99 protein-coding genes and 1 riboswitch (1 of these 100 running past the window's edge) are annotated in these 115343 nt (G+C 54.9%); of the genes, 78 read left to right on the forward strand and 21 right to left on the reverse strand.

Features of this window, described 5'->3' with window-relative positions; translation table 11 throughout:
• Nucleotides 1–956 precede the first annotated feature (956 nt).
• Nucleotides 957–1970 carry an isocitrate dehydrogenase gene (locus GPM19_RS04330; protein ID WP_160417667.1) on the forward strand — a complete coding sequence of 338 codons (1014 nt, stop codon included), beginning with the start codon at nt 957–959 and terminating at the stop codon, nt 1968–1970.
• Nucleotides 1971–2077: 107 nt separating this feature from the next.
• Nucleotides 2078–2317, forward strand: a complete 240-nt coding sequence (locus GPM19_RS15650) for an NAD-dependent epimerase/dehydratase family protein (protein ID WP_160417668.1) — start codon at nt 2078–2080, stop codon at nt 2315–2317.
• A 677-nt stretch (nt 2318–2994) separates the two neighbouring features.
• Here the strand turns inward: GPM19_RS15650 and GPM19_RS04340 are convergent.
• The gene (locus GPM19_RS04340; RefSeq protein ID WP_160417669.1) at nt 2995–3174 is read right to left on the reverse strand and encodes an inovirus Gp2 family protein; all 180 of its coding nucleotides are present in this window, start codon (nt 3172–3174) and stop codon (nt 2995–2997) included.
• Nucleotides 3175–3503: 329 nt separating this feature from the next.
• Nucleotides 3504–4265 carry a YagK/YfjJ domain-containing protein gene (locus GPM19_RS04345; RefSeq protein ID WP_160417670.1) on the reverse strand — a complete coding sequence of 254 codons (762 nt, stop codon included), beginning with the start codon at nt 4263–4265 and terminating at the stop codon, nt 3504–3506.
• Nucleotides 4266–5498: 1233 nt separating this feature from the next.
• On the opposite strand from GPM19_RS04345, the gene GPM19_RS04350 reads away from it, so the two are divergent.
• The 8 genes from GPM19_RS04350 to GPM19_RS04385 all read left to right on the forward strand — a co-directional run bounded on the left by GPM19_RS04350 (nt 5499) and on the right by GPM19_RS04385 (nt 12012).
• On the forward strand, nt 5499–5834 hold the full coding sequence (locus tag GPM19_RS04350; RefSeq protein ID WP_160417671.1) for a hypothetical protein: 336 nt from the start codon (nt 5499–5501) through the stop codon (nt 5832–5834).
• A 94-nt stretch (nt 5835–5928) separates the two neighbouring features.
• Nucleotides 5929–6897: a DUF932 domain-containing protein gene (locus GPM19_RS04355; protein ID WP_160417672.1), complete on the forward strand. Its 969-nt coding sequence runs from the start codon at nt 5929–5931 to the stop codon at nt 6895–6897.
• A gap of 150 nt (nt 6898–7047) precedes the next feature.
• Nucleotides 7048–7224, forward strand: a complete 177-nt coding sequence (locus GPM19_RS04360) for a hypothetical protein (protein WP_160417673.1) — start codon at nt 7048–7050, stop codon at nt 7222–7224.
• 53 nt (nt 7225–7277) lie between these two features.
• Complete coding sequence (locus GPM19_RS04365; protein WP_160417674.1) at nt 7278–8060, forward strand: ERF family protein; 783 nt, start codon at nt 7278–7280, stop codon at nt 8058–8060.
• A gap of 32 nt (nt 8061–8092) precedes the next feature.
• Nucleotides 8093–8704, forward strand: coding sequence for a lambda exonuclease family protein (locus tag GPM19_RS04370; RefSeq protein WP_160417675.1), 612 nt, complete (start codon nt 8093–8095; stop codon nt 8702–8704).
• Between the two features lie 173 nt (nt 8705–8877).
• On the forward strand, nt 8878–9291 hold the full coding sequence (radC, locus tag GPM19_RS04375; RefSeq protein ID WP_443089487.1) for a RadC family protein: 414 nt from the start codon (nt 8878–8880) through the stop codon (nt 9289–9291).
• A gap of 197 nt (nt 9292–9488) precedes the next feature.
• The gene (locus GPM19_RS04380) at nt 9489–10616 is read left to right on the forward strand and encodes a nucleoid-associated protein (RefSeq protein ID WP_160417677.1); all 1128 of its coding nucleotides are present in this window, start codon (nt 9489–9491) and stop codon (nt 10614–10616) included.
• The gene (locus tag GPM19_RS04385) at nt 10579–12012 is read left to right on the forward strand and encodes a hypothetical protein (protein ID WP_160417678.1); all 1434 of its coding nucleotides are present in this window, start codon (nt 10579–10581) and stop codon (nt 12010–12012) included. The genes GPM19_RS04380 and GPM19_RS04385 overlap by 38 nt, the downstream gene beginning before the upstream one ends.
• Nucleotides 12013–12070: 58 nt before the next feature.
• On the opposite strand, the gene GPM19_RS04390 is transcribed toward GPM19_RS04385, so the two are convergent.
• The 3 genes from GPM19_RS04390 to nadS form a co-directional block, all read right to left on the reverse strand.
• The gene (locus GPM19_RS04390; RefSeq protein WP_160417679.1) at nt 12071–14710 is read right to left on the reverse strand and encodes a DEAD/DEAH box helicase; all 2640 of its coding nucleotides are present in this window, start codon (nt 14708–14710) and stop codon (nt 12071–12073) included.
• A complete protein-coding gene (locus tag GPM19_RS04395) occupies nt 14707–16239 on the reverse strand; it encodes a site-specific DNA-methyltransferase (RefSeq protein ID WP_160417680.1) in 1533 nt (510 codons plus the stop codon). The genes GPM19_RS04390 and GPM19_RS04395 overlap by 4 nt, the downstream gene beginning before the upstream one ends.
• Nucleotides 16240–16445: 206 nt before the next feature.
• Nucleotides 16446–16730 carry a NadS family protein gene (nadS, locus tag GPM19_RS04400; protein ID WP_160417681.1) on the reverse strand — a complete coding sequence of 95 codons (285 nt, stop codon included), beginning with the start codon at nt 16728–16730 and terminating at the stop codon, nt 16446–16448.
• 790 nt (nt 16731–17520) lie between these two features.
• Here nadS and GPM19_RS04405 point away from each other — a divergent pair.
• Nucleotides 17521–17724, forward strand: coding sequence for a cold-shock protein (locus tag GPM19_RS04405; RefSeq protein WP_160417682.1), 204 nt, complete (start codon nt 17521–17523; stop codon nt 17722–17724).
• Between the two features lie 466 nt (nt 17725–18190).
• Nucleotides 18191–18418, forward strand: a complete 228-nt coding sequence (locus GPM19_RS04410) for a hypothetical protein (RefSeq protein ID WP_160417683.1) — start codon at nt 18191–18193, stop codon at nt 18416–18418.
• A gap of 221 nt (nt 18419–18639) precedes the next feature.
• Here GPM19_RS04410 and GPM19_RS04415 read toward each other — a convergent pair whose 3' ends face one another.
• The gene (locus tag GPM19_RS04415) at nt 18640–19542 is read right to left on the reverse strand and encodes a sensor domain-containing diguanylate cyclase (protein ID WP_202114698.1); all 903 of its coding nucleotides are present in this window, start codon (nt 19540–19542) and stop codon (nt 18640–18642) included.
• Between the two features lie 637 nt (nt 19543–20179).
• Here GPM19_RS04415 and hsdR point away from each other — a divergent pair.
• From hsdR to GPM19_RS04440, 5 genes are all read left to right on the forward strand, one after another.
• Nucleotides 20180–23707: a type I restriction-modification system endonuclease gene (gene hsdR / locus GPM19_RS04420; protein WP_160417685.1), complete on the forward strand. Its 3528-nt coding sequence runs from the start codon at nt 20180–20182 to the stop codon at nt 23705–23707.
• 125 nt (nt 23708–23832) lie between these two features.
• The gene (locus tag GPM19_RS04425) at nt 23833–24903 is read left to right on the forward strand and encodes a Fic family protein (protein ID WP_319928092.1); all 1071 of its coding nucleotides are present in this window, start codon (nt 23833–23835) and stop codon (nt 24901–24903) included.
• A gap of 18 nt (nt 24904–24921) precedes the next feature.
• Nucleotides 24922–26553 (forward strand): class I SAM-dependent DNA methyltransferase, encoded by a 1632-nt coding sequence (locus GPM19_RS04430; protein ID WP_160417687.1) that lies wholly within the window; start codon nt 24922–24924, stop codon nt 26551–26553.
• Entirely contained in the window at nt 26550–27917 is a 1368-nt protein-coding gene (locus tag GPM19_RS04435) for a restriction endonuclease subunit S (RefSeq protein ID WP_160417688.1), read from the forward strand. Before GPM19_RS04430 ends, GPM19_RS04435 begins: the two co-directional genes overlap by 4 nt.
• On the forward strand, nt 27914–28843 hold the full coding sequence (locus GPM19_RS04440) for a DUF5655 domain-containing protein (RefSeq protein ID WP_160417689.1): 930 nt from the start codon (nt 27914–27916) through the stop codon (nt 28841–28843). Before GPM19_RS04435 ends, GPM19_RS04440 begins: the two co-directional genes overlap by 4 nt.
• Nucleotides 28844–28972: 129 nt before the next feature.
• Here the strand turns inward: GPM19_RS04440 and GPM19_RS04445 are convergent, their stop codons facing one another.
• Nucleotides 28973–29287: a monooxygenase gene (locus GPM19_RS04445; RefSeq protein ID WP_160417690.1), complete on the reverse strand. Its 315-nt coding sequence runs from the start codon at nt 29285–29287 to the stop codon at nt 28973–28975.
• Between the two features lie 324 nt (nt 29288–29611).
• On the opposite strand from GPM19_RS04445, the gene GPM19_RS04450 reads away from it, so the two are divergent.
• From GPM19_RS04450 to GPM19_RS04465, 4 genes are all read left to right on the forward strand, one after another.
• On the forward strand, nt 29612–29815 hold the full coding sequence (locus GPM19_RS04450; protein WP_160417691.1) for a cold-shock protein: 204 nt from the start codon (nt 29612–29614) through the stop codon (nt 29813–29815).
• 197 nt (nt 29816–30012) lie between these two features.
• Nucleotides 30013–30873 carry a putative RNA methyltransferase gene (locus tag GPM19_RS04455; RefSeq protein ID WP_160417692.1) on the forward strand — a complete coding sequence of 287 codons (861 nt, stop codon included), beginning with the start codon at nt 30013–30015 and terminating at the stop codon, nt 30871–30873.
• Nucleotides 30874–31356 (forward strand): YchJ family protein, encoded by a 483-nt coding sequence (locus GPM19_RS04460; protein WP_160417693.1) that lies wholly within the window; start codon nt 30874–30876, stop codon nt 31354–31356.
• 234 nt (nt 31357–31590) lie between these two features.
• Complete coding sequence (locus GPM19_RS04465) at nt 31591–32040, forward strand: DUF2267 domain-containing protein (protein ID WP_160417694.1); 450 nt, start codon at nt 31591–31593, stop codon at nt 32038–32040.
• Nucleotides 32041–32164: 124 nt separating this feature from the next.
• On the opposite strand, the gene GPM19_RS04470 is transcribed toward GPM19_RS04465, so the two are convergent.
• From GPM19_RS04470 to GPM19_RS04480, 3 genes are all read right to left on the reverse strand, one after another.
• Nucleotides 32165–32338: a YqaE/Pmp3 family membrane protein gene (locus tag GPM19_RS04470; RefSeq protein WP_160417695.1), complete on the reverse strand. Its 174-nt coding sequence runs from the start codon at nt 32336–32338 to the stop codon at nt 32165–32167.
• Between the two features lie 84 nt (nt 32339–32422).
• Nucleotides 32423–35044, reverse strand: a complete 2622-nt coding sequence (gene ligD, locus GPM19_RS04475) for a DNA ligase D (protein WP_160417696.1) — start codon at nt 35042–35044, stop codon at nt 32423–32425.
• Nucleotides 35045–35236: 192 nt separating this feature from the next.
• The gene (locus tag GPM19_RS04480; RefSeq protein ID WP_227842191.1) at nt 35237–35575 is read right to left on the reverse strand and encodes a septal ring lytic transglycosylase RlpA family protein; all 339 of its coding nucleotides are present in this window, start codon (nt 35573–35575) and stop codon (nt 35237–35239) included.
• A 247-nt stretch (nt 35576–35822) separates the two neighbouring features.
• On the opposite strand from GPM19_RS04480, the gene GPM19_RS04485 reads away from it, so the two are divergent.
• The 3 genes from GPM19_RS04485 (at nt 35823) to GPM19_RS04495 (ending at nt 39194) form a co-directional block, all read left to right on the forward strand.
• Nucleotides 35823–36578 carry a DUF72 domain-containing protein gene (locus GPM19_RS04485; protein ID WP_202114699.1) on the forward strand — a complete coding sequence of 252 codons (756 nt, stop codon included), beginning with the start codon at nt 35823–35825 and terminating at the stop codon, nt 36576–36578.
• A gap of 109 nt (nt 36579–36687) precedes the next feature.
• Nucleotides 36688–37827 (forward strand): aldo/keto reductase, encoded by a 1140-nt coding sequence (locus GPM19_RS04490; RefSeq protein WP_160417698.1) that lies wholly within the window; start codon nt 36688–36690, stop codon nt 37825–37827.
• Between the two features lie 2 nt (nt 37828–37829).
• Nucleotides 37830–39194 carry a glutamate--cysteine ligase gene (locus GPM19_RS04495; protein ID WP_160417699.1) on the forward strand — a complete coding sequence of 455 codons (1365 nt, stop codon included), beginning with the start codon at nt 37830–37832 and terminating at the stop codon, nt 39192–39194.
• 99 nt (nt 39195–39293) lie between these two features.
• On the opposite strand, the gene GPM19_RS04500 is transcribed toward GPM19_RS04495, so the two are convergent.
• Nucleotides 39294–40292: an NADP-dependent oxidoreductase gene (locus GPM19_RS04500; RefSeq protein ID WP_160417700.1), complete on the reverse strand. Its 999-nt coding sequence runs from the start codon at nt 40290–40292 to the stop codon at nt 39294–39296.
• Nucleotides 40293–40491: 199 nt separating this feature from the next.
• Between GPM19_RS04500 and GPM19_RS04505 the strand changes: the two genes are divergently transcribed.
• Both GPM19_RS04505 and GPM19_RS04510 read left to right on the forward strand, forming a co-directional pair.
• Complete coding sequence (locus tag GPM19_RS04505) at nt 40492–41046, forward strand: cytochrome b (protein WP_160417701.1); 555 nt, start codon at nt 40492–40494, stop codon at nt 41044–41046.
• A 68-nt stretch (nt 41047–41114) separates the two neighbouring features.
• A complete protein-coding gene (locus GPM19_RS04510) occupies nt 41115–42161 on the forward strand; it encodes a sodium:calcium antiporter (RefSeq protein ID WP_160417702.1) in 1047 nt (348 codons plus the stop codon).
• Between the two features lie 30 nt (nt 42162–42191).
• Here the strand turns inward: GPM19_RS04510 and GPM19_RS04515 are convergent, their stop codons facing one another.
• On the reverse strand, nt 42192–42638 hold the full coding sequence (locus GPM19_RS04515) for an SRPBCC family protein (protein WP_160417703.1): 447 nt from the start codon (nt 42636–42638) through the stop codon (nt 42192–42194).
• 121 nt (nt 42639–42759) lie between these two features.
• Between GPM19_RS04515 and GPM19_RS04520 the strand changes: the two genes are divergently transcribed.
• The 8 genes from GPM19_RS04520 to GPM19_RS04555 all read left to right on the forward strand — a co-directional run bounded on the left by GPM19_RS04520 (nt 42760) and on the right by GPM19_RS04555 (nt 53918).
• Nucleotides 42760–44301 carry an NAD(P)H-dependent oxidoreductase gene (locus GPM19_RS04520; protein WP_160417704.1) on the forward strand — a complete coding sequence of 514 codons (1542 nt, stop codon included), beginning with the start codon at nt 42760–42762 and terminating at the stop codon, nt 44299–44301.
• 118 nt (nt 44302–44419) lie between these two features.
• Nucleotides 44420–45607 (forward strand): M24 family metallopeptidase, encoded by a 1188-nt coding sequence (locus tag GPM19_RS04525; protein WP_160417990.1) that lies wholly within the window; start codon nt 44420–44422, stop codon nt 45605–45607.
• 129 nt (nt 45608–45736) lie between these two features.
• Nucleotides 45737–47887: a catalase HPII gene (gene katE, locus GPM19_RS04530; RefSeq protein ID WP_160417705.1), complete on the forward strand. Its 2151-nt coding sequence runs from the start codon at nt 45737–45739 to the stop codon at nt 47885–47887.
• A 34-nt stretch (nt 47888–47921) separates the two neighbouring features.
• Nucleotides 47922–48386, forward strand: coding sequence for a Cys-tRNA(Pro) deacylase (gene ybaK, locus GPM19_RS04535; protein WP_160417706.1), 465 nt, complete (start codon nt 47922–47924; stop codon nt 48384–48386).
• A gap of 168 nt (nt 48387–48554) precedes the next feature.
• Complete coding sequence (gene dbpA / locus GPM19_RS04540; RefSeq protein WP_160417707.1) at nt 48555–49961, forward strand: ATP-dependent RNA helicase DbpA; 1407 nt, start codon at nt 48555–48557, stop codon at nt 49959–49961.
• 82 nt (nt 49962–50043) lie between these two features.
• Nucleotides 50044–50901 (forward strand): PA4780 family RIO1-like protein kinase, encoded by an 858-nt coding sequence (locus GPM19_RS04545; protein ID WP_160417708.1) that lies wholly within the window; start codon nt 50044–50046, stop codon nt 50899–50901.
• A 45-nt stretch (nt 50902–50946) separates the two neighbouring features.
• Nucleotides 50947–52821, forward strand: coding sequence for an ABC transporter ATP-binding protein (locus tag GPM19_RS04550; protein WP_160417709.1), 1875 nt, complete (start codon nt 50947–50949; stop codon nt 52819–52821).
• 89 nt (nt 52822–52910) lie between these two features.
• Nucleotides 52911–53918, forward strand: coding sequence for a zinc-dependent alcohol dehydrogenase family protein (locus tag GPM19_RS04555; RefSeq protein ID WP_160417710.1), 1008 nt, complete (start codon nt 52911–52913; stop codon nt 53916–53918).
• Nucleotides 53919–53948: 30 nt separating this feature from the next.
• On the opposite strand, the gene GPM19_RS04560 is transcribed toward GPM19_RS04555, so the two are convergent.
• Entirely contained in the window at nt 53949–54215 is a 267-nt protein-coding gene (locus GPM19_RS04560) for a hypothetical protein (RefSeq protein WP_160417711.1), read from the reverse strand.
• A 143-nt stretch (nt 54216–54358) separates the two neighbouring features.
• Nucleotides 54359–55090, reverse strand: coding sequence for a YebC/PmpR family DNA-binding transcriptional regulator (locus tag GPM19_RS04565; RefSeq protein WP_160417712.1), 732 nt, complete (start codon nt 55088–55090; stop codon nt 54359–54361).
• Between the two features lie 222 nt (nt 55091–55312).
• Here GPM19_RS04565 and GPM19_RS04570 point away from each other — a divergent pair, with 222 nt between their 5' ends.
• Nucleotides 55313–55930: a LysE family translocator gene (locus tag GPM19_RS04570; RefSeq protein WP_160417713.1), complete on the forward strand. Its 618-nt coding sequence runs from the start codon at nt 55313–55315 to the stop codon at nt 55928–55930.
• Between the two features lie 111 nt (nt 55931–56041).
• Nucleotides 56042–56527, forward strand: a complete 486-nt coding sequence (locus tag GPM19_RS04575) for a glutathione peroxidase (RefSeq protein ID WP_160417714.1) — start codon at nt 56042–56044, stop codon at nt 56525–56527.
• Between the two features lie 25 nt (nt 56528–56552).
• On the opposite strand, the gene GPM19_RS04580 is transcribed toward GPM19_RS04575, so the two are convergent.
• On the reverse strand, nt 56553–56942 hold the full coding sequence (locus tag GPM19_RS04580; RefSeq protein ID WP_160417715.1) for a DUF7079 family protein: 390 nt from the start codon (nt 56940–56942) through the stop codon (nt 56553–56555).
• A 149-nt stretch (nt 56943–57091) separates the two neighbouring features.
• Here GPM19_RS04580 and fabV point away from each other — a divergent pair, with 149 nt between their 5' ends.
• The 7 genes from fabV to astB all read left to right on the forward strand — a co-directional run bounded on the left by fabV (nt 57092) and on the right by astB (nt 64898).
• Entirely contained in the window at nt 57092–58288 is a 1197-nt protein-coding gene (gene fabV / locus GPM19_RS04585) for an enoyl-ACP reductase FabV (RefSeq protein WP_160417716.1), read from the forward strand.
• 70 nt (nt 58289–58358) lie between these two features.
• On the forward strand, nt 58359–58568 hold the full coding sequence (locus tag GPM19_RS04590) for a hypothetical protein (protein WP_160417717.1): 210 nt from the start codon (nt 58359–58361) through the stop codon (nt 58566–58568).
• Nucleotides 58569–58740: 172 nt separating this feature from the next.
• Nucleotides 58741–59955 carry an aspartate aminotransferase family protein gene (locus GPM19_RS04595; RefSeq protein ID WP_160417718.1) on the forward strand — a complete coding sequence of 405 codons (1215 nt, stop codon included), beginning with the start codon at nt 58741–58743 and terminating at the stop codon, nt 59953–59955.
• 4 nt (nt 59956–59959) lie between these two features.
• Nucleotides 59960–61024, forward strand: a complete 1065-nt coding sequence (locus GPM19_RS04600) for an arginine N-succinyltransferase (RefSeq protein WP_160417719.1) — start codon at nt 59960–59962, stop codon at nt 61022–61024.
• On the forward strand, nt 61024–62055 hold the full coding sequence (gene astA / locus GPM19_RS04605) for an arginine N-succinyltransferase (RefSeq protein ID WP_160417720.1): 1032 nt from the start codon (nt 61024–61026) through the stop codon (nt 62053–62055). Before GPM19_RS04600 ends, astA begins: the two co-directional genes overlap by 1 nt.
• Nucleotides 62056–62064: 9 nt before the next feature.
• Nucleotides 62065–63549 carry a succinylglutamate-semialdehyde dehydrogenase gene (gene astD / locus GPM19_RS04610; RefSeq protein ID WP_160417721.1) on the forward strand — a complete coding sequence of 495 codons (1485 nt, stop codon included), beginning with the start codon at nt 62065–62067 and terminating at the stop codon, nt 63547–63549.
• A gap of 5 nt (nt 63550–63554) precedes the next feature.
• A complete protein-coding gene (gene astB, locus GPM19_RS04615) occupies nt 63555–64898 on the forward strand; it encodes an N-succinylarginine dihydrolase (protein WP_160417991.1) in 1344 nt (447 codons plus the stop codon).
• 92 nt (nt 64899–64990) lie between these two features.
• Here the strand turns inward: astB and GPM19_RS04620 are convergent, their stop codons facing one another.
• Together GPM19_RS04620 and GPM19_RS04625 are read right to left on the reverse strand one after the other, a co-directional pair.
• Entirely contained in the window at nt 64991–66043 is a 1053-nt protein-coding gene (locus GPM19_RS04620; RefSeq protein WP_160417722.1) for an SPFH domain-containing protein, read from the reverse strand.
• 2 nt (nt 66044–66045) lie between these two features.
• Nucleotides 66046–66504 carry an NfeD family protein gene (locus tag GPM19_RS04625; RefSeq protein WP_160417723.1) on the reverse strand — a complete coding sequence of 153 codons (459 nt, stop codon included), beginning with the start codon at nt 66502–66504 and terminating at the stop codon, nt 66046–66048.
• Between the two features lie 163 nt (nt 66505–66667).
• Between GPM19_RS04625 and GPM19_RS04630 the strand changes: the two genes are divergently transcribed.
• On the forward strand, nt 66668–67393 hold the full coding sequence (locus GPM19_RS04630; protein WP_160417724.1) for a trimeric intracellular cation channel family protein: 726 nt from the start codon (nt 66668–66670) through the stop codon (nt 67391–67393).
• A 35-nt stretch (nt 67394–67428) separates the two neighbouring features.
• Here GPM19_RS04630 and GPM19_RS04635 read toward each other — a convergent pair whose 3' ends face one another.
• On the reverse strand, nt 67429–70389 hold the full coding sequence (locus tag GPM19_RS04635) for a hypothetical protein (RefSeq protein ID WP_160417725.1): 2961 nt from the start codon (nt 70387–70389) through the stop codon (nt 67429–67431).
• A 197-nt stretch (nt 70390–70586) separates the two neighbouring features.
• Between GPM19_RS04635 and GPM19_RS04640 the strand changes: the two genes are divergently transcribed.
• From GPM19_RS04640 to GPM19_RS04655, 4 genes are all read left to right on the forward strand, one after another.
• Nucleotides 70587–71294 carry a DUF3581 family protein gene (locus tag GPM19_RS04640; RefSeq protein ID WP_160417726.1) on the forward strand — a complete coding sequence of 236 codons (708 nt, stop codon included), beginning with the start codon at nt 70587–70589 and terminating at the stop codon, nt 71292–71294.
• 139 nt (nt 71295–71433) lie between these two features.
• Nucleotides 71434–72429: a TRAP transporter substrate-binding protein gene (locus GPM19_RS04645; protein ID WP_160417727.1), complete on the forward strand. Its 996-nt coding sequence runs from the start codon at nt 71434–71436 to the stop codon at nt 72427–72429.
• 40 nt (nt 72430–72469) lie between these two features.
• Nucleotides 72470–73033 carry a TRAP transporter small permease gene (locus GPM19_RS04650; RefSeq protein ID WP_160417728.1) on the forward strand — a complete coding sequence of 188 codons (564 nt, stop codon included), beginning with the start codon at nt 72470–72472 and terminating at the stop codon, nt 73031–73033.
• The gene (locus GPM19_RS04655; protein WP_160417729.1) at nt 73030–74295 is read left to right on the forward strand and encodes a TRAP transporter large permease; all 1266 of its coding nucleotides are present in this window, start codon (nt 73030–73032) and stop codon (nt 74293–74295) included. Before GPM19_RS04650 ends, GPM19_RS04655 begins: the two co-directional genes overlap by 4 nt.
• On the opposite strand, the gene GPM19_RS04660 is transcribed toward GPM19_RS04655, so the two are convergent.
• The gene (locus GPM19_RS04660) at nt 74248–75249 is read right to left on the reverse strand and encodes a LysR family transcriptional regulator (protein WP_160417730.1); all 1002 of its coding nucleotides are present in this window, start codon (nt 75247–75249) and stop codon (nt 74248–74250) included. The two genes, GPM19_RS04655 and GPM19_RS04660, sit on opposite strands and share 48 nt — an antisense overlap.
• Before the next feature lie 199 nt (nt 75250–75448).
• Here GPM19_RS04660 and GPM19_RS04665 point away from each other — a divergent pair, with 199 nt between their 5' ends.
• From GPM19_RS04665 to GPM19_RS04795, 27 genes are all read left to right on the forward strand, one after another.
• Nucleotides 75449–76948 (forward strand): CoA-acylating methylmalonate-semialdehyde dehydrogenase, encoded by a 1500-nt coding sequence (locus GPM19_RS04665; protein WP_160417731.1) that lies wholly within the window; start codon nt 75449–75451, stop codon nt 76946–76948.
• Between the two features lie 150 nt (nt 76949–77098).
• Nucleotides 77099–77695: a peroxidase-related enzyme gene (locus GPM19_RS04670; RefSeq protein WP_160417732.1), complete on the forward strand. Its 597-nt coding sequence runs from the start codon at nt 77099–77101 to the stop codon at nt 77693–77695.
• A 101-nt stretch (nt 77696–77796) separates the two neighbouring features.
• Nucleotides 77797–77914, forward strand: a riboswitch (TPP riboswitch).
• Complete coding sequence (locus GPM19_RS04675; protein ID WP_160417733.1) at nt 77904–79280, forward strand: SLC5/6 family protein; 1377 nt, start codon at nt 77904–77906, stop codon at nt 79278–79280. It overlaps the preceding riboswitch by 11 nt.
• Before the next feature lie 57 nt (nt 79281–79337).
• Nucleotides 79338–80306, forward strand: coding sequence for a magnesium transporter CorA family protein (locus tag GPM19_RS04680; RefSeq protein ID WP_160417734.1), 969 nt, complete (start codon nt 79338–79340; stop codon nt 80304–80306).
• 265 nt (nt 80307–80571) lie between these two features.
• Complete coding sequence (locus GPM19_RS04685; RefSeq protein ID WP_160417735.1) at nt 80572–81123, forward strand: sugar transferase; 552 nt, start codon at nt 80572–80574, stop codon at nt 81121–81123.
• A gap of 34 nt (nt 81124–81157) precedes the next feature.
• Nucleotides 81158–82492, forward strand: coding sequence for an O-antigen ligase family protein (locus tag GPM19_RS04690; protein ID WP_160417736.1), 1335 nt, complete (start codon nt 81158–81160; stop codon nt 82490–82492).
• Between the two features lie 106 nt (nt 82493–82598).
• Nucleotides 82599–83036, forward strand: coding sequence for a low molecular weight protein-tyrosine-phosphatase (locus GPM19_RS04695; RefSeq protein ID WP_160417737.1), 438 nt, complete (start codon nt 82599–82601; stop codon nt 83034–83036).
• Between the two features lie 625 nt (nt 83037–83661).
• Entirely contained in the window at nt 83662–84813 is a 1152-nt protein-coding gene (locus GPM19_RS04700) for a polysaccharide export protein (RefSeq protein ID WP_202114700.1), read from the forward strand.
• Between the two features lie 36 nt (nt 84814–84849).
• Nucleotides 84850–87114 (forward strand): polysaccharide biosynthesis tyrosine autokinase, encoded by a 2265-nt coding sequence (locus GPM19_RS04705; protein ID WP_227842158.1) that lies wholly within the window; start codon nt 84850–84852, stop codon nt 87112–87114.
• A gap of 6 nt (nt 87115–87120) precedes the next feature.
• Nucleotides 87121–88935, forward strand: a complete 1815-nt coding sequence (locus tag GPM19_RS04710) for an ABC transporter ATP-binding protein (protein ID WP_160417738.1) — start codon at nt 87121–87123, stop codon at nt 88933–88935.
• 25 nt (nt 88936–88960) lie between these two features.
• Nucleotides 88961–90100 (forward strand): O-antigen ligase family protein, encoded by a 1140-nt coding sequence (locus tag GPM19_RS04715; RefSeq protein ID WP_160417739.1) that lies wholly within the window; start codon nt 88961–88963, stop codon nt 90098–90100.
• A 71-nt stretch (nt 90101–90171) separates the two neighbouring features.
• Entirely contained in the window at nt 90172–92169 is a 1998-nt protein-coding gene (locus GPM19_RS04720) for a polysaccharide biosynthesis protein (protein ID WP_160417740.1), read from the forward strand.
• Nucleotides 92170–92253: 84 nt separating this feature from the next.
• A complete protein-coding gene (locus GPM19_RS04725; RefSeq protein ID WP_160417741.1) occupies nt 92254–93450 on the forward strand; it encodes a hypothetical protein in 1197 nt (398 codons plus the stop codon).
• A gap of 63 nt (nt 93451–93513) precedes the next feature.
• On the forward strand, nt 93514–94641 hold the full coding sequence (locus GPM19_RS04730) for an NAD-dependent epimerase (protein WP_160417742.1): 1128 nt from the start codon (nt 93514–93516) through the stop codon (nt 94639–94641).
• 50 nt (nt 94642–94691) lie between these two features.
• Nucleotides 94692–96071, forward strand: a complete 1380-nt coding sequence (locus GPM19_RS04735; RefSeq protein WP_160417743.1) for a UDP-glucose dehydrogenase family protein — start codon at nt 94692–94694, stop codon at nt 96069–96071.
• A gap of 118 nt (nt 96072–96189) precedes the next feature.
• Nucleotides 96190–96798: a sugar transferase gene (locus tag GPM19_RS04740; protein WP_160417744.1), complete on the forward strand. Its 609-nt coding sequence runs from the start codon at nt 96190–96192 to the stop codon at nt 96796–96798.
• Nucleotides 96799–96865: 67 nt separating this feature from the next.
• Complete coding sequence (locus tag GPM19_RS04745; RefSeq protein WP_160417745.1) at nt 96866–98377, forward strand: hypothetical protein; 1512 nt, start codon at nt 96866–96868, stop codon at nt 98375–98377.
• A 144-nt stretch (nt 98378–98521) separates the two neighbouring features.
• Nucleotides 98522–99436, forward strand: a complete 915-nt coding sequence (locus tag GPM19_RS04750; protein WP_160417746.1) for a 1-aminocyclopropane-1-carboxylate deaminase/D-cysteine desulfhydrase — start codon at nt 98522–98524, stop codon at nt 99434–99436.
• 2 nt (nt 99437–99438) lie between these two features.
• Nucleotides 99439–101025: a GNAT family N-acetyltransferase gene (locus GPM19_RS04755; RefSeq protein ID WP_160417747.1), complete on the forward strand. Its 1587-nt coding sequence runs from the start codon at nt 99439–99441 to the stop codon at nt 101023–101025.
• Nucleotides 101026–101104: 79 nt separating this feature from the next.
• Entirely contained in the window at nt 101105–102319 is a 1215-nt protein-coding gene (locus GPM19_RS04760; protein WP_160417748.1) for a DegT/DnrJ/EryC1/StrS family aminotransferase, read from the forward strand.
• A gap of 150 nt (nt 102320–102469) precedes the next feature.
• The gene (locus GPM19_RS04765; RefSeq protein ID WP_160417749.1) at nt 102470–103696 is read left to right on the forward strand and encodes a glycosyltransferase family 4 protein; all 1227 of its coding nucleotides are present in this window, start codon (nt 102470–102472) and stop codon (nt 103694–103696) included.
• 118 nt (nt 103697–103814) lie between these two features.
• Complete coding sequence (locus tag GPM19_RS04770; RefSeq protein WP_160417750.1) at nt 103815–104735, forward strand: glycosyltransferase family 2 protein; 921 nt, start codon at nt 103815–103817, stop codon at nt 104733–104735.
• Between the two features lie 65 nt (nt 104736–104800).
• On the forward strand, nt 104801–105700 hold the full coding sequence (locus GPM19_RS04775) for a phosphoribosyltransferase (RefSeq protein WP_160417751.1): 900 nt from the start codon (nt 104801–104803) through the stop codon (nt 105698–105700).
• A 167-nt stretch (nt 105701–105867) separates the two neighbouring features.
• Nucleotides 105868–106668 carry a glycosyltransferase family 2 protein gene (locus GPM19_RS04780; RefSeq protein ID WP_160417752.1) on the forward strand — a complete coding sequence of 267 codons (801 nt, stop codon included), beginning with the start codon at nt 105868–105870 and terminating at the stop codon, nt 106666–106668.
• Nucleotides 106669–107005: 337 nt separating this feature from the next.
• A complete protein-coding gene (locus GPM19_RS04785) occupies nt 107006–109057 on the forward strand; it encodes an acyltransferase family protein (protein ID WP_160417753.1) in 2052 nt (683 codons plus the stop codon).
• Between the two features lie 289 nt (nt 109058–109346).
• Complete coding sequence (locus GPM19_RS04790) at nt 109347–110306, forward strand: glycosyltransferase family 2 protein (RefSeq protein WP_160417754.1); 960 nt, start codon at nt 109347–109349, stop codon at nt 110304–110306.
• Nucleotides 110307–110359: 53 nt separating this feature from the next.
• A complete protein-coding gene (locus GPM19_RS04795; RefSeq protein WP_160417755.1) occupies nt 110360–111286 on the forward strand; it encodes a glycosyltransferase family A protein in 927 nt (308 codons plus the stop codon).
• 32 nt (nt 111287–111318) lie between these two features.
• On the opposite strand, the gene GPM19_RS04800 is transcribed toward GPM19_RS04795, so the two are convergent.
• Nucleotides 111319–111777 carry a methylated-DNA--[protein]-cysteine S-methyltransferase gene (locus tag GPM19_RS04800; RefSeq protein WP_160417756.1) on the reverse strand — a complete coding sequence of 153 codons (459 nt, stop codon included), beginning with the start codon at nt 111775–111777 and terminating at the stop codon, nt 111319–111321.
• A 164-nt stretch (nt 111778–111941) separates the two neighbouring features.
• Between GPM19_RS04800 and GPM19_RS04805 the strand changes: the two genes are divergently transcribed.
• Genes GPM19_RS04805 through GPM19_RS04815 form a run of 3 tightly spaced genes read left to right on the forward strand, consistent with a single transcriptional unit; the run spans nt 111942 to nt 114857 of the window.
• On the forward strand, nt 111942–112538 hold the full coding sequence (locus GPM19_RS04805; protein ID WP_160417757.1) for an exopolysaccharide biosynthesis protein: 597 nt from the start codon (nt 111942–111944) through the stop codon (nt 112536–112538).
• 58 nt (nt 112539–112596) lie between these two features.
• The gene (locus GPM19_RS04810; protein WP_160417758.1) at nt 112597–113784 is read left to right on the forward strand and encodes a zinc-binding dehydrogenase; all 1188 of its coding nucleotides are present in this window, start codon (nt 112597–112599) and stop codon (nt 113782–113784) included.
• Between the two features lie 17 nt (nt 113785–113801).
• Nucleotides 113802–114857, forward strand: coding sequence for a proline racemase family protein (locus GPM19_RS04815; protein WP_160417994.1), 1056 nt, complete (start codon nt 113802–113804; stop codon nt 114855–114857).
• A gap of 90 nt (nt 114858–114947) precedes the next feature.
• Here GPM19_RS04815 and arfB read toward each other — a convergent pair whose 3' ends face one another.
• A protein-coding gene (gene arfB, locus GPM19_RS04820; RefSeq protein ID WP_160417759.1) for an alternative ribosome rescue aminoacyl-tRNA hydrolase ArfB crosses the window boundary here: on the reverse strand, nt 114948–115343 show its 3' portion. 18 nt of this gene lie beyond the right edge of the window; 396 of the gene's 414 nt are visible here — the last part of the coding sequence; the start codon falls outside the window, past its right edge; the stop codon is at nt 114948–114950.

The following is a 115343-nucleotide window of genomic DNA, read 5'->3' on the forward strand; positions in this document are numbered from 1 at the left end:
CGACAACCAAGAAGCTGTGCTGTATGCCCACTGGCTTGTTGAAGTGCAAAGCGGCCATGTTCCTTCGCCTGAATAGGCATTCAAGGTTTTGTTATCGTAAGCGCTTATTTACCTGACCATCCAGTTACCTTTCCCGAGGTCGCTGGTAACTGCAAAAGGAGCAATCCATTGACTCAATTGCTCACCGATACCTTCCCCAGCCCGCCCTAGCGCACCTGCCTCCCTTTGCAACCTGTTCGCCGGCATTTTATGCGATGTCGTTCTCAAGCATTTTCTCAACCTCGATTTTTTGAACCTCACTGGAAAGATCAAGGGGGCCGGAGGAACAAATGGAATCTATCAACCAGATAATCCGAATATCTATACAATAATATCCAGGCTCTTTGGCAAGATCCTTCTGATTAGGTCGCAACCAGCAAAATAACATCCCACTGGGGCTGGCCAAGTCACCTGGGAGGCGGCGATGGTTTGACCAGCATCGTCCTTTCCCAGGTGGGTGAAGTTGATAAACCTGTCGGTGCAAGGGACCAGCAGAACCAACAGCACGCCGGCCTGCACGGCCAGGAAGGTCATCAGGACGCCGGGAATCACCACGAAGTCCGAGCAGCAAGGCTGCCAGAAAGCGCCAATCCCTAAGCCCCTGGCCGAGCCGCGTCAATGGAACCTGGGTGAAGGTGGTATAGAACAGGCCGCCGAGCAGCGTCCAGAAAGGCTTCAAGGCGTGAGGTCACGTTCGGCAGACCCAGCCCAATGGCCAGGCCCGCCAGAATACCGATCAGATAGATCAGGTATGCAGAATAAATGTATTAGCTATTCTGCTGCAATGCAGCAGGCATCTCAGGCGCCATGCTTGCTCCGTGCTTCTGCACTACTCTAGGCAGAGTAACCCGCTGCGACATTTTGGCGTACCATTGCTTCACTAAAAGAGACATTAACGAGCATGAGGAGAGCGATAGATGAGCCAGACAGTAGCAGTGATTAAAGGCGACGGCATCGGCCCTGAGATCATGGACGCCACCCTGCAAGTGCTAGACGCCCTTGAGTGCGGGCTGAACTACAAGTTTGTCGACGCGGGCCTGGTGGCACTTGAAAAGCACGGCACGCTGATTCCTCAAGCCTCGTTGGATGCCATTGAAAAGTACGGCATTGCCCTGAAAGGTCCGCTCACTACGCCGATTGGTAAGGGCTTCTCGTCGATCAACGTGCAGCTACGCCGACATTTTGACCTCTATGCCAACGTTCGCCCCGCCGTTAGCTTTCCGGGCACCCGCTCTCACTACGACGACATTGATATGATCACCGTGCGGGAAAACACCGAAGGGGCTTACCTCTCGGACGGGCAAGAGATGATTGACGACGGCAATACCGGCATCTCGGTGATCAAAGTGACCCGTAAAGGCTCCGAGCGCATCGTGCGTTACGCCTTTGAGCTGGCAAAGCAGAATGGCCGTAAGAAAGTCACCGCCATTCACAAAGCCAACATCATCAAAACCAGCTCAGGCCTGTTTTTAGACGTTGCCCGAGAAGTCGCCAGCGAATACCCCGAAATCGAATTCCAAGAGATGATCGTGGATAATGCCTGCATGCAGCTGGTAATGAACCCTCATCAGTTCGATGTCGTCGTTACCACCAACCTGTTCGGCGATATTCTCTCTGACCTATGCGCGGGCCTAGTGGGCGGTTTGGGCCTAGCCCCAGGGGCGAACATCGGCGAAAAAGCCGCGATTTTTGAAGCGGTGCACGGCTCGGCACCGGATATTGCAGGCAAGAAAATTGCCAATCCCTGCGCGCTGCTGCTGGCCGCCGCCCAGATGCTCGACCACTTCGGCATGACTGTAAAGGGTGACGCAATTCGCCAAGGGATTCGCGCCGTGCTGGAGAACCGCCGTGATATGGTGACTCCAGACATGGGCGGCACCGGCACCACCGATACCTTCGCCCAAGCGCTGGTGGAACACCTAAAAGGCTGATAGCAGTTTATCGCTCTTGAACACGTATAGGCCTATCTTGATGTGTCAAGATAGGCCTCCAACTCGCCTCCCAACGCGAATATTCGGAGATATTCATTGCCCACTTAGTGAGCGGCACGGCTGGTTTCATAGGGGCCGCAGTAGCTTATCGTCTGCTAGAACGAGGCGATCATTTTATTGGTATAGATAATCACAACACCTACTACGACCCTAACTTAAAAGAAGTCCGAGTCCTCCGGTTGTCCACTTTCTCTAGTTATACACATACGCGTATAAATGTTGCTGACCAAACAGCCATGGCAACGCTATTTAAGCAGCACTCGTTTCAACATGTGATTCATTATTGACCGCATGCGACCTGTCTTTGGCTCATGCCTACCCCAATACAAGCGTGAATCTGGTATCGTTGGATCTGGATCAGCTGTCGGTATCTCATGCTCTGCTTCACTTTGGTCGTAAAGCAGGGAGAGTACCGGCGCTGGCCCTCCTGCTTCTACCGGGTGGCCCAAAGTGCTGCAGTTATTCTATGAATCCAGGTTTTTGACAAGATATAGAGCATTAATCACGAATCAGCAAAAGGGTGGGCTACGACAAAGCACACCATCGAGACAGCGCCTTCAGCGTCGAGGGGCACCATTGATCTGCCGCGGCGTCCAGCCACATCCTGATCTGGCGAGCGTGCACCGTGATTGTCGCTACCATCTTGAGCACCTGCTCCCGCAGTCGTATCAGGCTCCAGCCCTGACGCGCCTGTGTCTCGATCAGGCAATGCAGCCGGTGCAGCACCTGGTAGGCGCAGAGACTCAGCAACAGGTTGACAAGTTCCGATGCTGACGGAATAAGAAATGGGCTTCCGCCTTTTTTATGGGCGTAGCTTTCATTCGTGGTTCTGTCTGTCTTGCTGTTTCTACCACGGAAAAAAGCCTAGTCATGGTTCTAGGGAGAAAGACCACAATAAGAGGAACAGCAGATAAGCAGATTACCGTCTCATGTGTATGCAATTCGGTGCTAGCCTCTCCAAGCGTTACAACCGGCTACTACCGAACGGATGGCCGACCTGACCGATAGGCTTGGAGTACGCCTTGCACAAGTAGCTCGCCGCGTAGAATACCTCGGCGAAGGTAGTGGGATCGTAGTGGCATTCCCAATGCGGGTTAACGGGATCGCGTTTGGGGCGGTGCTCGAAAAGGCTGGGCTGAATCATGGCGGTTTCCTGGGCTATGTCTGGATATGCAGACGCACGCACGGGCGAGTACCGGCCGCAGAGGGCCGTTCTCATGGGGGCGTTAGGCGTCATCAGGGAAAGCGCACCGGGCGTGTCATGCCGGTGTCGCTTGTCGGGTAGGTATCGCTAAGGCACATGAAGGATAGGCTGGCTCATGGCTGGCCAACCCATTAAGGGATGCATAAATAACCCTGTAAGAGCGAGTCATCCATCATCCCGAGCGCCCACTCCTTGTTAAGGCGCTTCTTTTTTCTACGCTGATAATCCCTCACAAGGACGCGCTGAACGCCGATCCGAGGAGGGGTGGCCTATTTACAAGGAAGCAGCGATAGCGCCTCACAGGCGCTCTCATCCAGGCTGCGTCGCCGGCTACCGTCGAAGCAATGCACGCCCTGGCCAATGGGTTTGGAGTAGGCCTTGCACAGGTAGCTGGCCGCGTAGAAGACCTCATGGAATGCCGCTCGGTCACCGCGATGAAAGTAACGCACCGCAGATTTCTCGGTTAAGCGGTCTTGAGTCACGTTAACCAGGCCGCCCATCTTTTCCAACGGCCAATTGATTGCCCAGGCCCACGCCCGCACCAGGCGGTGATACAGGCAATCACCGTCATAAGCTTCGTCACTCCCGTCCATGTAAGCGCTCAACGTCCCGAGGCGTCGGAGCGCGTTGCCATTGAAAAACAGCCAGGCGTGGTAGTGAGGCTTGTCGCTGGTGTCCTGTTCCCGGCACCAGATATAGCGCATGTCCGGGTCATGCGTGGTCTTGATCAGCGTCAACTCACAGCTCAAAAAATGTAGGAAACGGCTTATCACGGTATTATGGGACGTTAGGCTGCTGGCAGGCAGGGCCTCGGGGTAACGCAGATCGAGCGGTACTGCCAGAATCCGACTGTGGGCATCGCGAGCTTCCTTCATCACCCGATAGGTCTTTTCCAAATAATTGGTGATCAGGGGCCCACAAGTCATTTGTACCGACATGTTGTGAAACTTCGGGAGATGCCGGAGACGAAGCTGAGTGTTGTCCCGATGGCGTTTACGACCGTGCAGAAAGGATTGGAAAGGTGAACTCATCGTGGTGATCTCCTGACACGCGCCCACGGGCAGGCCCACGGCGCTAGGCCGTGTCCCAGACGTGGCGGGTGTGGTGGTTAAAAGTGAAAAGGGTCATGCACGCCAGCACGAGACCGCGCTTACAGGCGGTCGTCGTTTTAAGGCGTTAGGCGGGGATGCCCCAAGGGGCGATACCCAACGTGGGGGGCGGTGCTATCAAGTTATACGTCGGCTTATGGGTAGCCACGGTAGGTGAGGGGTGACACAAGGGGACACGGTCGCTTCCAAGGCGACCGCTAATGGGCTTTCCTCATGGACCTACCGTTCTCGGTGTTGGCGAACTTTCTTACGGGTATTGTTGGATACCTAGCAATCAACGCTGACTGCGGGTGGTGGTGATTGGTTACAGCGCTAGAGGGGATAGGTCGGAGGCTAGGGGCCTCCTTCCATGATGATTACCCCTACGTTAGCTGATGCATATTACTATTAACCGAGCAGATATCAGGCGTGAGGCAGATAAGCCATGAAGGCGAAAGCCACGTATGGCAAGGGCTGTCAGCGTGTGTCATCCACTTTTTTGTCCTATTTGTCGTTAAAAAACAATTCCATTTTTATCAGTGAGATAACCGCAGGCTGAAAAGCCTGCCTCACGTTCACAGGATGAGACCCGCCAGTAAAAGTTATTTCAGATCTATATCACCTAAGGGATAGCACTCGGCTATCGATGTACGTTCCGTATCTCCCAGGAGAGACCGATGACACGATGCCCTTACTGCGGTGTCACGCCGCTATCCTCGCTTGCGTCCTTCGGGAAAGTGAACCACACCGGCTTTTGTGGAAGCCGTTTCATTTAAGTCAGGCCGCCATGGCCTGATCAGTTTCTATCAATAAAGGTTGCGATCCAGGTTGGGTCGCAATGGCTCAGAACATGGAACACGCCAGTAAAAGTTCTCACCGGATGGAGGAATACAGCGACTTCCATCGCTGTGTGCATGCTGCGTCCTGGGCGTAGTGGTCCAATGAAACCGGACGCTAACGACCTTCAGCGGAGTAGGTGTTGTTAGATTTTGTCATGCTCAAGCATTGAGGCCATCACGAAACCCGGTGTGATTCAGACCACTGAATAACGGTAAAAACCCACCTGGTGTAAGACGCAGTCTGCGTATGCGTGACTGTGCTCAACATTATTTGAGACCTATATCACTCCTGTGACCCCAGCCCCCTGGGACCTTCTCATTCACAGGAGCGCACTCTATGCCCCCACCTTGTTTACGCTGCACAGCCACACGCACGCTTAATCTTGAGACAGCCCGTCACCTTGGTATTGCTAGTGGCGCACTGATCGGTGGCGCCGTCGGGGCCTATCGCGCGTTCAGTTCCGATGGCAACACTGACCCTGCTTCGCGCTTTCCACTTGCCAAATTACCTATGGCGGTCATGGGCGCAAGTACCGGTGGGTTAGCGGGCTCTCTCGCAGTACAACGCTGCTTCTCTCAATGGATGCCGCCTGGTGAAGGCACGCCCTGGCTGTGCTTGTCGTGCGGCTACGCCTTTCGTCAGCCGACGCCCTCCGTGGCCTCTCCCTCCTGACCCTCTCGCCGCTTGGCGGCTAACCCTCTTTCTTGCCCAACCTAATGCGCTGGCTGTCCGCCGGCGTTTTCGTGTTTTTAAAGGAGTCATTTTCATGGCACACCTCGTTGAACAAATGGCCTACGTCGGCGATACCCCCTGGCATGGCCTGGGGCAGCAGCTTTCCCGCAACCAACCGCTGGACGTCTGGCAGCAGCAAGCCGGGATGGATTGGCACATCGAAGAGGCGCCGGTGCGCTTTATTGCCGAAGGGGCGAGCCACCTGGGCAGCATTCACTCCTTCCCGGAACAGAAGGTGCTTTACCGTTCCGATTCCAAGGCGCCACTGTCGGTGGTCTCGCAGCGCTACAAGGTGGTGCAGCCCGAGGAGATTCTGGAGTTTTACCGCGACCTCACCGAGTACGCCGGGTATGAGCTGGAGACCGCTGGCGTTCTCAAGGGGGGCCGCAAGTTCTGGGCCCTAGCCCGGAGTGGCCTGAGCACCTCGCTCAAGGGCCAGGATGAGGTGAACGACTACCTGCTGCTGGCAACCTCGTGCGATGGCACGCTGGCGACCATGGCCACACCGACCACGGTGCGGGTGGTGTGCAACAATACCCTGCAGATTGCCGTGAATGGCACCACGCAAGCGGTGAAAGTGCCCCATCGCTCGGAGTTTGACCCCAACGCTGTGAAGCGTCAGCTGGGGATTTCGGTTTCCCAGTGGAACGACTTCATGTACCGCATGAAGGCCTTGGCCGAACGCAAGATCAGCCACCGCGAAGCCCAGCATTACTTCCAGTCGGTAATCTGCGGCACCCAGACACCCCTGGACGATCCGTCCAAGCTGCCCAACTACCGAGCGCTCAACAAGGTCCAGACGCTCTACCACGGCGAAGGACGCGGCTCGCACCTGTCTACCGCCAAGGACACCGCCTGGGGCCTGCTCAACGCCGTGACCGAATACGTGGATCACGATAAACGCGCCCGCAGTACCGACACCCGGCTGGATTCCGCCTGGTTCGGTCAGGGTGCGCAACTCAAGCAGCAAGCATTGGATACCGCCCTTGAACTGCTCGCTTGAGGGGTTGCTGCGTGGCCTTGATGGTCCCCGGTGCCTGTGACGCCCCGCTTCTGACTTCTTTCTTCATTGTCACCCTGCTCACGGCATAAACGCCCAGCTTCTAAAAGTCTGGGCGTCTTGCTGTGGGGCTTATTGCCGCGAGATTCCACGATGACCTTTATTTCTCACGCGATCGAAATCGCATTAACCCGACTCACTCAGCAGCTGCTAGAGCAGCAGACGCATCAGGCTGTGTCGCTGATATGCGCCAAAGGGCAGTTTTACCGGGCGGAGGTACGCCTGGTACCGATTGATCCCCAGGCGCTGGCTGATCACTTGCCGGAATAACGCCATTTTCCCTGCTGGGCTCGCAAGGCCCATTGACCCCTTGGAGGTCTCCCATGGCACAACAACCTCATGTAGTAAATTCGTCTGCCCGCGCAGCCACGTCACCGAAAAACGCCGCACCCACAGCGGGAACGTCAGCGACGCCGGCTCCGGTTGACGCTCAAGCCACCGTCGACAGCACCGCGATCATTCAGGTGATCGAACGCGCGGCCATGAACCCTGACGTCGACATCGACAAGATGGAACGTCTCCTGCAAATGCAGGAACGCGTGCTGGACCGCCAGGCCATGATGGCCTACAGCGCCGCCATGGCAGCCATGCAGACTGAGCTGCCCAGCATTGAGGAACATGGCCAGGGCAATAACGGCAAGTACGCCACCCTGGAGGATATCGTCGATACCGTGCGGCCGATCATGCAAAAGCACGGCTTTGCGGTGAGCTTTCGCATTCAGACCCAGGAACGTGGCATCGAGATCACCGGGGTCTTGATGCATAAAGATGGTCATCGTGAAGAGACCGGCATGCTGCTGCCCGCCGACATGAGTGGTAACAAGAATGCCGTGCAGGCGTTTGGCTCCTCCACCAGCTATGGCAGGCGCTATGTGCTGTGTGCCCTGCTCAATATCACCACCCGGGGCCAGGACGACAATGGCAACCAAGCTGGGAGCATCAAAAGCGTCACCCCCTTCCAGGCGGGTCAACTCCAGCGACTGATCAGCCAATGCCCGGCCACGACCCAGGAGTGGTTCAGCGGCAAGTACGGCGCGGTGGTCCAGGTGCCGCAAGTCGACTTCGACAAGCTGCGGGCATCGCTTTCCAAGCGTGCCATTCAATAGCCTGCCTATACCCCCCTTTAAAAGGAGACCCCATGCAACTGCTGACAATGGCGCAAGGCTCCCCCGACTGGTTAGCCGCCCGCTTAGGGCGCGTCACCATGTCGGAACTCAAGACCTTGCTGGTCAACGGCAAAGGCCCCGGGGGATTTGGCACCGGGGCTTTTTCGTACATGCACCAATTGATTGGCGAACGGATTACCGGCGAATTGGCCGAGCCATTTCAGGGCAACATCCATACCCGCCGAGGGCATGAACTGGAAGGCGTGGCCCGAGAGCTCTACCACGACGCCACCAACGAGCCTGAGCCCCGGGAAGTCGGCCTCATTCTCAACCAGGGCGTGGGTTACTCGCCCGACAGTTTGGTGGGCGAGAACGGCCTGTTGGAAATCAAGACCAAATTGCCAAAGTACCAGATCGAGGTGCTGCTCAATGGCGAGATCCCTGCCGAGCACATCGCCCAATGCCAAGGCGGGCTCTGGGTCAGCGAGCGGGACTGGATCGACTTTGTGAGCTACTGGCCGGGCATGCCGCTGTTTATCAAGCGGGCATATCGAGACGACATCCTGATCCGGACCATTGCCGAACGGATCGACGCCTTTCACGAGGAAATGGACCGCCGCCTGGCACAGGTGATGGCCGCGTGACGCGACCCCTACACCACGATTCAACAGGCTATCTCACGCCATAGACGCCGGGGCCACCACCCCGGCGTTTTTATTTCTTGGAGGGAACCATGACGCACAGCAAACTCAAAGCCGGGGAAGTGGCCGGGACTTATCATGTCACGGCCCCGGTCACCGAGGCCGATATCATCAGCATGGCCAAGCGCTTTGCCCGCCGCCGACTGGCCAAAGGCCGCAAGATTACCCAGCCCTCGCAGGCCTTTGAGCACCTGCAGCTTCTATTACAGGATTACGAGCACGAGGTATTCAGCGTGCTATTTCTGGATAGCCAGCACCGCGTGATCCGTTTCGAAGAAATGTTTCGGGGTACCATCGATGCTGCCAGCGTTTACCCACGTGAAGTGCTGAAGGCTGCGCTCGCCTATAACGCTGCAGCGGTGATCCTGGTTCACAACCACCCCAGTGGTGACCCCAAGCCCAGCGACGCTGATCGCCGCATCACGCAACGTCTCAAGGAAGCGCTCGGGCTGATGGAAATCCGCGTGATTGATCATGTAGTAGTGGGGAGTGAGGGGCATGTCTCGTTTGCGGAGCTGGGTATCCTCTGAATTAAATAGTTTTTCAACACGAGCGTTAGCTAATCGTATTGTTAATCATCTGCAATAATTTTGGTTGCTGAACCTGCACAGGGAATGACACTATATAATTAAGATTTTCATGTGCAGATCAGGAGGCTGTTAGCTTTAGGGTATATCATGATCGAATTGACGTTCAGAGATCGGAAAGCTATTAGGGAATCAGCATTGTGAGTATATTGACCGAAAGCGAAATTTTAGAGCTAACGATAGAAAGAATGATCTTCCATGTGGTAGATCCTGAATCAGATGATCCCGTATTTTTAGCAGAAGTTAGTCCTCCTAAATGTGCAGAGTTTTTTATAGAAAGAATAAAAGAGACCTTAAGAGGAGCACAATATCTGTTCTTACCAGGAGCTGGTGTTCCTAGTTTACTTCGTCGAGCACTACCTGGTAGAAGCAATGTTGATGAGTTTGTGAAAGTATCCCATGAGCTTTCAGAAAGATTTAAGGAAAAGGTGAAGCAAGATAAAAGACTTGCTTCAGGTGTGTTAATGTTTTTTTTGGTTAAAACTACTAGTGATGAAAATTTAGTAGCGATAGTTAAGTATGAGCACCAGCAGGTGGTTTCCTATTCTTATGCTTTGGATAAAAACGGCGATGTTGCTTTAGATGGTGAAGGTAATCCCGTTCCAGATTTAGAGACGTTAATAGAGACTTTTACGCAAGATCGTAAAGCAATGCAAAAATCTGCAGTTGTTCGATTTTCAAACATAAATGATGTGGGGCAAGAAGTTGAAAGAGATCGCGTTGTTGTAGTTGATCACTCATCTAGAAAATATAGAGATGCTACACAACATTTTTCTAACTTTCTTGATATAAGACGTCTGCTAGAGCCCAAGGAGCTAACAAAGCGGCTAGAAGAAGCTACTGTTGAAACTATTAAAGCTCACGTTGATGAAGTTCCTCCTGAAGTGGCAAAAGCCCCAAAAAGATTTGTTCGAGAAACTTTTTCTAGGCTAGATGGATTCGATTTTGAAAAACCAGAAGAATTTATTGGTGCAATTATTCATGGTGTGAGTTCTGACTCACCAATCCTCAAAACTTTTGAAAAAAATACGAAAAAGCATGGGATTAGTACAGAGGCATTTGAGTTTTCAGGAGCGGTGCCTCCCCCGGCAGAGTATAGAAGGATAGTGACAAATGAGGGTGTTTCAATTCTGTTCTCTTCAAGTCATGAGGCTGATGGTAAAGTGAAAAAGCATCCTGAGGATAATGGGGGATTTACAATTACCGTAAAATCAACTGGATTATATCGCGATGATGAACTCGAAAAAATGCCTCGCATTCCTGATTGATAACATAGACTCAGGCAGCAATGTCAAAGAGACCCTAGAAGAGCTAAGTATTTTTATTGGCTCAAATTCTGTCTCTGTTGAAAGCATTAGAAATGCTTTGTCCGAGTTTGATAATAGTGAAAATTCAGAGTGGTCGATATACATTCGCGATGGGGAATATTCGGAAATTTCTCTAGAGGATATCGATGGGGAAGACTTAAATATATTAATAAAAAAGCCTGTAGGGGGAAGGTTGTTTTTTGCGACTGTAAATGGCTTTCTTTATGAGTTGGATAAAGAGGAGTTGTTATATGTAAAAGAGATCTTAGTGCTTCAAAATTTTTCTGCATTTTGTACACGTAGATACTGTATTAAACCTTGGGATGGTGAGTTGATACATAGCTTGCCTCGACAAGAGAATGGTTCTGACGAAGTAGATCCAAGAATAGGGCTAGTTCGTGATTTGACAGCTAAAAAAGTTCCCGCTGATCCATACCGTTGGCTTTTAACCGGCCCGAGTAGTGAGGGGAAATTGTGGTCTAAGTGGCAGAATATAGCCGTGCTGAAATTGTCTACAATTTTGGTTTCAGAGGTTTGGGCTGAAGACGTTAAAACAAAAGTGTCAATTCATGGCTCACGTAAAATTATATTTAATCTTGAAGATTTTTTAGATGATCCTAGCTTTTACGGACAACTGAAAGAAGCTATTGAGTGGCTGCTAGTACGGCAAGATGCAGATGCAAGGCATGAGGTTTTGATACGACGTTTAGCTACACTTCTTTGGCAGGATGAAGATAATAACTCTAGTTGGATTGTAGCTGCTAAAAAAGTATTAAAGGAAGCTCTTGATGGGGCGCGTCTCGATCATAAAGCTTATATAAGGTATAAATCAACCGAGGCTGTTAAAGCTGTTGCTGATTTAAGAAAAGCTGTGGGTGAAGATATTTCTAAAATAACCTCTCGAGTCCATAGGTTAGCAAACGGTTTTATTGTAGGTTTAGCTGCTCTTGCCGCAGGGTTAGGTGTTCGCCTTACTTTGATAACATCAAATGGTAGCTGGGAGTGGTCTGGTTTAGTATTTTGTATAGTAGTTTTGAGTGTAACTTGGACTGGAATATTGCTTCAACGATATATAAGCTCAAGTTCACTTGTAAGTGACCTTTGTCACATGCGGAGCTGGCATAGGAGTGTGCATGTTGCTTTAAGCAGGGCTGAATATAAGGATCTTGCTTTACGACCAATTCTTGATGCAATCCAGCTTTACAAACGTACCATAAAGTTGATGCATATTGGGCTGGTGGTTTCTTCAATAATATTCTTTTTGGGGTTTATTGGTTTACCTGCCATTCATAGCGGAGACCAAGAAGATGCGAGCAGTCAACAACAGCGTTCTGAGTCTATAAAAAAAGAAGAGTAAGAAGTTTATATTGAACTTACCCCCCTACAGAAAAACTTATTCGGGAGAGGGAGCGTTTTTACAAAGCGTTATCAATCGCCACGCGCACTTCCTTCGGATCACCCTTCTCAATAGTGGCCATTACAAAGACAGCCTTACCATCGGAAGCTTTTGCCCACTGCTGGCCAATGAGGTTTTTCTCACGTGAATCGCGGTTTTCCTCGGGCGTTCGGTCTTTGCCTTTGTATTCCACGACAAGCAGTTGGTCATCGTCGAGCAGGGCGACAAAGTCTGGATAGAATTTGTCGGTGGAGGTTGGCAGCGAGAACGAATTTGGGTGCCTACTGACATTACGCGTCCAGTATTTTACCCTCGGGTGCGAATCGATCATGAAGGCACATTGTTCTTCCTCGCCATTGACCTTTTTGGAGTCAAAGACGGGCACATCGTCAGGCCCCATAAAGTGCTTTTTGAAGTGATAGCTTCCGCGATATTTCGGAATCCCCGCATACATCTCATCGAAGAAGGTAAAGCCTTGGTCGAAGGAGACCTCAACATGGGCATCAGGCCCGAACAGGTTGGCTTGGTAGACTTTCTCGCGCTCCGCTTGGCGGAAGCCATGTATTTTTTCAGACAGCTTGCGAGCGAGAATAAATTTGCAGCGCATCAGCTGCGACAAGCTTAGCTCGCGGTCACGTGTTAGGTAGGTCACGACGTCACTTAGCCAAGCCAGTAATTCAGCTTGGCTCAGCCACGGAGTACGTATTTTGCGATCTAGCCATTGCACCAAGCTGGTTGGCGTCCAGTCGTCTACTTCGACGTTCATGATGAGCTGTTCAGCGGTATCGCCAGAGCCAATGGTGACGCGGTTGCCGTCCAAATCAATTTCAAATGTGTTTGTGGTATCCACGATACTGAATTCGGACGCTTCCAAGCGAGCAGGGTGGTCAGCAAGCGACCACTCATGTTGCTCCATGAGAATATCAGGGTCACCAAATACCATCTCCCCCTGCACGTAGGCCATCAAGCGGGGCAGCGTGAAGGTTTCTCCCTTCTGTGATGGCGGTATGTCGTGCTGGTATTTAGTGTGGTGTTCGTTGATGCTTTGCTGAAGCTGCGGTTTAAGCGATTCAGGGGCATAGCTGATCAACGTGTCGGCTTCTTCGGGCTTGAGGAAGCCCTTTACTTCCACGTGGCTCTTGCCGCTCTCATCAAAAGTCACTTGCACCTTCGATGGCACCGCCGTGTTCATTTTGCTGGCTTCTTCCTGGCTAGCCTGAATGGCTACTTTCATCGTCGGGGTGGGCCGAGGCTGTCGTCCAAACAACCCATCATCAAGGCCGAGCTGTTCGGCTTCGATATTATCCTCTGCCTCGCTCTCTTCAAAGCCCATATCAATGAGCTTATCGCGTAGGCTGTGGGCGGCATCCATAAAGTGCTTTGAAACCAGCTTGGCGTAGGATTTATTCAGCGCTTTTTCTTTACGTTTTTGGGCGTAAGGCATGCGCAGTACGCGACCAAGAAGCTGCTCAGCATCGGTTGAGCTACGAATATTGGCCACCGAACAGAAAACATAGGCAAACGAGCAGTCCCAGCCTTCCTTGAGCGCTTCGATAGTAATGACGTACTCGATAAGACAATCAGGTTTGAATAGATTAATACCGTCTAATTCGCGTTGCGTCCCCGTTGCCACTGCGATTTTATTAGGATCAATATTTTCGTTTTCAATCAGGTGCTGTTTCAGTACCCCTACGGTGACCTCTTCCCCTTTTTTTTGTGCCTGGAAGAGCACGATAGGACGAATATAAGCTTCGCGATCGCGTTCAGCGTGCTCTTGTAGCTCGGCTCGCTTCAAAATGGCCGAGTTAACCGCCCCTTGCCATGTCTCAGCTTCATCCAGAACCACGGGCATTTTGATCATCTCTTCATCTTTCAGCTCCTGGGCGGTCACTGAATGAAGCAGATTGTTAAACCCCTTAGGTGTGGCGGTGAATTCGATGAGCGCGGTCGGGTTAATCCGTTCGTAAACTTCTTGGCTGAGGTTGGAACCGGCCTTATGGGCTTCATCCATGATGACCAGCGGCTGGTGAAGGTGCATCAGGTTAGCGAAGCTAAATTTAATATTGCCCTTCTCAGTGCGCTCCAAATCTGGCGTTTGAGGAGAAACCGCTGAGAAATGTGGTTCCATATCCTCGTTATGCGCATAGACTTTGCGCCCATCGGTATTGCTAACGCGCAGTGTTTGAATGGTACCTACAACCACGCAGAGATTGGAGCGAAGGTCATGCGGCTTGATGTGGGTAAAATCGCCAATATCAAAAATTCGCACGCGTCCATCGAACGCTTCATCCAAAGCTTTTCGGTAGGGATGGCGAGGGTTTTTAAGGGCCTCGGCTGTTTGCATACGAATGGTGTTGGTGGGTACTAGCCATAGAACCAAGGGGAAGTCTTTTTCTACCCAAGAGTCTTTGGCCACTGCAATTGAGTGAGCGGCGAGAATCGTCTTACCGCCGCCGGTGGGTAGGCGTAGGCAAACATAAGGCGTATCTGGTAGCGTTTTGATCGGCGTGTATTTAGCAGGATAACCCCGAAGCCGAGTGGCTATTTCAGGCTTTTCGGTAATTTTTTTGTATGCCTCTTGCGGGCCAATCACCCGCGCCTCTTCCAAGTAGGTTTTTAGCGTATCGAGCGAGGCGTGTTGGTAATCCTTTAACTTCATGTGCGTGCCTTAACATCGTAAGGAGTTTGCTTAAACTCGATCTGCTCAGCGTTGAGCGTTGCCTCTGATAGCATGGTGCGCTCGCCATAAATGGTCATGGGGCCTTTAAAATCGCCTTGTGCAGCGCGAATTACGGCTAGTGTCTTGCGAGTAAGCACGTTGCCATTAGAAGCTGCTTTATCACCTAAAATACCGTTGTATAGGAGAGCATGACCATGGCCGTTATGGCTTCCGAGGAAAGGTGTCTGGTCATTCGACTTTCCCCATGATGTACCCGTCTCGGTAAACCAAATATGCGCTGCCAGCACCGGGAATTTGATGTCGGGCTGAATTTGCCCATCTTCCGTAAACACGGGCGGGCCAAGCCGGTAAAAACGGAAGCCACCGCCGCCTTGCCAGTTGTGAGCCTCCGATATCCCGCCTTGTTCACCATCAACAACTTGCTTGAGCCTGGGAACGCAGTGTGTGACTGCGTGCTCGCCCATTTCAATGCCGATATATCGACGGTTCATTTTGTGAGCGACGGCAGCTGTAGTGCCTGAACCGAGGAAGCTATCGAGAACGAGGTCGCCAGGATTGGTGGCTATTTGGAGAATGCGTTCGATCAAGCGCTCGGGCTTGGGAGTACCAAATGTGTCATCGTACCCAAAAAGAGCTTGGTTCTCTTTTTTACCTTCTTGGGAATGGCCGACGTCCGTATGAGGCCACCACGTCCAAGGAACCATGCCTTGCATTTCAGCTACAAACCTTTTAACCGCAGGTGCCCCGTCGCCTTTGGGGCCAAAGTACATCCTTTTGTCGGCTAAAAATTGCTCATACCCTGCTTTAGTGACTCGCCAACACCGTCCTCCTGGGGGTGTAACTACGCGTCCAGAAGGAAGAGTAATTTCATACATCTGATTAGGGCGGTAACCAGGTGCTGTAAAGTCTCTAGCCTTCCAGGGGCCTCGTTGGTCTTTGTCTGGGTTTTTGAACTGTTTGGTTTGAGCTTCACTAAGCGGAATGAGATTTCGCGTTTCTTTAAATGTACGGGGCTCCATCGCATAGCAGAGCACGTACTCATGGGCATCACTGATGGCAACACGGGAGTCTGGTGCATATCGTTTCTGCCAGACGTTGGTAGTCACAAATTTTCGTCTACCAAATACTTCGTCGCAGATGATTTTTAAATAGGCATGCTCGTCTTCGTCAATACTGATCCAGATTGACCCATCCTCTGCTAGCAGATCGCGCAGTAGCTCCAAGCGGGGCCACATCATAGCTAGCCATTTGGAATGCTCTAAATTGTCGTCGTAGTGTTCGAAGGCAGAGCCGGTGTTGTAGGGTGGATCGATATAAATGCACTTAACCTGACCAGCGTAATAGGGCAAAAGTGCCTTGAGGGCGTCGAGGTTATCGCCCTGGATGAGCATATTCCCGGAATTCTGGTCACCATAGCCAAGCTCGGTAGCTTCTTCCATCAAGCGATAGGGCACCTTTTCAGCGGCGCGTACGTCTTCGTCTCGGGTCAACCATCGCAGTATGGGCATGTACTGATGTTTTCCTTAGCAGCGTATTACTCGGGCTTAGCTTATGGCGACATAATACCCTTTGTGGAGGGTAACTTCTAAAGCGGTTGGCATGCATTGATCAGTAGAAACAGAAATTAATGGCTGCGTGGATAACAGGAAAAAAGGGGAATAATCGGCTTTGCCGCAACATCGCACTGAAGGCATTCGTGAGCCAAAAAGAAACGCTAATGTGCGGCAAGCTCGTTGAAAAAAGTGGGATTATCCTGAATCGTCGCCAGTACCTTAGCGGCTAACCCCGTAGGGTTACGGCGCTTGGTTTCCCAGCTTTTGATGGTGTCCACACTGGTACCCATGGCGCGGGCAAATTCCGCCTGAGAAACATAAAGCTTGGCGCGAATGGCTTTTACATCGGCCACTTCATGGCGTGTGATGCGGCTAGCCTCTGTGTTGCCCTGTTTAATCTCAACGGCTTCTTGCAGCGATGTTTGGAGTTCGTCAAAGATGCTCATTCGGAAACCTCCCCCTTTAATTGGTGGGTCAGTGTTTTCAATGTGGCCTTTTCAGCGGGCGTCAAGCTGTCCTTCACGCTCTTGGGGTAGGCCAATATCAGGTAAATCTTTTCTGCCGTCGCTAAAAGTAAATGACCCGAGCACCGCCACGGTTGCCGCCTGGTTGTCATCTGGCTGCTGACAGGGTGAAAACCGTGTGAGTAATGTAATCCATGGAAAGTGTTAACACTTTGATAATGCTTGGTTTCCGCGTTGCAGGCGCGATCCCAAAGTTTGTTTGGTTGCACTCATAATCCCTTGGTCGTAGGTTCAAGTCCTACTGGGCCCACCAATTAAATCAATAAGTTGTGTAGTTCCCCCTCGATTCCTGCGGGCGCGCCATCTGACGTTCTGCCATCCGCTCATAAATACCTTCAGCATTCACTAAAGATAACAAGAGCGCTACTGCAGTCAAAAAGGAACTTACGGATGGCGAAGTCATCTGGAGAAAGCGCGCTGATGGCAGTGGTACTTGGCGGTATGACTTCCGTCTAGCGGGAAGGCGTTACAAGGGTATTCTAGGCACTGAGCCAAAGCTCATCAGCGAGACAGGGTCAGATCCTCTCTCAATCACGTTGACATCATCCCGCATATGTGTGATAATTGCTCGCAGTTGGTTAGCAAGCAGTGAATATTGTCAGTTGTAGTCGATTCTTTCGGTAGCCTGGTCATATCCCCTTGTTTTATCCGCTTCACCTCGGGGCAACACCCGGCAACTTGTATACAGCGCTAAGCGCAAAGGAATTATCACATGGCAACTGGCACAGTTAAGTGGTTTAACGACGCTAAAGGTTTCGGCTTCATTGCTCCTGCTGACGGCGGCGACGATCTGTTCGCTCACTTCTCAGAAATTCAAGCTGAAGGCTTCAAATCCTTGCAAGACGGTCAAAACGTTTCTTTTGACGTGACCCAAGGCAAGAAAGGCCTACAGGCTTCAAACATCCAGCTCGCCTAACTAGCATTTAGTTACGAGCTTCGAGCCGAAAGGCTTCGAAAAACCAGGCCCGCTTATGCGGGCCTGGTTTTTTTGTGTCTGTTTGCCAAACAGTAACGACTCTCTCGGTGCGCTCCGGCGATTGTGGCTTCATTATACCGGGCCTCACGGGCCGGTGTAGGCCGTTTGTCGACCGCTAATTACCCCCTCAAAATCAAGATAAGACGGATAATCTTGAGTTCCAGGCAATGGCGAGGCGAAATTGAAAAAAAATTGGAAGGATTAAACTAAGTTAATTTCCTCCCAAATTGGGAGGTTTATCTTAGGGATAGAGGGATCGTGAGCAAGGGTACGCTCGATTTGGCCAGGAGGCCGGCCCTCACCCATTTCCATTGTCCTGTTTTTTTTGCCTGCCCGCACGCAGGGCAATTTTTATTTCTAGGCCCTCTCAGATCCTTTCCCAAACCCGCAAATTTGGAGAATGAACATGACCGATCAATCGATTCGTGTTGACCTCGCCGATGGGTCTTCCTGGTACTTTTCTTCGGAAACCACGGCAGCGGAAAGGGGCATGCTGATGCTTTCGCATATTCAGGCCATTATTGAGGATATGAGGCTGAACACCGATAAGGATCGGCCTATGCCCCACGCTCTGCGGCAGAAACTCATCGTTGAGATGGATTTTGCCATGGGACTGATGGAAGAAGCAGCCTGATTCCTTTCTGTTTGTTCTTCGACGGGCAAACCGGTCTGGTTTTCGCAGGCCATCTATTCACCTTTTGATCGTTTTATCAACCTGGGCTGGAGGCGATGGTGGTGGCTGTGTGTGGCCATCAGCGAGCCGGTCATGGGATGCTTGGCTTCTTGGTCTTGTCTAGCAAAGGCGGCGTAGGCACTTCCTTGGGCCTGGGCACCACGCCAGACGACTTGAAGTCTTCAGTTGGCCATCTCCCGGTTGCGGCCCTTGGCCTTGGCCTGATAGAGCGCTAGGTCGGCTCGTTTGACCACCTCGGTAGCCAGCTCGTCGGGACCGACCTCGACGACACCAAAGCTTGCCGTGACCGGCCCCGCTTCCGGAAAATCCGTGCCGACAATAGCCTGACGAAGCTTTTCGGCAAGCTGCACGGCTTGGGAAAGCGCGGTTTCCGGTGCCAGCACCATGAACTCGTCGCCGGCCCAGCGCGCACAGAAATCGGTCGTGCGTAGATTCTCAGAAAGTACGCGAGCGAAGTGCACCAGTACCTGATCGCCGACATCATGGCCATGAACATCGTTGATGGATTTGAAGTGGTCGATGTCGAGCATGATGAGTGACAGGGGCCGCTCGTAGCGCCTGGTACGCTCGATTTCCTTTTCAAGGTGTCGATCGAAGCTCAGCCGGTTAGCCAGGCCTGTGAGCATGTCCGTGCTGGCTATCCGCTTGAGTTCCTGCTCATGCTGCATGCGCCGGGTAATGTCACGCTGAACCGAGACAAAGTGGGTCACGACGCCAGCCTCATTGCGCACCGGCGAGATGTTCCATTCCACCTGGTAAGGGATACCGTCCTTACGGTAGTTGACCGTGTTTGCCTCGAAATACTCACCAGCCGCCAGGGCCGCGCGCAGACGGTGGAGCATCTCGCGGTCGGTTTTCGGCCCCTGCAGCAAGCGCGGTGTGGCGCCCAGTAGTTCCTCGCGGGAATAGCCGCTCATGCTCGTCATGGCTGCGTTGACATAGACGATCTCCGGTCCGGGAAAGTCGAGGCTAGCCGTGGTGATAAGGACGGCATTGAACGACTGCTCCATGGCGGTTTCAAGCAACCGCAGGTATTCCATGTCTCGCATAAGGCTCTGATTCATTGCTGCCGTCATCCAGGATCATTCAGGTAACAAGGGATTTGCCGGAGAATCGTCCGAGCTCTTGTCGCACTTAAACTAAAAAAATAAATATATTTTGGTGAAACTACACTACAGCAAAGCAAAGCACAGCACAGCACAGCACAGCACAGCAAGGCCATTTCACGATGAGAATCCCCTGGATGACATCGCCTTCGCCCGAGCCGACGTTTCCGATGCCTACGCCACGGCAGAAGCATTAGACTGAAGCCCGATGACGGACGACATATGTCCAATGATCGACGTCATCAGGGGCTCCAAAGGCTTATCTCTGATATGGACTTTGCGGCGGGACTGTTGGAAGAAGCGGCCTGATTCCTTTCTGCTCAGTCAGCCATCAGGCCGTTTCGGATGCTTCATACCGGTGTACTGAAAGGGTATGCCCATGCAGGCACAGCGATCTACGAACTGGCCAAAAATTGCGGGCTCCCTTTCCATCAACATCTACCTTGTTTTTGAAAAGTTCATAATATGGTGCTCTCCCTAGCCTGAGGGCTGCTCATTTATCGCTAGGCTGCTAAAGTTCAGGTATTAGAAAAGTAATCAAAAGGGCCTGGCCTCCCTTAACGACTACCAAAAAACATACTAAGTGGAGCGCATTGTGCAAGGCAGCGATAACACATCAGTAAATTTCGGTTTCCTGGCCGAGCATGACGCGCTTTTCGTACAGTTGGCATCGGCTGCGGAGGGAGCCTTCTCCAGCGATCCCAACACCACGTTAATCAAGCTACGCCAGCTCGGAGAGGCGCTTGCCCAGCATCTGGCGGCGTCGTCAGGGATTGATTTCGATGACCAAACCAGTCAGTCCGATCTGCTCTATCGCCTGAATCGAGAAGTCCGCCTGGAGCCACAGGTAAAAGAGCTTTTCCATACCCTGCGCATTGAGGGCAACAAGGCAACCCACCAGTTCCGCACTCGTCATAAAGAAGCCATGGACGGCCTGAGGCTGGCCCGTGAACTGGCCATCTGGTTTCACCGCTCCTTTGGCAACGCTGGCGCTGGATTCAAACCGGGTCCGTTCGTGCCACCGCAAGACCCCAGTGCCCAGCTACGCCAGTTGCAAGTCGACATCGAAAAGCTTCGCCATGACCTGAGGCACGCCAGCATGGAGCTGGACAGCAGTCAGCAACTTAGCCAGCTCGTTGAACAGGAAAAGACCGAGTACGAAGCCCTCGCTCTGGCTATGGAAGAAGAATCCCGAGCCAAAACGCTGGAGGCAACCGCCCACGAACAGGCACTTGTACAGCAAAAGCAGGATTACGAGCAGAAGATCAAGGCACTCCAGCAACAACTGATGGAACAGGGTGAGAAGCCAGTCTCCGCTCAACGCCAGGAAGTGGCTCAGAAGACAAAGGCGGCTAGCCAGCAGATTATTTTGAGTGAAGAACTCACTCGTATCCTGATCGACCAGCAACTGGTTGAGGCGGGCTGGGACGCCGACAGTCAGGAAATTACTTACCAGAAAGGCGCCAGGCCAGAGAAAGGCACTTACCGTGCCATTGCCGAATGGCCCACTAACCATAACGGCAATAAAGGCCGGGCAGACTATGTACTGTTTGCAGGTCTTGCGCCCATTGCAGTGGTGGAGGCCAAGAAAGAAAACACCAACGTGGCGGGTAAAATTCATCAGGCCGAACGTTACAGCAAAGGCTTCAAGGTAGACGCACCCCTAGTCGGTACCTGGGAGCTGGCGGGCCGCACCATCGCCTGGCCAGCCGACGATGAAGGTCACTATATGGTGCCTTTTGTCTATTCCTGCAACGGTCGGCCCTATGTTCCCCAGCTGGCCGAACAATCGGGTACCTGGTTTCGTGATGCGCGTGATCCCAGTAACACCCGGCGCGCACTGTCACGATTTCACACCCCCGCGGGGCTGCTGGATCTACTGGAACGCGATAAAGAAAATGCCGAAAAGCTGCTCAAAAACGAACCCTTCGGTTACCTGAAACTGCGCGACTATCAACAGAAGGCCATCACGGCGACCGAAAATGCCCTGTCCCGAAACGTCCGCTCCGTACTGCTTGCCATGGCCACAGGCACCGGCAAAACCCGTACCATCATTGGCCTGATGTACCGCTTCCTGAAAACCGAACGTTACCATCGAATTCTATTCTTGGTAGATCGCACAGCACTCGGTCAGCAGGCTATCGATGCCTTTAACGAAGCACCTCTGGAGCAGAACCAAACCTTAAGCAAGATTTACAACGTGGCGGAACTGGGCGATATGGCCGCCGAGATGGAAACTCGCGTTCAGGTGGCCACCGTTCAGGCCATGGTCAAACGTATCTTTATGAGCGATCAGCCGCCGCCCATTGACCAGTTTGATTGCATTATCATTGACGAAGCCCACCGGGGTTACACCCTGGACCAGGAAATGACCGAAGGCGAGCTGGCGACCCGCGATGCCAGCCAATATATCTCCAGCTACCGCCGAGTGTTGGATTACTTCGATGCGGTAAAAATCGGCCTCACTGCCACACCGGCCAAACACACCAGCGAGATCTTCGGCAAACCCGTTTACACCTATTCCTACAGGGAGGCCGTCGCAGACGATTGGCTGATCGACCACGAACCGCCTATTCGTTACGAAACTCTGCTGACCAAGAACGGCATCCAGTTCGAGAAGGGCAACCCGGTGGAAGTAATCAACACTCGGACCGGCGAAGTGGACACTACCGAGCTTGAAGACGAGCTGAGTTTTGAAGTTGAGTCCTTCAACCGTCGGGTGATCAACGAAAACTTCAACCGGGTTATCTGCGAGGAACTTGCCCAGGAGATTGACCCCTTTGGCGACGAAAAAACCCTCATATTCTGCGCCACCGACCTGCATGCCGATATGGTCAAGCGGCTGCTGGATGATGCCTTCAAAGACCTCTATAACGGCAGCTACAATGAAGCCGCTGTGGCCAAGATTACCGGCAAAAGCGACAAAGTCGATCAGCTGATCCGTCGCTACAAAAACGAGCGTTATCCCAGTATTGCCGTCACTGTTGACCTACTGACTACCGGCATCGATGTACCCAAGATCTGCCACTTGGTATTCATGCGCCGGATACGCTCGCGCATTTTGTACGAGCAGATGATTGGCCGCGCCACACGGCGCTGCGATGAGATCGGCAAAACCGTATTCCGTATTTACGATCCGGTCGATATCTACGCCGCGCTTGCCGAGGTCAATACCATGAAGCCCCTGGTGAGGGACCCCAATATCACCTTGGAGCAACTGGTCGACGAACTGACCGACGAGGGCCATTTAGAAGCGGCGCTGAACAGCCCGGGCGAACAACTGGGCGAAAGCCAGGCTGATGTAGTGCTTAGCCAGCTCAGCCAGAAGGTAATGCGCGTACTGCGCAAGGCCGACAACAAAGCCGAAAGCCGACCGGCGCTGAAAGACAAGCTGGACGAACTGCACGAGCTGTGGGGAGTCGAGCCGAAAACCCTGCACCAGCACCTGCATAAACTTGGCCCTCGTGAAGCGTCGGCATTCATCCGCCAGCACAGTGGCCTGGTCAATCAGCTTAGCCAAGTAAAATCCCTGGTAGGCAGCGACCAAATGCCCGTGATTTCGCATCATGAAGACGAACTCATTCAGGAACCCACCCAAAGCTATGGCGTGCACCAACGGCCAGAAGACTATCTGGACAGCTTCAATGCGTTTATCAAAGAGCAGATTAATCAATCGACCGCCTTGGCAGTGGTCGTCAACAAGCCCCGCGACCTTACCCGCCAGCAACTTAAGGAAGTGAAAGTACTGCTGGATAACCACGGCTACTCGGAAGCCAACCTGCAAAGCGCCGTGCGCAACCAGACCAATAAAAACATTGCCGCCAGCATCGTCGGCCATATCCGCCGCGCCGCGCTGGGCGAGCCTCTAAAGCCCTTTGAGCAGCGTGTGGCCGAAGCCATGGACCGCATCTATATCCAGCACAATTGGACATCGGCCCAGCGCAAGTGGCTAGACCGCCTGGCCAAGCAGCTTACCCATGAAGTCATCATCGATCGTGAAACGGTCAATCAGCTACCTGCATTTCAGGGCGGTGCTAAGCAGCTGAATAAAATTCTCGGGGATGAATTGGATACCGTACTGGAAGATCTTGGCGAGGCCATGTGGCCACAGCAAAGTGCATAGATTTTTCGATTTTCTGAACATTTGGGCCCTTATATGCAAAGAAAAGTGCCGTTTCCTTTGCATATCCGCCCAGACATGTATAGATTTTTGGTTTTTCTATACATTAAATGAGAAAGGGACGTTCCGTGCCGCCAACTCTGCCCCTTGAAGCCCTCGAACAGTGGGAAACCCGAACCGTGCTTAAGAAGGCAGCGGAGGCACACCGCTATCTAGCCGAACTCAAAGGTGTCGCGGCGACCATCCCCAACGAAGAAATTCTGATCAACACACTAACGTTGCAGGAAGCCCGGCACAGCTCCGAAATTGAAAACATCATCACCACCCAGGATGATCTTTACCGCGCCGTTGTCGCGGATGAAGCCAGCGTTTCACCGCAAACCAAGGAAGTTCAGGACTACGCCACGGCACTACGAGCCGGGTTCCGCAGTGTTCGACAGTCCCGACTGATTCGTCTGAACGATATCCTGCTCATTCAGGAAACCCTTGAAAAAAATAACGCCGGCTTCAGGAAGCTACCGGGCACCGCATTGAAGAACCAGGCCACGGGGGAGGTCGTCTATGAGCCGCCTCAGTCAGCTCAGGAAATCGAAGCGTTGATGAGCAATCTGGTCGACTACATCAACGATGACGAACGGTGCGATGCCGACCCGCTGGTAAAAATGGCCATCATCCACCATCAGTTCGAGAGCATTCACCCGTTCTATGACGGCAACGGCCGAACCGGGCGCATCATCAATATGCTTTACCTGGTCGCCAAGGACCTGCTCGACTTGCCCGTGCTGTATCTCAGCCGTTACCTGATTCAAACCAAAGCCGGCTACTACCGAGAACTACAGGCTGTGCGTGATACCGGTAACTGGGAGCCGTGGCTGCTTTATATGCTTGAGGGTATCAGCCAGACCGCCCGACAAACTATTGACCTGATTGGCCAGATCCGGGAACTGATGCAGCACACCAAACACCGTATGCGTGATGAGTGCCCGAAGATCTACCGGCAGGAACTGCTGAACAACCTGTTCAACCATCCCTATACGAAAATCGAATTCGTCATGGAGGATCTGGCCGTCAGCCGCATCACCGCGACCAAGTATCTCGATGAACTGGTCAATATCGGCCTGCTGGACAAAACCAAAGTCGGCCGCAGCAACTTCTACATCAACACACCGCTGATGGTGCTCTTCCTTGAGCGCGCATAAAACAACCCGGAACTAACCATGACCAATAACGACATCGTCCAGAAGCTCTGGAATCTTTGTGATGTGCTGCGAGATGACGGCATCAATTACTCGGACTACGTCACCGAGCTAGTGCTGCTGCTGTTTATTAAAATGGTGCACGAAAATACCCAAGCTGAATCACTGAAGCGTCACGTGCTACCCAAAGGTTGCCGCTGGACCGACTTGAATGGCAAATCGGGCATCAATCTGCTTGATGACTACAAACGCATTCTGCTCAGCCTTTCCAGCGGCCGGGATGGTGCGGGTAGATTGGTTCATGACGACCCCTTGATCAGCGCCGTTTATGCTGATGCGCAAACCCGCCTGCGCGAGCCGCGCCACCTGGAGCAGATGATCAAAACGCTGGATCAGATCGACTGGTTTAGTGCCCAGAAGGACGGTCTAGGGGATCTTTACGAAGGTCTGCTTGAAAAGAACGCTAATGAAACCAAGTCTGGCGCAGGCCAGTACTTCACGCCCCGGGCGTTGATCAACACCATGGTGCGCTGCCTGAAACCCCAGCCTGGCGAGACAATTCAAGATCCGGCTGCGGGAACAGCGGGCTTTCTAATTGCCGCCGATCAATACATCAAGGATCAAACCGACGACCTGTTTGACCTGAACGCCCAGCAGCAGGCTTTTCAGAAAAATCATGCCTTTGTCGGTATCGAACTGGTGCCCGGCACCCGCCGTCTGGCGCTGATGAACTGTCTGCTGCACGGCATGGAAGGCGACGATGAAGGCGTGGTTCACCTAGGCAACGCCCTGGGCCAGACTGGCGCCAGCCTGCCCAAAGCCGACGTCATTCTCGCCAATCCGCCCTTTGGCACCAGCAAAGGCGGTGATGCCAGCGTCACCCGCGACGACTTGACGTATAAAACCAGCAACAAACAGCTGGCCTTTTTGCAGCACATCTACCGCAACCTGAAGCCCGGTGGCCGTGCAGCGGTGGTGTTACCGGATAACGTGCTGTTCGAAGCTGGCGTAGGCACCGATGTACGCCGGGACTTAATGAACAAGTGCAACCTGCATACACTCCTGCGTTTGCCCACCGGTATCTTCTACGCCCAGGGTGTGAAAACCAATGTGCTGTTCTTCACCAAGGGCAGCGCAGTGGACAAGTATCAGGAAGAGAACTGCACCGAAAATGTCTGGGTTTTTGATCTGCGCACCAACATGCCCAGCTTTGGCAAGCGCACGCCGTTTGGTGAGCCACATCTGAAGCCATTCGAGAAAGTTTTTGGAGATGATCCCAACGGTCTGAGTGTGCGACAGGAAGGTGAATACAGCTTCCATTCCGACAAGGTCGAGCTGCCGGAAGAAGCGGAAGAAAACCAGGGTATCGATCCCCGTTTGGCCCACAGTCGCTGGCGCAGCTTCAGCCGCCAGTGGATTGCTGAACACAAGGGCGACTCGCTGGATATTTCCTGGCTGAAGGACAGCGACAGCGTGGACGCTGCCAATCTGCCGGAGCCGAGTGTATTGGCGGGTGAGGCGATGGGGGAGCTGGTGCAGGCGTTGGGGGAACTGGATGCGCTGATGCGGGAATTGGGGGCTGAGGAAGAAGCTGATGGGGCTCGGGCTCTCGTTGGCGAATCCTTTGGGTTCAAGGACATAGTCAAGTTATGAGTATAGAAAAGCCCACAATGTGGTTACAAACCAGTATCGGCAGCCTGTGTAACTTGATAAACGGAAGAGCATTCAAGCCCAAGGAATGGAGCGAGGCAGGGCTTCCGATTATCAGAATTCAGAACCTGAACAACCCAGACGCAAAGTATAACCACTTTGACGGAGAGCTGGCAGACAAACAAAGGATTGAAACTGGTGACTTACTTTTTGCCTGGTCTGGAACCCCCGGAACATCTTTCGGTGCCCATGTTTGGAAGGGAGAGACTGCTGCTCTCAACCAGCACATCTTCAAGATTGAATTTTCTGAGGCTCTGATTGACAAACGTTTTTTGCGATATGCAATAAACCAAACATTGGACGAACTCATTTCCGGTGCGCATGGCGGGGTAGGGCTTCGTCACATAACCAAAGGTAAGTTTGAAGCCACCGAGATTGCATTCCCGTCTCTGACTGAACAGAAAGTCATCGCCGACAAACTCGACACCCTGCTGGCACAGGTGGAAAACACCAAAGCCCGCCTCGAACGCATCCCGAAAATTCTCAAGCGCTTCCGCCAGTCCGTGCTGGCTGCGGCGGTGAGTGGGCGATTGACGGAGGAGTGGCGAAGGGACTCTACCTACAACGGAGAAGGATATCCGGCTTCTTGGACGTTTAAACATCTTTCCGAAGTAGGTCAGCTCGCTAGGGGCAAGTCTAAACATCGCCCTAGGAACGATCCCAGGCTATTCGGCGCTGATTACCCATTCATTCAAACTGGCGAAGTTGCGAATGCCGCTGGCGAAATAACTTCCGCTACCCGGTTCTATAGTGAATTTGGCCTTCAACAGAGTCGTCTCTTTCCTGCCGGTACTCTGTGCATAACTATCGCGGCCAATATCGCCGATACTGCCATTCTTGGAATCGATGCCTGCTTTCCGGATAGCGTTGTTGGTTTCACGCCAAAGGATTCGGAAGCACTTGCCTATTTTGTTAAATATTTGATCGATGTAAACAAACAGGATCTTGAATCTTTTGCCCCTGCCACGGCGCAGAAGAACATTAACTTAAAGGTTCTGAACGAGCTTCGCTTGCCATTCCCATCTTTGGAAGAACAAACCGAAATCGTCCGCCGAGTAGACCAACTCTTCGCCCACGCTGACCGCATCGAACACCAAGTCAACAACGCCCTGACGCGCGTCAATAACCTCGCCCAGTCCGTCCTGGCCAAGGCGTTCCGGGGCGAACTCACAGAACAGTGGCGCAAGGACAACCCCGAGCTGATCAGCGGGGAGAACAGTGCCGAGGCGTTGTTGGAGAGAATCAAGGCGGAGCGGGCGGCTGTGACGCCGATGAAGAAAACCCGCAAGCGCAAGGTCACTGCATGAGCGATATCAAGTTGTTTCAACTTACCGGTACCAGTGCTACCGAACTGAGCGGTAAAAGCGCACAGCTGGAAAAGGATCTTCAAAACCATATTGAAGCGAATATGGACGCCCTGATCGGTGTGCGTTTTTTGGCCGGTGAATACAGTACCGGCAAAACGCATAAGGGCCGTATCGATTCCTTGGGGCTGGACGAGAACGGCTGCCCGGTGATTGTGGAATATAAGCGTCACAGCAACGAAAATGTCATCAACCAAGGTCTGTTTTATCTGGACTGGCTGCAGGACCACCAGGCCGAATTCAAATGGCTGGTGATGGAGAAAATCGGTAAAACCGAGGCCAAAGATATCGAATGGAGCGGCACCCGCTTGATCTGTATTGCCTCAGATTTCAATAAATATGACGAGCACGCCGTTCAGCAGATCAACCGCAACATTGAGCTGATGCGTTATCGTTATTTCGGCGATGAGCTGCTGCTACTGGAACTGGTAAACGCACAGACCGCCAACCAGACCGCACCCGTCGCTGGTGCGTCACTATCGCCCAAAAAACCGGCTAAAAGCATCAGCAAAGACAAAAGCCAGCAGGAACGCCTGGTTGAAGCACCGCCCACGCTGGTTGAGCTGTACCAAACCGTCTGCCATTACGTTGAGCAGCTAGGTGATGAAGTTCAGCGCAAAGAACTCAAGCTCTACACCGCATTCAAAAGCATTCGTAACTTCGTATCCATTGTGGTGCTATCAGGAAAAGATCCGCGCTTGCAGATGTACCTGAAACTGCCCGGTGCGCTCGGCGAAGAAACGGCATTCAGCCGTGACGTCACCAGCATCGGCCACTGGGGAACCGGAAACCTTGAGGTGAATATCCGCACGGCAGGAGACTGGGAGAAGGCGCGAAAGTTGGTGGACCAAGCGTATCAGGAAAGTTGAAATAGAAGACTTTACCAACAGGTGGAAAACTCCTCATGCATTCAATGACGGCATGCCATCCGTGATCGCAGAAGAAAAACTTAAAATACTGTCCGGGATTAGTTGACCACCACAGTGGAGCGAATTTTTCTATCGAAAACCGGAGACAGGACCATCGTTGATCGCCGACAGCGCCTCGTTGGCTTCTAGGATCTGTGCCTCGATGCCCGTGACGCCCATGTCCTTTAAGCGGGCGGTGTGCATCCTGCAGTAGGCTTCGGCGTCCGCGCGGGTAGTGAACAGGTAGACGCCGCCCGCGCGCTTGCTCTTCGGATCTTCGGTCCAGATCTTCCAGAGTAGGCCAGGTTCGTCGTTGATGGATTGGGCCAGCGGCGTCATCGCATCGACCATGGCCTCTCCGAAGGGGCCGTCGAAAGGAAAGTGAACCTGCAGTATCGTCGGCATGAAAGCCTCCCTGTATTAGTAGAAAACGTTACATTACGGTCTATCCTATTCATGTCATGACGGCACGGCAATCACTCAGGCCAGCAACCGCCTTGGCACTGAGCCAACGCTCATCAGCGAGACAGTGTCAGATCCTCTCTCAATCACGTTGACATCATCCCGCAGATGTGTGATCATTGCTCGCAGTTGGTTAGCAAGCAGTGAATATTGTCAGTTGTAGTCGATCCTTTCGGTAACCTGGTCATATCCCCTTGTTCTATCCGCTTCATCTCGGGGCAACACCCGGCAACTTGTATACAGCGCTAAGCGCGAAGGAATCATCACATGGCAACTGGCACAGTTAAATGGTTTAACGACGCTAAAGGTTTCGGCTTTATTACTCCTTCTGAAGGCGGCGACGATCTGTTCGCTCACTTCTCAGAAATTCAAGCTGAAGGCTTCAAATCCTTGCAAGACGGTCAAAACGTTTCTTTTGACGTGACCCAAGGTAAAAAAGGCCTCCAGGCTTCGAACATTAAGCTCGCCTAACTAGCATTTAGTTACGAGCTTGAAGTCGAAAGGCTTCGAAAAACCAGGCCCGCTTATGCGGGCCTGGTTTTTTTGTGGCTGTTTGCCAAACAGTAACTGCTCAAAACGGTGCGCACCGCTTTCAGGCCTCCCCAGGCCCCATTGCCATCGACGGTTTCGGCGCCACATAGCGATATTTTTTTAATGATGAATTGCCTATGAGCATTACCCCTTTTCAAGCGCTGGCTTGCCCGCTGGACGGCGACCCGTTACAGCGAAACGGCAATGCATGGCGCTGTGCGGCAGGGCATAGCTTTGATATTGCCAAGCAGGGCCATGTGAATTTGCTGCCCGTACAGCAGAAGCGTTCAGGCGACCCCGGCGACAGCAAGGCAATGGTTGCGGCACGCCAACGCTTTCTCGATGCCGAGCATTACCAACCCATCGCCGATGCGCTCAGCCAAGCCGTTTTGAAGAGTTTCCCCACCGATGCCACGCTCAGTTGCCTTGATGCCGGCTGCGGGGAAGGCTACTACCTGCGCGCCTTGGCGAAAGCGGCATCTGAAGAGCAAGCGCTGGCGCTGGCGGGGCTGGATATCTCCAAATGGGCGATTCTCGCCGCCGCCAAGCAAGACAAAGGGGCCAGTTGGCTGGTGGGCAGCAACGCAAACCTGCCCGTGCAGCCCGGCACGCTCGATCGGCTGCTGTGCATGTTCGGCTTTCCTGTGTACAGCGAGTTTGCTCGCGTACTCAAGCCGGGTGGCATGCTGCTACAGGTGGATGCCGGGCCGGACCATCTGCGTGAGCTGCGCGAGATCATTTATCCCACCTTGAAGCCGGAGCGCACCAGAGAGTTCCAGATGCCGCAAGGCTTTACGCGCCTGCACACAGAAACAATCCGCTACCCGCTTGAACTGAACGGTGCAGATAGCATTGCCGATCTGCTCGCCATGACCCCGCACCTTTATCGCGCCAGCGCCGAAGGCCGGGCGGAAGCGGCGTCGCTGGAGTCGCTCGTTGTCACTGTGGATGTACGCCTGGTGCATTTCTCCCGCAATACACAACAGGCTGAATGCTGAATGAGCACTCTCAAAAGCCCTGCTAAAAGCCCGCTCAACGCCTCTTTGTGTCCCTGTGGTGGTGACAAGCCGTTGGCCGACTGTTGCGGGCGCTATCACGCCGGTGAGCTGGCGCCGACTCCTGAGGCGCTGATGCGTTCGCGTTACAGTGCTTTCGTGTTGAATCTTACCGACTACTTGCTGGCAAGTTGGCACCCGAGCACTCGCCCGGCAAACCTGGCGCCGGATAGTTCGTCACGTTGGCTGCGCCTCGAAATACTCGAAAGCGCAGAGGAGGGTGGCAAGGGGCAGGTAGCGTTTCGCGCTGTCTTCAAGGAAGGGCGGCGTTGGGCGGTACTGGAAGAGACTTCTCGGTTCGTGCGCGAAGAAGGGCGTTGGTTCTATCTGGATGGTACTCCCGATATCACTCGGCTCAAGCCCGGTCGCAACGATTATTGCCTGTGCGGGAGCTTACGCAAGTTCAAGAGCTGCTGCGGTATCTAAGAAATCTTGCTGTTTTCGAGCCCGAATGCTCGCCTCACGTAGCGGTTGTGCTCCATGTCTTCATGCGCTGCAAAAAAATACCCACTGACATGCGTTGAATACTTGTCATATTGCGGGAATCTTTACCACACTCTGTAGAGCTACGGGGAACGTTGCTGCAAAACGCCAGGTTCCGCTTCCCGTTAGCCAATTTACGTCAGGTTTAGAATCTCGAACCAGGGAGGAACTTCAGAGATGGCCAATCAACCTAAAACAGAGCAGCAAGAGAAGCGTCATGAAGGGCGCACCGCTAACACCTACCACCATTTTCTCAATGAGTTGTGCACGCCCGGCGATATGAGCAAGGAAGAGGCGGAAAAAGCCACAGTAGCGGTGTTGGGTGCCTTGGAAAAACGAATCCAGCCTACCGAAACCAACAAGATGGAAGCACAACTCCCCCAGAAGCTGCGGGAACTACTGGACCATAGCGGGATCGATAAAAGCGCGGCCCCGCAACGATTCGGCAAGGATGAGTTCATTGAAATGGTCGCCTCGGACCTGGATGCCAACCCGGAAGAGGCGGAGTCGATCTCCCGTAGGGTGTTCGCCACGGTACGCGCCCAAATCAGCGACGGCGAAGCAGAGGATGTCGCCAGCCAGCTTCCTCCGGATATTGCTCAGCTGTGGCGCGAGCGGCCGACATAAGCAGGCCATTCCAAGCCGTTGGTTTTCTTGAAACTACATCAGCAACAGTCTTGAGATTCAGGCGTCACTGCAGTTGAGCGACGCCTTTCTCTCGTTATGCTCGATTTCAGTATGTCCGGCCCGTCTAATGCTTGAGGATGACGTAGAAGGCGTGAATGATGCCTGGAATATAGCCGAATAGGGTCAAGAGAAGATTCAGCCAGAAGTGGCCTTTGAACCCGACCTCCAGAAAAACGCCCACCGGTGGCAAGAGAAGGGCAAAAATCATTTTGATGGGATCGGTCGCGGTGAAGGCCATGGTACGTTCCTCGATTGCAAATGGATGGCTACGTGATGCTTTGAGCCAATCCAGCGCTATCCGTTCAGCCACTTCCGATATTAGCTAGAGTCCCACGGCTTTGAGCAACTTGACGTTAATGGGGCGGGCTGCATCCAGAAAACCTTCCCAGGGATCTTCACGCAGTGCCGCAAGGCGTCGGCGCAGGTTCGAGACATCGTAGCGGTCGGGGCGCAGGGTGGCATTGAGTTCGTCCCAGCGCACCGGTACGGCGACGGGCGCGCCCTTGCGTGCACGTACGGAATAAGAAGCTACCGCCGTGTTGCCGCGTCCGTTACGCAGGTAATCGATGAACAGAAGGCCTTCGCGCTTGGTCTTGGACATCTGAGTCGTCAGACGCTCAGGGTCGTCCTTGGCATGTAACTGCGCCACCGCCCTGGCAAAGGCTTTGGTTTGCTCCCAGTCGGCTTCGGGCACCAAGGGCACGACCAGGTGAAGCCCCTTGCCGCCGGAGGTGCGCACGAAGCTTTGCATGCCGAGTGATTCCAGGCGGTCGCGAAGTGTACCGGCCACGCGCAGGATTTCCTTCCAGTTCACCCCAGGCGAGGGGTCGAGATCGAAAATCAGCATGTCCGGATGCTCAACGTCATCGATATGGCTTCCCCAAGGGTGGATCTCCAAGGCCCCGGCCTGGACCAGGCCCACCAGGTCCGCAGCCGACTCTACATAGAGGTAGTCGGCACTGCCTCCCTTTTCGGGGATTTCGATGCGCGGCACATTGTCGGGAATGGCGCTGCGGGGATGCTTCTGAAAAAAGCATTCATCCGTGCGTCCTTGAGGGCAGCGCACCAGCGAGAGGGGCCGTCGCGCCAAGTGCGGCAATATCCAGTCCTGAATATCTTCGTAGAAGCGAGCCAGGTCGAGTTTGGTCAAGCCCTGCTCGGGAAACAGGATTCGATCAGGGTGGGTGAGCCGCACACCGAGTACGTCGGTTTCATCCTTTCCGGCGCGGTCTTGCGCGCGGCGTTGAGCTGAAGGCTTGGCGTTGGGTGCTTTGCCGCTCGAGGGGGGGGCGGCACTCGGCTTGCTGCGATTCATGCGAATTTCCTTTGGGTTGCGATCTTCACGCAGCCCACGAAACGATGGATGCCGTAAACGCCCGTCCCGCGTGCGCTGAGTGAATTCCACATCGATCACCAGTTCCGGGCGTACCCAATGGACGGAACGTTCATCGGGAACCGGAGCATTGAACGGCGAGCGAGACGTTTCCAGCTTCTGTAGGGTGGCGCTCAGCGATTCAAGTTGCAGGCTACTGAAACCGGTGCCCACACGTCCGGCATACTCAAGCCGGTCGTCGTTATCGAATGCCCCCATCAATAGCGACCCGAAACCACTGCGTGAGCCTTGCGGCTCGGTGTAGCCACCCACGACGAACTCATCCTGAAGGACACACTTGGTCTTGAGCCAATCCTTGCTGCGCTTTTCCTGATAGTGGCTAGAGGCGCGTTTGCTGATGATGCCTTCAAGTCCCTTCCGGCAGGACTCTTCATAAAATTCAGTCCCGCGGGAATCGATATGCTCGGAGTAGCGGACTTGGCTGTCATCCTTGAATCCACTGGCTTTCAGTAATTGGGAAAGGGCCTGCTTACGCTCGATAAGCGCTACCTTTTTCAGGTCATAGCCTTCCAGATAGGGCATGTCGAACACTTGGTAGACGAGGTCGTCAGTACGCTTGTCGCTCATGGCTTCCTGGAGATGGCGAAAACTGCTGATACCGTTTTTGGCCAGTGCGACGACTTCGCCATCGATTAGGGCGGATGTCACCGGAAGCTGCGCCAATAAGTCGGCAAGTTTGGGAAGGCGGTCCGCCCAGTCCTTGCCATTGCGGGTCATCAGCCGTACTTGATTGTTTTCGATACGGGCCAAGATACGATAGCCGTCAAATTTCACTTCGTGAATCCAGGCATCGGTATCCGGGGTTTCGTGTACCAGGGTAGCCAGTTGCGGCCGGAGCTCGGCGGGAAGCTCGGCACGCCGGGCGCCTTTCAGCGAGCCGGGGTCGGGAAGGGGGGCTTCACTGCTTTGGTTTTCGTTCGTATTGCTGTTTTCGTTGCTTTGGTCATGTTGTGAGGCCCAGGTAGCGTCGCGATCTTCTGCGATCTGGGCCATGCTGCGCCCGGATACCACGCTGCTGTCTTCCTCGACACTGACCTCGGGCGTGTCATTCTGGCCGTCATCGCTGCGTTTGATCATCAGCCACTGTTTGTCATCCTGGGTATCTTTCTGCTTGCCACCTTTCATGCGGATCAGCGTCCAGCGGCCTTTGAGCCTTTCGCCGTCGAGTTCGATGTCGAGGTGACCTTCCTTCTGCTCGCCGTGGGCCTTCCATTCGCCTCGATCCCAGATCATGACGGTGCCGCCGCCGTAAGCATCCTCAGGAATGACACCCTCGAAATCGGCATATTCCAAAGGATGATCTTCCACCTGTATCGCCAAGCGTTTTTCGCCGGGTTCAAGGCTGGGACCCTTGGGCAGCGCCCAGCTGCGCAACACCCCCTCCTGCTCCAGCCGAAGATCAAAATGGTCATGGCTCGCTGCATGTTTATGCATCACGAAGCTGTGTCCAGAAGTGTTGTGTCCAGAAGCGTCGTCGTCATGCCGTTCCCCGGCGGGCTCGGGGGTGCTTTCGAAGTTACGCTTGAGGCGGTATTCCTTGAGCTTTGCCATCGCCTTTCCTTGAGCCTGGATCTGCTGATTATTCAGTCAGCCTAGTCAAGCAATCCAGCGCCGCCAAGCATGGGCAAGTAATCCGGCTACAGTAAAAAAGCCATACTTTTCAGAGAAAATGGCTGAGAAAACGTGATTGAGCAAATGGTTCTTTGGCTGAGCCTGCGCCTTGGGATAATTAAGGCCATCACTTCACTGCAAAGAGGTAACCAATACCGGGACTGTGCCGCGTTTCAACATGCCAAGCTCTCTGGCGGCGCGCTTGGAGAGATCGATGATGCGTCCCTTGACGTAAGGACCGCGATCGTTGATCAGCACTTCCACTTCGCGGCCGTTGTCTCGCCGTGTGACCAGTACCTTGGTACCAAACGGCAAGTCTGGATGTGCGGCGGTCAAGGCTTGCTGGTCAAAAGGCTCACCGCTGGCGGTGGTCTTGCCCTGGAAGTGGTCGCTGTAGTAGGACGCCACACCCTGCTGAAGTATTTCTGGTTCGTCGTGCGCCTGCCCTTTGCCGGCACAACCGGTCAGCATCAGGCCTGTCAGGCAACAGGTTAGAAACAGACGGGATATTTCCATAACGTTTTACCTCATCACTACCATGTTGCGCCGACTCCTGTATTCTTTTTCGCATCCATACGAGCAGGCGCGCTCGCTCTGCGCTATGTGGCTTCCCTGGCAGAATAGGGACCTAGCCTTGAAAGCTCTGACCCACACTCACTGGCAATGGTTCATTGACCACTATACTTGGTTTCTAACTCGATGTTACGGGAAGGGTCCCATGACCAAGCAGATGGCACAGAATACAGAGAATATGGGTCGATTGCGCATCGGCACATCCGGGTATCAATACCGCGATTGGAAAGGGCGTTTCTACCCGGAAGACATGCCGCAAAAAGCATGGTTTGATTACTATGCCGAGCAATTCGGCACGGTGGAAATCAACAATACCTTTTACAACTTGCCCACCGCCGAGACCTTCGATAACTGGCGCGAAGCGGCGCCGGAAGGCTTCAAATATTCTCTCAAGTTCAGCCGTTACGGCAGCCATATCAAGCGTCTCAAAGACCCGGAGAAGAGCATCCCGGCCTTTGTCGAGGTGGCCGAACGACTCGAAAAGCACCTTGGCCCGATCCTGCTGCAATTGCCGCCTAAATGGCGAGTAAGACCGGAACGCCTGGATGCGTTTCTGGAACAGGTGCCCGGCGAGTGGCGCTGGGCAGTCGAGCTGCGTGATCCGAGCTGGCTCAACGAGGATGTCTACGAGGTGCTGCGCAAGCATGCCACGGCGCTATGCATTCATGACATGCTTGAGGATCATCCAAGGGTAATCACCGCGGATTGGTCCTACCTACGCTTTCACGGCGATAACTACGCCGGAAATTATTCATCGCAGTTTCTGGTTGCAAAAGCTCGACAGATTGTCGAGCAGCTTCAGGGCGGCCGGGATGTCTATGTCTATTTCAACAATACCAAGCAGGCCTGCGGCGCCCAGGATGCCCTGAATCTGAAGCGTTATATCGATGACCGACTCTGACCCTAAAGACTCGAAGCATTGGATGGCAACGCTCAATGACTGGCGAGTCTGGCAATCCTGTTCCAGTCTTGTTCTCGATACCTTCGTATTCTTTTCAGGGAGAGAAATGATGCCCAATCGTCGAGAATTTCTGAGCGGTGCGGTGATTGCCGCAGCAGCCACCGCGGCATCGCCATTGTTGGCTACCGAAAAAACGGCTGGCGGGAGCAATGCTGCCAACGCCACCAGTGGCTCGGCTCTGCCTCGTAAACCTCCGCTCGCCTCCGGTCTGTTTCCCCCGGACGCTGAGTTCGGTGTGGGCGGCACTCAGCTCGGCAACATGTTCAGGGTGACGCCCGATGATGAGGCCCAACTCATGCTTGAAGCCTGCTGGAACAACGGGGTGCGCTATTTCGACACCTCGCCCTGGTACGGATTGGGATTGTCAGAACGCCGCATGGGACATTTTCTGGATGACAAGTCGCCCGACGATTATGTGTTGTCGACCAAGGTAGGGCGGCTACTGGTGCCTGATGCCTCGGCGAACGACATCAGTATCTGGGCAGGGAGGCTGAATTTCGATTACCGCTACGACTACAGCGCCGCCGGGGTACGTCGCTCGGTGGAGGACAGCCTTCAGCGCCTGGGGCTACCCAAGATCGATATCGTCTATATTCATGATTTGGCGCCTAGTAACCAGGACATGGGCGAAGAGTGGACGCAATACCTCAAGACCGCGCTCGACGGGGCCATGCCTGAGCTGACCCGCATGCGCGAGGAAGGCATCATCGGCGCCTGGGGAATGGGGGTCAATGACATCGAACCAAGCCTTGCCGCCATGGATAATGCCGACCCCGATGTGATTCTGCAGGCCACGCAGTACACCCTGATCAATCACGAAGACGCCTTGAACCGCCTGTTTCCGAAGTGCCGCGATAACGATGTGTCGCTGGTGATCGGCGCACCGCTGGGCTCGGGCTTTCTTGCCGGCACCAACTACTGGATGTACAGCAAGGATATTCCCGATGGGTACTGGAAGCAGCGTGATCGGTTGAGCGCCATGGCGCACGAGCATGGCACTGACCTGCGCACCGCCGCTCTTCAGTTCACCGCCGCGCCCGACGTGGTTGCCGCCACCATTCCCGGGGCGCGCAATGCCGTACAGGCACGGGAAAACCGCGCATCGATGGACGCCGATATCCCGGCTGAATTCTGGCAGGCGCTGAAGGAAGAAGGGCTGATCGCCGAAAATGCCCCGACACCGAGCTGATCATGCAGCAAATAACCGACACCCAGCGCCTAGGCGATGACCTGGCGCAGCAGTGCAGACCAAAAGCACAATGCTTGATCGGCGTGGAACACGAAAAATTCATTTTTTCGCGCTACGACAAGCACCTGTTGCGCTATGCCGGAGGTGCCGGAATTCACGCTCTGCTGGCCAAGTGGCAGCGTTTTGGATGGCAGCCGAGCTTCGAACAGGACAATCTCGTCGGCTTGAAACGTGAAGGGGCTGCCATCACGCTAGAACCTGCCGGACAGCTTGAACTTTCCGGAAGCCCTTGGGCCGATCTGCACGCTGTTTATGAGGAAATGCTCGAACATCGCCTGCAGCTTTCGGAGCTTGCCGATGAAATGGGGCTGGGCATAATGGCCTTGGGGTTCGCCCCGCAGTGGAATCGGGAGGCGGTGGACTGGATGCCGAAAAGCCGTTTTCACATCATGCGGGGCTATATGCCCAAGGTGGGCGTGCATGGCCTGGACATGATGACGCGCACCTGCTCGTTTCAGCTGAATTTCGATTTTTGCAGCGAACAGGACATGTGCGACAAGTATCGCGTGACAATGGCCTTGCAGTCTTTGGTAATGGTGGCGTTGGCCAATTCTCCCTTCGCCGATGGTCGGGACAGCCGGCTGAACTCTTATCGTAACTACGTCTGGCTGCACACCGATTCGGCGCGTTGCGGGATCCTTCCGCTGGTGTTTTCGCCGGAGCTGAGCTTTACCACTTATGTTCAGCGGGCGTTGGAAGTACCCATGTACTCGGTGAAAAGAAACGGTGTGCATGTGGATCTTGCCGGTCGTTCTTTCGCCGACATGATGCAAGGCGCATTGCCTGAACTGCCCGGAGAAAAACCCACGCTCAAGGACTGGAAAGACCATCTCAATACCTTGATGCATGATGTGCGGCTGAAAGATCACCTGGAATTGCGCGGCAATGACTCCCTTACCCTGGAGCACAGCATGGCCTTGGCCGCGTTCTGGACGGGAATTCTTTACGATGATCAGGCGTTGAGCAAGGCGCTGAAGTTTATCGAAGGATGTGACGTGGCACGCCTGAATCAGCTTAGGCATCGTTTGTCCGAGGTGGGCATGGCGGAAAGCGCCGAGGTGTCCGTGGAGGGTGTTTATCCCGCTGAGTCGTTGCTTGCGGCGTTGAAATACGTGACGGCGTTGGCCCATGAAGGGCTCAAGAGACGCCAGAAAGTCGATGTGGACGGCGCGGATGAGGCGCTTTATCTGCAGCCGCTGCAGGATATTATCGAACAAAGGCTCAGCCCGGCGGAGCGATGGCGCAAGCTTTTTAAGCACCAGTGGCAGGGTGATCTCAGCCCCCTGTATCGGCACGCTGTGTTTTGAAGAGGATTTTCTTGCCTGGCCGCCATGAAGTGACGGCCAGGCGTCCTGCGGCTGCCAGGCAGCCGGGCTATTGTAAAGGACTGCTACTACAAAGGGCTATTACAGCCGCACCAGCATCTTGCCTTTGTTTGCCCCTTCAAACAGCTTGAGGAAGGCATCGGGGGTGCTTTCCAGGCCGTCTTCGATGGTTTCTTCGTAGTCGATTTCGCCCTTGGCGACTTTCGGGCCGACCTCTTCGAGAAACTGCGGATAGTGCGACCAGTGATCGAAAATGATGAAGCCCTGCATGCGCACGCGCCGAATCAGGATTATCGCCAGGTTGCCGGGTGCTGTGCTGGGCCTCGTGGCATTGTAGTCGGCGATCAACCCACATACTGCGATGCGCGCCCCTACGCGCAGGTTATCGAGTGCCGCTTCGAGGCAGTCGCCACCCACGTTTTCGTAGTACACATCGAAGCCCTCGGGACAGGCCTGCTTGAGGTCCTCGCTTAACTGCTGGGCGTCCTTGCCGCGGTAACTGACCGCCTTGATTCCGTGAGATTCCAGCCACTCAAGCTTTTCAGGCGCGCCGGCGATCCCCACCACGGTGCCGCCTTTGGCCTTTGCCAGTTGCACTGCCAAGGAGCCCACCGCACCGCTGGCGGCACTGACCAGAACATTGTCGCCTTCGCGCATCTTGGCAATCTCGTTCAGGCCCGTCCAGGCGGTCATGCCCGGCATGCCGAGCACGCCCAGATAAGCCTGTTCGGGTACCTCGATGCTTGGCAACGCTTCCAGCGTATCGGCGTCAAGCTGGGCAATATCACGCCAGCCGCCCATGTGACGAACCTTGTCACCTTCGCTAAAACGCGGATCCCGGCTCTCGATCACTTCGCCCACTGCAGCGCCCTCAAGCGGAGCATTGAGTTCAAACGGTTCGATATAGGTGGTGACGCCACTCATTCGTCCACGCATGTAAGGGTCGACCGACAGCCAAATGTTGCGAATTCTCACTTCGCCATCTTGCAAGGCAGGCAACTCGGTGCTGTGCAGCTCGAATAGCTCGGGCTGCGGCATGCCTTGGGGATAGTCATTGATGGTGAAATAGCGTGCCTGCATGGTCATGCTCCTTGCGGTTGGGGTCGTGTGTAGCAAATTGCGTTCGGCTACTGCTTCTCGATACTTGCTCTCGACATGTCTTTTCGCCAGTCGTTCCTGTCACAGCCTAGCATTGCACAATCAACGCTTGCCTCTACTAGTATGAAAGACGACTGACAGTATGAAAGGCAATTTACTTCGTCGCTTCCGGGAGAACGATATGACGGAACTGGATCGCTATGCCTACCCGCATCGGGTGCTGCACTGGCTGGTGGCGGCCGTGCTGTTGCTGGTGTTACCCATCGGGCTTACGTTGGGCTATCTGGGTTTCGAAGGGGCTGTAAGATGGTTCGGCGAGCCCATGACCAACCTGCTTTATACGACCCACAAGACATTGGGCGTGACGATGCTGATTCTGATGACGCTGCGACTTATCAGTCGTCTGGGCTTTGTGGTCCCGATTCACGATCCTCCGCTTCATCCCTTCCAACGTGTGCTGAGTACCAGTGTGCATCACCTGCTTTACTTGACGCTGTTGGTGATGCCGATAATCGGCTGGCTGGCCACCGCTAGTGGCGGCTTTCCAGTGCAGTTCTTTCACTGGAACCTGCCGGGGTTGATCGGCGAAAACGAAGCCCTGTCCGAACGTTTATTCCTTGTACATGGCTGGTTGGGCTGGGTGATTCTGGGGCTGGTGGCGTTACACATTGCCGGTGCGCTTTTTCACTGGTGGATAAAGCGTGATGGAGTGATGAAACGCATGAGCTTATTTTGAAAAGCCTGACTTAGCCCTGTAGACGGCATGTGAAACAACGACCACCAAAGCGAGTGAAGGGGAGTGATTTGGATCCATTCAATCCATCCAGTTGGTCGCTGGCCGAAAGCGTGGGAGTTTTCACGGCATGCGCTTTAGTGATTACTGTATTGGGAATATGGATTACTCAGGTGGTCGACCAGCTGGCCGATCGGACGGGGCTCGGGGAGGCGGTCGCAGGTGCCGTGCTGCTTGGGGCATCGACCTCGCTTGGCGGCTCGGTACTCTCGGTTACCGCTGCCTGGCAAGGTCATCCTGAACTGGCGGTGAGTAATGCCTTGGGCGGTATCGCCGTTCAAACCTTGTTTCTGGTGGTGGCCGACCTGGCCTATCGGCGTGCGAACCTTGAACATGCGGCCGCCTCCGCACCGAACATGTTGCAAAACGCCTTGTTGATCACTCTTCTAGGCTTGATTCTTCTGACCCCCACACTGCCCGAGATTACATTGTGGGGCATTCATCCAGTCACGCCGATACTGCTGGGGCTTTATATCTATGGCATTCAACTGGTACGAAGCGCCCGGCTGTATCCCATGTGGAAACCTTCGGTGACGCGCGAAACGCGCGAGGACACGCCGGAAGATACTTCGGTGATGCCCACGCTTCCTCGGTTATGCGGCACTTTTTTATTCTTGATGATCGGCCTGGGGTTTGCCGGTTGGGTGCTGGCCCCTACGGCGAACAATATTGCGATCAAGACAGGACTCAGCCACACGGCGGTTGGGGTGTTGCTGACCGCTGTGAGTACCTCGATTCCTGAACTTGTCACCTCCATCGCCGCGGTTCGCCGGGGTGCCTTGACCTTGGCGGTGAGCGGTATCATTGGCGGCAATGCCTTCGATACCCTCTTCACGGCGGCCTCGGATATCGCTTATCGGCCGGGCTCCATCTACCACACCATGACCGCTGAAGTGATCCTTTGGGTGTCATTGACCCTGGTGATGTCGAGTATCCTGATGATGGGGTTGATCCGCCGCCAGGAGCAGGGGCCGGGGCGTATTGGCTGGGAAAGTGTCACCATCATGGTGCTTTACTTTCTCGGTGTGCTGCTGTTGCTGATGGATATGAATGGCTAACGTTGTCAGCCCTTCTTATGCCCTTCGCACTCAGGAATCGCTATCGTGCTTCGGTTCGGGTGGCTTGGCCAAGCGGCACTCTACTTGGCGGATGATGTCCTGGCTGAGCTTGTGCAACAGAGGTTTCGCCGCTAGTTGGACGGCCTTTTCCATCGGCCGGTTATCCAGATGATATTCCAAGGTGAGGTGAACGCGAGTGCCGCCTTCTATGGGCGTGAAGTCGAAATGCCCCTGGTTGGAAATACCGCTCAAGGAGCGCCAGGCAAACCGCTCCGGCGGAAGCGTCTGGGTAATCTCGATATCGAAACACAAGGACTGCCCGGCGATATGGACTTCCCATAAGTAGCGGTCGTCATTCAAGCGAACTATGTTGTCTATGGCATCGCTGTAAGAGGCGAAGCCTTCCACTTGGCTTACCAACGCAAAAACCGCTTCTCGTTCGGCCTGGATGTCGGCTTGGTGCTCAATGATGGGCATGGCACTTCAACGTGGGAAGGGTGTTTTCAACAGTGTTCAAGGAGGATGGCATGAAGGTGAACGTTTGCAAAACCACTCGGCGCCTTTGCGTTATGAAATCATGCTTGGGTGGTGTTGACGCATGAAGGTGCTGCTTATCTTGGGCCATCCGCGTGTCGAGAGTCTGTGCGGCGCCCTGGCGGATGCCTACAGTGAAGGCGCCCGGGCGGCGGGGGTGGATTTACGCCGCCTGGATCTTGCCGAACTTGATTTCGACCCGCATGTGCATACGCTCTCACCCAACCAGCAACCGCTGGAAGCCGACCTGAGCCGGGCGCGGGAGCTGGTGGAATGGGCAGAGCATCTGGTATTTGTCTATCCCACCTGGTGGGGCGGGACACCTGCGCTGTTCAAGGGTTTTCTGGATCGCGTCATGCTGCCGGGGTTCGCATTCACTACCTGTGAAAGCGGGATCGGTTACGAAGGGCTGTTGAAAGGGCGTTCGGCGCAGCTGATTACCACCATGGACACGCCTCCCTTGATCCACAAACTGCTGTATCGACAGCCGGGAAGAAATGCCTTGGCGAAGGCGACCCTGGGATTTTGCGGGATTCGTCCGGTGCGCTACCTGGCCTGCGGTTCGGTCAAAGACTCCACTGCCCGGCAGCGTCAGGCATGGCTGGCGCGGGCCAAGTTCCAGGGGCGGCAATTGCAGCGTGGCCGCATTTCCCCTTTCGAATGGCTGCAACACAAAGCCGGCGCCTGGCTCAAGGCGCTGCGTCTGCAGTTCTATCCCATGACCTGGGTGGCTTATGCCATCGGTGCCCTGGCGGCTTCACCCCCTGGTGATCTGTTCACCACCGGCCTCTTCTGGCTGGGTTACCTTTGTCTATTTCTGCTGGAGGTAGCAACGGTACTCACCAACGATGTCATCGACTTGCCAAGCGATCGGCAAAATCGCTTTTACAGCACCTTCACGGGTGGCTCACGAGTATTGGTGGATGGGCTCTTGAGTCAACGTGAAGTCAAGGCTGGCATTTTCGTGTCGCTGCTGGGGTTCGCGGCCGCCTCGGCGTGGCTTGTGAATCTGGCGCCAGGGGCCGCGGGGAGCATCACTCTGGTATTGGTGGTGCTGGCGATATTAGCACTGGGGTATACGGCGGCGCCCTTGAAGCTCAGCTATCGCGGCCTGGGTGAACTGGATGTGGCGGTCACCCACAGTATCGGCGTGCTCTTGAGCGGTTATGTGATTTTCGGAGGTGACTGGTACGCCGCCTTTCCATGGCTTTTAAGCCTGCCTCTGCTCTTGGCGATCGTGCCTGCCATCACGCTCTCGGGCATACCCGACCTTGAGGCCGATGCGGCGGTTGCCAAGCGTACCCTGGCGGTACGTCTCGGGCGTCGCGGTGCGCTGGAGGTCGCTCTGGGTTTTACATTGGCTTCTGCAGGCGTGGCGCTCATCTGGCATCTGCTGGGCATCGCCGAGGGGGCTTACGGCGGTATTGCCTATGTGGTGGTTCCCCATGCCGCCTTGCTGGCCTTCTGTTTATATCGCCAGAGGGGAAAGGTCGAGCTTGCGGAAAGGGGCAACATTTCCTCCCGGATCGATGGGCTGATGGGTGTCTCGCTGAGTTATGTTCTGTGGTTTGGGTTGTTTCCGCTGTTTCAGTTGCTCGGTCACTGAGGCATCAGTCCAGGAGTGAGGTGAGGCGTTGGCTGAGCAAACGCCTGCCGGCGCTATTCTGACTACACTTCATCAGGCATCCTTACTCAAAAATCCTGAATTGCCGGAGCACCTGCCCATGGACTACCTCGCCTATCGTCATGCCCTTGACGTTCAGCTGAAAGGCTCGGAATTACCGTTTCCAGAAGCGGAGTTCGACCGGCGCCGCGCCAAGGTGATAGATGCCATGCAAGCCATCGGGCTGGAAGCGCTGTTACTCACCGACCCGGCGGATATCTATTACCTGACCGGCTATCACACCTTCGAGGTCTCGGTGCATACATGTCTGGTGTTTTCCGCCAAGCGTTGTGTGCTTCAGGTACCTTCCATCGAGACCGGCCCTGCGGTAGTCACGGCCAAGGTGGATGAAATTCTCGGGTATCGCTGGGAAGGCATCGACGAGGTGGTCGAGCCGCTTTACGACGTGCTGGCCCAGTACCATTCCATCGGCCTGGACAGCTGGAGTGCCGGACTGCGCCATGGCGTGATCAGTCAGTTGCAACAGCGCTTGGGTAGTGGGCGCTTCCGGGAAGGCGGGCAAGTGCTGGATGGAGTTCGCGTCGTCAAGACACCGACGGAGATCGAATGTCTGCGGGAAAGCGCACGCATTACCTCGGCCGGACTCAAGGCGGCAATCCAGGTGATTCGACCCGGGGTGACGGATAATGACGTGGCGGCGGAAGGCTCGCGTGCGCTGCTGGAAGCCGGGAGTGAATTCATGAGCCTGCAGCCAATTGTCACCGTCGGGCAGCGTATCAGCATCATCCACGTCAACCATAAACGCCGTGTGATCGAGCCCAATGACCCGGTGTTTCTGGAGTTCGGTTCGGCCTATCAGCGTTACACCGCGCCGATGATGCGCACGGTGGTGGCGGGCAGGGCGACTCCGGACATGCAGGCGGTGCGCGATGTGTGCCGCCGCTTGTTCGAAGTGCTGTGCGATGCGATGCGCCCCGGCAATACCTTCGATGATGCGGCTCGGGCAGCGGATGCCGTCTTGGCGCTATGGAGTGACAAGCTGTTTTTCTCCGGGGTCTACGGTTATGCCGTAGGGGCGCAATTTCCACCCAGCTGGGTGGAAGGCACCGGTTTTATCGCCCGGAACCAGATGCGCGAATTCGAACCCGATATGGTTTTTCACCTGCCATTATGCCTGCGTTGGCCGGGGCAGTGGGGCATCGGTTTAAGCGATACCGTGCAAGTGACCCCGCACGGCGCCGTGCCGCTTACCGATAATGGCTGGCAGCTGGAGGAGCGCCTGGATTGACCCGGTAATCTGCCTTGTATCTGCGAGATTGGCTGTCTACGTTGAAGAGACGGCGATGCTGGTAACGGTTTAACCACTGTCGTGAAAACAGGAGCAATTACAGGAGACGTGACACAGGAGAAGTGAGTCATGGCAAAAAATCCGCATACCAATCCGAACAGTGACGGGCCGCACGATACAGACGTCACTACCAACGAATCGAGCAAGTCGGATAACCTGGAACATTACCGCAGTGATGCCGAAGGACATGATCTGCGCACCAATCAGGGAACGCGAATCTCGGACAACCACAATTCGCTGAAAGCCGGAGAGCGTGGCCCTACTCTGCTCGAAGATTTTGTCTTTCGCGAAAAGCTCAACCATTTCGACAATGAACGCATCCCGGAGCGCATCGTGCATGCGCGTGGGGCAGCGGCACATGGCTATTTTCAGCCTTATGAAAATGCCGTCCAGTACTCCAAGGCAGGGGTGTTCAAAGACCCTGACAAGAAAACACCGGTGTTCGTGCGCTTTTCCACGGTGCAAGGCTCTCGCGGCTCCAATGACACAGTGCGCGATGTGCGCGGTTTTGCCACCAAGTTCTACACCGACGAGGGCAACTGGGATCTGGTCGGCAACAACATGCCGGTGTTCTTCATCCAGGATGCGATCAAGTTTCCGGATTTCGTGCATGCAGTAAAGCCCGAGCCGCATAACGAGATTCCCATGGGCCAGTCGGCTCACGATACCTTCTGGGATTTCGTGTCCTTGATGCCGGAAGCCACCCATATGGTGCTGTGGACCATGTCGGACCGGGCCTTTCCACGCCACTTTCGCAATATGGAAGGCTTCGGTGTGCACACCTTCCGGCTGATCGACAGGCAGGGCAAGTCGCGCTTCGTCAAGTTTCACTGGAAACCGGTGGCCGGCACCTGTTCGTTGATCTGGGACGAAGCCCAGAAACTCTGGGGACGTGACCCAGACTTCAACCGCCGCATGATGTGGGATGACATCGAGAGCGGCGATTTTCTCGAATACGAGCTGGGCATCCAGGTAGTGGAAGAAGAGGACGAGCATAGCTTCGATTTCGATATTCTCGACCCCACCAAGATCATTCCTGAGGAGCAGGTGCCGGTGACGCTGATCGGCAAGATGGTGCTCAACCGCAACCCGGACAACTTCTTTGCCGAGACCGAGCAGGTTGCGTTCAACCCCGCCCACGTGGTGCCGGGAATCGACTTCAGTAACGACCCCTTGCTGCAAGGGCGGTTGTTTTCGTACACCGATACCCAGATGTTGCGCCTGGGCGGGCCGAATTTTCACGAAATTCCAATTAACCAGCCGGTATGTCCGTTCCACAACAATCAGCGCGATTCGATGCACCGTCAGACCATCGACAAAGGTCAGGCGTCCTACGAACCGAACTCTATCGATGGCGGTTGGCCGAGTGAAACCCCACCTGCCGAGGAGAATGGCGGTTTTGAAACCCATTACGAGCGTATTGACGCCCATAAGGTGCGCGGTCGCAGCGATTCCTTCGGCGATCATTACTCCCAGGCCACATTGTTCTGGAACAGCCAGTCGGATGTCGAGAAAGAGCACATCATCGCCGCTTATACCTTCGAACTTTCCAAGGTGCAGCGACCCTGGATTCGTGAACGGATGATCAAGGAAATCCTGCCTAACATCGACCTGGAGCTGGCGCGTCGTGTCGGAGAACTGCACGGCATCGAAGCCCCGACCCAGAAGCCTGCTTCGGCGGATGAGCTGGGCCATAGCGCGCAGACCGATTCCGAGGCGCTGAGCCTGATGGCGCGCCTGCCGGGCCACATCGCCATGCGCAAGGTCGCAGTGCTGGTGGCCGATGGCGTGGATGCCGCCCAGCTGGACGAGATCAAGAGCCGGCTAGAGGGCGAAGGGGCTCAAGCCATGCTCATCGCACCGAGCATGGCGCCCGTCAAGGCAAGCGATGGCCGGATGGTGTCTCCCGACGCCATGCTCAACGGCCAGCCTTCGGTAACCATGGATGCGGTTATCGTGGCCGATGGGCAGCAGAGTATCGATGCCTTGGCGCAATCGGGCCAAGGGCGCTATTACCTCCAGGAGGCTTACAAGCACCTGAAAGTGATTGCCGCTATCGGTGAAGGGAAACGTCTTCTGGAGGCCGCCGAAATACCTGTACCGGAAGACGGAGTGATAAGTGGCGCTACGCTGCAGGACGTCTTCGCTGATTTTTGTGAAGTGCTGGGCAAGCACCGGGTCTGGACACGCGATTCCAAGGCAAACATGATGTCCGCATGATGTTTGCCTAAGCAATCCTTGACAAGGAACCCAGATGACCCCTGCGATTCATGCCGCCAGACAGGCCGGAATGCCATTTCAGGTACATGAATACAGTCACGAGCCGGGCGCAGTCTCGTATGGCCTTGAAGCGGCCCACAAGCTGGGCGTATTGCCAGCGTGCGTGTTCAAGACCCTGGTGGTGAAGCTCGACGGCAATGCGCTTGCCGTAGGGATTGTGCCGGTGACCGCGCAGCTTGGCATGAAGCGGCTCGCCAAGGCGGCGGGAGTGAAAAAAGCGGCCATGGCCGAACCGGGCGAGGTGGAGCGCGTCACCGGCTACGTTCTGGGCGGGGTCAGCCCTTTGGGACAGAAAAAACGCTTGGCCACCTTCATTGATGCTTCAGCACAGGTTCAAGAAAGTATCTATGTGAGTGCGGGACGTCGCGGGCTGGAAATAGAACTGAGCCCGGAAGACCTGGCCGGCCTGACCCAAGGGCGGTTCGCGCCCTTGACCTAGGCGTGATGGCTGGCAACAAACAAGTTGGGCTGACTTATACCGCCAGAAAGGGCAGCGTAGAGCGGTTTCTGGTATGGTGCCGGACGTTGACAGGCACGGGTTGCCGTCCTGGGTCGCTGGCGCTGCCGGCGTTTGCTTTTTATCTTATGGCTTTTGCAGGTTGTCGTTGTGTCCGATGCTGATTCCCCCCGTTTTACCACACTAGCGTTGCCTTCGGCATTGCTGAGCAACCTGGATTCGTTAGGCTATCTAGCGATGACCCCGGTTCAGGCTACCGCGCTGCCTGCCATTCTGGATAAACGCGATGTGATTGCCCAAGCCAAGACCGGTTCAGGCAAGACGGCGGCCTTCGGGCTGGGGCTGCTTGCAGCACTGAATCCCGAAAGCTTTGCCGTGCAAGGCCTGGTGCTGTGCCCCACCCGAGAACTTGCCGACCAGGTAGCCGAAGAAATTCGCCGCCTGGCGCGGGCCATGCCCAACGTCAAGGTGTTGACCCTGTGCGGCGGAGCGCCGTTCGGCCCCCAGCTGGGATCGCTGGAACATGGTGCGCATATCGTGGTGGGCACGCCGGGACGCGTGGAGGAGCATTTGCGCAAAGGCTCCCTGGACCTTTCTCGCTTGACGATGCTGGTGCTCGATGAAGCGGATCGCATGCTGGATATGGGCTTTCAAGCCTCGCTTGAAGCGATCATCGGGCAGACGCCGGCTTCGCGGCAGACCTTGATGTTCAGCGCCACCTTTCCCGAAGACGAGCAGAAAGGCAGTATCCGGGCCATCGCGGCAGGGCTGATGCGTGATCCTCTGCGAGTAAAAGTGGAGGAGACCCACGACAGCACCACGATTCGCCAGCATTTTTACTTGATCGAAAGCGAGGCGGCGCGTTTTGCGGCACTGCGCCAGGTGCTGCTGCATTATCGGCCGGTCTCGACGGTGGTGTTCTGTAATACCAAGCGTGAAACCCAGGAAGTGGCCGATGCCCTGAATGAGGCGGGTTTCAGTGCACTTGCCTTGCATGGCGATCTGGAACAACGTGACCGTGACCGCACCTTGGTGCTATTTTCCAACCAGAGCGCTTCCATTTTGGTGGCCACCGATGTTGCCGCCCGCGGGCTGGATATCGCCGAGCTGGATGCCGTCATCAATTACCAGATCGCCCGCGACCTGGAAGTGCATGTGCACCGGGTTGGACGCACCGGGCGGGCGGGCGCCAGCGGTGTGGCCTGTACCCTGGTCAGTGAAAAGGAAGATTATCGTCTGGCGCGGCTGGGTGAATTTCTGGAGCAGCGCCTGACCTGCGAGCCGTTGCCGCCGGCCAAGAATCGTGAGCCGTTCTCTCCGCCAATGGCGACATTGCAACTGGACGGCGGCAAGAAGGATAAACTTCGTCCCGGGGATATTCTGGGTGCCTTGACCGGCGAGCAAGGAATCCCTGGTGACCAGGTGGGCAGGATAAAAGTGCTGCAGCGTAGTGCCTTCGTGGCGGTCAAACGGGATATGGTGAACGCTGCGTTGAACAAACTTGCCCAGGACAAACTCAAAGGACGTTCGTTTCGTGTGCGTCGCGTGAGCCGCTGATTGCCGCTTATTTGCAAGGCTTTGAAAGGCCGCTCCCACACCGTCATTTTCCAAGAGCCAAGAGGAACCAAGACAGCCAGTCATGAAAATACCTAAACGATTACAACCGCTGGTTGACGACGGCATGATAGACGAAGTGCTGGTGCAGTTGATGAGCGGTAAGGAAGCGCAGGTTTACGTGGTGCGTTGTGGCGAACAGGTACGCTGCGCCAAGGTGTTCAAGGAAGCCAAACAGCGCAGTTTCAAGCAGGCGGTGCAGTATCAGGAAGGGCGCAAGGAGCGCAACAGCCGGCGTTCGCGGGCAATGGCGAAAAAGACTCGCTACGGCCAGAAAGAGCAGGAAAAAGCCTGGCTCAACTCGGAAGTGGATGCTCTGTATCGCCTGGCCGCCGCCGGGGTGCGCGTGCCCGAGCCGTTCGGCTTCGTCGATGGCGTCTTGTTGATGGAGTTGATCAACGACGCGGAAGGCTATACGGCGCCGCGGCTGGATGACATCACTTTTACGCCGGAACAGGCTCGTGAGCATTACGCCACGGTGCTCCAGGAAGTGGTGCGGATGCTGTGCGCCGGTTTGATTCACGGCGACCTTTCCGAATTCAACGTCCTGTTCGATGGCCGGGTCCCGGTGATCATCGACCTGCCTCAGGCAGTGGATGCCGCCGGTAACAATGCCGCCCAGGAGATGCTGGAGCGCGATGTCGATAACATGCGCGATTATTTCGCTCGCTACGCCCCGGAGTTGCTGGAAACGCAATACGCCAAGGAGATCTGGGCACTTTACGAATCCGGCCAGCTGCATCCGGATAGCGAACTGACCGGTCAATTCGTCCTCGATACCCATATCGCCGACGTGGATGAAGTGCTGGCGGTGATCGACGACGCCGAGGAAGAAGAGCTGGATCGACAGGCGCGCATTCACGGCGACGAGGACGACGACTAGGCGGTACCTCAAGCGGTACCGTCGAATCGTCTACTGAGAGCTTCTATGCTGGCGCGCGTATTTCATTACTTTGAAAGATTGGTCAATCCCTACCCCGAAGGCGAGGTCAAGACACCGCCTTCGGGGTTGTTTGCCTTCATCCTGCATTTTTCCCGCCCGGTGTTGCCGCTGCTGGTGGCGATGTCGTTGCTGACGGCACTGGTTTCCGCCGCCGAGGTGGTGTTTTTCAGTTACATGGGCGATTTGGTGGATTGGCTTTCGACCGCCGAACGCGAAGGCTTTTTTGCCGACTACGGCTGGCGCCTGGCAGGCATGGCGGCGCTGGTGATCGTCGGCTTGCCGCTATTGGTACTCTTGCAGTCGCTGGTCACTCACCAGAGCATTTTCGGCAATTACCCGATGATTGGCCGTTGGCTGTCACACCGGCACATGCTGGGGCAGAGCCTGGCATTCTATCAAGACGAGTTTGCCGGGCGGGTGTCACAGAAAGTCATGCAGACCGCGCTTGCGATCCGCGAAACCGTGACCAAGCTGATGGATCTGATGGTGTATGCCCTGGTCTATTTCAGTGGTGCGATGATCCTGCTGGGCCGAGCGGACATGTGGCTGGTGTTACCGCTGGTACTTTGGCTGGCGGGGTACCTTCTGATCATGCGGGTATTCGTGCCGCGTCTGCGCGATATCTCCATGGCCCAGGCCGATGCCCGCGCCCAGATGACCGGGCGGGTGGTCGACAGCTACAGCAATATCCAGACGCTCAAGCTGTTCGCCGATACCCAGCGCGAACAGGCCTACGCGCGGGATGCCATGGAAGGTTTCATGCAGACTGTCCATCGCCAGATGCGCCTGGTGACCCGCATGTCGGTGAGCTTGACCCTACTCAACTCCCTGCTCCTGACCGGTACCGCGGCCATGGCCATCGGTGCCTGGTATTTCGAAGCGATCTCGCTTGGGGTGCTGGCCATTTCCATTGCCCTGGTGATGCGTATTCGCTTCATGTCCGACTGGATCCTGTGGGAAGTGGCCGGGCTATTCGAGAACATCGGCACGGTGCAGGACGGCATGAACACCATTGCCCGAGACCCCGAGGTGAAAGACGCCCCTGACGCCGATGAACTTCGCGTCACCCAAGGCGAGATTCGCTTCGAGTCGCTGCGCTTCGAATATGCCCAGGCGAAAGGGGAAACTCGGCGTGTCTTCGACGGACTGGACCTGATTATCTCTCCAGGAGAAAAGGTCGGTTTGATCGGGCGTTCCGGGGCAGGCAAATCGACCCTGGCCAACCTGCTGCTGCGTTTTTACGATCTTCAGGGCGGGCGGATTCTGATCGACGGCCAGGATATCGCCAAGGTGACGCAGACCTCTCTGCGTCATCAGATCGGCATGGTCACCCAGGACACCTCGCTGTTGCACCGTTCGTTGCGTGACAATATCCGCTACGGCACCCCCCATGCCAGTGATGAGGCTGTCTGGGAGGCGGTGTGTCGTGCGCATGCCGACAGCTTCATCAATGAGTTGATCGACCCCAAGGGTCGGCGTGGCCTGGACGCGCATGTAGGCGAGCGTGGTGTGAAACTCTCCGGAGGCCAGCGTCAACGTATCGCCATCGCCAGGGTGCTGCTCAAGAATGCCCCGATACTGGTGCTGGACGAGGCAACTTCGGCTCTCGATTCCGAAGTCGAAGCCGCCATCCAGGAACAGCTGGATACCTTGATGGAAGGCAAGACCGTGATCGCCATTGCTCACCGGCTTTCGACGATTGCAATGCTTGACCGCCTGGTGGTGGTGGATGAAGGGCGCATCGTGGAAACCGGCACGCATCAGCAATTGTTGGCCCGAGACGGAATCTACGCCGCGCTGTGGTGGCGTCAATCCGGTGGTTTTCTGGGGGTGGACGTTGCCACTGAAGCGGCACCTTGATGAGCGAAGGGCTTATTCGTCTGCTAGTGTCTTGACAGCAATTGGCCAATTTGCCAATGCATCAATCCGACATGCACAAGGAGCTTGCGATGAAAACGGTAACCCTGAAACAACCCGGTGGGCTGGATAACCTTCAGCTTCAGGATGCCCCGGCGCCGGGCGAACCCGGTCCTGGCGAGGTACGTGTGCGTATTCATGCCAGTTCGCTCAACTTTCATGATTACGCGGTAGTGGCGGGGATGATCCCTACCGAGGAAGGCCGCATTCCCATGTCCGATGGTGCCGGTGTGGTGGAGGCCGTGGGCGAGGGCGTAGCGGAATTCGCGGTAGGCGATGCGGTGGTCTCGACCTTCTTCCCCCACTGGCTGGAAGGCCCCGCCCGGGTGGGAAACTTTGCCACCACGCCGGGCGACGGCGTAGACGGCTACGCGCGCGAGCAGGTGATTCATCCAGCCGAGTGGTTTACCCATCAACCCAAGGGCTACAGCCATGCTGAATCCGCCACCCTGACCACCGCGGGCCTGACCGCCTGGCGGGCACTGGTAGTGGACGGCGGCTTGAAAGCGGGGGATAGCGTGCTGGTATTGGGCACCGGCGGCGTGTCGATATTCGCCCTGCAATTCGCCCGCATGATGGGGGCGCGGGTAATCGCCACTTCCTCGTCGGATGCCAAGATCGAGCGACTAAAGGAGCTGGGTGCCGAGCACACGCTCAACTATGAAAAAGAACCCCAGTGGGGCAAGAAGGTCAAGGAATTGACCGGTGGCCGCGGGGTGGACCATGTGGTTGAAGTCGGCGGCCCGGTCACCTTGCCGCAATCCATCGATGCAGTGCGTATTGGTGGACATATTGCCTTGATTGGCATTCTCACCGGGCGTGAGGGTGATATCCCCACCGCCAAGCTGATGGCCAAGCAGGCGCGCTTGCAAGGCTTGATTGTGGGCAGCCGGCGCAACCAGCAGGAAATGATTCGGGCGATTGACGCCACCGACATGCATCCGGTTATCGACCGGCGTTTCCCGTTGGAAGACATTGCGGATGCATTTCGCTATGAAGAAGCCGGGCGTCACTTCGGCAAGATCTGCCTGGAGTTTTGATCTCGCGCTATCTCTCGAATCGGGGGCGTGTCAGTCCTGGAGTCGGCTGTAAACCACGCCCTTGATTTCCACTTCGTAAATATCCTTGTAAGGCACGGTGATCCCCTCTACATCTCCGGGTTCGCCGTGGCTATGTTTCAGGTCGGTTTCCGGAATCACTTTCACTCCCACGAACCCCACATGCTGTATTCGGGCACTGAACCGGTTGCCGTCATGTTCCACCAGCACACGCTCTCCGGCGAAACATTTTTCCAGCTTGGCGTGAAGTTCTTTCTCGGTGACATGGACGATGCTCATGAATTCCCTCCTGCATTGATCAGCGACGGTATGTTATTTATCGAGAAATCAGCGTGTTCTATAAATATAAGTCTATAAACACTGCGCATCGATGCAAGATATATACATTTAGTTACCCGTCCTATGCAAGCGTAGCGCAACGTTCAGTGGCTGTCGTCGGGGAGTTCTGCGCTGTGATAGACGTTCTGTACATCGTCGAGCTCGTTGAGCATGCCCAACAATTTTTCAAAAACCGCGACATCATCGCCTTCCAGGGCAGTGGTGGTCTGGGGCAGGAACTGAATCTCGTCGACCTCGAAATCGATATCGCCGAAGGTTTCCAGCAGCGCCTGCTTGGCTTTGGCATAGTCGGTATGCGGGGCGAAGACGGTGATACGCCCGTCTTCCTGTTCGATATCGGTGACGTCCACATCCGCTTCCATCAATGCTTCGAGCACGGCTTCTTCGTCACTTCCGGCAAACGAGAAGATGGCGCAGTGATCGAACATGTGGCTGACGGTACCGGGCGTGCCGATCTTGCTCTTGGTCTTGGTAAAGCAGCCGCGCACGTCACCGAAGGTACGGTTGGGGTTATCGGTCAGACACTCGACGATGACCATGGCATTGCCTGGCCCAAAACCTTCATACCGCGCCGGTGAGAAGTCTTCACCACCGGCGCCGCTGGCCTTGTCCAGCGCTTTGTCGATCACGTGCGAAGGCACCTGGTCTTTCTTGGCGCGCTCGATCAGGCCGCGCAGGGCCAGATTGCCATTGGGATCACTGCCGCCGGCCTTGGCGGTAACGTAAATCTCACGGCCGTACTTGCTGTACACCTTGGTCTTGGCGTCGGCCGTCTTGGCCATGGATTCCTTGCGGTTCTGAAATGCCCTACCCATGTTGCTGTCCTGTGCTGGTCGTTGGCCGTGCCTGCCCCATGAGGGCTGCACGCTCGTCGAGAAAAAAGACAAATATTACCCAACACAATACCATGCTAACAGCGTTATTTACCTGTCTTGGCGTCCCTTGCCCGGCTTATCGCTTACACTAGGCAGCGTTTCTCGGCAACAATGGCCGGAGCGCCTATATCGCGCCTCAGGCGCATCAACAGGAGGACTTGAATGGCATTTTCACTGTGGCTGTCGTTAGTCGCGATCTGCATGATGGGGGCGATGTCGCCAGGGCCTAGCCTGGCGCTGGTGCTTCGCCATACGCTTGGCGGCGGCCGCGTGCCCGGTGTGGTGGCGGCGTTGTTTCATGCGCTGGGTGTCGGGTTTTACGCGCTACTCACCGTCTGGGGATTGGGAAAGTTGATCGTGCAATTTCCGCTATTATTTCAGTTGATTACCTGGGGTGGCGCAGCATATCTGGCATGGCTCGGAATCAAGGCGCTGCGCGCCGGAAAAGGCGGGGCGATGCATCCCGGTCAAGTCATCAGCACCAATGGCCAGGCGGCTCGGGAAGGCGTGCTGGTAGCGCTGGGTAATCCTAAACTGATTCTGTTTTTCGTCGCCTTGTTGAGTCAGTTCGTCACGCCGGACATGAGCATGACGGCCAAGGTAATTATCGTATCGACAGCCATGATCATCGACGGAGGCTGGTATGTGCTGGTGGCGGTGGCTCTGTCGCATTCGCGGGTGCTGCCCTGGCTGCAGCAACGGGCGCACTGGATCAACCGAATCACCGGCGTGCTATTGATCGCCCTGGCGCTACGGGTAATAGCCGGCCCCTTGGTTTAAGCGTTGCGCTGGCGCTTGGTCGGCACTCATGGCAAGGTTGATAATAGTAGATTGATATTGAAGTGAATAAAGAACCACCTCGTTGTACCGCGGTCTGTAGTGGGAGTAACCATGGCGATTCATGATCACGTTTGCTACACCCACCAGGGAGAACCCTTCAATTTGCATGCCTTGCGCGGGCAGGTACTGCTGGTGGTCAATGTCGCCAGTAAATGCGGTTTCACTCCCCAGTTAAAAGAGCTCGAGCAGCTTTATCTGCGCTATCGCGATCACGGTTTTATCGTGCTGGGGTTTCCCTGCAACCAGTTCGGCCATCAGGCACCGGAAAGTGCGGAAGAGTTCTGTGCCTTTGGAGAAACAAAATACGGGGTGACCTTTCCGTTGATGGAAAAGGTCAAGGTCAATGGCCGGGAAACGCATCCGTTGTTTGCCGAGCTCAAGAATGCCGCCCCGGGCGTACTGGGTAGCAAGGCCATCAAATGGAATTTCACCAAATTCCTGGTGGCTCGCGATGGCCGGGTGATTGCGCGCTTCAGCCCTCGCGACCATGGCCTGCCCCTGCGTGAAGCCTTGGAAAAGGCCTTGGAAGAACATTGACGCTTGAAAATGCTTGACCCGGTTTTTAGCGTGGAAGCTCGCCGCGAGCCACCATCACTCGTCCCATCAACTCGTTCCAGCGGTGACGCACCATCATGGTGGTCAATCCTGAAAACAGGGCCCAGCTCTTGCGCCGCCAACCGGTCAACTTGATGTTGTGAGTGACCAACTGTTGCATCAGCTTACGGTCATCGAATTTTCGCCATTCGCTGGCCACTGACATCTGATGACGCGACATGACAGGGGCCATTTCCAGGCGAAATAGCCATTCAAGCTCTTGCAGCGTCATTTCGTGAGCCTCGATGACTGCTACCATATGGGCGTAACCGCGCTCACCGGGTTCCTTGTCCAGCCAAAGCGGTGCCAGCGCCAGCCATAGCTCACCGCGCTCATCTACCAGTTGCTGTGCGTTCATTGTCGCCTCTGTTGTTCACCGGACCTGGCTTTGGGAGCCAAGGCGCCATCGTGCCGCGAAAGTCGATTTGGCTCAAGGGCGGACACCACGGCCAAGGCTCGCTAGAATGGTGCCTATTCCACTGTCTACTTACTATTGAGAGGTTTTGCGTGATTATCAAACCCAAGGTCCGCGGTTTTATCTGTACCACCACCCACCCGGTGGGTTGTGAAAAGAATGTCCTGGAGCAGATCGAAGCGACGCGTTCGCGTGGCCTGGACAAAAGCGCCGGGCCCAAGAAAGTCCTGGTGATCGGCGCTTCCAGCGGCTACGGCCTGGCGGCGCGCATTACCGCGGCTTTCGGGTATGGTGCCGATACATTGGGCGTGTTTTTTGAAAAGCCGCCCAGCGAGAAAAAACCGGGTACCGCCGGTTGGTACAACAGTGCGGCTTTCGACAAGTTCGCCAAGGCCGAAGGGCTCTACAGCAAATCGATCAATGGCGATGCGTTCTCCCATGAGGCGCGCAACAAGGCCATCGAGATCATCAAGCAGGACATGGGTCAGATTGATCTGGTGGTGTATTCGCTGGCTTCCCCGGTGCGCAAACTCCCGGACAGTGGCGAACTCAAGCGTTCGGCGCTCAAGCCTATCGGTGAGACCTATCGCGCCACAGCGATCGATACCAACAAAGACAGTATTATCGAAGCCGAAGTCGAACCCGCCACCCAGCAGGAAATCGAAGACACCAAGGCGGTGATGGGTGGCGAAGACTGGGAATTATGGATCGATGCCCTGGACAAGGCCGGCGTATTGGCGCCAGGCGCGCGCAGTGTGGCGTTCAGCTATATCGGTACCGAAATCACCTGGCCGATCTACTGGCATGGCGCTCTGGGCAAGGCCAAGGAAGACCTGGACCGCGCCGCCCATGAAATCGACCAGCGCCTGGCGAAAACCCAGGGTGGTGCCAATGTGGCGGTGCTCAAGTCGGTGGTGACCCAGGCTAGTGCCGCCATTCCGGTGATGCCGCTGTATATCGCCATGGTCTACAAGGTGATGAAGGAAAAAGGCCTGCACGAAGGCACCATCGATCAGCTCAACCGCTTGTTCGCTGACTATTTGTACGACGGAGCGCCTGCTACCGATGAGAAAGGGCGTTTGCGCCTGGATGATTGGGAGTTGCGTGATGATGTCCAGCAGGCGTGCAAGGACCTGTGGCCGAAGGTTACCACGGACAACCTCTTCGAGATTACCGACTATGCTGGGTACAAGCATGAATTCTTGAAGCTGTTCGGATTCGAGCGCGACGATGTGGATTACGAAGCCGATGTAAACCCCATGGTGGAATTCGACGTGGAGAACCTGTAACACTGAACTTGAAACATCGTATTGTCTGAATGAATAGCCTTGGCTTGACCGAATAGCGAGGAGATGAAAAATGGACACCAGAGAAAGCAAGACTCGGGAAGAAGAAAAGCAGCACTTAATGAACGAACGCTATCCCCAGGATGACGAGGAGATAGAATCGCATCATCAACCGGAAGCCCAGGAATCGCCCAAGGGGATGCATAAGCTGATACCTATCGTCATCGTGATTGTCGGGATTCTTTTGGTGGGTCTGTTGCTGTTTTCCGGGGTGACGGACTGACCGCGCTCTTCATAAAAAGTCACCAGTGAAACCTTAGCCATGAGGCAATGATTGCCGGGCCTTCGTGCCCGGCAATTGTGTTGTTATACCAACTGGGTAAGATGGATGTTCATACGATCTTTGTCTTGCCATTCATTTTATCCCATTTTCTTATCCCAGCAGGGAGCCTCTCATGGACTACACCCCGAATCGTCACGATTTCGATCGTTACATGACCCCCAACTATGCCCCCCAGGAAGTGATTCCGGTGCGTGGCAAAGGCAGCCGCCTATGGGACCAGCAGGGGCGTGAGTACATCGATTTCGCCGGAGGTATCGCGGTGAATGCCCTGGGACACTGCCATCCGGTGCTGGTGGAAGCATTGAAGACCCAGGGTGAAACGCTCTGGCACCTGTCCAATGTGTTTGCCAATGAGCCGGCACTCAAGCTGGCCAAGGCGCTGGTCGAGCGCACCTTCGCCGACAAGGTATTCTTGTGCTCTTCGGGTGGCGAGGCCAATGAAGCCGCCTTGAAGCTGGCTCGCCGCTGGGCGGTGGAGCACCACGGCGAGCACAAGGACAAGATCATCTCGTTTCGCCAGTCCTTCCATGGACGTACCTTCTTCACCGTGAGTGTGGGCGGCCAACCGAAGTATTCGCAAGGTTTCGGACCGATACCCGGCGGCATTCTGCATGCGGATTACAATGACCTGGAAAGCGTGATGCAGCTGGTCGGTGATGATACCTGTGCCATCATGGTCGAACCGATGCAGGGTGAAGGCGGTATCCTTCCGGCCACGCCTGATTTTCTTGAAGGGTTGCGCCAGCTGTGCGACGAGCATAATGCGCTGTTGATCTTCGATGAAGTCCAGACCGGGGTGGGCAGAAGCGGAGAGCTTTACGCCTACAAGAACTACGGCGTGACGCCGGACATTCTGACCACCGCCAAATCCCTCGGGGGCGGCTTTCCCGTGGCGGCCATGTTGACCACCGACAGGATCGCGCCATCGCTTGCCATCGGCACTCATGGCTCGACATACGGTGGCAATGCCTTGGCCTCTGCAGTGGCGCTGGCGGCCATTGAGTTCATCGATACGCCGCAAGTGCTGGAAGGCGTCAAGAAGCGTCATGCGCTGTTTCGTGGGCACCTTGAAACCATCAATGCCAAGCATGGGGTCTTCAAGGAAATTCGTGGGATGGGCTTGCTGATGGGTGCCCAGATGGCCACGGAATACGAAGGCAGGGCCAAGGACATTCTGGCGTTGGCGATTGAAGAAGGCTTGATGGCATTGATTGCCGGACCCAACGTCTTGCGGCTGGCGCCCTCGCTGGTGATTCCCGAGGAAGATATTGCCGAAGGCATGGCGCGTCTGGAGCGAGCCATCGAGAAACTCGTGGTTAAGGCATAAGCGCATGCTATTGATACGTCCCGTCAAAACCGAGGATCTGCCCGCTCTTGAGCGCCTGGCGGCTCGCGCCATACCGCCCTTGACCAACCTTCCGGCCCATCGTGAGCGGCTGGTGGAGCGTATTGCACGCTCGCAAGAGGCGTTCAGCCGCGATATCGACGCCCCCGGCGATGAACAGTACACCTTCGTGCTGGAAGACGTTAAGGGGGGAGAAGTGCTGGGAACGGCAAGCATTCGTGCCCATGCCGGGGCGCAGGATGCCTATTACACCTACCGCCGGGAAACCCTTATTCACGCCTCCCAGCAGCTCAACGTGCGCCGCGAGGTCGAAACCTTGGCGCTTTCCCATGAAGTGTCCGAGGCCAGCCTGCTATGTGCGTTCACCCTGGATGCGCGCTACAAGGGAACACCCGCGGAAAGCCTGCTGCGCCGGGCACGGCTGATGTTCATCGCCCAGTACCCGGAGCGCTTTTCAACCACCCTGGCGGTGGCGTTTCCGGGTTACCTGGACGAGAAAAGCGAATCGCCGTTCTGGGCCAGCGTCGGGCAGCATTTTTTCGCCTGTGGTTATGAAGCGATCAACCATATTGCCGGGGTGCACTCGAAAAGCTTTATCGCCGAAGTGATGCCGCAGTTCCCGCTTTATCTGCCGCTGCTCACCGATGAGGCGCGGGCCGTGATTGGTCATGAGCATCCAGCGCATGAAACAGCGCTTCGGGAAATGCTGGCGGAAGGCTTCAACCTTTCGCGTCATGTGGACATCTTCGATGCGGGGCCGTTGGTCGAGGCCCAGCGCGAACGCCTGGAAACTTGCCGAAGAGCTGCCTGGCATCCGGTGCGGTTGCGCCCGGCATCGACTTTGCCCAAGGCCGAACCGGTGATGATCGCCAACCAGAAACGTGAAGATTTTCGCTGCATCATGGCAAGCTATGCCCTGTCGCTGACCGGCCAGTTGATGCTTACCACGAAACATGCCGAAAGGCTTGGCGTGGAAGAGGGCCGTGCTGTGCTGGCCGCGCCCTTGGCGCTGCCATCGGCGCCGAATGTGCTCGATGAAGGAGAGATGTGATGCGCATTCGACCCATCGCACGTGATGATCTGGATGGCTTGCAGGTACTCGCACGCCAGACCGGTGTCGGCTTTACCTCGTTACCCGATAATCGTGAATTTCTTGCCGGCAAGATCGAAGCAGCCGCCTGTGCCTTCGAAGAACGGGTGCCGGTGGATGATCGGTTGTATTTTTTCGTGCTCGAAGACGAAAGCAACGGTGAGTTGGCCGGCTGTTGCGCCATCGAAGGGCAAGTGGGAAAGGGCGTGCCGTTCTACAATTACCGCCTGGGAAAACTGGCTCACTCCTCGGTACAGCTGGAGTTGCATCGCACGTTCGAGACGCTATTTCTGAGCTCCGACCACACCGGTGATGCCGAGGTCTGTTCGCTGTTTCTGCGCCCGGAATATCGCGGCCGGGAACTTCGCCATCTGCGCAACGGCGCGCTGTTGTCCAAGGCTCGCTGGTTGTTCATCGCCCAGTTCCGTGACCGATTCCCGGAAAAGGTGCTGGCTGAAATGCGCGGGGTATTCGACGAGGACAATAAAAGCCCGTTCTGGGAAAGTCTGGGCAAGCATTTTTTCCCCATGGACTTCAGCGAAGCCGACCGGCTGACCGGTTTGGGCCGCAAAAGCTTCATCGGCGAGTTGATGCCCAAGTTTCCCCTCTACACTACCTTTATGAGCGCCGATGCCCGTGCCTGTATCGGGCAGGTTCATCGCGATACGCGTCCGGCACTGGAAATGCTCAAGAAAGAGGGGCTGCGTTGGGAAGGCTATATCGATATTTTCGATGGCGGGCCCACCGTGGAAGCCTATATCGATGAAGTGCAGGCGGTGCGCCAATCGCGCCTGTGTCAGGTAGAAGTAAGCAAACAGCTGGTGGCAGGCGAGGAGCGCCGCTGGCTGGCGGCGACCACGGACATAAAGGATTTTTACGCCGCTTGGGTAGGGCGTGGGCCTTCGGATGACCAGATTATTATGGTGAGCGAGGCAGAAGCGCGGCAATTGCAGGTCAGCACGGGCGATACCCTTCGCTTACTCGAGACTTAGGAGACGGTTATGCACGCCAAACAACAACTATTCATCAATGGCGACTGGATCGATGGCGGAGCGGATGCTTTCACCAAAATCGACCCTGTAGCCAGGCACGCTCTTTGGGAGGCCAAGGCGGCGAGTCCGGCACAGGTCGATCAAGCAATTGACAGTGCCCGAGAGGCATTTTCGAGCTGGGCGCGTGTTTCTTTCAATGAGCGCCAGGCGTTGGTCCAGCGTTTTGCCGAGGTGCTCAAGAGCCACCGGGAAGCCTTGGCCGTCGCGATTGCCGGTGAAACCGGAAAACCTCTCTGGGAGGCGCGTACGGAAGTCGGTGCCATGGTCGGCAAGGTGACGTTTTCGCTGGAGGCTTACCACGAACGCACCGGAACACGCGAAAAGCCTGTGGGCGGTGCCGGCAATGGTGCGAAAGCGGTGCTGCGCCACCGCCCGCACGGCGTGATGGCGGTGTTCGGCCCTTACAACTTCCCTGGTCACTTGCCTAACGGCCATATAGTGCCGGCACTGCTGGCGGGCAATACCGTGGTCTTCAAACCCAGTGAGCAGACACCACTGACGGCCGATCTTACGCTGCAATGCTGGGAAGAAGCCGGACTGCCGAAAGGGGTGCTCAACCTGGTACAGGGTGGCGTGGAAGTCGGCCAGGCCCTGGCGGGTAATCCGGCTATCGATGGTCTGCTGTTCACCGGTAGCGCCAAGGTGGGGGGCATCTTGCATCGACAATTTGCCGGCCAGGTGGAAAAGATTCTGGCGCTGGAGCTAGGCGGCAACAACCCCTTGGTCATCAAGGATGTGCCGGACCAGCGCGCCGCCGTGCTGACTATCCTGCAGTCGGCCTTTCTTTCCGGCGGGCAGCGTTGCACCTGCGCGCGACGCTTGATCGTACCGGAGGGTGAGGTTGGCGACCGTTTGCTCGATGCGCTGGCCGAGGCCATCGCCAAGCTGCATGTCGCCGCTCAATTCGAGGAAACACCGCAGCCTTTCTACAGTGGCCTGGTGAGCGCGGCGGCAGCCGATGGTCTGCTCAAGGCTCAGGATGACCTGGAAACCATGGGCGGTATCGTCATGGCGCGCATGCAGCGGCTCGAAGCCGATACCAGTCTGCTAAGCCCGGCGTTGATCGATGTCACTGGTCTGGATGTGCCTGACGAGGAGCATTTCGGGCCCTTGCTCAAGGTGCACCGTTATCGCGACTGGGATGATGCCATCGCGCTTGCCAACGATACCCGTTACGGGCTTTCCGCCGGGTTGATCGGTGGCGAACCCAGCGATTGGGATGATTTTCTGCTGCGGATTCGTGCGGGTATCGTCAACTGGAACCGCCAGACCACCGGGGCTGCTGGTGATGCACCCTTCGGCGGGGTGGGTGAAAGCGGCAACCACCGGCCCAGTGCTTATTATGCTGCCGATTACTGTGCTTATCCGGTGGCTTCCATGGAGTCCGATTCGCTGGAAATGCCCGATACCCTGCCGCCGGGGGTCAACCTGTGAGCGCGATGGATTATCGGGAAGTCAACTTCGATGGCCTGGTCGGCCCCACGCACAACTACGCCGGGCTGGCGGTGGGTAACCTGGCCTCGATGAGTCATGAAGGTCGAGTGGCCAACCCCAGAGAAGGCGCCTTGCAGGGCTTGGCCAAGATGAAGTCGCTACTGGATGCCGGCTACGCTCAGGGCGTGCTGCCGCCCCAGCAGCGCCCCGATATCGGGGCCTTGCGTGCTCTTGGCTTCAGCGGCTCGACCATGGAGGTATTGTCGCGGGCGGCAAAAGAAGCGCCTCAACTGCTACGCGCGGTGTGCTCGGCATCGAGCATGTGGACGGCCAATGCTGCCACCGTGACCCCGAGTGTGGATGCGCCGAACGGCCGAATGCACATGACCCCGGCCAACTTGCAGTCAAGCTTTCACCGCTTTCTCGAGCCCGAAACCACCGGGCGTGTGCTGGCAGCGATCTTTCGCAACGAAGAGCATTTCGCGCATCACCCCGTGCTTCCGGCGACGCCTGCATTTGCCGACGAAGGGGCGGCCAACCATACCCGGCTATGTGGCGATTACGCTGAACCGGCGGTGCATCTCTTCGTCTATGGGCGCCAGGCATTCGGCGGCAACCCCGAGCGAGAGCCGAGACATTATCCAGCCCGCCAGACGCTAGAAGCCAGCCAGGCAGTGGCGCGCCAGCATGGGCTTTCGGCGGCCCAGACGGTTTTCGCCCAGCAGCATCCGGACGCCATCGATGCCGGTGTGTTTCACAACGATGTGATTGCGGTAGGCAACGGACCGGTATTGCTTTACCACGAAATGGCGTTTCTCGATGAGCAAAAAACGCTGGACGAACTGCGCGCCAAACTGGCCACGCCATTGATACCGGTACGGGTTCCGTTGGAAGCCGTCAGTCTGGAAGATGCCGTGGCTTCTTATCTGTTCAACTCCCAGCTGCTCTCCAATCCTGATGGCGGCATGACCCTGGTGGTGCCCGGCGAATGTCAGGAGCACGAAAGCGTCTGGCGCACGATCCAGAATTACCTGCTCGCGGGCAATAATCCGATCGCTGAGGTAATCGTCAAGGATGTGAAGCAGAGCATGCGCAATGGCGGTGGCCCGGCCTGCCTGCGTTTGCGTGTGGTGCTTAATGAAGCCGAACGCGCAGCGCTTTCGGGGCGTGTGCTGTTGAATGATGCGTTATACGGCGACTTGACCGCCTGGGTGAACCGCCACTACCGCGACCGCCTCACCCCGGATGACCTCGCGGACCCACAGCTTGCCGAAGAAACCCTGACCGCCTTGGATGAGCTGACTCAAATGCTCAAGATCGGCTCGGTCTATCCCTTCCAGCGGGGATAGTGTAAACGCCTTTAATCCAAAGATAAGCCCGGGCCACTTATTTACGGAGCCAGTTTTTCGGGACCAGGTCCCTGAATAGTAAGAAATGAAGTTTAATCAGCACTGCTGCCGGCGCCACCTACCATGCCGCTACGCAGATCACTCGCGCTACCGTTCGTTCCAAGGTGCTTGCCCACCGCATTTTCCGGTGAGCCCGCCATTTCACGAAACATTCCCATGGAACCGAGCAAGGCGGAGGACTCGTAGGGGATGAAGACCCGCTCGCCATCCTTGGCCATGTTGGGCAAGGATTTGATATAGCTCTGGCCGAGCAGGTAGCCCACGACGGTACGCTTGTTTTCTTCGCTGTCGCCGATGGCATTGAGTACCAGTTTGATCGACTCCTGCTCACCTTGGGCGCGTAGAATGGCCGATTCCTTGTCGCCCTGAGCATTAAGGATCGACGATTCGCGCTGGCCTTGGGCCTTGGCGATGGCAGCGGATTTCTCGCCTTCGGCTTCGGTCACCGTGGCGCGACGTTTACGCTCAGCAGCCATCTGTAAACGCATGGCGGTTTCCACTTCTTCCGGCATGGCGATGTCTTGCACCTCGACCCGAGAAAGCTTTACTCCCCATTTGGAGGCGGGTTCTTCCATGGCGGCCTGAATTTCGTTGTTGACCTCCGCACGCGACTCGAACAGCTTGTCGAGCTCCATTTTACCCACCACCGAGCGGAGTGTCGTCTTGGCCAGTACTTCCACTGCCTGACTCATGTTCTCCACTTCATAGACAGCGCGTCTAGGGTCGATTATCTGGTAGTAAAGGGCACCATTGATGCGCACCGTGACATTGTCCGTGGTTACCACCGGCTGGCCGGGGAAATCCATGACTGTTTCCCGGCGGTCGATTCGGATCTCGTCGCTGGTGATCGCTTGATATTCGTCACCCATCTTGCGGTAACGAAGCATTTTGATGGCCCGCGGCTGGTCGATGAACGGAACGATGATATTGATGCCGCTTTCGAGCACGCGGCTGAACGAGCCGAGCCGTTCGATGACCATGACTTCCGACTGGCGGACGATTACCAACCCTTTGGCCACGATAAAGATGCCGAGCAGTACGATGATCAGGCTGATGATCAATCCCGGGCTAACAGGTAAATCCATATTCAATGTTCCTTGAGTGAGTCGAGGGTAACGATGGCGGTGGTGCCATCGAATGACTTGAAAGTGACGACCATGCCTTCCGGAAGTTCGGTGGCGCCGTTTTCACTTATTCGGATGCGGTAAAAATCGCCATTGATCTTGATGCCTGTCGCGCCATCGAAATCGCGTTTAAGGGTGCGGTAGCTACGTCCCTTTTCGACACCGGTGCCGGTAGTGCCATAGGCCACGCCGCGTGGCGAGAACCAGGGGCGGATGAACTTGATGGCGATGGGCACCAGAAGGCCGGCGAGGATACCCAGGCCGACCAATTGCCAGGCAAGCGAAAGGCCCAACCAGGCAAGCAGGCCGGTGAGGGCGGCAGCCATGCCCAGCGCAAGCAGTACCATGCCACCGGAAGAAAGCTCCGCCAGACTAAGCAGTAAGGCGATGATCAGCCAGGCATAAGCGGGATTCCACTCCATCGAAGCTCCTGTAATGGCAACCTTTAATCAGGCTAGCGTACAGGATAACGGTAGCGGAAGGTGGCTGGCTGCATAAGGTTCGTGTAGAACATTAAAAACGCCCGGACGCTTGTCCGGGCGTTGGAGATAAGTTGTTAAAGCTACAGCTATTAGGAGGTAAGCGGTGACGGAGTGGGTCTATTGGCTGGATTTGGCCGGCGTGGTGGTGTTTGCACTTTCCGGGGTGATTCTGGCATGTCGCACCCGTATGGACCCATTTGGCATGTTGGTTCTAGCAGCGGTGACGGGAATCGGCGGTGGCACTCTGCGCGATCTGGTGCTGGGCGTTAGGCCGGTATTCTGGGTGAGCGACCCCTCCTATCTGTGGGTGATTCTGGCGACCGTCGGGCTGGCGCTGGTGGGGTTTCATTATATTCATCGACTTTCGCGAGGCTTCTTGCCGGTGGCGGATGCTTTCGGGCTGGCGCTGTTCACGGTTATCGGCACCCACAAGGCGCTGCTGCTGGGAAGCCCCGCTATGGTAGCGGTGTTGATGGGTCTATTGACCGGGGTGGCGGGCGGTATGGTGCGTGATGTTCTTGCTCGACGCATTCCCATGGTGTTGCGCGAGGAGGTTTACGCCACGGCCTCCATAGCCGGAGGCATCACTTACGTGACACTTGACGCTCTGGGTGCACCGTTCATGGCCATCATTGGCGGTTCGCTGGCGGTGACGCTGGGCTTGCGTCTGGCGGCTATTCACTGGAGGCTTGCGTTGCCGGTATTTGCCTGGGTGACGCTGCCTCCCAAGGAGCCGCCACCCGACGAGCCAGGTAAGTCGGCGCGAATCGCCAAGGAGCGTGTCCGCATGATTCGCCGAGAACACGATAGCGGCCGTGACCATGACTGAGACTGTGATCGAGAACACCGCTGGCAGTTCGGGGCTCATGGCTGGCGTTCGCGCCAGTCATTGAACCAGCGCCTGGGGCTGATTAGATGCAGTTCCGGTGAGTTTTCTTTTAGCCCGACCCCTAGGGCCAGAACGCCCAGTCGAGCATAAAGGGCGCCACTAGCCGTGCTGTCGCTTAGCATCAGGTCGGCGAGTAACGACAGGTTTTCCCCGCCGTGCAGCTGAATATCGCGCAGTTCCACCTGGTTTTCATCCAGGTCGAGTTGAGCCGTCCCTTCGATATTGCGCACGTTGAGCAGTCTCCCCAGCCATGGGTTGTCGCGGGCGCGTTGCAGAAACAGACGCGCCAGCAGGCCGCTATCGCGCATGCTCAGCTGCAACTGACTTTCCAGCGTCAGCGGTTGCGCCCAATGCAGTCGCGCCTGTTGTAAATCGAGCTGTACCCACCAACCAGCATCGCCTTGCGGGTCACCGGCGCCTTGTCGCTCAGTGGAAAGCCGCTGGACGTTATCCAGGCGCAGGCGCGAGCCATCGGCCTGAAAGCGACGTGCTTTCAAATCACCTTCGGAAAGGATAATCGCGAGTGTCAAATCCCCGCGCAAGTGTTGGTCGAGCAACGACAGCTCGGCACCGAACGCTTGCAGTTCCAGGTTTCCTTCGGCTTTTAGCCCCTTGAGCGTCATCTCGCTGCTCAGGCTGGCCTGGCCGCCGAGAAAGGTGATACCCGCTTCTTCCGGCAAGTAGGCGTTGTAGCGTCTCAGGTCGGGCACCTGGGTAATCGGTAGGGAAATTTGCGTAACAAAATCGCGCGGATCCGGTGTGTTCAACAGTTGAGAAAGTTGCCTGGTTTGGGTGACCAGGGCGAAATGCCGCCCTTCCAGATGAGGGCGCGGGTCATCTGTGCGGCGCAGCTCGAAACGAGGCAGAACCAGAGATAATTGGGCGTGATCATCCGGGTCAATCTGTGCGGTCAATTCGCCACGCCCGCGTGCCTGGTGGTCGAGAAACCCCACGTAGAGGTTGTCGGCATTGATACGCAACCGGCTGCCGGGCAAAGGGCGATTGCCTTCGAAATCAAGTTGTAGGCGCAGCTGGCCGTTGCCATCCACCGCCAAGCCATGAGCGTCGGGCAAAAAAGTATTGAGAAACCCTAGATGCTGCACCATGCCTTCGGCCACGACTTGGCCGCTGGGACTGTCTTCATTACGCTGAAAGTGGCCTTTTCGTAGCACCACCAAGCTTTCCAGGCGCTCGGTGTCGGCCTCGCTATCGGCTTGCCAACTCAGGCGACTGCCGCTGATGTCCAGCTGCGTGGCGTCCAAGGTCGCCTGGTTCAGTGTCAGGTCAAGCCGCATCTCACTGGTCAGGCTGTGGTCGCGAAAGCGGGTACGCAGCTCCCGGCCGGTCAGGGTGGCTTTCCCCTGGACGCCTTCCCGCGTGACACTCAAGCGTCCGTCACTTTGCGCACTGCCTTCCGCCAGGACCAGCGGCGAGGGGGAAGGGAGATAGGGCGCCAGATAATACTGCAAGACGGCAATGTCGGGCAGCAGCGCCGCCTTCCATTCCACGGAACCTTCGGCTTGGGCCAGGGCAGTGTCAGCGTCCAGCGGGCTTTCGAGGTGGAGGTCGAGATCGGCGTCTGTTAATAGGCGACGCCCATGGTGGTCGAGCTCGGCCTCATTCAGGGTGATATCAGCGCTCAATTGCCGACTCTCTTGCAAGACAGCGTTCAGCAAGCCGCGGCCTCTGGCAGCGAACCCCAATGCACGCGCCTCCAGGCGCGGGGATTCCACCCTGAGCTCAGCCTGGCTGGGGCGTGCCTCAACAATGGAGACGCTGGCATCAAGCGAGCCATAGCCACGCAGTTCGAATCCCTGGCCATCAAGGGTAGGGGCCAAGTAACGGTCGAGCATATCCAAGCGCGTGATATCCCCTTTGAGCGTGGCTTGGGCATGAGTGGGGGCTTCGAGTTGATTCAGAGGCTGGTTGGGCAGCTGGGTGAGTAGCGTCAGATGGGTATGCTCGGCGTAAGGCTCGCCATCCGACAGCATGACGTCGTTCCAGCGGGCGGCAAAACTCAGACTATCGGGAGTCTCGTGGGGTACCTCCAAGGTGACGTTGCCTTGGCCCTGGGCGTAGTGGGTGAGCGACATTTGCCGGGGGATCGACCATCGCCGGGCGCTGTCGGCGGTATCGTCGACTTCATTCAAGCGCAACTCATCGACCTCGACGCGCAACCGTGGCGAGTCAAGTCGCAGGCGGCTACCCGCTTGCAACACGCCTTTGGACAGCGAAAGCTCGCCCTGCAGTCTGCCGTGACCGGAAAGACTCAGCCAGGGCAACGCTTGCAAGTAGGGGTTAAACACATCCCAGGCATCCGCATAGGCTTGAATATCAAGCCTGCCGGAAAGCGCGCTGAGGATTTTCGGGCCGGCTTGGGAAGGGGTGACCCGTTCAAGGGAAAGGTCGGCGTTCAAGGCGATATCCCGGCTCAGGTTGCTGGAGCCACGATCGATACGTGCCTCTTGCAGCGAGAGAGCAAGCACCGGGATTTCCAGGTAATCCGGCGTTAGTCGGGTATCTTCGAGTTGAAGGTTGCCATCGCCTTCCAGACGGTACTCATTCAGGGTGAGGCGGCGAATCCCCTGGGCATTCAGGGAGGTGATATGCAGCTCGCCACGCAGCATTGCCAGCAATGAAAGCTCAATTGTTGCCTGCTCGGCGGCTAGCGAAAGGGCGAGTCGGCTATCGTCGCGAGCCAGGTAGAGGCCGGTGAGTTCCCAGCGGCCGGGATGACGGCTAGTGCCGCTTTCCCAGCTGATCTCGACACCTTCCGCCTGGGAAAGCCGCTGAGCCAGCCATTGGCTATTGAGCAACCAATGGCTAGCCGCTAGCCAGGCCACGCCGAGGGCGACAAGTATCAGCCCTATGCCGCCTGCCCAAAGGACGATACGCCTGGACAGACGATGGCGCACTGGCGTTGAAAGCTCCGACATGGCGTCTTCCTTTTGTTTAAAAAAACGTTTCGGGAAACGGCGGATGTCTGAAACATCTGTAGGTGTACCCTGACACAAGTAAATTGAACATCCTTGGCCTCCGGCTCCTGTAAGCCTCGGTTTTATGGCATTATGCGCGGGATTGGGTCATTTTGGATCTCGTTTTCAACGCAAGGCAGAGGCAGGCAGCAAACGCCATGTTCAAGGAATTTTATTCGCAGCGCGGAGAGCAAGTCATGATTTCCGCAGAGCAGGCCAGCCGATTCGCCAAGGGAGTGGCCGGCGACTACAACCCGATTCACAACCCCGATGCGCGGCGTTTTTGCGTGCCGGGGGATTTGCTGTTCACGCTGGTGCTGGAACGTTTTGGTCTATCGCGGCACATGCAATTTCACTTCCTGGCGATGGTGGGGGCGGACACCCCCCTGACCTTCAGCGAAGTGGAAAACGGCGATATTCATGTGACCGACGATAACGGCAAATGCTACCTGACGGTAACCCGCTCAGGTGAAACTACCCGCGACAACTCGGCGATCGATGCGTTTTCGCGTTGTTATGTGGCGTTTTCCGGCAAGAATTTTCCGCACTATCTCAAGCCGTTGATGGAAGAGCATGGGGTGATGTTCAACCCTAAGCGTCCGCTGGTGATTTATGACAGCATGGGCTTTTCGTTGGAACGTCTGGATGGCTTTTCCCCCAATTTAACGTTGAGTCGCTCATCGCTTAAGGTCAATGGCAAGCGGGCGGAGGCCCTGCTCGAATTTTCCATTCATTCCAATGGCATACCCATGGGTATCGGTTCCAAGAAGCTCGTGGTCAGTGGGCTGTGTGATTATGACGCCGTGGCCATGGAAGCTATCGTGGCGGAGTTTTATCGTCTCAAGGCAGCCTACGAAACCCCCTGAATGCATTCGCCTCGGTGCAACCAATGGATGTGCCATCATTGTCTTGGCTGCGGTATTCTCGTGCTTCACTGAAAAAAACATAATTCCAACAACACGGGCACCCTGGTGCCCTTTTCGCTGGATGGAGATGAGGCGCAACATGAACTTGAATAAAACCTTGGCGTTGGCCGTGACGGCTGCGACGCTGGCGGCGACTTCCTTTAATGCCCAGGCACGCGATTTCCGCTTGGGGTTAATCACCCCGGCGCAGCATCTGTGGTCAATCGAAGCCGAGGCCTTTGCCGATACCTTGAAGGAGCGTTCCGACGACGAACATAGCGTGACGGTTTATCCAGCTCAGCAGTTGGGTAACGAAGCGCAAATGGTCCAGCAGCTGCAAACCGGCGCCTTGGACATGGCGTTTCTGACCATCGCCGAGATTTCCAATCGCATTCCGGATTTCGGTGCCCTGTATGCGCCGTACCTGGTGGATGACGTCAATCACGCCGCCCGACTGTTGCGTTCCGATGCCGCCGCCGAGTTGCTCGAGCTTATGCCTGTCGAGGTCGGCATGGTCGGGGTGGGTTACGGCATGGTGGGCATGCGTCAGGTGCTCAGCCGCAATCCCATCGAAAGCGCCGAGGACATGAACGGCCTGCGTATCCGTATTACCCCCTTCGAGCCGATTCGCGACTTCTATACCGCCACGGGTGCGGCCCCGGCGCCGATGCCGCTGCTGGAAGTCTACGATGCGCTGGCCAATGGCCAAGTCGATGCCATCGATATGGACTTCGATTCCATTCTGATTCTCAAGTTTTACGAGCAAGCAGATAATCTACTGATTTCCAATCACATGATGTTCCCGATGGTGGGCGTGGTTTCCGGGCGGGTATGGCGAGAGCTTTCCGAGCAAGATCGTGAATTGATCGACACCACCATGGCCGAACATCTGGAAAACGTCCTGAGTGGTTTCGAAGAAATGGATGCGGCTCAGGAAGAACAGATCCGCGCGCTGGATATCAATATCGTTGAAGCCGATGCCGACTTCTTCAGTGAGGCCATCGCCGAGTGGGAAGCCATCTGGGAACCCAAGGCGCCGATGCTGGATACCCTGCGCGAAGAGGCCGAACGGCTGCGTGAACCAAAGCAGCAGTGAATGCATGGATAAACAGGCAAGCCGATAAAGGCCGAACTTGATGCTGTCACGTTTTTCATCATGCCTGGCGCAGCTGGAAGAAATCGCTGCTGCCTTTCTGGCGGCGGTGATTACCTTATTGATTCTGACCAATGTTGCCTTTCGCACGCTGGGCAGTCCGCTTTACTGGATCAGTGAACTGGCGATTTACGCCATGATCTGGATGACCTTCCTGATTGCCGGGGCGGTGCTCAAGCGTCGCCAAGGCATTGCCGTTACCTTGATAAGTGATGCCCTGCCGAGCTTCGGGCGCAAGCTGTTCGGGGTGTTCGTGGATGCCATGGTGCTAGCGTTCGCCTTGATACTGCTGTGGCTATGCTGGCGCTGGTACCAGCCCTGGACCTTGATGCAGGCGGGGTTCGATACGCGTGCCTTTCAGGGCGAGACGTTCAACTTCATCTATGCCGAAAACACCTCGACGTTAGGCGTGAGGAAGTTCTGGTTGTGGTTGATCCTGCCCTGGTTTGCCTTTTCACTGAGCCTGCATGGGGTGAGCAACCTTTGGCAGTCGCTGACGGGCTTGAGCGACCCGGCGAGTGTCCCCACAACGGAGCCGCCGCCATGACCATTGTGATATTCAGCCTATTGCTGCTGGGAGGGGTGCCGATCGCCCTGGTACTGGCGTTGACCGCCCTGTGGTACATCCAGGCCTCCGGCAATACAGTGTTGTTCGACTCCTACCCTCAACAGCTTTTCAGTGCGGTGGAAAGCTATGGGCTGCTGGCGATTCCGCTGTTCATGCTGGCCGGTGAACTGATGAACGAGGGCGGGCTGACCAAGCGTTTGATCGCTCTGGCGCGTATTTTCGTGGGGGGCTTTCGTGGCGGACTGGCCTACATCAATCTGGTCGCCAACATGATGATGGCGGCGATTATCGGTTCGGCTGCCTCGCAGATTGCGATCATGTCCCGCGCCATGGTGCCGGCTATGCAACAAGAGGGCTACAGCAAATCCTACAGTGCTGCCATTACCGCGGCCGGAGGCTTGCTCTCGCCGATTATTCCGCCCTCGATGCTGTTTGTGCTGTTCGGGGTAATGGCCCAGGTGCCGATTGCTGAAATGTTCATTGCCGGCATTCTGCCGGGGTTGCTGCTCGGCTTGACCTTTTTTGTCACCATCGCGGTAGTGGGCCTGGTGCAGCAATACCCGCGCGGTGAATGGCCCAGCCGTCGCCAGGCGCTTCACGATCTGCTCATGGGCCTGCCGGCGTTGAGTATTCCTTTGATCATTATCGGGGGCATATTGCTGGGCTTGGCCACGCCCACGGAGTCCGCCGCCCTGGCGTCACTGGCTGCACTTTTGATCGGGCGCTTGGTGTATGGCGATCTGAAATTCGGGCAGCTTCCCCGGGTGCTGCGGCGCACGGCAGTCAATGCGGGGCTGGTGATCATGCTGATCGCCGCCGCCGGGGTGTTCGGCTGGGTGGTGGTTTACGAGCGCTTGCCACAAATGGCGGCGGCCTGGATCGCCGCCCTGACCACCGACCCCTTCCTGTTCTTGTTGCTGCTGATCGGGGTGCTGTTGCTGGTGGGGATGATCATCGACGGCATCGCCGCTCTGATCCTAGTGGTGCCCATACTGCTGCCTATCGCTCAGGAGCAGTTCGGCATCAGCCCCTATCAGTTCGGTGTAGTGGTCTGCCTGACGCTGGTGATGGGGCTTTTGACCCCGCCGGTGGGGGCGGGGTTGTTTATTGCCTCCTCGATGACCGGGGCGCCGCCGCTGAAAATTTTCCGCTCTTTGCTGCCTTTTTTGCTCGCCACCCTGGTGACGCTGGTGCTACTGGCCTGGCAGCCCTGGTTGACTACCGGGCTGATCGGGCGCTGAGGATTCAGCTGCCGGGACATGCTCGGGTATCACCAGGGCCGCACTGTCACCCATCAGGAAGTCCCGGTTAAGTTTCAGCGCTTCACGCAGGAAATCCCACAATAAGCGCACCCGCGCCAGGCGGCGCTGTTCCTGGCGGGCGGTGATCCAGAACTGGCGGGTCACCGTCACTTCATCTTCCAGTACGCGCACCAATGAGGCCGTAGGTTCGGCCATGAAGCAGGGAAGTACTGCAAGCCCGGCGCCATGCAGAGCGGCGCTGTACTGGGTGGTGACGCTGGTGCTGCGAATACTGAAGTGCGCCTCTTCACTGAGGGTACGTGCGGGTAACAGGGGGTCGAGGTAACTCAGCTGGTCGCTGAAGATAAGATCGTCGACATAGCCGACCAGCGGGTGTCGGGCCAGCTCGGCCAAGGTTGTCGGGGCGCCATGGCCTGCCAGGTAATCCTGGCTGGCATAAAGGCGCAGCCGATAGTCGCATAGCCGGGAAATCACCAGGCCCGGACTTACCGGGCGTTCGATGGTAACCGCAAGGTCCGCTTCGTGGCGGCTCAAATTCACTACCCGGGGCAGGGCGAGGATATCCAGTGTGATGCCCGGGTGCCGTCGGCAGAAGGCGGAAAGCAGCGGGGCGATCACCCAGGTGCCGAAACCTTCTGTTACTCCCAAGCGTATCTGGCCACTGACCTGATGATTCTTGTTGGACAGGTTTTCCCCGGCTTCCTCGGCATGACGGGCCATTTCCTCGGCATGGGCCAACAGCTGCTGGCCGGCTTCCGTCAGGTGATAACCGTGTGTGCTACGCTCGAACAGTTGGGTGTTGAGTTGTTGTTCGAAACGCCTTGTGCGCCGCGACAAGGTGGAATGATCCAGCCCCAGGCGCCGAGCGGCATCGGTGAGCCGACGGCTACGCGCCACTTCGAGAAAGATCTGAATGTCATGCCAGTCGAGCATGGAGGCTCCGCCTGCAACGTGAGGGGTCTACTTTGTGTGGTTGTTTGTGCAATTATACACAAGCAATGTGCCTGAGTGCCCGTTGTCAGGCAATCCAACCTGCGGATAGACTCCTTGTTATTACTGTTCGTGTGTTTGTACACATAATGTCTAGCAAACAGAAATTGATAGGCAAACAAAAAATGATAGGAGCAATACCATGACCGTCCGCGAAATCCCCATGATTATCGATGGCCAGCCTGTTCAATCCAAAAGCCAGGAATGGCGCGAGGTGGTCAATCCGGCTACCCAGGAAGTGGTCGCCCGGGTGCCATTTTGTACGCCTGAAGAAGTCGATCAGGCGGTTGCCAGCGCCAAGGAAGCCTTCAAGACCTGGCGCAAGACGTCGCTGGGTAAGCGTATGCGCATCATGCTCAAGTTTCAGGCGCTGGTACGCGATAATGTTGCCGAGCTGGCCGCACTGATCACCGAAGAGCACGGCAAGACGTTGCCGGATGCCGAAGGCGAGGTAGGTCGTGGCCTGGAAGTGATCGAGCACGCCTGTTCGATCACTTCCCTGCAACTTGGCGAATTGGCCGAGAATGCCGGTAGCGAGATCGACGTCTACACCATGCACCAGCCATTGGGTGTGGGTGCGGGTATCACCGCCTTCAATTTCCCGATCATGCTGCCCTGCTTCATGTTCCCGCTGGCCATCGCCACCGGCAACACCTTCATCCTGAAGCCTTCCGAACAGGACCCCAGCTCCACCATGCGTCTGGTCGAGCTGGCTCACGAAGCGGGTATTCCGGCAGGGGTGCTCAATGTGGTGCATGGCGGCCCGAATGTCGCCAACCAGATCTGCGACCACACGGACATCAAGGCCCTCTCGTTCATCGGTTCCACCCATGTGGGTACGCACATCTATCGCCGCGCCAGTGACGCGGGTAAGCGGGTGCAATCCATGATGGGCGCCAAGAACCACTGTGTGGTGATGCCGGATGCCAACCGCAGCCAGGCCATCAATAATCTGCTGGGTTCCGCCTTCGGCGCGGCCGGTCAGCGCTGCATGGCCAACTCCGTAGTGGTGCTGGTAGGCGATGCGCGTGAATGGCTCGAGGATATCGTCGAAGGCGCGCGCAACATGAAAGTCGGCCCCGGTACCCAGCGTGACGCTGACCTTGGCCCGCTGGTGTCGCCCGCTGCCAAGGAGCGTGTCGAACACTTGATTGAGGTGGGCGAGAAGGAAGGCGCCAAGCTGATGATTGATGGACGTGGCTGTGAGGTGGAAGGCTATCCCAAGGGCAACTTCGTCGGCCCGACCCTGTTCGCCGATGTGACCGCCGACATGACCATCTATCGTGAAGAAGTGTTCGGCCCGGTACTTTGCGTGGTCAACGTCGAAACGCTGGATGACGCCATTGCCTTTGTCAATGCCAACCCCAATGGCAACGGCACCTCGATCTTCACCAATTCCGGCTGGGTGGCGCGTCGCTACGAAAGCGATATCGATGTCGGCCAGGTGGGTATCAACGTGCCTATCCCGGTGCCGGTGGCCTACTTCAGCTTTACCGGCTCACGGGCCTCGAAGCTGGGAGACATGGGTCCCAACGGCAAGCAGGCCATCGCTTTCTGGACCCAGACCAAGACCGTCACTGCGCGTTGGTTCGAGCCGGAAAACGTCTCCAGCGGTATCAACAGCACCATTTCGTTAGGTTAGAATTGTGTTGAAGGTAGCGTTATAAGAACGGCCCCGTCTGCAAAGGCGGGGCCGTTTCTTGTTGGATCTTTCACGATAACTGCATAAATTTTTAGCCGTCATGCTGCACTTTTGCATATAAACGCTGTTCCACAAAAACAAGGAAACATCATGAGTATTCCGATCAGTCGTTTTCCTCTTCCGGAAACCCTGGAAGACTTGCCGGAAGATATTCATTCCACCCTCTTGGCGGTCCAGGAGAAGGCCGGTTTCGTGCCCAATGTCTTCTTGATGCTGGCGCATCGTCCGGCGGAATTTCGCGCCTTCTTCGCCTACCACGATGCCTTGATGGAGCGTGAGTCCGATACCCTCACCAAGGCTGAAAAAGAGATGATCGTGGTGGCCACCAGCGCGCGTAACGCTTGCCTGTATTGCGTGGTGGCCCATGGCGCCCTGTTGCGCATCTACAGCAAGAACCCGCTCCTTGCCGACCAGGTGGCGATCAACTATCAGCTGGCATCGATCAACGAGCGCCAGCAAACAATGCTGGACTTCGCCATGCACTGCAGCCTGAGCGTAGGCGAGCTGACCAGCGATTGGGAGTCACGCCTGATGGCGTCCGGTTTCACCCAGGATGATATCTGGGACATCGGCGCGGTGGCGGCGTTTTTCAGCTTGTCCAATCGCCTGGTCACGCTTGCCGGGACGCCACCCAATGAAGAATTCTATCTGATGGGACGTGTGCCGAGGGACAAGGCGGCCATGTAAAATATGCCACGCTCTATCGACTGGTCCCGGGAGGGCTTTGCAAATCCAGCACGGCTAAAGGATCATGCCGCTCTCGGCCTCGGCTGATTTCACATTCCACTCACTGTCGCCAGGGGAGTCCCACCATATATTTCAAGGCGGGACTGAGATAGCGCCAGGCGCTGACCCTGGAACCTGATCCGGTTGATACCGGCGGAGGAAGTGCGACATGCCTTACCTGACGTCTGCCGTGCTCGTCGCGGCGCTTGTGTGTTTTGCGTTTCTCGGGCTACGGGCGCGCCGTGTCGACGGCCCCCTGGATGATTACGTCACGGCACGTAATTCACAAAATGCCTCGACACTGGGGCTCTCGTTTCTGGCATCGGGCATGGGGGCGTGGATACTGTTTGCGCCGCCGGAGATCGGTGCCTTTGTCGGCCCGCTGGCCCTGGCGGGTTATGCCATCGGCTCGGCACTGCCGTTCATTGTGCTGGGGCTTTATGGGCCGAAAATTCGCCGCCACTTACCGCAAGGGCGCAGTATCGGCGAGTTTGCCGAAGCTTGTTACGGCGCCGGGGTTCGCCGCTGGGTATCGCTGGTCTCGGTGCTTTACATGGCCTGCTTTCTTGCCGCGGAGTTGACCGCGATCGGCGCAATTACCGCCTTGCTTTCCGATGTGCCGCCCGCTTTGGTGGTGATCGGGGTGGCGCTGACCACACTGCTTTACACGGCACTGGGAGGGTTGCGGGCGAGCCTGGCCACCGACCGTTGGCAAGCATGGCTGTTGATTGCCTTACTGGCGCTGGTGGGGGGAGTCGCTTGGCTACGCTTGCCCGAGATGCCGATGGAGGCAGTGATGCCCGCCATCCCGGTCGCAGGGGCCCTGAGCGTTGCCTTGACACTGGTGATCGCGGTCACCGCAGCGAATCTTTTCCACCAGGGGTATTGGCAGCGGGTGTGGGCAGCGCGCGACGATAGGGCCTTGGGGCTGGGCGCCTGGCTGGGCGGCGGCATTACCGTCATTGTGGTGATGGTGGTCGGTGGCTTGGGGATGCTGGCGGCGATGAGCGGCGTAGCACTGGGCGAGCCGCCGATTCCGTTCTTTGCCTTGCTCAGCCAGGCCCCGGCCTGGTTGGCGCTACCCGCCCTGGTGCTGGCGGTGACCCTAGTGGCCTCGAGTGTGGATACCTTGCAAAACGGGATTGCCTCCCTGGTGGTGGCGGATTCCGGCAAGCGCGGGTTGTCGATCGGAGCCGCCCGGCTGGTGACGGTGGCGTTGATGGTGCCGGTGGTCATCGTCGCCTTGCAGGGGCTTTCGGTACTGCGTCTGTTCCTGATTGCTGATTTACTGTGCGCGGCCATCGTGGTGCCTGTGCTATTGGGTCTGTGGCAGCGGATGAGCGCCTTTTCCGCCGTGGCCGGAGGTGTGGCGGGCATGCTCGGCGCCGTCTTGCCGGGCTGGGTAACCCAAGGAAGCCTGGTCGAGGGAGTTCTGGCGGCAAGTTTTCCGCACAGCATTCCTACCTTGGCGCCTTTTCTGGGCGCATTGGTCGCCTCGACCCTGGTCAGCCTGTTGCTTGCCTGGCTCATGCCGCGAAGGCAGTAGCCAAGTCGACGAGCTGAGAATACCCGAGTCCATGATTTCTTGAACGCCGGAGGTGGTATGTTACGCACGATGCTGGTTTTTCCCGATGGCGAGTCCCACCAGGGCGGAGAAGAGTTGATCGCCACCTGGCGCGACTCGACAGATGCGCATATCTGGATTGATATGCAGGGGGAAACGCAGGACAGCGAGCGTGCCTTGCTGGAAGCCTTCGGTTGCCATCCCATGGCGATCAATGATGCGCATCGGGAGCGTCATCCGCCCAAGATAGAAGAATTCGAAACGCATACATTGATTATCTATCGGGGGATTTCCTCCTTCGACGGTGAACTCAATTACGTGCCGCAACCGCTTTGCTTTTTTATTGGCGAACGTTTCTTGATCAGCCTCCACCCCAGCCGGGCGCTAAGCGTCGAGCGGCTACATAACGACCAGGGTGAGGCACTGCTGCAGAAGTCACCGGAACAGGTGGCGCTGAAGGTGATGTATATCTCGGCCGGGTTTTACATTGATGGGCTGCTGGAATTTGAAACCGAGCTGAGTGACCTTGAAGATGAGTTGCTGGAAGCGGGTAACGATGACTTGATGCGCCGCATCACCCTGTATCGCTCACGCCTGGTCAAGATGCGGCGCATTTTCAGTTATCATCAGGGGATCACCCAGGAGTTGATCGCCTACGATTATCGTCACCTTCCGCGCGATGTTGCCGAAACGCTGCACGCGATCAATGATGTCTATGAACGCTTCGAGCGTCTCTACAGCCTGACCCAGATGTATTACGACATCTGCGGCGATCTGGTGAACGGCTATATCTCGATTGCTTCTCACCAACTCAATATCACCATGCGTGTCTTGACGGTGATTACCGCGATTTTCGTGCCGCTGACCTTCGTCGCCGGCATCTACGGGATGAACTTCGAATACATGCCTGAACTGACCTTCCGCTACGCCTACTTTGTAGTATGGGGGGTAATGTTGGGAATTGGCATTAGCTTGATATGGCTGTTTCGTCGCAAGGGTTGGTTCTGAGTCAACCCCCGCTAATCATTGAACCGATCAAACAACTCCTGTCCCAGCTAATGGTTAAGTAGGAGTCTTACCGTATCCCGAGTTTGAGAAAAACCCCCAGGCCATGATGACGTTTTGGCGCCGCACTGGATCCCTCCCGGTGTTACCTTTGTTATCTAATCAATAGCATTTCGTTGCGTTCTCCCGTTAGACAAGGTCGTTCAGCGAGATCCTGCAGGCATATGCCGTCGGCTACCCACAAAAAGTCTTTAAAGTCATGGCCAGGATGCTACGTTTTTTTGACGTTCTGTTTGCCGCCACAGGCCTGTTGATTGGTCTACCGGTATTGTTGTTAGTGGCCCTGGCCGGCTATCTGGACACCGGTTCCCCCTTGTTCCGGCAAGAGCGGGTAGGCTATCGCGGTCAGCCATTTGTGCTGATCAAATTTCGTACCATGAAGTGTGACACCGCCTGGGTCGCCTCGCATCTTGTTGATGCCTCCTCGATCACTCGCTTGGGTCATTTCCTGCGCCGGACCAAGCTGGATGAGTTACCCCAGTTGTGGAATGTATTGAAAGGTGACATGAGCCTGGTGGGACCTCGGCCGTGCTTGTACACGCAATATGAGTTGATCAAGGAGCGTACCCAGCGCGGTGTATATAACGCTCGTCCGGGGATTACCGGTCTGGCGCAACTCAATGCCGTTGATATGTCGACACCGCGGCTGCTGGCGGAAATGGATCAACGGATGTTGGCGACATTGGCGGTGCCGACCTATTTTCGCTATCTGTTCTTGACGCTGTTGGGCAGAGGGAGCGGCGATAGCGTGATCCTTTAGTACGTATTTTCGTGAACGACAAGGCAAACAATGCATGCAGGCTGTAGCAATCACCACCTTGCCGCTGTTGGTGCCGCTGGGCTATTGGCTGGGGTTGGCGATCACCTTGTCATGGGGGGTGCTTGCCTGGAACAAGCGACGAGCACGGCACTATTTGAAGCAGTCGAGAGGGCGCGGTGACGGTTTACTGCTGGTGTTGCTGCTAGGGGTGGGCGTGGTCGAGCTTGCGGCCGGCGCCTGGCATGACAGTTTGCGTCAAGCCTTGCCGTTGGCGGGTGCCGCCTGGCTTGCCGCGCTGGCCTTGTTGATGGTTCGTGCAGCACCGCCACGGCCTTCGGCATGGTGGGCCGGGCTGGCGCTTGGGGGAGTGGGCGTGGGTGGTTGGGCGGCGTGGCAAAAACTGGTGGAGGGGTTGACGCGTGCTACAGGGCATCCGCCGCTGCATTCCATCTTCTTCGGCAATCTTGCGTTATTGAGCGCTCTGTTATGTCTGGCCGGGTTGGGGTGGGCCTGGCAACAGCGCACCAGGCGTTTTTTTTGGGTGGCGCTGTTACTCAGTGGTGCCGCGGGAGGCGGACTGGCCTCGGCGTTTTCCGGCACACGAGGCGGGTGGTTGGCCTTGCCGCTGGTGATAGGGGTGTTCTATCGCGGCTATGCACGCCGATGGCGAGCAGTGTGGCGCTGGCTGGCGCTGAGTGCTGTGCTGGCGCTCATCATGGCGGTGTATGCGACCCCGCAAAGCGGCGTGGAAAAACGAGTGGACAAGGCGGTGGCCGAAGTACGCCGCTACATTGAAAGCGCGGACTATGGCTCCTCTGTCGGCGCTCGCCTGGAAATGTACCGTGGCGCATTGCTGTTGATCCGTGAGCGTCCCTTGGTGGGCTACGGCCACCAAGGCTATCAGCCCGCCATGCAGGTACTAGAGGAACAGGGCGTGCTAAGCCCCGGGCTAGGCAATTACTGGCATGCTCACAACGACCTCCTGGATGCCTGGGTGCGTCGTGGTTTACCGGGTTTCTTGATAATGTTGGCGCTTTATCTGGTTCCCTTGTGGCATTTTCTACCGGGTTTGCGTGCCGAAAACCCCGTCCAGCGATCCTTTGCCGTGGCCGGGGTGTTGTTACCGGTGGCCTTCATGAGCTTCGGCTTGAGCTATTCTTTTTTCGCCTATCCTGCAGGAATTGCGGTATATGCCGCTTGGCTTATCTTCCTCTGGGTTCAAGTTCCCGGGAAAGTCCCGCAAGATAGTCGCCATGTATTCTCTAATCAAAAGCCTGACGGCCCTCTTGTTGATGCCGATGCCTCTGATGGCGGCAACCTTTGCTACCGGATGGATGATCCGCCGGCTGGGCCGCTATCGCCTGGGTGACAGCCTGATGATAATAGCCATGCTCTTGCTATTGCTGGCTGTCTGGGCACGAAGCATGACATTTGACAACAACCTGCACCTCCGCTTACCGGGAGATAAGTAAGCCATGTTCGAGCGTATTCTGGTGGTCTGTACCGGCAACATCTGCCGTAGCCCTGTGGCAGAGGCATTTCTTAGACAACAACTGCCCGAGCGTCAGATCAGTTCTGCCGGCCTAGGCGCACTGGAAGGTAGGCCTGTCTCACCACTTTCGCGTGAATTGGCCGAGGCCGAGGGTCTGGATGTCACCCACCATCAGGGACGGCAATTGACAGCGACGATGATCCAGGAAGCCGATCTTATTCTGGTGATGTCCGAAGGCCAGCGCCGTGCCGTGGGAAAACAAGCACCGCAAGCCTTGGGTAAGACACTCTTGCTCGGTCGTTGGCTGGACAGTGGCGAAGGGCAGGATATCCCCGACCCTTATCGCAAAAATATGGAGATTTTCGAGCATGTCCATGCGCTGCTGAAAGAGGCCACCCGCCTGTGGGCTGAAAAACTCTAGGCACTTTCAGACAGAGCCAATCTCCGTCTGAAAACTCCCCTCGCTCCTTCTTCCTTCTTCATTTCCTATCTTGGATCTACCTGCAATGTTGCCGATTCGGCATGCCAGGCTCGGGTCCATTCCTTATTGAAAATCCTTTCTCAGTTAAGTGCCTCAGGCTAACAGTTAAGTACTTATGTAACGCTTTAAGTTACAGAGTGTTCTTTGTTGGCAGGCTTTTCTTGGAGTCATGATAAGAAGACTTATGAATGCCCATGATAACTTGACTAATACTTTTTGTTTTTATAGATCCATGAATTTAAAGAAATATGTAGTTTTAAGTTAAAAGATTAATTCCGCTTTAACCCTGCCTGGCATGACGTGTTTTCCTTTTTAATGATGTTAAGCCGCACTTTTCCACGAGTGCCAGGCGTTAGTTGTCTCACCCCACCACGCTTATGTAAATGGTAGTGCGTAATTTGTATTGTTATGTAAACTTGTGTTTGTCTGCCGAATTGGCAGTCATGTCTCATGGCGATACGCGGGTTGGCATCGCCAGGACGAATTTCTAATAAGGCTCTGGGAAATGCCTGAACACAATCCCCGGGCGGTAGCGTGGCAAGACACAAAGTACAGGGAGCAAAGAATGAATAAATTCAATGAAATAGAAGAGGTAGAACCTAGCGAGCGCCCGATGCGACTGGTTCGCTGTCTGATGTTGATCATGCTCCTGGGGGTGCTGAGTGGCTGTGCCATGGCCCCTGGTGGACATATTGATGAAAGCGAGCTTGGACAATCGCTGGATGGGCGAGTGACCGTGCAGCCGATCACGCCGGACCTGGTGGACGCGATGCACGTGAGGGAAGCACCCACCCAGGCAACTCCCCAGACATTGAATCAGGAAGTGCAGGGCTACGAGTATCGCGTGGGACCTGGCGACATCCTGAGCGTGATTGTCTATGACCATCCCGAGCTGACCATTCCCGCCGGCGCCGAGCGCTCTGCTGCGGAAACCGGGAATCGGATACGCCCCAACGGCACCATGTTCTATCCCTATGTGGGGCGCGTAAAGGTCGAGGGAATGACGCTTGACGAAGTACGTCAGTTGATCACCCGGCGGCTTTCCGAAGTGATCACCGAGCCTCAGGTAGAAGTCGGCATTGCGGCGTTCAACTCCCAGAAAGTCTATATCAGTGGCGCTGTGGAAACCCCCGGCACCCTGCCATTGACCATCGTGCCGATGACGGTACTCGATGCCATCAGTGAAGTAGGCGGGGCGCTTGATAATGCGGACTGGCGCAACGTCACGTTGAGCCGCAATGGTAGCGAAGAAGACATCTCGCTCTACGCCATGATGCGCCAAGGAGATATGACTCAGAACCGCTTACTGCGTGATGGCGATCTGCTGCATGTCCCGACCATGGAAAACCAGAACGTTATCGTGATGGGTCAAGTAATACGTCCCGGTGCGCTTGCCTTGGGTAACGAACGCATCACCTTGACGGACGCCTTGGGAAGAGCCGGTGGGGTGAATGAAAGCCGTGCCGAGCCCTCAGGTATTTTCGTGATACGAGGAAACCCGCCCGGTAGCGAGAAGATTGCCACCATCTATCAGCTGGATATTCGCGATGCCACGCGCCTATTGCTGGGAACACGCTTTCCTCTCCAGCCGCAGGATGTGGTGTACGTGACGTCGGCACCGCTGGCTCGCTGGAACACCGTGATCTCGCTGCTGCTGCCTTCGGTCAGCCTGCCGGGTGATGTCGCGACGGTCGCCACGGATGTCGGTGACCTGTAAGTACCGATTTGAATGATATTTCACGAGTGATGAGGCATGACCATGACTTACTTTCCCCCACCACCTTCGTCATCGTCTGCGCCCCAAGAGGGTGATGACCTTAATCTGCGCAAGTTGGTAGACACACTTTCCGACCACCGCTGGTTGATCGTGTCGATGACGGGACTTTTTCTGCTGGCCGGCTATTTTCACGCCAGTTCTCAGCCGGGAATCTATCAGGCGGATGCCTTGGTTCAGATAGAGAGCCAAGGTTCAAACTTGGCGCTTATGGAGTCACTGGGGGAGCAGCAGCAAGGTAACCCTACCTCCGCCGAACTTGAAATACTGCAGTCGCGCATGGTGTTGGGAGAAACCGCTGACCGGCAGGATCTGGCCATTCAGGTCGAGCCGCGCCGGCTGCCGGTGGTGGGGGACTTCCTGGTCAATCATGGGATTAACCAGGCGTGGTTCGAAAGCCTTACGCCGGCATTCATGCGCGAATGGATAGCGGGTTCCGAGGATAGCGATTGGGACAATCCTTATGTGTGGGCCGGTGAGTCGCTAGGCGTTGCACGTTTCGATGTGCCCGATGAAAACGTGGGAAGCAAGCATGTGCTGCGCCTCATGGAAGACGGCAATTTCGAGTTGCTGCTGGAAGAAGTAACGCTACTTACCGGTAAAGTCGGGGAGACGGTTCAGGACGATGCATTGGGTTATCGTCTTTTTGTCAGCCAGGTGAAAGCGCACCCCGGTGCAGAATTCATCTTGGAGCGGACGTCTTCCCTTAATGCGATAAAGGATTTGAAACGGCGTTTCGAGATCATGCCGCGAGGCGTTGATTCGGGGGTGTATGAACTGACACTGAACGGTGCGGATCGTGATCAGATCCAGCCGACGCTGGATACCTTGACCGGGGTCTTCCTGACTCAGAACGTGCAACGTCATTCCGAAGAAGCGGAGAAGCAGATCGCCTTTCTCAACGAGCAGATTCCCAAGGTCAGCGATCAACTGTCCGATGCCGAGGGAATGCTCAACGACTACCGGGCGCAACGCGACTCCGTGGACCTGACGTTCGAGACCGAAAACCTGCTCACTCGGGTAGTAGAGGTGGAAAACCAACTCAGTGAGCTGGCCATGCGGGAGGCTGACCTGGCTGAACGGTACCGTCCCTCGCACCCCAACTATCAGACATTGCTGAGACAGCGCGCCCAGCTTGAAGCCGAGCGTGACCAGCTTAATGCCCAGGTCAATGAGTTACCCGAGACCCAGCAGGAAGTGCTGCGCCTGACCCGGGATAGTCAGGTCAATCAACAAGTGTACGTGCAACTGCTCAATCAGCTTCAAGAAATGCGCCTGGTCAAGGCCGGCACCGTGGGTAACGTACGTATCCTGGATGCCGCCATGCTCAACCCCGGCACCATCGCACCGCGAATTCCTCTGATAGCCGGGGTCAGTGGCTTGGTTGGAGCGTTGCTGGCGACCATGCTGATAGTGGTGCGCTTGTTGCTCAGCCGAGCGATCAAGACGCCCGAGCAGCTTGAAGAGTTGGGGCTGCCTGTCTATGCCACGCTGCCGGATTCCGGCGAACAGGCGGGACTCACCGAGCGAATTCGCCCGCGCCGTTCCAAGAAGGCCCAGGAAGTTTTCCGAGGCTTGCTGGCCATCAAGAAACCCGCCGAAATTGCGGTGGAAGCCTTGCGCGGGCTGCGTACCAGTCTCTATTTCGCCATGCTCGAATCCGACAATAATCGGTTGATGATTACCGGGGCGAGCCCGGGGGTCGGCAAGAGCTTCGTGGCGGCCAACCTGGCGGCGGTATGCGCCCAGGCCGGTCAGAAAGTGCTGTTGATCGATGCCGATATGCGCCGTGGTCACTTGCACCATGCCTTTCATGGCAAGGGCGTAAAGGGGCTTTCAGAGTTGTTGGCACGGCGTATCGGCGAGGAGGAGGCCATTCGTCATAGCGATCTGAAAGGGCTGGATTATGTGGCACGCGGAAGTGTGCCGCCCAATCCATCGGAGCTCTTGATGCAGCACAGCTTCCACGATTTTCTTGAGGCGATGAGTCAACGCTACGACCTGGTGATAGTGGATACGCCGCCGATACTTGCGGTGACCGATGCCACTGTAGTAGGCAAGTTGGTCGGCACCAGCTTGATGGTAGTGCGTTTCGACCGTAACCCCCCTGGGGAAATCAAGGCCGCCAAGCGCCGCCTGGAGAATGCCGGCGTAAGACTCAAGGGTGGGATTCTGAACGGCGTGAAGAAGCCGACCAGTAGCCGCCACGGTTACTACGGCAGCTACCTCTATGCTTACCGGTGATCCACTATGCTGAAGCAATTACGCGAATTCTATTCATTATTGACTCAGCAACAAAGGCGTCGATTGCTGAGGCTCCAGATGCTGATCATTATCATGGCCCTGACTCAGATCGCCAGTGTGATCGCCATTGGTCCTTTCATGGCGGTGGTGGGTGATATGAGCAAGCTCCAGGGGGATGGTTGGCTTGCCTGGGCTTATACCTTCAGCGGCATGCAAAGCCCCAAGGACTTCCTGAGCTTATTGGGCGCCATGGTGCTCGGTGTGCTGTTACTGGCGGCAGTGTTTTCCATGTATACCACCTGGCGGTTGGCGCTTTACAGCGCTCAGGTGGGGGCGGAACTCTCGAGCCGCCTCTACCACTATTACTTGCACCAGCCGTGGTTGTTTCATTCCAGTCAGAACACCAGCGGCCTGGTCAACAAGGTATCCGCAGAAGTCCAACGAGTGACCACAAAGATCATCAATCCTGCCATGGAGCTGAATGCCAAGTCGATCATGGTGACCCTGATGACCTTGGCGATTTTTCTCTACAACCCGGTGGTGGCGATATCCGGTTTGGTGATTTTCATTGGCGCCTATCTACTGCTTTATCAAACGGTGCGCCGTTTTCTGACCATTCATGGAAAGCGGGTTTCCGAGGCTCAATCCAAACGCTTCAAGCTGATGAGCGAAGGATTCGGCGGCATCAAGGACCTGCTTTTATTGCATCGCCAGGCGGGGTTTACCTCGCGTTTCGAGAAGGCCAGCAATCGCATTGCGCGGGGCCAGGGAGTGACACAGGGATTAAGTGAAGCCCCGCGTTACGCCATCGAACTGGTGGCTTTCGGTTCGCTGATCTTGCTGGTGCTTTATCTGCTTAACCTCTACGAAGGTAACCTAGGCGCAATTCTGCCGGCACTTTCGATCTATGCTTTAGCCGGTTTCAAGATGCTGCCCGGTTTTCAAAAGATCTATACCTCTATCACCAAAATCCGCGGCAACTTGGCAGCCTATGACACGATTCGTGAGGATTTGATCGCGAGCCGCTGTGAATCGAAAAAAGGTTACGCAGCGATTGAGGCTCAGCCGGATGCGCGGATAACGCCATGGGTGCCTCGACGAGAGATCAAGCTGCAGGACGTGGTCTTCGACTACCCCGGAACACGGGCATTGGCACTGGATGGGCTGACGCTGACGATTCCAGTCAACCAGATGGTGGGCCTGGTGGGAGCCTCCGGCAGTGGCAAGAGTACCGCTGTGGATCTATTGCTGGGCCTGGTTGAACCTCAGAAAGGCCAAATCCTGATTGATGATGTACCCCTGACGCAAGAAAATTTGCGCCATTGGCAGGCGGGCATCGGTTTTGTTCCGCAACAGATATTTCTGTCCGATGCCAGCATCCTGGAAAATGTCGCCTTTGCGATTGATCGCAAGGATATCGACGTCGAGAGGGTCAAGGAGGCGCTGCATATGGCGCAACTCGACGATCTGATCGAAAAATTTCCCGAAGGTCTCGAAACACGCATAGGCGAGCGCGGTGTGCAGATATCCGGGGGCCAGCGCCAACGTCTGGGTATCGCCCGCGCCCTTTACCAGCAAGCCAGAGTATTGGTGTTCGACGAAGCCACCAGCGCCTTGGACGGCATTACCGAGCGTCGCGTCATGGAAGACATCCAGCGGTTTTCCGGCCAGATGACCGTGGTGCTGATTGCCCATCGTCTGGCGACGGTCAAGGAATGCGACATCATCTATATGCTCGAGGACGGCCGGGTGAGCGATGCCGGTACCTATGACGACCTGGCCAGCCGTAACCATACCTTCCAGATGATGGCTAATCTTTAGCCACGGTAGAAAAAAAGGTGTCGCCATGAATCTAATCGGTGCGCTACTGCTGTTCCTGGGTCTTTCACTAAGCAGCCTTTATTTGTTTCCCAGTGGTGGGCCCCAGCTGACTGATTTTGCATTGATCGGCTTTGCCGGCGCGATGCTTGTAATGTCACTGGGAGACGAACGTCTGAAAGTCTCACCCTTCGCCATATGCTGGGGAATGATGGTGCTCTGGGTGGTGCTGGTGTGCCTTGGCTGGACGTTGGTGATGGGAACCACCAGCTTTTTCAGGCCCGCCCAATTTTTCCTGTTCAATTTCCTGGTAGGTATCGCGTTGCTGCGTTTTCTGAGTGTTTACGGCGAACGCGCCAAGGGAATTATCCGCAATGGTGTATCCATTGCGCTACTGATCGCGGGTAGCCAAGTGTTGGTGCAATTGGCTTTAGGGATCAACCGTACCACCGGAAGTTTCAACAACCCCAATCAGCTGGCCTATTTTTCGCTATGTGGCGTGGTGGTGCTGTTGTTGCTCGATGATTTTCACCCACAGATGAGATTCTTGAGTTTGGCCGGGCTGGCTTCCGGCGTGCTGGGGATTCTAGCGGCTTCGTCGTTGGCAGCCATGGGAGGGGGCGTCATGGTATTAGTCGGCTGGGCCATGGCTAATGCCCGACAGGTCAAGTACTTCGCTCGCCTGTTGTTGTTGCTCCCTCTACTGCTGGGGGGTGTGTTGGTGGCCAATATCAGTTCGGACGGGCAAGTGTTGCGCAACCTGGAAGCGCGCATGGACAGAGCACCAGGCAAGGTGGATAGCGTCTATGAAGAGCGCAAGTTCGACCGGCTGATGAACTTTCCTGAATACGCCATCTTCGGGGCGGGAGAAGGCGAAAACGAGCGTTTCGCTCCCTACGATGGGCACGAAATTCATTCCTCCTTCGTCAACATGTTGTTTGCCTATGGCCTGCCGGGGCTGGTGCTTTTCCTGTTGACCATAGCCATCGCACTGCGTCGTGCTCCGCTTTACGTCTGGGCTGGGGTGGCCGGGCCTTTGATCTACTCCACCACCCATAACGGCCTGCGTGCGACGCTATTCTGGATGGTACTGGTGATCTGTTGGCATTTCTATCGGCAAGGCTCGGTGGCCACTTCGCGTCATGGTCTGGTTCTCGATTCCCCCTGAAATGCCGCCGTCAACATCGTGACTGGACAATCCGCAAGGAAGCTCGGCAAGTAAGAACATAAGGGGCAAACATGGCTAGTTTAATGAAGTCGTTATCGATGACGCCGCGTTGGATAAAGCGCAGGGTGCTTGTCGTGCTGGATGGCGTGATTGTGGCGGGTAGCCTGCAGCTGGCGACCATGATTCACCTGGAAAGCCTGCAGCCGCCGAGAAATACTTCCTTGTGGATGACCATCGGCTGGTTGGTGCCGATAAGTCTCTTGTTTTTCCACTGGCTCGGGCTGTACCGCGTGGTGATTCGCTACATGAGCCATGTCACCGTCCCGACAGTCGTCATTGTCGTGGTGACATCGGCCCTGTTAGTGGCACCGGCCAGTTACTTGGCGGGACATTCCATCGGGCCATCCATCATCGTTATCTATGCGCTGCTCTTGCTGTTGGGTATCGGCAGCCTGCGTTTTCTGCTGCGCGAGCTGTATCGCCATAGCCAGCGTCGTCAGCGCAAACCTGTGGTGATCTATGGGGCCGGGGCTGCCGGTTGCGAGCTGGTTGCCGCGCTTCGCAACGGGGGCGAATACGAGCCTGTGGCTTTCGTCGATGACTGGCGGGGTCTGGAAGGCGCCATGGTCGAAGGGCTGCGGGTACATCAGCCGGTAGCACTGGCCGCTCTGGTTCAGGAACACCAGGTCGCCATGGTGCTGTTGGCTATCCCCAGTGCACCACGTTGGCGCCGCCGCGAGATATTGCACTGGCTTTCGGACCTTTCCGTGCCTCTCAAGACGATCCCCGGCAGCGCCGATGTGATCGCCGGGCGGGCCAAGATCAGCGAGCTTCGCGAGGTAGCGCTCGAAGATTTGCTCGGCCGTGAGTCAGTGCCTGCCTTTCCCGAGCTGATGGAAGCCAATATTCGCGATAAGGCAGTCATGGTGACCGGTGCCGGAGGGTCGATTGGCAGTGAGCTGTGCCGTCAGATCCTTGCTCAGAATCCCGTTCGCCTACTGCTTGTCGACAACTGCGAATTTGCGCTTTACGCCATCGAGCAGGAATTGAAACAGCATATCGAGAGCACCCAGTCGCGCTGCGAGCTGAAACCACTGCTTATCTCGGTGCAGCATTCGGGCAGCCTCAAGGCAGTATTCGAAAGCTTCGAGGTGCATACCGTCTACCATGCCGCAGCCTACAAGCATGTGCCGATGGTCGAATTTAATCTCGTACAAGGGGTAAGCAATAACGTCTTCGGTACCTTGCATCTTGCCAAGGCGGCGATGGCGGCGGGGGTGGAAACCTTCGTGGTGGTATCCACCGATAAAGCGGTTCGCCCCACCAATGCCATGGGCGCTTCCAAGCGCTTGACCGAGCTTATCTGCCAAGCCTTCGCCTATGCGCAGTCCGGCACACGTTTCTGCATGGTGCGCTTTGGCAATGTCCTGGGGTCGAGTGGCTCCGTTGTGCCGGTGTTTCGCAAGCAGATCGAGCAGGGCGGCCCCATCAAGGTGACTCACCCTGACATCACCCGTTATTTCATGACGATTCCCGAAGCCGCCCAGCTGGTTATCCAGGCTGGTGCCATGGGTGAGGGCGGTGAAGTGTTCGTGCTCGACATGGGGGAACCGGTACGCATTCACGATCTGGCAAGGAATATGGTGCGTCTTTCGGGACTGGAGGTGAAAGACGCCGAGCATCCGGAAGGGGATATAGAAATCGTCTACTCCGGCTTGCGTCCCGGGGAAAAGCTTTTCGAGGAATTGTTGATCGGCCATGACGTCAGCAAGACGCGTCACGATCGCATCATGACCTCGAAAGAGCGTTTCTGGGAATGGCCCCGGCTGGAGGCCTTTTTACAGGAACTGGAGCAGGCCTTTATCGCGACCGACCATCTGCGTATCCGCCAACTATTGCAGTCGGCACCTCTGGACTACCATCCCCTGGACGAAATAGCCGATCTGGTATGGGAAGCGCGTCAGGCAATGCTCCCTCAAACGCGACGTCAGCGCCCGGGGACAAATGCCACCTTGAGAGCGGTTGCTCGTCTCGAGCCCGTATTGAAACCAGTAACCAAGGAAGGGTGAAAAGCAATAATTTTCTCAAGAGCATTCTCAAGAGCATTCTCAAGCACTCTTTAAAGCGCTCTCTTTAGCACAAGGAGAAAAGCTATGACGAACAGACAATGGAATGACGACCAGCAAGAGTGGCTATCAGGAATTAGCATTTTACTGGTCAGAGAGCGTGGGCAGGCGTATCTGGATACCCTGCGCAGCTTACTTGATCGTTATGGTTTCAATGTGTTGTGTGACGTGCCGATCATAGAAGGACAACGGCAGGCGCTAGCCCAGCGGATTCACGATGAGGACCAGGAGCGTGATGCCTGGCCGGTGAGTGGCGGCCTGCCGGCCCAGCTGCTGATTGTGCATGATGTACATCCTGTCGCGGAAGTCACGTCTTCGAGAGACGCCCCTGGACGGATCGACAATGTGCGAGTGCTTACGGTCAAGGCAAAGATTAGAGCCAAGATCAATCAGGCAGGTACCACGCAGGAACAATGCAATCCCGTGCATTTGTCCTGCAACGCGGCTCAGGCACATGACTATCTCAAGACACTGGTACCGCAGCAGATCGATAAAATACGTGAGACAGCCCAGCGGCATAATGCGGCATTTCGGACGCCTTACCCGGTACTGGCCGACCTGAGTAAACAGCTATGCCGGGCCAAGGTAGAGTTGGTGGATTTTCACGGCACCGAGGCGATTTGCAAGACGTTTCGCCCCGGACGCGAGCGCTATCTGGAGCGTGAAGTGAAGGCCCGTGAGTTAGGTGCCTCCTTGCCTGAAGTGTCGCGACTGCTGGAAGTAGGGCCTCATTACCTGGTATTCGAGCGCTATGCCGACCGGATGGAACGCATACTATCGCCTCGGGCGCCTTTTTCTCACCATGGTTTGCTGCCTATCTGGACCATCGAGCGCGTGAGAGCCGTCATCCTGCATTATCGTCGTCTTGGTTACGAGTGCATCGACCTCAATCCACAAGATCTTATCTACGACCCTTGCCAAGGTCTCAAGATCATCGATTTCGAATTCCTGCAACCCGGCCCTGACGAGATAGAAACGTTGAAGGGCAACTATGCCTGGTATGCAGTGCCTTCCCGTTTCACGGGCGACGTACCGCTTTCCGCCCGCCAAGGCTCCTATCGTAAGCGTTGGTTTCCCTATACCGGGCTGCCTCGAACCTTATGCCTGAACGAGCTTCCACGCCCGATCCTTGCCATGGTGCGCTCAGTGGCCTTGGTGCCCTTGACGTTGGATGGCCTGAGGCGAGTGGGGTGGCGGCATATACAGCGTCTTGTCCGCCATTGAAGTAAACGCTGTCTTTGTTCCATCCCCCTAATGCCCACGATCGCCTCGTCATGGAGTGATTAAATGAAGATTCTAGTTACCGGTCATGCCGGGTTCATCGGCTTTCACACTGCCAGGCGGTTGCTGGAGCGTGGAGATAGTGTCGTCGGCTTCGATAACGTCAATGACTATTACGACCCCGCTATCAAGGAAGCGCGCCTGGAGCTTCTTGAACAGACGGCAGCCGAGACGCGAAGTGACTACCTTTCCATTCGTGCCAATCTGGCCGATCAACAGGCGGTGACGGAATGCTTCAATGAGCATCGCTTCGACCGGGTCATTCATCTGGCTGCCCAAGCCGGTGTGCGCTATTCGCTGGAAAATCCCCATAGTTATGTGGAAAGCAACTTGATTGGCTTTACCAATGTATTGGAGGCGTGCCGCTACGCTGACATCGCGCACCTGACTTACGCCAGCACCAGCAGTGTCTACGGCGCCAATACGCGAATGCCGTTTTCCGAGCATGAAGGGGCCAATCATCCGTTGCAGTTTTACGCCGCCACCAAGAAAGCCAACGAGATGATGGCCCACAGTTATAGTCATCTGTTCAGACTGCCAACCACCGGGCTGCGGTTTTTTACCGTCTATGGTCCCTGGGGTCGCCCGGACATGGCGCTTTTCAAGTTCACCAGGAACATTCTGGCCGATGAGCCCATCCAGGTCTTCAATCATGGCCGTCATACACGTGACTTCACCTACGTGGACGACATCGTGGAGGGGATCATTCGCGCCAGTGACCACATTGCGACTCCCGCTTTGGAGTGGAACAGCGACAGCCCCGATCCGGCCACCAGCAATGCACCGTTTCGCCTTTTCAACATCGGCAACAACGATCCGGTGACGATCAGCGTGTATATCGAAGCCATTGAGAAAGCCTTGGGCAAGAAGGCCATCAAGGAACTGCTGCCCCTGCAACCCGGTGACGTTCCCGATACCTATGCGGATTCAAGTGAATTGGAAAAAACGGTCGGTTACAAGCCATCCACACCGATCCTCCAAGGCGTCGCCAACTTCGTCAAATGGTATCGAGACTACTATTCGCTGGATAAACCCTCGCTAGATAAATCCTCGTTAAATAGCTGTTCGTCGAATAAAAACTCGTCGAATAAAACCACTGCCATCTTGAGTGAAACGCCTGACTCACTTAGGTGAAACATCTTTCTCTCTTCTTCTCTTCACACCAATTCTCAGCAGGAAAGCCAATGAACGTTACAGTTTTCGGAACGGGTTACGTGGGCCTGGTTCAAGGCGCCACCTTGGCGGAAGTCGGTCATCACGTGGTTTGCGTCGATGTGGATGATAATAAGGTCGTACAACTCGGACTGGGCATCATTCCCATCTATGAGCCGGGTCTGGAGTCGCTGGTAAAAGAGAACCACGCTGCCGGTCGGCTTGAATTCACTACCGATGCGGTCGCGGGGGTCAAACACGGTCAAGTTCAGTTTATCGCCGTGGGAACCCCCCCGGACGAAGACGGTAGTGCCGACCTCAAGTACGTTCTCACCGTGGCCGCCACCATCGGCGAGCACATGGAGCGCGACCAGATCATCATCAACAAATCCACCGTGCCGGTGGGCAGCGCCGACAGGGTGCGCGCCGAGATAGAAAAGGTATTGAAAAAGCGTGGCCGCAACGATATCGGCTTTGACGTGGTGTCCAACCCGGAGTTTCTCAAGGAAGGCAGCGCGGTCGCCGATTGCCAGCGGCCCGACCGTATCATCATCGGTACCGAGTGCGAGGCCACTATCGAAGCCATGCGTGAGCTTTATGCCCCCTTCAATCGTAATCACGACAAGATCATCGTGATGGATGTAAAGAGTGCCGAACTGACCAAGTACGCAGCCAACTGCATGCTGGCTACCAAGATCAGTTTCATGAATGAGATGGCGAACCTGGCTGAGCGTCTGGGGGCCGATATCGAAGCGGTGCGTCAAGGAATCGGCTCCGACCCACGCATTGGCTATCACTTCATTTATCCTGGTGTGGGCTATGGCGGTTCATGCTTCCCCAAGGACTTGCAGGCGCTTATCCACACCTCGGATGCCATCGATTTTGACGCCAAGCTACTCAAGGCAGTGGAATCGCGTAACCAAGAGCAGAAAACCACACTGTTCCAGAAAATAAGCCAGCACTTCAATGCACAGCTGAAGGATAAGACGTTTGCCATCTGGGGACTTTCGTTCAAGCCTAATACCGATGACATGCGGGATGCACCCAGCCGCGTGCTTATGGAAGCGCTTTGGGACGCAGGAGCCAAGGTGCAGGCCTATGACCCGGAGGCTATGGAAGAGGCTCAGCGCCTCTACGGCAGCCATGAGAACTTGACCCTTTGCGGCACCAAAGAAGCAGCGTTAAAGAATACCGATGCCTTGATTATCGTCACCGAGTGGCAAAACTTCCGGGCTCCTGATTTCGAACTGATCAAAACCCAGCTTTCCGAACCGACCATCTTCGATGGGCGCAATCTTTATGAACCGCGCCGAATGGTGGCGAAAGGATTCACTTACTACTCGGTAGGTAGAGCCAAACCTGTATTACCATTATCCGTTTCCTATCAACCTGTATCAGTAATAAGCGGATAAGAATACTAATAAAGTCGTAACCAATCTGCACTACTTAACTTGTTGAAAAATAAATACGTTTGTCTTCCTTTTATTACTCATAAAGTTTTATATCTTTAACCCTGATGAGAGGTGGCCCATGTTCAAGCGTCAATTTGATTTTATCGCTTCTCTGATCGGGTTGATATTACTCTCGCCGGTACTTGCTATCATGGCTTTGTTGGTCCGCTATAAGTTGGGTGCGCCTGTATTGTTTCGCCAAGTGCGGCCGGGGCTTCATGGAAAGCCCTTCAAGATGGTCAAGTTCCGCAGCATGCGCGATGCTTATAACGCTGAAGGTAAACCGCTGCCTGACTCTGAACGGATCACTCCGTTTGGTCGATTTCTACGCTCTACTAGTCTGGATGAGCTGCCGGAGCTTTGGAATGTGTTGAAGGGGGATATGAGTTTGGTGGGGCCGCGACCGTTGTTGATGGAATATATGGACTATTACACTGAGGAAGAGATGCTTCGGCATACGGTTCGGCCTGGGATTACGGGGCTGGCGCAAGTTACGGGGCGTAATGCGACCACCTGGAATGGCCGCCTTGCTTACGATGTGCAGTACGTGAAAACGCAAACGTTGTGGCTGGATATCAAGATTATCTTCAAGACCATTTGCCAGGTAATCAAGCGCGAGGGAGTGGTGGTGGTTCCTTCCGAGGTTTATCAGAAATTAAGCGATGAGCGGAGGGGCGATGATTTATAAGCCAGTTCTTATGTTTTTTATAAGCGCTTTTCATAATTCCTATTAATTTTTCGAGGCTAAATATAATATGTTTGATATTGATTTTATAAAGTCCGAAAAGTTGCCGCCTTTATCTTGGTGTATGATTTTCGAGAAAAATGGTAAAGCAGTGCTACACCATGGCAAGTTTGTTGAGATATTTGGCAATGGTTTTTTTGAAGGTGGCTGGGATGGTGACGTTAGTGATATGGGATTCGATAAATCTCATTTTTTTTTAGGGTCAGGCGGAAAATTTTTGGACGATGGCGTATTAATTTCAACTCCTGGACATGCTTTAGAGAGAATTTATTCATCAAGGTTAGAGGGTAAGCTGTATTTTTCTAATAGCTTTCCATTTATTTTGGCCTGTTCGAGACAAATTATTTGCAATGATTATTATGGTTATGAGAGTGATTTCGCTTCGATACTCAACGGTGTAAATGGATACGTAAAAGAAGTTCCAACTAAAGAAGGGAAAGTAGGAATACATTACTTAAAAAATATTAAGATTGATCGCGAGCTGAATGTTGTTGAGAAAGAGAGACCAAAGCCGCCGGCCTTCTCTAATTTCGAGCACTATAATAAAAGCTTGTCTTTATATCTTGAAAAGTTTAAATCTAATATAACGAGCTCCCAAAGAGAAAATAAATTTGATTTTTGTTCGACCATTTCAAATGGCTATGATGCAGCCGCTTGTAGTGCAAAAGCGGCTGAAGTAGGGTGCGAGATTTTATGCTCTTTTAATTCGCCCGAAAAGTATCGAGAAGATGATGGTCGTGAAATTTCAAAAGCTCTTAATTTTGGTCAAGTAGAATATCGTGACGCGAACGAATACTTGAATAGAGATGATCTAATTGAAGCTGAATTTCTATCATCAGGTGAGCTTGGTACAGGCATCGTTTTTTCAGCATTTGAAGATCTTTGGGCCGGAAAAGCTGTATTTATGGGTGAAAGAGGTGACAAGCTTTGGGACAAGAATTGGAACGATGTGAATGACGAAATGCGAGTTGCTGATGAAGTTTTCGCTGGAACTTCTATGATAGAGAATCGTCTTCGAGTTGGTTATATTTTGATACCACTCCCTCTTTTTGGCGCGCTTAGCTGGCCTAGCATTTCCAGAATTAGTAATAGTGAGGAGCTTCGCCCATTTTCAGTGGGTGGTAATTATGATCGTCCAATTCCTAGAAGAATCCTTGAAGAAAAAGGGGTTTCGAGACATTTGTTTGGCATGAAAAAGAACGGAGCTGGGTTTAACTATCGATACGACAGCGTTAGACGGCTCAAAAAAAGAATGAGCTCTGCATCAGTGAAAAGTTTCAATGACTTTATTTTGGAATATGGGAAAGGTGATCTTAATTTAAATAAAATATATATATATATTTTATTTTTTTGGAGTAATAAATATCTATACGCTAATAAAATGTTTGAGGTGTTGAAGTTCCCGAAGGTTTTTCCAAGTTCTAAGCCGACCTTGATTGGAAACCCTGGAACTCCAAATGACCTTATGCGCTGGGGAGTTTATGAAACTACCCAAAAATATCTGCTGGCTCTTGAAGGTTAAGTTTGACTTTATTTATTTTTGGCGCCTTCGCGGTAGTTGTTTTATTGCTTGAAATTCAAGAGCGGGCCTGAGTGCTTGGCGCTTATTTTCAGAAATAATAATGGTTGTGGTAATTTCCAAATTTTTTAAAGAGTTGAGTTGTATATGATTGCCACACCAACGTATCCATCACCTTTACACCAACTTAAACGTTTGTCAGGTGTCTGGGGGATTGACCTTTGGGCGAAGCGTGATGATCTTATTCCGCAGTACATTGGCGGCAATAAAGTCCGCAAAACATTTGCGATTCTTCAGTCATATATTTTAAATTTTGGGCTTCCCAAGGTAATAATCACCAATGGCGGTGCCGAATCCAACCATGCACGAGTTGTTGCATTAATGGGCGCACAGCTCGGTTGTCAGGTGCATCTTGTGCTGCATGGTCAGGAATCAGAAACGAGCACCGTGGGCAATTCGTTTTTCTATCGCAGTGCGGGGGCTATTACCCACTACGTTACTAGTCAGGAGATTGGCCCGACGATCGAACGCCTGGAACAAGGCTGTGTTGAAAAAGGACAGTCGGTTTGTGTGATTCCCGGCGGCGGGCACGCGGCGGAAGGTGTAGAGGCATACGCTGAAGCTGTAGCGGAACTACCGGTAGCACCGGATTACATCGTCCATGCATCTGGCACAGGTGGAACTCAGGCAGGCTTACTCGCAGGTGTGGAACAGCAAGGCTGGAACACGGCTGTTGTTGGTATCTCAGTTGCCCGGATGAAGCAGCGTGGCATTGAAGAGGTTGTCAAACTGTTACCCGCAGGGATTTCCGAAGAGCGAGTGGATTTCCGGGATGAATACCGGTTTGGGGGGTATGAGCAGTATGGCCCGGAGTTAATGGCGTTTGTGCAGTCTGTGATCCGGGCTGAGGGAATTCCGTTAGATCTGACATACACGGGCAAGGCAATGTTTGGTCTGGCTCAGCTTGTGGAGGCTGGGGAGATTGCGCCTGGTAGTCATGTTGTTTTTTGGCATACGGGTGGTCTTTTGAATCTTCAGTCATCCGTTTATAAGGAGATATAAGTATGAGTGCAACTCAAAGAACTACTCTTGAGGGTTCTCGTCTTGTTTTGGTACCTTTAGAAAAAAGACATTTGTCTAAAAGGGTCGAGTACATAAACGATCCAGCCGTTCAAGCGACACTGAACTTTGATTATCCGACCTCCTTAGCTAAAACAGAAGCTTGGTTTTCAAAGAATGTTCTAGCCGCTAATCGAGTTGACTTTGCGCTTGAAAGCAAGTCGGGTGATGTGATTGGCTTCGGTGGTTATGTCAATGTGGATAGGGTAGTCAAAAAAGCGGAACTCTATATTTTTATTGGAAAAGATTATTGGTCTGGTGGATACGGGCGAGAGGCCTATAAGATCATTACAAATTACGGTTTTATTGAACTTGGATTGAATCGGGTTTATGGATATCAGCTGGGAAATAATCACAAAGCCAACAATTCTGTAAAGAAAATTGGCTGGTCTGTTGAAGGTTTCCTAAAAGACGATATTTACTCTCACGGCGAACTGAAGGGGCGTTCGGTTGTAGCCATACTTCGCGATGAATGGGCCGCTAATGGAGTTTATGATGAAGTTTTAAGCAAGCAGGCCTGTAATCGCATGGTAAATGTACTTCTCGCATGCGCCGGCCGGCGCCACTACCTCGCCTCCTACTTTAATCAGGCTCTTGGCCAGACTGGACGTGTAGTGGGTACGGATATGGATTTGTCTTCCCCGGCATTGCAAGCATGCGATGCCGCCCATAAGCTCCCTGGAGTGTTTTCGGAAAATTATCTTGACGCCTTGAAAGAAGTAGTTATTAAAGAAAAAGTTGATATGGTTTTTTCTCTCAATGATCTTGAGATCGGGTTGCTGGCTGAAAATCGAGATCAGTTTGAACGGGAAACGGGGGCTACGGTTTATGTTCCACCGGTTGAGACCTATCAGATCTGTTCTGATAAGTGGCATACCTATCAGTTTGCGAGAGAACTCGGTATTGATACGCCTGAAACTTTTATTTCAATTGACAAAGCTCTGAGAGCCCTCAAGTTAGGTGAGGTAAGGTTTCCATTGATTGTAAAACCCCGGTGGGGAAGCGCCTCTATTGGCTTGTTTGTTGTGGAATCAGAAGATGATTTGGAAGCAACTTTTCAGGCATGCAAAAATGCGGTTGCCAAAAGTGCCTTGGCCTCACTGGGTACTGAGAATGCAGTAATCATTCAGGAAGTCATAGTAGGATCTGAGTTCGGCGTGGATGTTCTCTATGGAAAAAATGAGAAATTTATTGGATTTTCAGTAAAAAGAAAAACTTGCATGCGTGCCGGTGAAACGGATAAATCCGTGACTGTTTCTCCTGATCCTTTTTCGGCTATTGTCGAGAAACTTGTTTCTGTATTGCCTCATCGAGGAAATATGGATTGTGATTTCTTTGAGAGAGATGGAAGGTTTTATCTTCTTGAACTTAATCCAAGGTTCGGTGGTGGCTATCCATTTACTCACATGGCAGGCGCGAATCATGTCCAGATGTTGATTGATGATTATCAAGGTCGGGAGCTAATTCCATACAGTTACCAGCTGGGCAAGGCGTTTGCCAAGTTTGATACCTTGGTTGAGGTTTCTGTGTAGCAAAGCCGTTATTACATGTAAATTTCTATCAGCTTTATTACATGTAATTTTCTATCAAATTTATGGCTTGTAATCTCTGATGCTTAATGGACCTTTTTCCCCCTGGCCTTCCTTTACCGAAGAAGAGGCCCAGGCAGTGCAGCGTGTGCTGCTTTCCAACCAGGTGAACTACTGGACCGGCCAGGAGGGCCGCCAGTTCGAGCGCGAATTCGCGCAGTTTTCCGAAAGCGACCATGCGATTGCCGTTTCCAACGGCACCACGGCGCTGGATCTGGCGCTGAAGGGGCTGGGCATCGGTGAAGGCGAGGGTCGGGGACGCGATGAGGTGATCGTCACCTCGCGAACTTTCCTGGCCTCGGTCTCCAGTATCGTCACCGCCGGTGCGGTGCCGGTATTTGCCGATATCGACCGGGGTTCCCAGAACATCACCGCGGCCACGGTCGCCGAAAAGATCACCCCCAAGACCCGCGCGATCATTGCGGTGCATCTGGCCGGCTGGCCCTGCGAGATGGATAAGCTGATGGCGCTGGCCGAACAGCACAGTCTTTGCGTGATCGAGGATTGCGCCCAAGCCCATGGCGCCCGCTACCGCGGACGCAGCGTGGGCAGCATCGGCCACGTGGGCTGCTGGTCGTTCTGCCAGGACAAGATCATGTCCACCGGCGGTGAAGGCGGCATGGTCACCACCAATGATGAGACGCTGTGGCGGCGCATGTGGGCCTACAAGGACCACGGCAAGAGCTGGGAAGCGGTCTACGAGCGTGAGCATCCACCGGGCTTCCGCTGGCTGCACGAAAGCTTCGGCACCAACTGGCGCATGACGGAAATGCAGGCCGCCATCGGGCGCATCCAGCTTGCGCGCATGCCCGAATGGAGCGCTGTGCGTCAAGCCAATGCGCAAAACATCTGGCGAACGGCGGTCGAGTGTCCTGGCTTACGGGTGCCGGTTTTTTCTTCCGGCGAAGCATCCGGCAGCCTAAGCGAGGGCTCCGAGCATGCTGCCTATAAATGTTATGTATTCATCGAGCCGCAACGGCTTAAGCCAGGCTGGAATCGCGACCGGATTCTGGATGAGATCAACAAGCGCGGTGTGCCCTGTTTCTCGGGAGCCTGTTCCGAGGTGTATCTCGAAAAGGCCTTCGAGGACACCGGCTGGCAACCGGAAATTCGGCTGCCTGTGGCACGCGAGCTTGGTCAAACCAGCCTGATGTTCTTGTGTCATCCCACGCTTACTCGAGACGAGATCGATAAGACCTGTCAGGTGCTGAAAGACGTCATGAAGGAAAGTGCCTAGCAGCTCTCTTTTCCGTAGCGACACTTTTCCGGCCGACTGAACGCTCAAGACCATTCATATCCGGTGCATCCCCTTAGACACACACCTATTCAACGCCAGGTAAAAAGCGCAAGGCTCAGGTGCTGCCTGGTGTTCCGTCGAGGAGTTCTTATGAATCCTAAGGTTGCCACATCGAATCGCCGCTTTCTGCTGGTTTCCGGTTCAAGTAATTCCCTGGTCAATTTTCGGGGGCCGCTGGTGCAGGCACTGATCAAGGCAGGACTGGAAGTGCATGCGGCGGCTCCCGGGCTCGGTGATGCCCCAACGACTCGCCGGAAACTCGAGGCCTGGGGGGTAGTGACTCACGATATCCCCATGCAACGCACGGGCCTGAACCCCTGGCGCGATCTTGTGACGCTGCAAGCACTGTACCGCTTGATGCGCAGCATTCGCCCGGAAGCCGTTCTAGGGTACACCATCAAGCCGGTCGTCTATGGGCTATTGGCGGCTTGGCTGGCCAAGGTTCCCAAGCGTTACGCATTGATCACCGGCCTGGGATATGCTTTTGCAGGAGAGGCTCGCGGTAAGCGTGCCCTGGTGTTTCAGGTGGTGCGCAGGCTGTATGCGGCAGCCCTGAATAGGGCGGACAGGGTATTTTTTCAGAACCCCGATGATGAAGCGTTGTTTCGTGAGCTGGGAATACTTTCCAAGCGTGTGCCTTCGCAGGTTCTCAATGGCTCAGGGGTGGACATGACCCATTTCGCGGTGGCTCCCTTGCCGGAAGGCCCACCGCGTTTCTTGCTGATCGCTCGTTTGCTGGGCGACAAGGGTGTGCGTCAGTACGCAAGCGCTGCACGACGCATCAAGCAGCAGCACCCTGAAATGGTGTTTCAGCTGGCCGGTGGCGTCGACAGCAATCCTGACAGCATTACCCAGGATGAGCTGGATACCTGGGTGGAGGAAGGCACCATCGCACAGTTGGGTTGGCTGAGCGACGTGCGCCCAGCAATTGCCGACTGCAGTGTCTATGTGCTGCCCAGCTATTACCGGGAAGGCACACCACGCTCGGTATTGGAAGCTATGGCCATGGGACGTGCGGTGATCACCACCGATGCCCCCGGCTGCCGTGAAACCGTTATTGAAGGCGATAACGGCTACTTGATACCGGTAAAAGACGTCGATGCACTTGTCGAGGCCATGCAGCATTTCATCGATCATCCCGCTCTGGTGCAAACCATGGGGCGGCGCTCCCACGAGATTGCTCAAGACAGGTACGACGTCCATAAGGTCAATGCAGTGATGCTGGAAGCGATGGGAATAGAGAGCCCGGCCTTTAACGACACCCTGCAAGACCCACTCAAACAGCCCACTCTCAGTGCGGCCTCGCGTGCTTCATGAAACTGCTCTGTGCCATTTAGCGTGCTTGCCAAGCTGATGTAGCAAACCATGCATTACGCCCCTCGACATTATTGTCCTTATAACATTGTCCTTATAACAATAAAGGAAACCTACTGATATGGCTTTTTTTTCGGTGGTCATGCCGGTCTATAACAAGGTGACGACCTTATCTGATTCTTTGGAATGTGTGTATCGCCAGACATTCCGGGACTTTGAAGTGATCGCCGTGGACGACGGTTCCACCGATGGTTCCCTTGACGTATTGCGTGAGCACGAACAGGCCGGCTTATTGAAGCTTTTTCAGCGTAGTCCGCCGACACCGGGAGGCTACGCCGCGCGCAATTTCGGTGCCGGTAAATCCTCCGCAGAGTGGCTGGTGTTCTTCGATGCCGATGGCATTCTGCTATTCGATCACTTGTCGTGCTTCGCCGATGCCATCGCTCATTACCCGGATATCGAACTATTCATCAACGCCTATCAGAAGATGGAAGGTCAGCGACGCTTGCCGCGTATCGAAGGGGTCCCCGTTAACCGGCTGAATCGCCTGGAAGCCCTGACCGCCTTTGCGCGTTTTGACTTCATTCATATGAACGGTGCCTGTATCCGACGCGAGCGGTTTTTGGCGTTGGATGGCTTTCCAGCCGGTCGTTACCGCCGCGGAGGCGATGTGTATTTCTGGTTAAAGGCGCTGTGCGAGCTGGAGGCGATTCACTACAACGCCACTATTACCAGCTTGTGCCTGCTTGAACACAGTGATGTCACTCGCGACAAGCGCAATCTTATCGATTTACATCCCGGGATTGATCTTTTGAAAGACTACGATTCGCAATTACCGCGCGATGAACGCCGACAGTTGCGCCTGGCGATCAATCGTAAGGTGCTTTCCTGGGCGGTGGAGAAAAAACAGCTCGGCCAGTCAGTGCGCCTGGACCTGGAGGCATTAAAGCTTGGAGAGATGAATATGCGGCTATGGTTGCACGCCATTTCATTGTTGGTGCCCCAACCTTATTACAATCGGCTGCGTAGCCGCATCAAATGAACCTGAGCGGGGTTCGGGATAACTATTGCTAAATACATTTGGTGTGAGATCACGGAGAAATTTCGATGCATATCTGGTTCAAATCATACGGCGATCTCGGCAGGGACATTACAAAGAATTTCGGGAAATTTTCCGGTGACTGGGACTTGGTCGTCGGTATCCCCAGAAGTGGAATGGTGCCCGCTTACATGATTGCACTTGCACTGAATGTGAATTGCACGGATATCTCATCCTGGGTGAACAACTATCCATTGAAAAGAGGGATTACCCGAGGACTGAGGAAAGAATTGAGCTTTCCTTGGGAGGCGAAAAAAGTCCTTATTGTGGATGATAGTATAATGACTGGTAAATCGATGAAAAGTGAAATCGATGCACTTCCCGGCTGGTTAGCGTCTCGTGCATCGACCCTAGCTGTCTACTCAAGCAAACCGATCAGGAATGATGTGGACATAATTCTTGATTTTCTTCCCCATCCAAGAGCTTTCGAATGGAACATTTTCCATCATAATGTCATAAATAGATCCTGTATTTGCCTCGAGGGAATGATCAACCAAGGTGAGCCTGACGGCGATAAAGTTGCCATGCGCTTTCGTTATATCCCCTCGAGAGTCATTGATACAATCGTTACTTGCCAGAAAGAATCAAACCGCCATGAGGTGGAAACCTGTCTGGCGAGCGACGGAATTTCATATCGAAATCTCGTCATGGTCAATAACGATACCAATGTCATGGCAATGGATTCTCTTGTCAGATTCAAGGTCGAGACGTTTATGGCTTCAGCGGCGGAGTTGTTTATCGAGGAGAACTCTGACCAGGCAAGGCTTATTTGTCAGGAAGCAAGGAAGCCTGTTTTCTGCTTGACTGATAATTGCATATATAATCCAAACGATGAGCTTGGGACACGTTTAATAAAGAATAAGGTAAAGTTCTTGATGTGGAAAATAGTCAATATCAAGATGCGATAGCAGAGAATATTCCCATATTGTGGTCTGGACAGGGAGGCGCCCAAGCATGGTGCCAAGAACCTAATGGATTACGATAGAACCTTCCTGTTCATGGCTGCTATTTTGTTTGATTTAGTCACCATGGGACTTTTCATCGGTAAGCTTGTTTGACGCCATGGAGGTGGCTGATGGATCAGATTAAAATCTCTGCCATAATGACTGTCAAGAATGGCTCCAGATACTTGGAGTCCAGCCTTTCTTCAGTTTTCTCTCAGACCTATCCCCCACAAGAAGTCGTTGTGGTCAACGATGGGTCCGATGATGATACTTGGGAAGTGCTCAAGAAGTTACGTCGTACGGCTCCAATTCCGGTTCAACTAGTGAATACGCAAGGTATCGGGCGCTCGAGGGCGCTGAACCTCGCTGTCAGCCATGCTCGACACCGGTGGTTGGCCAATATTGATGCTGACGACAAATGGCTACCCGAGAAATTGGAACAGCAGGCGGTTGCTGCCAGTCTGTTTCCAGATGCGGAACTGGTCGTCACGGCGACCCAGATTGTTTATGGGGAAGGGGAAGGAGAGTTGGATGCCAAGGGGGCGTTCTCAGTCACACCAATGGGGCGTGACAGATTTTATGTTCATAATCCGATAAACCACAGCTCTGTCCTGTTTACTCGGCGATTCCTTGATCAGGTTGGGGGCTATGATGAAGCATTGGTCCGGCAGGTCGATATCGACCTGTGGATTCGTGCCCTCAGGAAAGGTTATATATTCTACCGAGTGGATATGCCGCTAACTATCAAGCGACTTCACGATGGTCAGAGCTATGAAGTTGGAAATCGTTTGGGATATACATTTAATTCCTTCAAGATCAGTTTGAAAAAGCTATGGCAACTAAAGGCTCCTTTCTATTACTTCCCTATTCCTTTTGTAAGATTCGTTTATAATAATATTCCAAGGAGCATTCGGCATCGCTTGCTAAGATAGCTATGCTTGAAAAATATAACCACTTTTAAACGGCTAACTTTTTTAATTTATATTAGTATCTCTGGTAAAAGGCGGGGAATAACCATGAATTAAAAATCGCTATAGCGATTTGAGCGAAGACATCGCTGCGTCCTTGTTTCGTGTTCAGAGGAAAGGTTACGACCTGGTCATTGGTATTCCCCTTAGTGGCATGCAGGGGCTCGTGCCAGGTGAGCGTCATGATTCCTCTTGGCCGGTCATTTAATCTTTATTTTTAAACCAGAAACGGACGTTCCTCCCATGGCTGAATGCATGGTGGATTTCAGATTTTAAAGTGTTCTGATAAAAGGTTCATGTAATGAAACTATTTTATAGGCCAGAAGTCGATGGGCTCAGGGCAGTCGCCGTGATTCCAGTAGTTCTCTATCATGCAGGGTTCGATTTTTTCAATGGTGGTTATGTCGGGGTCGATGTCTTCTTCGTCATCAGCGGATATCTGATCACCAATATCATCTACAACGAAATGGTCGGCGGAAATTTCTCGCTTATCCGTTTCTACGAAAGGCGAGCAAGGCGAATATTACCGGCACTCTTCTTCATTACCATGATTTGCCTTCCCTTCGCCTGGATGTGGATGCTGCCGAATGACTTCAAGGAGTTGAGCCAGAGTATCATGGCCGTCAATGCCTTCGTATCGAATATCTTCTTCTGGCAGCAGATCGATTATTTTGCCGGACCGGCAGAACTGAAGCCGCTACTGCATACCTGGAGCCTGGCTGTCGAGGAGCAGTTCTATGTCTTCTTCCCGCTATTTCTCCTCTTCGTCAGGCGGTTGAGGAAAGAGCACTTCTTCCTGACCTTGTTGCTGGTATCCATTCTCAGCCTTGGCCTGGCGGAATGGGGATCCCGGACGCACCCGTCGGCTAATTTTTACTTGCTTCCCACTCGTGCCTGGGAGCTATTGGCCGGGGCGATGATCGCCATCGCCTTGCATGGTCGCGAGCTAAGATTCAGGAGTGCCTTCCGCGACCTGGGGGCTTTCGCGGGCTTGGCGATGATCCTCTATTCGGTGGTGATGTTCGATGATGACACCCCTTTTCCCAGCTTGTGGACGCTGATTCCTGTCATGGGGACGAGCCTGGTGATCCTATTTTCCCGGAACGATACGTGGTCGGGCAGGTGGCTTGGCTGGAAGCCGATCGTGGGTATCGGCTTGATGAGCTATAGCATTTACCTGTGGCATCAGCCGGTGTTCGTGTTCGCCAGGGAAAAGAGTCTTGTGGCGCTGTCGAGCAATGATTACCTGATGCTGTGTGTTCTGACCCTGGTGTTATCCTATTTTTCCTGGCGTTTCGTTGAAAAACCTTTCAGGAACAAGGCATTCATTGGCCGCAACCAGGTCTTCGCCGGAGCGGCAGGGGTGTCAGTTCTGCTGATCGGTCTCGGGCTTTATGGGGCTGTGTCGCAGGGGGTTCCGGGGAGACTGGATCCACGTGCGGTGCAACTCGCCGAGATGGTTGATGACCGGGATCCCAGGGTCCGTGAGTGCCAGGTGCTTCCGGGGCACTATGTTTCCCCGGAATCCTCATGTGTTTTCAATGGCGAGAAACCGCGCCTATTGGCGCTCTGGGGGGATAGTCAGGCGGGTACGCTCGTGAAGAACCTGGAACGAAGGCTGGAGACCCAGGGGCATGGCATCAAGCAGCTGGTGCATACCAACTGCTTGCCGATCGTGGGTTACAGAAGGAGTGATGGCATGGATGGGTGCACGCGATACAACGAAGAAGCCATCGATTTCCTGATCGATCACGAGGAAATCGAGATCGTTGTGATGGCGGCACGCTACCCTCTCCAGTTCGAGGGCAAGAGGTTCGACAATCGCGAGGGGGGGGTAGAAGCTGGCCATGAGCTGTATGCGATACCCTTGAAGAACTCCATGGGTGACGACGACAGGGTAGAGATCATGGGGCAGCTGATGCGTGACACCGTGCGCTCACTCCTTGAGGCGGGAAAGAAAGTGATGCTTGTCTATCCGATTCCCGAAGTGGGCTGGAATGTGCCGATTCACCTTGCCAAGGAAGTTATGTACGGCATCGAGAGGACAGAACCACTGAGCACGAGTCATGACGTTTTTGTCGAAAGGGTGGCATCGACCTACCATCACTTCGACCAGTTGGAGGATCACAAGAACCTCGTAAGAGTCAAGCCGGAGTCGGTGTTCTGCAATACTTTCATTCCTGACCGCTGCACTGCGGAGCTTGATGGAAAGCTGCTTTATTACGACAGTTTTCACTTGAATAATCTCGGTTCCAAGATCCTCGTTGGCCATTTGTTGAACGAGATGGCCGTGGCGGGTTGGGTAGACTCCAATAATGAATTACTGATTGCGAAGAAAAAGTATGCGGACTGACTTCCGGTTAGAAACTGCGTATCTGTCTGTCACCGAGTGACTGAATGAGCTCGCCTCTGGCGGGTTAACTCAGTTTCATAGTTGCCTGGCTGAATGTATCCATCGGCTTCGTTCGATCGTAAGGCCTCAGAAACATGCCTACGCATTCCGGAGCGATAGCGTATCTGGAATCATTTTAGAGAAAGACTCGACTTGACCCTTGATATCCGAGCGTGCCGAGACCCTGTTTTGATGTGGTACTCGACAAACGGCTGAGTTCTTTCAAGGACACATTTTGGCAGGAGGCGCTATGAGCAAGGTGATCGCGGTGGTACTCACCTACAATCGGCAGGATTTGCTCCAACAATGTCTAGGTGCCATTTATTCACAAACACGCTCTTGTGATCAGGTGATTGTCGTTGACAATGCCAGTAATGATGATACACAAAAGATGCTGAGTGAATTGGACTATCCTAATCTTAAGGTGTATTTGCTTTCGAATAATGTAGGTGCCGCTGGTGGGTTCAATGCCGGGTTTCGTATTGCTTATCAGGAAGGTGCCGATTTTGTCTGGATGATGGATGATGATGTTATTCCGGAGCCGCGTGCCTTGCAAAGGCTGACTGAGGCAGACAGTACACTCGATAAGAATGGCATTGATAGAGCATATCTGATTTCCACTGCTTTCACGGAAAATGGTTATGTGACCAACTCACCGTCCATTGACAAAACAAAGAATCACATTGGTTACCAGGATTGGCCAAAGTTTGCTCAATATGGTGTGGTCGCCGTCGATCGCGCAACTTTTGTATCTATTCTTGTCCCTCGCAGTACCTTGGAAAAGTATGGTTTGCCTATTTCCGCCATGTTTATCTGGGGTGAAGATACCGAGTATACATTAAGAATAACGAAAGATGTTCCCGGGTTTGTTGTCGGTGCCAGCAGGGTGATGCATTTACGACAAGAGAAAGGGGTGCTGAATATAATTTCTGAAAGCAGTGACGCACGCCTTAAATATCATAGATACTTGATAAGGAATAGAATATTTGTCACCAGGAAGTATCGCACTACTCATAAGCTACTAATGATCATGGGTTTAGATTTGTTTATGATATTCAAGCTTTTGCGCAGGGGGCAGTTAAAGAAAGCCAGTATCGTTACAATAGGGTTAGTCGAAGGTTTCTTTTTTTCACCTGCTGTTGAATACATGAATTATCCGGTTGACAGTCAATGTGTGCCATTAAGGATTTATCAGTGTGGGCCTTCCTGAAATATTACCAGTTTTTTCCAAGATCAATTTAATCGGATGAATAAGGTGGGTTCATGAATTTATTTTCGGTGATAGTGCCAGTACATAACAAGGTTTCAACTTTGATGGACTCGCTTGCGTGTCTATATAATCAGACCTTGAAAAATTTTGAGATCATTGTAGTTGATGATGCATCAACGGATGGATCTCTTCAGCTCTTGTTGCAAGAGGAGCGCAAGGGAAGACTGCGATTATATCAGCGAGACAAACCGGGACCTGGCGGCTATGCTGCGCGGAATTATGGTGCACAGCAGGCAACATCCAAGTGGTTGGTTTTTTTTGATGCCGATGATTTGCTTGTTTACGATCATCTTTCGAGGTTTGCTGACGCCATTTCGGACAACCCATCCACTGAGCTTTTTGTCAACGCCTTTCAGAAGATGAAGGGAGATAGATTAGTCCCACGAAGGGACTCCTTGAAAAGCGGTGTCCTGAGTCGTCAGGAAGCTCTAGCTGCGTTTTCTCGCTCTGATTTTATTCACATGAACGGTGCATGCATACGTCGTGATAGGTTCATCGACCTGGGAGGGTTTCCTGTTGGGCGATATCAGCGTGCCGGAGATGTATATTTTTGGTTGAAAGCGATATGCAACCTCAAGATGGTTCACTATGACCCCACAGTTACGAGTATGTGGTTGCTTCATAATAGCGGTGTTGTAAGCAACAAGAGCAATGTGATTCATATTCATCCTTGCTTCGATTTGAAGAAGGAGTGTGAGGTTGGTCTGTCTTGGCTTGAAAGGCATTATTTAAGGGCTGCAATAAATCGTAAGATACTTGCTTGGGCAGTGGAGAAGAAGAGAGTTGGGAGGCCAATTAAGAAGGATATGTGTTCATTAATGCTATTAAGTATGCGTCCTCACCAGTGGATGACATTGGCGTCTCTGACAATACCTCAGCCCTACTATGGAAGACTGCGGGATAGGGTGCTTGGGTTATAAAGTTCAAGTGTTTGGTCGGCGCAAGTTCATCATTATGCTTCATGGTGAAGCAACCACTGTTTGCGAGGGAGCCCACCTGCATAACCGGTCAAGCTCCCGTTGCCACCAATAACTCGATGACAAGGGACGACGATCACAATGGGATTGCGGCTATTTGCCATGCCGACGGCGCGAGCTGCGGTGGGCTGCTGCAGGCGTGCGGCAATCGCTGAATAACTGCAGGTAGTGCCATAGGGAATGGCACTCAGCTGCGCCCATACCCGCTGTTGAAAAGGCGTGCCGGCAGCCGCCAAGGGGATGTCGAAGTGTTGACGTCTCCCGGTGAAATATTCTTCCAGTTGTGTCTTGCAGCGTTCGAGTAATGGGTGGCTGCGAACGGGTTCAAGCTCATTCTCTACATAATCGATATGGGTGATGCCTTGGTCGGTGGCGCGCAGTTGCAGCAGACCGATAGGCGATTCACACGGGAGAGAGAAGTAATCAATGTACATGACGGCGGCTCCAGAATAGGCAGGTAGGGGCAGTCGTCAATGTAGCGCTATCTTCCAGACTCGTACATGATGCGATGCATGTGGCAATGAAATGAGGTCACTGAGATTTCCAGCAGAGCCTGGCTTATGCAAACTGAACTTATTCAGGCAGGGAGGAGCCGTTGATGGATAGCCCGAACGAACCCGCTGATTTGGAGCAGATGCTGGATCGTTTCAGTCAAGCCGAGGGAAACCAGGATAAAACAGTCAGGGTTAGAGATGTGGTTTCCTCGATAGGCCGTAGGTCGTTCGGCCCGCTCCTGCTGTTTCCCGGGATTATTACCCTATTGCCTGTGGTGGGCGATATACCAGGCGTGCCTACCGTGATGGCAGCGGTGGTATTTATCGTGGCGGGCCAATTGATTTTGGGACGGCGTTATTTCTGGCTACCGAATTGGCTGCTGGACCGTTTCGTTGAAAAGCAGAAATTCCACAAGGCAATCAAGTGGATGCGGCCGCCGGCAAAGTTTCTTGATCGCTTTCTTCGGCCTCGCTTGACAGTTTTCACTAAAGGAATAGGTACTTATGCGATTGCCATTGCCTGCATTCTCATCGCGCTGGCGATGCCGCCGATGGAAGTGGTACCGTTTACGGCCAATGGCGCGGGGTTAGCGCTTACCTTGTTTGGCCTATCGCTGATGGCGAGGGACGGTCTGCTTGCGTTGCTGGCTTTCGCTTTCATGGCAGTGACATTGGGTTTCATCTTTTATTACTTCCTATAATTTTTTCACCCAGGCCATGCTTGGCAAAAAATTTGCGCCCAACGCGAGGAGAAATTCCATGAAGCCCGATAGCTCTCTGGAGAACGATTCATTGGAAATACCCACCCGCATGGCGGCAATGCTGCTGACTGGGCATGGTGGCATCGACAAGCTCAAGTACCGTGAAGATGTCCCGACGCCCGCCCCTGAAAAAGGCGAGGTGCTGGTACGCGTCACGGCGACGGCGAAAAACAACACCGACCGCAAGGCGCGTGAAGGGCTTTATCCCACCAAGGATAAAGGCGAAGTGACGTCCTTTCAGATGGGCGGTTCCGCGACGCTCACCTTCCCGCGAATTCAAGGGGCTGATGTGGTCGGGCATGTAGTGGCGGTCGGCGAAGATGTCGATATCGCGCGTATCGGTGAGCGGGGGCTTCTCGACTTCAACCTCTACCCTGACGAGCGACGCGACATCAACCTGGTTCCGGATTACTACGGCCATGGTGCCGATGGCGGCTTTGCCGAATATATCGCCGTGCCCTCGGATCAATTCCATCGCGTGGATAACCCGGAGCTGGCCGATGCCGAGCTCGCCGCCATGGGAATGTGTTCCTACCAGACCGCCCTGCATATGCTCAATGCAGCAGGTGTAAAGGCGGGTGAGCGCGTCTTGGTGACCGGGGCCAGCGGTGGGGTAGGCACGGCCTTGATACAGTTATGCCGGGTGATGGGCGCGATTCCTTACGCCTTGAGCCAGCAGGAAAAGGCCGAAGCACTGCTGGCCTTGGGTGCGCAGGCTGTCATCGACCGTTCGGACATGGCCAATTTCACCGATAAGGTTCGCGCGCTGACCGATGGCCGACCCCTCGATGCGGTAATGGATCTGGTCGGCGGCGAAATGACCGACCGTTTCATCGATGCCATGATATTCGACATGAAGCAGCGCACGACTTACCCTCGCCTGAGTATTGCCGGGGCGAGCGGAAGTAATGTCAGCGAGATATTGTGGACCCGAATTTACCTCTATCAAGTGCAGATTTTCGGGGTTTCCCACGGTACCCGTGAAGAGGCCGAACAACTGGTGGCCTGGATTCGTAGTGGCCAGTTGAAGCCGGTGCTGCATGCCGCGTTCAAGCTTTCCGAACTCCATGAAGCCGAAACCTACTTCGTCAATCGTGGCAATGATTACCTTGGCAAGATCGTGATTGTTCCCGATGCTCAATGGCAAACCCGGGGTGCCCCTTTCGCGCTGGAGACCAGGCAATGAAGGCAGAAGACAACGTGATGCGCAACGAGCTGATCCTCCAGGTGATGGAAACCCATGCCGGCGGCGATGTCAGCCGTATCGTCACCGGGGGTATCGACCCTCTGCCCGGCGCCACGGTGCGCGAACAGATGGAATACCTGCGCGATGACGCCGATGGCCTGCGCAAATTATTACTCAATGAGCCCTACGGGCTTCCCGAGATGTCGGTGGACCTGATCGTTCCCGCCACGCATCCGGATGCCCAGGCGGGCTATATCATCATGGAAGTGATGGGATATCCGATCTACTCCGGTTCCAATACCATCTGTACCGCTACGGCCTTGCTGGAAAGTGGCATGATTGCAAAACAGGAAGGCAACCAGCAGTTCATGCTGGAATCCCCGGCCGGCCTGGTACATATCGAAGCGCATGTCGAAAACGGGGTGGTCGAGACCATCACCTGTGGCGGCTTGCCCAGTTACATTGATACCTATCAGACCACCATTCACGTGCCCTCGATTGGTGAGGTGACCTATAGCATCGCCTACAGCGGCGGGTTCTACGCCATGGTGGATGCCACCCAGCTGGGTTTCTCCCTGATCCGGGAAGAAGAGCATCGCCTGGCGAAGTGTGCCCATGCAATCGTCGAAGCGATTCAGGCCAGAAGCGGGTTTTCCCACTACACCTTAGGTGATGTCGGTCCCTTGCCGTTTCTGCATTTCATGGGGCCGCTTGCACAAGTGGGACAAGGCTTTTATCGCTCACGTTCAGCCACTTACGTTCACCCGGGGGTGATCTGTCGCAGTACCACGGGCACCGGTACTTCAGCACGCCTGGCCTTGATGAACTATCAAGGGCTGATTCAACCGGGGGACAAGCTTGAAACCGTGTCCCTGAGGGATACCGGTTTTATCGGGGAATTTGTGGCCGTGCACGAAGAAAACAGCCATGCCGTGGTAGAAAATACCATTACCGGTAAAAGCCATGTACTGGCGCGCTCGGAAATTCGCGTCAACTTCGAAGATCCCATGGTGCGAGAATGCAATAGTCTCCACCATATTCTCAGCAGCCGACACAAGGATACGCCAGGCTAGGCCTGAAAGAGCCGGCAGCGAGCCACCTGAAAACGCCCGATATGCTTAACCGCTATCGGGCGTTTTGCTGTTCAAGACCCACAAACCTGTTCAGGAAGATACCTTGCCGCGTAATACCTTGGTCTTTCCCTTTTGGGTTTTCTTGTCCACGCGTCGGCGTTGAGAGCCCTTGGTGGGTTTTGTGGGACGTCTGACTTTCTGTTCCTTCACGGCGCTCTGGATGAGTGTCTTGAGCCGTGCCAGCGCATCTTCTTTATTCAATTCCAGCGTACGAAAGCTTTGTGCCTTGATCACGATAATGCCTTCCTTGCTGATGCGCTGGTCGGAAAATGCCATCAAGCGCTCCTTGTAGAAGGGCGGCAGGCTGGAATGTGTAATATCGAAACGCAGATGCACGGCAGAGGCGACCTTATTGACGTTCTGTCCGCCTGCTCCCTGAGCGCGGATCTGGCTGATGTCGATTTCCCAATCGGCCAGTTCCACCGT

It is taken from the genome of Vreelandella zhuhanensis, from assembly GCF_009793355.1.
Classification (GTDB): Bacteria; Pseudomonadota; Gammaproteobacteria; order Pseudomonadales; family Halomonadaceae; genus Vreelandella; species Vreelandella zhuhanensis.

What these genes read in the sequence shown, in the direction of transcription:
- ybaK (WP_160417706.1), top strand. Translation starts at nt 47,922, where the DNA reads ATGACCCCTGCGATTCATGCCGCCAGACAGGCCGGAATGCCATTTCAG.
- GPM19_RS04695 (WP_160417737.1), top strand. Translation starts at nt 82,599, where the DNA reads ATGTTCGAGCGTATTCTGGTGGTCTGTACCGGCAACATCTGCCGTAGC.
- GPM19_RS04720 (WP_160417740.1), top strand. Translation starts at nt 90,172, where the DNA reads ATGGCTAGTTTAATGAAGTCGTTATCGATGACGCCGCGTTGGATAAAG.
- GPM19_RS04360 (WP_160417673.1), top strand. Translation starts at nt 7,048, where the DNA reads ATGACCTTTATTTCTCACGCGATCGAAATCGCATTAACCCGACTCACT.
- GPM19_RS04675 (WP_160417733.1), top strand. Translation starts at nt 77,904, where the DNA reads ATGCCTTACCTGACGTCTGCCGTGCTCGTCGCGGCGCTTGTGTGTTTT.
- GPM19_RS04725 (WP_160417741.1), top strand. Translation starts at nt 92,254, where the DNA reads ATGACGAACAGACAATGGAATGACGACCAGCAAGAGTGGCTATCAGGA.
- GPM19_RS04450 (WP_160417691.1), top strand. Translation starts at nt 29,612, where the DNA reads ATGGCAACTGGCACAGTTAAATGGTTTAACGACGCTAAAGGTTTCGGC.
- GPM19_RS04795 (WP_160417755.1), top strand. Translation starts at nt 110,360, where the DNA reads ATGAATTTATTTTCGGTGATAGTGCCAGTACATAACAAGGTTTCAACT.
- radC (WP_443089487.1), top strand. Translation starts at nt 8,878, where the DNA reads ATGGCCAAGCGCTTTGCCCGCCGCCGACTGGCCAAAGGCCGCAAGATT.
- GPM19_RS04670 (WP_160417732.1), top strand. Translation starts at nt 77,099, where the DNA reads ATGAGTATTCCGATCAGTCGTTTTCCTCTTCCGGAAACCCTGGAAGAC.
- GPM19_RS04685 (WP_160417735.1), top strand. Translation starts at nt 80,572, where the DNA reads ATGCTACGTTTTTTTGACGTTCTGTTTGCCGCCACAGGCCTGTTGATT.
- GPM19_RS04600 (WP_160417719.1), top strand. Translation starts at nt 59,960, where the DNA reads ATGCTATTGATACGTCCCGTCAAAACCGAGGATCTGCCCGCTCTTGAG.
- GPM19_RS04430 (WP_160417687.1), top strand. Translation starts at nt 24,922, where the DNA reads ATGACCAATAACGACATCGTCCAGAAGCTCTGGAATCTTTGTGATGTG.
- GPM19_RS04500 (WP_160417700.1), bottom strand. Translation starts at nt 40,292, where the DNA reads ATGCAGGCACGCTATTTCACCATCAATGACTATCCCCAAGGCATGCCG.
- GPM19_RS04595 (WP_160417718.1), top strand. Translation starts at nt 58,741, where the DNA reads ATGGACTACACCCCGAATCGTCACGATTTCGATCGTTACATGACCCCC.
- GPM19_RS04445 (WP_160417690.1), bottom strand. Translation starts at nt 29,287, where the DNA reads ATGCCGACGATACTGCAGGTTCACTTTCCTTTCGACGGCCCCTTCGGA.
- GPM19_RS04490 (WP_160417698.1), top strand. Translation starts at nt 36,688, where the DNA reads ATGCCCAATCGTCGAGAATTTCTGAGCGGTGCGGTGATTGCCGCAGCA.
- GPM19_RS04370 (WP_160417675.1), top strand. Translation starts at nt 8,093, where the DNA reads ATGCAACTGCTGACAATGGCGCAAGGCTCCCCCGACTGGTTAGCCGCC.
- GPM19_RS04470 (WP_160417695.1), bottom strand. Translation starts at nt 32,338, where the DNA reads ATGGCCTTCACCGCGACCGATCCCATCAAAATGATTTTTGCCCTTCTC.
- GPM19_RS04355 (WP_160417672.1), top strand. Translation starts at nt 5,929, where the DNA reads ATGGCACACCTCGTTGAACAAATGGCCTACGTCGGCGATACCCCCTGG.
- GPM19_RS04665 (WP_160417731.1), top strand. Translation starts at nt 75,449, where the DNA reads ATGACCGTCCGCGAAATCCCCATGATTATCGATGGCCAGCCTGTTCAA.
- GPM19_RS04565 (WP_160417712.1), bottom strand. Translation starts at nt 55,090, where the DNA reads ATGGGTAGGGCATTTCAGAACCGCAAGGAATCCATGGCCAAGACGGCC.
- GPM19_RS04435 (WP_160417688.1), top strand. Translation starts at nt 26,550, where the DNA reads ATGAGTATAGAAAAGCCCACAATGTGGTTACAAACCAGTATCGGCAGC.
- GPM19_RS04635 (WP_160417725.1), bottom strand. Translation starts at nt 70,389, where the DNA reads ATGTCGGAGCTTTCAACGCCAGTGCGCCATCGTCTGTCCAGGCGTATC.
- GPM19_RS04390 (WP_160417679.1), bottom strand. Translation starts at nt 14,710, where the DNA reads ATGAAGTTAAAGGATTACCAACACGCCTCGCTCGATACGCTAAAAACC.
- GPM19_RS04405 (WP_160417682.1), top strand. Translation starts at nt 17,521, where the DNA reads ATGGCAACTGGCACAGTTAAGTGGTTTAACGACGCTAAAGGTTTCGGC.
- GPM19_RS04410 (WP_160417683.1), top strand. Translation starts at nt 18,191, where the DNA reads ATGACCGATCAATCGATTCGTGTTGACCTCGCCGATGGGTCTTCCTGG.
- GPM19_RS04555 (WP_160417710.1), top strand. Translation starts at nt 52,911, where the DNA reads ATGAAAACGGTAACCCTGAAACAACCCGGTGGGCTGGATAACCTTCAG.
- GPM19_RS04765 (WP_160417749.1), top strand. Translation starts at nt 102,470, where the DNA reads ATGAATCCTAAGGTTGCCACATCGAATCGCCGCTTTCTGCTGGTTTCC.
- GPM19_RS04705 (WP_227842158.1), top strand. Translation starts at nt 84,850, where the DNA reads ATGACCATGACTTACTTTCCCCCACCACCTTCGTCATCGTCTGCGCCC.
- GPM19_RS04440 (WP_160417689.1), top strand. Translation starts at nt 27,914, where the DNA reads ATGAGCGATATCAAGTTGTTTCAACTTACCGGTACCAGTGCTACCGAA.
- GPM19_RS04755 (WP_160417747.1), top strand. Translation starts at nt 99,439, where the DNA reads ATGAGTGCAACTCAAAGAACTACTCTTGAGGGTTCTCGTCTTGTTTTG.
- GPM19_RS04620 (WP_160417722.1), bottom strand. Translation starts at nt 66,043, where the DNA reads ATGGATTTACCTGTTAGCCCGGGATTGATCATCAGCCTGATCATCGTA.
- GPM19_RS04570 (WP_160417713.1), top strand. Translation starts at nt 55,313, where the DNA reads ATGGCATTTTCACTGTGGCTGTCGTTAGTCGCGATCTGCATGATGGGG.
- GPM19_RS04805 (WP_160417757.1), top strand. Translation starts at nt 111,942, where the DNA reads ATGGATAGCCCGAACGAACCCGCTGATTTGGAGCAGATGCTGGATCGT.
- GPM19_RS04690 (WP_160417736.1), top strand. Translation starts at nt 81,158, where the DNA reads ATGCAGGCTGTAGCAATCACCACCTTGCCGCTGTTGGTGCCGCTGGGC.
- GPM19_RS04745 (WP_160417745.1), top strand. Translation starts at nt 96,866, where the DNA reads ATGTTTGATATTGATTTTATAAAGTCCGAAAAGTTGCCGCCTTTATCT.
- GPM19_RS04560 (WP_160417711.1), bottom strand. Translation starts at nt 54,215, where the DNA reads ATGAGCATCGTCCATGTCACCGAGAAAGAACTTCACGCCAAGCTGGAA.
- GPM19_RS04525 (WP_160417990.1), top strand. Translation starts at nt 44,420, where the DNA reads ATGGACTACCTCGCCTATCGTCATGCCCTTGACGTTCAGCTGAAAGGC.
- GPM19_RS04495 (WP_160417699.1), top strand. Translation starts at nt 37,830, where the DNA reads ATGCAGCAAATAACCGACACCCAGCGCCTAGGCGATGACCTGGCGCAG.
- GPM19_RS04800 (WP_160417756.1), bottom strand. Translation starts at nt 111,777, where the DNA reads ATGTACATTGATTACTTCTCTCTCCCGTGTGAATCGCCTATCGGTCTG.
- GPM19_RS04680 (WP_160417734.1), top strand. Translation starts at nt 79,338, where the DNA reads ATGTTACGCACGATGCTGGTTTTTCCCGATGGCGAGTCCCACCAGGGC.
- GPM19_RS04645 (WP_160417727.1), top strand. Translation starts at nt 71,434, where the DNA reads ATGAACTTGAATAAAACCTTGGCGTTGGCCGTGACGGCTGCGACGCTG.
- GPM19_RS04710 (WP_160417738.1), top strand. Translation starts at nt 87,121, where the DNA reads ATGCTGAAGCAATTACGCGAATTCTATTCATTATTGACTCAGCAACAA.
- GPM19_RS04575 (WP_160417714.1), top strand. Translation starts at nt 56,042, where the DNA reads ATGGCGATTCATGATCACGTTTGCTACACCCACCAGGGAGAACCCTTC.
- GPM19_RS04485 (WP_202114699.1), top strand. Translation starts at nt 35,823, where the DNA reads ATGACCAAGCAGATGGCACAGAATACAGAGAATATGGGTCGATTGCGC.
- GPM19_RS04365 (WP_160417674.1), top strand. Translation starts at nt 7,278, where the DNA reads ATGGCACAACAACCTCATGTAGTAAATTCGTCTGCCCGCGCAGCCACG.
- GPM19_RS04735 (WP_160417743.1), top strand. Translation starts at nt 94,692, where the DNA reads ATGAACGTTACAGTTTTCGGAACGGGTTACGTGGGCCTGGTTCAAGGC.
- GPM19_RS04650 (WP_160417728.1), top strand. Translation starts at nt 72,470, where the DNA reads ATGCTGTCACGTTTTTCATCATGCCTGGCGCAGCTGGAAGAAATCGCT.
- GPM19_RS04415 (WP_202114698.1), bottom strand. Translation starts at nt 19,542, where the DNA reads ATGAATCAGAGCCTTATGCGAGACATGGAATACCTGCGGTTGCTTGAA.
- GPM19_RS04460 (WP_160417693.1), top strand. Translation starts at nt 30,874, where the DNA reads ATGAGCACTCTCAAAAGCCCTGCTAAAAGCCCGCTCAACGCCTCTTTG.
- nadS (WP_160417681.1), bottom strand. Translation starts at nt 16,730, where the DNA reads ATGAGCATCTTTGACGAACTCCAAACATCGCTGCAAGAAGCCGTTGAG.
- GPM19_RS04505 (WP_160417701.1), top strand. Translation starts at nt 40,492, where the DNA reads ATGACGGAACTGGATCGCTATGCCTACCCGCATCGGGTGCTGCACTGG.
- GPM19_RS04625 (WP_160417723.1), bottom strand. Translation starts at nt 66,504, where the DNA reads ATGGAGTGGAATCCCGCTTATGCCTGGCTGATCATCGCCTTACTGCTT.
- astA (WP_160417720.1), top strand. Translation starts at nt 61,024, where the DNA reads ATGCGCATTCGACCCATCGCACGTGATGATCTGGATGGCTTGCAGGTA.
- GPM19_RS04770 (WP_160417750.1), top strand. Translation starts at nt 103,815, where the DNA reads ATGGCTTTTTTTTCGGTGGTCATGCCGGTCTATAACAAGGTGACGACC.
- GPM19_RS04345 (WP_160417670.1), bottom strand. Translation starts at nt 4,265, where the DNA reads ATGAGTTCACCTTTCCAATCCTTTCTGCACGGTCGTAAACGCCATCGG.
- GPM19_RS04740 (WP_160417744.1), top strand. Translation starts at nt 96,190, where the DNA reads ATGTTCAAGCGTCAATTTGATTTTATCGCTTCTCTGATCGGGTTGATA.
- GPM19_RS04395 (WP_160417680.1), bottom strand. Translation starts at nt 16,239, where the DNA reads ATGCCCATACTGCGATGGTTGACCCGAGACGAAGACGTACGCGCCGCT.
- GPM19_RS04580 (WP_160417715.1), bottom strand. Translation starts at nt 56,942, where the DNA reads ATGAACGCACAGCAACTGGTAGATGAGCGCGGTGAGCTATGGCTGGCG.
- ligD (WP_160417696.1), bottom strand. Translation starts at nt 35,044, where the DNA reads ATGGCAAAGCTCAAGGAATACCGCCTCAAGCGTAACTTCGAAAGCACC.
- GPM19_RS04715 (WP_160417739.1), top strand. Translation starts at nt 88,961, where the DNA reads ATGAATCTAATCGGTGCGCTACTGCTGTTCCTGGGTCTTTCACTAAGC.
- GPM19_RS04550 (WP_160417709.1), top strand. Translation starts at nt 50,947, where the DNA reads ATGCTGGCGCGCGTATTTCATTACTTTGAAAGATTGGTCAATCCCTAC.
- GPM19_RS04700 (WP_202114700.1), top strand. Translation starts at nt 83,662, where the DNA reads ATGAATAAATTCAATGAAATAGAAGAGGTAGAACCTAGCGAGCGCCCG.
- GPM19_RS04455 (WP_160417692.1), top strand. Translation starts at nt 30,013, where the DNA reads ATGAGCATTACCCCTTTTCAAGCGCTGGCTTGCCCGCTGGACGGCGAC.
- GPM19_RS04340 (WP_160417669.1), bottom strand. Translation starts at nt 3,174, where the DNA reads ATGATTCAGCCCAGCCTTTTCGAGCACCGCCCCAAACGCGATCCCGTT.
- GPM19_RS04520 (WP_160417704.1), top strand. Translation starts at nt 42,760, where the DNA reads ATGAAGGTGCTGCTTATCTTGGGCCATCCGCGTGTCGAGAGTCTGTGC.
- GPM19_RS04545 (WP_160417708.1), top strand. Translation starts at nt 50,044, where the DNA reads ATGAAAATACCTAAACGATTACAACCGCTGGTTGACGACGGCATGATA.
- GPM19_RS04810 (WP_160417758.1), top strand. Translation starts at nt 112,597, where the DNA reads ATGAAGCCCGATAGCTCTCTGGAGAACGATTCATTGGAAATACCCACC.
- GPM19_RS04385 (WP_160417678.1), top strand. Translation starts at nt 10,579, where the DNA reads ATGATGAACTCGAAAAAATGCCTCGCATTCCTGATTGATAACATAGAC.
- GPM19_RS04760 (WP_160417748.1), top strand. Translation starts at nt 101,105, where the DNA reads ATGCTTAATGGACCTTTTTCCCCCTGGCCTTCCTTTACCGAAGAAGAG.
- GPM19_RS04750 (WP_160417746.1), top strand. Translation starts at nt 98,522, where the DNA reads ATGATTGCCACACCAACGTATCCATCACCTTTACACCAACTTAAACGT.
- astB (WP_160417991.1), top strand. Translation starts at nt 63,555, where the DNA reads ATGGATTATCGGGAAGTCAACTTCGATGGCCTGGTCGGCCCCACGCAC.
- GPM19_RS04465 (WP_160417694.1), top strand. Translation starts at nt 31,591, where the DNA reads ATGGCCAATCAACCTAAAACAGAGCAGCAAGAGAAGCGTCATGAAGGG.
- katE (WP_160417705.1), top strand. Translation starts at nt 45,737, where the DNA reads ATGGCAAAAAATCCGCATACCAATCCGAACAGTGACGGGCCGCACGAT.
- GPM19_RS04655 (WP_160417729.1), top strand. Translation starts at nt 73,030, where the DNA reads ATGACCATTGTGATATTCAGCCTATTGCTGCTGGGAGGGGTGCCGATC.
- GPM19_RS04480 (WP_227842191.1), bottom strand. Translation starts at nt 35,575, where the DNA reads ATGCTGACCGGTTGTGCCGGCAAAGGGCAGGCGCACGACGAACCAGAA.
- GPM19_RS04780 (WP_160417752.1), top strand. Translation starts at nt 105,868, where the DNA reads ATGGATCAGATTAAAATCTCTGCCATAATGACTGTCAAGAATGGCTCC.
- GPM19_RS04775 (WP_160417751.1), top strand. Translation starts at nt 104,801, where the DNA reads ATGCATATCTGGTTCAAATCATACGGCGATCTCGGCAGGGACATTACA.
- GPM19_RS04350 (WP_160417671.1), top strand. Translation starts at nt 5,499, where the DNA reads ATGCCCCCACCTTGTTTACGCTGCACAGCCACACGCACGCTTAATCTT.
- GPM19_RS04785 (WP_160417753.1), top strand. Translation starts at nt 107,006, where the DNA reads ATGAAACTATTTTATAGGCCAGAAGTCGATGGGCTCAGGGCAGTCGCC.
- GPM19_RS04330 (WP_160417667.1), top strand. Translation starts at nt 957, where the DNA reads ATGAGCCAGACAGTAGCAGTGATTAAAGGCGACGGCATCGGCCCTGAG.
- astD (WP_160417721.1), top strand. Translation starts at nt 62,065, where the DNA reads ATGCACGCCAAACAACAACTATTCATCAATGGCGACTGGATCGATGGC.
- GPM19_RS04815 (WP_160417994.1), top strand. Translation starts at nt 113,802, where the DNA reads ATGCGCAACGAGCTGATCCTCCAGGTGATGGAAACCCATGCCGGCGGC.
- GPM19_RS04590 (WP_160417717.1), top strand. Translation starts at nt 58,359, where the DNA reads ATGGACACCAGAGAAAGCAAGACTCGGGAAGAAGAAAAGCAGCACTTA.
- GPM19_RS04790 (WP_160417754.1), top strand. Translation starts at nt 109,347, where the DNA reads ATGAGCAAGGTGATCGCGGTGGTACTCACCTACAATCGGCAGGATTTG.
- GPM19_RS04660 (WP_160417730.1), bottom strand. Translation starts at nt 75,249, where the DNA reads ATGCTCGACTGGCATGACATTCAGATCTTTCTCGAAGTGGCGCGTAGC.
- GPM19_RS04730 (WP_160417742.1), top strand. Translation starts at nt 93,514, where the DNA reads ATGAAGATTCTAGTTACCGGTCATGCCGGGTTCATCGGCTTTCACACT.
- GPM19_RS04515 (WP_160417703.1), bottom strand. Translation starts at nt 42,638, where the DNA reads ATGCCCATCATTGAGCACCAAGCCGACATCCAGGCCGAACGAGAAGCG.
- GPM19_RS04640 (WP_160417726.1), top strand. Translation starts at nt 70,587, where the DNA reads ATGTTCAAGGAATTTTATTCGCAGCGCGGAGAGCAAGTCATGATTTCC.